This is a genomic window from Paraburkholderia sartisoli (genome assembly GCF_900107685.1).
Taxonomy (GTDB): Bacteria; Pseudomonadota; Gammaproteobacteria; order Burkholderiales; family Burkholderiaceae; genus Paraburkholderia; species Paraburkholderia sartisoli.
On record NZ_FNRQ01000002.1, the window covers coordinates 1 to 114,176 of the forward strand.

Consider the following 114,176-nt stretch of genomic DNA (forward strand, 5'->3'; position numbering starts at 1 on the left):
CCCGAAGGATCCACCGCGCGTCGCGCATCAAGCGCCCACACTTATCGACTGTTAATTTTTAAAGATCAAGTCCGCGCCCACCACCCGAAACCGCGCCCACTTCCAACCACCCGGCACCGCTTCGTTGCACGTCGCTGCATCCGCAGCAGAGAAACGAGATTATGAAGAACGTTTGCTTGGTCGTCAACAGGTTTTTTTAACCACCCCACCCGCCCAGCGCCCCGCAAAGCCTTGCCCACTCTGGCTTCCCGCTTCCCCGCGCCTCCTTGCGAAAGCGCGAAAGATCGAGATTCTAGCCACCTCACTCGGCCCTGGCAAGCGTTATTTTTAAGAACGGTTTGAGAACAGAAATACCGCTCCTCAATACGGTGATTGTGGGGATTGGAGGGGCCCGACAAACACTGGGGGCCACTTGCCTGTCTCGCCAGGCGACCATGTTTCCGTTCACCTCATCTCGCGTATTGCCGGGACACAGACGCCATCGGCCTGCCCATCCTTTATTACGGACACCCCGGTCTATATCTTCCGGTCACCCCCACGCAAATGATGTCTATGCACAGAAAAGAATAGAATGTAGGGCTCTGTGCACCCCAAACCTTCTGGATTTATGCGCTCGCGAATCGCCAAACGTCTCCCTCCTGATGCCGACAAGCTTGTCGGCCTCTCGCTCGCGCTGTTCGCGTCGGGCAGTCGCACCGAAGACCGCTTCTGGGAAGCGAAGCTCGACGCGCTACTGGCCAGAATCGTCCGCAATGGCAACCAGACGACGCTGGACGCCGCCCTCGATCACCTGCAGCAAAATCACCCGGATGCATATGGCGCGCTCGCCGACATGGCGGAAACGCATAGCGAGTCGTTCCAGATCGATTTCGATGGCACACCACACGAAGCGCTGCTGATCGCCGCGCCAGTTCTCGCCTGGACGCGGTATGCGATTCCGTCGGGCCCGCTCAAAGGCGATGCGGCCGATGCCCTGCGCGCGCATCTGCAGGCGCATGTGCTGGCCGCCGACACGCGCGTCGCGCTGGCGCCGTTCCTGTACAGCATCGATCAGTTGCCGCGTCACCACGTGGAAACCTGGCGCGTGGCGCAACAACTCGCGCAGACGGCGTCCAGCGGTCACGGCGCGAAACTCAATCTTGGGGAACTGCCCGAAACATCGCCGATCCTCGCCGATCCGAGATTCCTGCTCGCCGTCGTCATTGCGCCCGTGGGCGCCCCGGTGTTTCGCTGGCAGGAAGAAGAACATGGCAATCGCATCGAGCGCGGCCAGTGTCTTGAACAATGGGCAACGCAAGGCGGCGCCAACCTGTCGGTCATCCTGCCAGGTTGTGAGTTCGAATGCCTGCTGCCGGACGCTTACTACTCGGCGTGCCGCGACGCGGATGAGCGCGTGCGTCCGCACACCGTCCGTACGGCCGTCCGCTATCTCTTCGACACAATTGGCGCTGCGCCCCAGGAATTGCGGGCAGTCGTCGCCGGATTCGGTGAGCGGCACATCGACGAATATCGCGTCGGCTTTACCCGGCGCGGCAGCAACGACGTGATCTATGGCGTCGTGTGGCCGCTCTATGGCCGCGAAAACGGCGAGCCGGGTATCGACGAGGAACCGCAGGAAGCCGCCTCGAGCGACGGTCCGCTAGAAGAAATCGTCGCCCTGCTGAAAGAAACCGGTATTACGGAAGTCCGACGTCACGCCGGACGTTTCGAGCCAGAATACTGCGACGACTGTGGGGTACCGCTCTACGCGGATCCGCTTGGCGAGATCGTACATGCGGAAATGCCTGAAGACGCCGAGCCCGCGCAACCTCATTTTCACTGACGGCATCGTCGGATTCTGACAGCCCCGCCGAGCGCGGGGCTTTTTCTTAGCACGCATCCTATGCCTTTCGGACAGGCAGTCCGGCGGGATGGAATTTGTCATCATGGGACCGGTGGCGCATCACAGCGCGCCGGCACCTGCCGACCCGTGCGCATCGCGCCACCTCGACCGTCATCTGGAGGAGGCAACGCATGCGTTTTACCGTATTCAACCCGGAAGCCGAGCGGCGCGAGGGGCTCAAGGCCCTGCTGAGGCAGATTGACCGGCAGGCGCGTTTCAGTGAGGCGCATGACTGGCGTCACGCAGACCGGACGTTGCGTCGGCTGAACCCGGATCTGCTGGTCATCGACTGGGAAAACGGGATGCGCATTGCCGACGCCCGTGCGCTCTTCGCAGCGCACCCCACGGTGCCGGTCGCCGTGCTGATCGACGACGCGTCTCCGTCCATCGTCCGCGCGCTGATCGACGAAGGTGCGCTCGGCGTGATCCCGCGACGGATGGACCATCGTCTGATTGTCCGGGCGTTTGAAATCGTGTTGCTGGGTGGTCACTACGTGCCGGCCGGCGCGCTCGCGCTCGAATCGCCGCCCGCCGTGCCCGAAGTGCCGGTTCGCCGCCGGGAAGCGGTGCTTCCGAGGCCCCGGCGAATGCGTCTGTCGAACGGACTGTCGCCGCGTCAGGAGCAGATCATGCGCTGCGTACACATGGGCAGTACCAACAAGATAATCGCGCGCACGCTCGGCATCAGCGAAGGTACGGTCAAGATTCATCTCGCCAGCATCTTCCAGCAACTCGGCGCGCCCAATCGGGCCGCCGCCGTCGCGATCTATAACGGCTGGCTCGCTGCCCAGCTCCAGGTGCTGCGTCCGGAGCACGAAAGCGCGCCGCGAGGCGTGCCCGGCCAGCATGGCGTCGTGCCGCTGCGGCGACCTCCAGGCCAACGGTTCAGATATCCGTTGCCCGCGAACGATGGCGGCGGCGCCCTCGCTGCTGCTGCCGAACCCATGATCCCGTTCGGCGATCCAGCTGCGGAAACCGGTAAGTGACGACCACGGCCGACCTGCCCACACCGTCCACGCCCGGCATGTGCAGGCGTAAGGCGGAGTTCGCCAGGCTGGACTCGTCGGGCAACGTCCGGCGGCGTCGCTCAATCGCAACATCGGCCACGAAAGCCGCCTCGGTCCCGCGAGTCTGATCGATGTCGTCGAGCCGCCCCGCCGGCATCAGCATCCGCACATGCAGCGACCCAACGGCCTTCGGCGAGCCCGATTGCGACGCGTAACGCGGCCATCGGCGCAACGTGAACCGGACGCGGACAAGCCCCACCAGCACGGCTGGCACGGATTCCGCTCACCCGTTTCGACTTCCAGGAGTAATATGAGATTCATGGGTTTCCTCTATACACCGCTGCCGTTCTGGGTCGCTGTCGGTGGCTGGATCGCCACTGCCGGCCTGCTCGCGCTTGCGCTTTGGAAAAACCCATTCAAGCGTCTCCAGGACGCCACCTTGCAGCATGTCTGGCTCGCCTTGATCGTTGCGATGTCGGTACTCTGGGCAAGCAACGCATGGCTCGACGACGGCACCGTCATGCACCTGCTTGGCGCCACACTCATCGTCACGCTCTTCGACTGGGCGCTCGCGCTGATCGCGATGGCCGCGGTCACGGGTATCGCCGCTGTGATCTTCGACGCGCCCTGGCAAGGTATCGCCCTCACCTTCCTGATATTCGGCGCGTTGCCCGTCGCGGTCTCCACGATTCTGCAACGGGCGATCGTCAAGTGGCTGCCGCGCAACCTGTTCGTCTTCATCCTGGGTCAGGGCTTCATCTCGCCCGCTATCGCGGTGACCATCGCCGCGATCGCCGCAGTGGCCTCGCATGTCGCGCTGGCCGACGGCTCGATGACCGTCGTACCCGCGGGTTATATGTTCAGCGTCTTTCTGCTCGCTTCGGGCGAAGCGTGGTTCACCGGCATGTCCACGGCACTGATCGCGGTTTATCGTCCAGCGTGGGTCACGACGTACGACGTGCGTCGCTATCGCCTCGGCGGACCTCGCATCTGAACCTGTGGGTCCGTGAAACCCGGGGTATGCAGATATCCCGCGAAAAGCGTGACCGCGAATGCCCGGCCGGAACATCGCCGCACATAAGACCAGGACACAACGCAGCGCGTGATGTTGCATGGCAGCGCATGGGAGCAGGTCCGCGCAGGCCGCCTTGAGCCACGCGACCCACGGCTACCCGCGGCTACCCGCGCGAGATGAGTGGAGCACTGCGCATAATCCGTCGAAGTCATCCCACGTATTGCTTCGCGACAACGATTGAACCGGTAACGAACTGATGGCATGGAGTCGACAGCCCTGCACACATCGCATCACTCCGGCTTTTCCAGCAGAATGTGTCAAATATTTTGTGTCAGGATTGAACTCCTCTCCCCCGCGAGGCATCTTACGTGCCTGATGTTTTATAAGCCTTGATAGATGGATCGCACCAACGCACCGCGCCGATTGCTGCGGTTGGTCGGCCGGCTCGCGGCGATTGCAGCGGGCTCCGTGCTCGTTTGCACAGCGCCAGCCTCCGCTGATCAGCTCGAACAGCACAACGAACTCGTCAACCGGTTCGTCCATGACCTGCACGCCGACCCGCTCGTCGCGGACTGTGCCGCGCACGCCAATTTTGTCGCCAGTACCTCGACCGCCTTCGATCACGTCGAATTCCCACCCAGTTCCTTCGACAGCGCGCACTCTTCGATCACGCCGTGGAACGACTCGTTCGACGAAGGCAAGCAGCGCGTCAAGGTCGACAGCATCGTGACCGTCGAAGGTCTGGGCGTGCCGCAAAGCGGCAGTGGGTCGCCGATGGACCTCAAGTTCCGCTGCGGCTACCTCGGCACCCAGATGCTGGCGTTCAGCTGGAATGATCCGGTACCGCCGGCGAGAGCACGCGGCGCGCCGTCGGGTAGCCACAAGAAGAAAGGCTCGAAAGGCAAGCATTCGTCGGGCAAGAAATCGACCGGCAAGGTTTCGGCCGCAACGGGAAAGTCGACCGGCAAGTCCACGTCGAAATCGTCAGCGAAGAAAAAGCCGCAGTGAGCTGAGCGGGCATCTTCAGATTGTCGCGCCCGCCAGGGCTACACCTCGTGGTCGGTCGTACGCCGGTGTTCAACGCCGGGCTAAACAAAAAACGGGGAACACGCCATGCACGCGTTCCCCGCTTTCCGTCCTGCTGGATACGACCCAATTTGCCCTGATCGACAGGCAAGGCCAAGCCGACCTTATGGCTTCGCCTGACGCCAACCTCGCGCCACCCTCACATCAGCTTCAAGCTCACGCGAACGTCTCGACGTGCCGCAAGATCGCGTGCAGCATCGCCGCGCCCAGCGACGCGCTGCGCTCGCCATTCCAGCCCACCCGCTCGTCGGGCAGGTTCGCGTTGTCCTTGAACGGCATCTCCAGCGTCAGCGACAGGCAACCGAACTCATTGCCGACGTACTTCGATGCGAGCTTCAGCGCGTCCTGCCGATACTTGCTCGACTCGTAGCCGTACTTGTCCTGAAAGTCCGGGCTCGCCTGTTTGAACGCCTCGATAAAGGCCTTCTGCTCCTCGCCCTGCTTTTCGGTGAACCCCGGCAGCATTTCCGAGCCCGCCACGAACACGTACGGCAGCGCCTCGTCGCCGTGGATGTCGAAGAAGAGATCGCAACCCGTCGCGTGAATCGCGTCGCGCACGAGCAGCACTTCGGGGCTGCGCGCGGCATCAGGCTCCATCCATTCGCGATTCAGGTTGGCGCCGGCGGCGTTCGTGCGCAGGTTGCCGTGCGCGCTGCCATCCGGATTCATGTTGGGCACGATGTGAAACACCGCGTGTTCATAGAGCCGGCGCGCGACCGGATCGCCGGCCCAGTCGCCCCAGCCGGCCAGACGTTTGACGAGGCCCTCGACGAACCACTCCGCCATCGTCTCGCCCGGATGCTGGCGCGCGATGATCCAGATTTTTTTCTTCGGCTTGAGCGTGCCGTCTTCGGCGAGATCCGGCGTGCCGAGCGTGAGCAGCGGCATCGGCCGGCCTTCGACCGTCTGGCCGAGTTCGGTCAGCGTCGCGTGCGGCATCTGCTGCACCGCGCCGAGAAATTCCGAATGACGCTCCTCGCTGTACGGCTCGAAATACGCGTAGTGAATGCTGTCGAAGTCGGGCGTGTGGTCGATCGTCAGCGCGCGGCCGTCGTACGACGTCGGCACGCGGAACCAGTTCACGCGGTCGTAGCTCGCCATCGCGTTGTAGCCGCGCCAGCCTTCGGCGAACGCGCACTCGTGGGCGTTCTCGAAGGTCATCACGCAGCGTTCGCCCGCCGCGCCCGCGAGCCGGAAGTAGAACCACTGCGCGAAGTCGGCGTGACTGTCGCGTCGCACGCGCAGGCGGATGTCGTCCGGCTGCGCGCAGGACACGATCTCGATCGCGCCCGCGTCGAAATTACTGGTAATCGAAATCGTCATGGTCTTGCCCTGCCTGTCGTGCGTGATATGCGTCGGATACGTGGCGTCGCGCTTACTGCGCGATGCGCCGGCGAAATACGTAGGTGGAATCGTTCGATGCGTCGGCGTCGAACGCGTAGCCTTCCGCGTCGAAGCCCTTCAGCGCTTCTGGCGCGTCGAAGCGGTTCTCGACCGCGTAGCGCGCCATCAGGCCGCGCGCGCGTTTCGCATGGAAGCTGATGATCTTGTAGCGACCGCCCTTCCAGTCCTCGAACACGGGCGTGATCACCGGTGCGTCGAGCAGCTTCGGCTTGACGGACCTGAAGTACTCGTTCGACGCGCAGTTCACCAGAATCCGCGCCGCGCCCGCGTTCTTCTTCAACTGGGCGTTGAGCGCCTGCGTGATGCGCTCACCCCAGAATGCGTACAGATCCTTGCCCCGCGTGTTCTCGAAACGGGTGCCCATTTCCAGGCGATACGGCTGCAACAGGTCGAGCGGACGCAGCAGTCCATACAACCCTGACAGCACGCGCACATGCTTTTGCGCATAGTCGAGATCGGCGGCCGAGAGCGACTTCGCGTCGAAACCTTCGTATACGTCGCCGTTGAACGCGAGCACGGCCTGTTTCGCGTTACGCGTGTCGAATTTCTCCGACCAGTCGGCGTAGCGCTGGAAGTTCAGGCGCGCGAGCGGATCGGAAATGTCCATCAACGTGGCGATCTGCTGCGGCGACAGGCGCCGCAATCCGTCGATCAGTTCGGCGGCGTCATCGACAAAATCGGGAATCGTGTGCTTTTTGACGTGCGGGGGTGTTTCGTAGTCGAGCGATTTGGCCGGCGACAGAACGATTATCATAGAGGCTTACAGGCACGCCGTGCCTGACGGTCAAAGACGAAACCACGATTGTAACGAATGCACGGTTCCGATGCCTCACGCGGGGCGCTCCGCGATGTCCCTCTCGTCGTGCTCGATTCGAATGTATGGATCGACATCCTCGTGTTCGACGACCCTCATACCCGTCCGATCCGCGCGGCGCTCGAAAGCGGCGCGTTGAAGGCGCTGATCGACGCGCGCTGTCTCGCTGAACTGACGTACGTGCTCGATTACCCCCAGTTCGCGCGGCGCGAGATCGACAAGGCCGCGGCGCTCGACACGCTCGCGCGCCTCTGCCAGCGGGTCGCGCCGCCCGCGCCCGCCGAAGACGCCCGGCCACTGCCGAAGTGCAAGGATCGCGACGACCAGAAGTTTCTCGAACTCGCGCATGCCGTAGAGGCCGACTGGCTGGTCTCGAAAGACCGCGCGGTGCTGAAGCTGGCAAAGCGTATCGCGCGTGATTTCGGGTTTCAGATCGCGCAGCCGGCGCCGTTCGTCGCGGCCTGCCTGCTGCCGGACAAAACACCCGCCGAAGCGCCCTCGCCCGCCTGACCGGCACGTCGCGACAGATTTCCGCAGGTTCTCTCCGATACTCACCGCCCATCGTCCACGTTCCAGACCGCGCCATGAATGCACCGCACACCACGCCCACCACGCCTGCGACTCCGACCTTTCCGTCCCGTCTGCCGAACGTCGGCACGACGATCTTCACCGTGATGAGCGCGCTCGCCACGCAAAAAGGCGCCGTGAACCTCGGCCAGGGCTTTCCGGATTTCAACTGCGATCCGCGCATCGTGGATGCGGTGAGCGACGCGATGCGCGAGGGCCACAACCAGTATCCGCCGATGGCCGGCCTCGCGCCGCTACGCCAGGCGATCTCGGACAAGATCGCGAACCTGTACGGCCGCCGCTACGACGCCGACAGTGAAATCACGGTGACGGCCGGCGCCACGCAGGCGCTGCTCACCGCGATCCTGAGTACGGTCCATCCGGGCGACGAAGTGATCGTCGTCGAACCGACGTACGACAGCTATCTGCCGTCGATCGAACTCGCGGGCGGCAAGCCGGTGTTCGTCACGCTCGAAGCGCCCGACTACACGATCCCGTTCGACAGGCTCGCGGCCGCGATCACGCCCCGGACACGTCTGCTGCTGATCAATACGCCGCACAATCCGACGGGCACCGTCTGGCGCGCGGAGGACATGCAGAAGCTGGAAGACATCGTGCGCGGCACCAACGTGCTGATTCTCTCGGACGAAGTCTACGAACACATGGTCTACGACGGCGCGCCGCACGAAAGCGTGGCGCGCTATCCGGAACTCGCGCAACGCAGTTTCGTTGTGTCGAGCTTCGGCAAGACGTATCACGTGACGGGCTGGAAAGTCGGCTACGTCGCGGCGCCCGCTGCGTTGACGGCGGAGTTCCGCAAGGTGCATCAGTTCAACGTGTTCACCGTGAATACGCCGATGCAGCTCGGCCTCGCGCGCTACATGCAGGACCCGGCGCCGTATCTCGACCTGCCGGCGTTCTATCAGAAGAAGCGCGACTTCTTCCGCGCGGGTCTCGCGAATTCGCGCTTCCGTCTGCTGCCGTGTGAAGGCACGTACTTCCAGTGCGTCGATTACTCGGCGATCAGCGATCTGCCCGAAGTGGAATTCGCGCAATGGCTGACCGGCGAAATCGGCGTGGCGGCGATTCCCGTGTCGGCGTTCTATCACGCGCCGCACGAATCGGGCGTCGTGCGCTTCTGCTTCGCGAAGCAGGAGAGCACGCTCGCCACCGCGCTCGAACGGCTGGCGCGTCTTTGATCCGGCGCGCGCGACGATGCGAATGAATCCACATTCCGCATCGTCGCGCGCGTGTCCTGCTGCGGCGCATCGCGGCGGTTCGCGTGCAACCACATGCTCACGCCTTCTTGCGTTGCGCCTCGACATACGCCTTGCGGTCGGCGGTCACGCGTTGCGCCGCGGGCCGTTCGTTCACCGCCTTCACATACGCTTTCCAGTCGATCCCCACATCGGCGAGGAAATCGCGGCCGTAGACCGCCTGCGTCGCCATGCCGACGAGCGGCAAATCCACGAAACCGGCCGTGTCGGACACGCTGAAACGCTCGCCGTGCAGGTACGGCGCGAACTTCGCGAGGCGCCTGAAACCGCTGATATGATGCGTGAGCAGCTTCTCGACGCGCCCTTTGGTCGCGTCGGTGACCGTGCCGCCGAAAAACGCCTGCTTGTACAGGTTACGCACGGTCAGTTCGAGATGCACGTCGGCGAAGAAGATCATCTCGCGCTCTTTCGCGGCGATCCACGGATCGGCGGAAAAAATCGCCTTCTCCGGATAGCGCGCGGCCAGATATTCGACGATCGCCTGCGACTCGCACAGGTCCCCGTGTTCGGTCTGAATATACGGCACCTTGCCGAGCGGCGAATGCGCGAGGAACGCTTCGTCCTGACTCGGCATCACGAGCACCTCCTCAAAAGGGATGTCGTGTTCGAGCAGAACGAATTTCACCTTGCTGTAATAGTTGGACAACGCGAAACCGCACAGTTTGATCATCGGATGTCTCCTTCCGGCCTGTTCTGTTTATCGATGGAACCACGTCTGACAGATCGAAGACGATCACGCAGTCCGTGTTAACCCATCATCCCAAAATTTGCACGATCGTGCTATTCTAAAAATAACCATGGAGTCGAGCCTTACCATGACCTCTCGTCAGTTCAGCATCGAAACTATCGGCATCGTCGGCACGGGCGCAATGGGCCGCGGCATCGCGCAGATCGCGGCGCTCTCGGGTCTGGACGTGCGTCTCTACGACACGAATCCCGAAGCCGTCGGCGCGGCGCGCGACTATCTTGCCGACACGTTCGCAAAACTCGCCGCCAAAGGCAAGCTCGAACCGGCGCGCGTTACCGCCGCGCTCGCGTGCGTGACCGGCGCGGCGGCAATCGCGGACCTGGCGGGCTGCGATCTCGTCATCGAAGCGATCGTCGAGAAGCTCGACGTCAAGCGCACCCTCTTTCGCGAGCTCGAAACGGTCGTGGGCGGCAACTGCGTGCTGGCGTCGAATACGTCGTCGCTGTCGATCACGTCGATTGCGGCGGGTTGTCAGGATCCGTCGCGCGTCGTCGGCTATCACTTCTTCAATCCGGTGCCGCTGATGAAGGTCGTCGAGGTGATCGACGGCCTGCGCGGCGATCCGGCCGCCGGCGACGCGCTGATGAGCCTCGCGCGCCGCATGGGCCACACGCCGGTGCGCGCGAAGGACATGCCCGGCTTCATCGTCAATCACGCCGGACGCGGGATGAACACCGAGGGCCTGCGCGTGGCGGGCGAAGGCGTTGCGAGTTTTGTCGACATCGATCGCATCATGCGCGAGCAGGCGGGCTTCCGGCTCGGGCCGTTCGAGCTGCTCGACCTGACGGCGCTCGACGTGTCGCATCCGGTGATGGAGTCGATCTATCACCAGTTCTACGAAGAGCCACGCTTCACGCCGTCGCCGATCACGGGTACGCGCCTCGCGGGCGGTCTGATCGGCCGCAAGACAGGCGAAGGCTTTTACCGGTACGTCGACGGCAAGCAGCAGGTCGAAGCCGAAGCCGCGGCGCCAACCGAACTGCCGAAGCGCGTGTGGGTCAGCAACCGCTATCCCGAAGCGCGCGAAGCCGTGCTGCAGATCATCGCGAAAAGCGGCGTGGCGCTCGACGAAGGCGCAACGCCCGCGGCGGATTCGCTGATCGTCGTGACGCCGTTCGGGCACGACGCGACCACATCCGCCGTCGACGAAAATCTCGACGCAAGCCGCGTGGTGGCCATCGATACGCTGTTCCCGCTCGCCGGCGCGCAACGCCGCACGCTGATGACGACGCCCGCGACGACACGCGCCGCGCGCGACGCCGGCCACGCGCTCTTCGCCGCCGACAGCGTGCCTGTCACCGTGATCCGCGATTCGACCGGCTTCGTCGCGCAACGGGTGGTCGCGACCATTGTCAACATTGGCTGCGATATCGCGCAAAAGCAGATCGCGTCGCCGCTCGACATCGATCTGGCCGTCACGCTCGGCCTCGGCTATCCGCGCGGACCGCTCGCACTCGGCGACGCGCTCGGCGCGAAGACGATTCTCACGATCCTGCGCAACATCTCGAGCGTGCTGGAAGATCCGCGCTACCGTCCGTCGCCGTGGCTCGCGCGGCGCGCGCAGCTTGGCCTTTCGCTCACGCAGACCGACGTCGCGGACAACGCCAACGCTGACGCAAACACCCACTCAAAGGACCCGCGATGAGCGCCGAACTCCTCACGTCCCGCCCGGCCGAAAGCGAATCGACGCTGGTGCTGACGCTGTCGAATCCGGGTGCGCGCAACGCGCTGCATCCGGACATGTACGCCGCCGGCATCGAAGCGATCGACACGGCCGAACGCGATCCGTCGATCCGCGCGATCGTGCTGACCGGCGCGGACCAGTTCTTCTGCGCGGGCGGCAACCTGAACCGGCTGCTCGAAAATCGCGCGAAGGATCCTTCGGTGCAGGCGCAAAGCATCGACATGCTCGGTGAGTGGATCGCCGCGCTGCGTTCGTCGACGAAGCCGGTGATCGCCGCCGTCGAAGGCGCGGCGGCCGGCGCGGGGTTTTCGCTCGCGCTTGCCTGCGACCTGATCGTCGCCGCCGAAGATGCGAAATTCGTGATGTCGTACGCGCGCGTCGGGCTAACGCCGGACGGCGGCGGCTCGTGGTTCCTCGCGCAGGCGCTGCCGCGCCAGATCGCGGCCGAAGTGCTGTTCGAGGGCAAACCCGTGAGCGCGACGCGGCTCCATGAACTCGGTGTCGTCAACAGGGTGGCGAAGGCCGGCGCGGTGCGCGACATGGCGCTCGCATGGGCCGACGACCTCGGCCGGATCTCGCCGTATTCGATCACGTGCATCAAGTCGCTGATCGGCGCGGCCGGCACGCAATCGCTGCCGGATCATCTCGCAGCCGAGCGCGACAGCTTCGTTCGCGCGCTGCATCAGGGCGATGCGCTCGAAGGCATCACCGCATTCCTCGAAAAACGTGCGCCGGTCTACAAATGAGCGAACCGCAAAACGCCGCATTCCAGTTGCCGAAGCGCCGCCGCATCTATCTGATGCGGCACGGCGACGTCACGTATTTCGACGCCACCGGTCGCGCGATCGATCCCGAAACCGTGCCGCTCAACGAGAATGGTCGCGAACAGGCGAGCGCCGCGGGCCGTGCATTTGCAGAGCAGCAGGTCCGCTTCGATCGCGTGATCGTGAGCGGCCTGCCGCGCACGGTTGAAACCGCGCAACGCGTGCTCGCCGAAACCGGACAGCAGATCGAACTGGAAATCGAGCCCGCGTTGCAGGAAATTCGCGGCGGACGGCTCGGCAGCATTCCGGCGAAAGATCTCGAAGCCGCGTTTCTGGGCGCGTTCGACGGCATCGTCCCTGAAGACACACACTTTCTGGGCGGTGAAACGATCGGTGCACTGTTCGACCGCGTGCTGCCCGCGCTTGCCACGCTGCGCGAAGACACGTCGTGGGACACGGTGCTGCTCGTGCTGCACGGCGGGGTGAACCGCGCGATTCTCTCGCATGCGATCACGGCGGGCGGCCGCACGTTCTTCGGCCATCTCGCACAGGCGACGGGCTGCATCAACACGCTCGACGTCGGCACCGCACCGCGCGACTGGGTGCTGCGCGCGATCAACTATTCACCGCCCTCGCCGCTTCATCGCGACGTGCGCAACACGACGATGGAACTGCTCTACGCACAATTCATTCAATGCAGGCGTAGCTAAACCCGATCTGGAGGAGACAATGACGCAGGCCCGTCCCGCAGGGGAACCGGAGCACACGCCGGACTACTCGGCATTCGAAGGCACGCGGCCCGTCGCGGACAGGCAGCGCTTTGACGCGGACCAGCTCGGCGCGTGGCTGGTGCAGCACGTCGAAGGCTTCGCCGGGCCGCTGACCGTCGAACAGTTCGCCGGCGGCCAGTCCAATCCGACGTTCAAACTCGTCACGCCGTCGCACTCGTATGTGATGCGCGCGAAGCCCGGCCCCGCAGCGAAACTCCTGCCGTCGGCGCACGCGGTGGAACGCGAGTATCGCGTGATGCACGCACTTGCCGAGACCGACGTGCCCGTCGCGAGGATGCTCGCGCTTTGCGAGGACGAAAGCGTGATCGGACGCGCGTTCTACGTGATGGAGTTCGTTCAGGGCCGCGTGCTGTGGGATCAGTCGCTCCCCGGCATGACGGTCGATGAACGCAGCGCGATCTACGACGAAATGAATCGCGTGATCGCGGCGCTGCATAGCGTCGATCCCGCGGCGGTCGGGCTTGCCGACTATGGCAAACCGGGCAACTACTTCGCGCGGCAGATCGGCCGCTGGAGCCGGCAGTATGTGGCGTCCGAAACGGAGCCGATCGAAGCGATGAACCGCCTCATCGAATGGCTGCCGCAGCACATGCCGGCCGACACCGGCGGGCGGGCTTCGGTCGTGCATGGCGACTACCGTCTCGACAACCTGATTTTCCATCCGCACGAGCCGCGCGTGCTTGCCGTACTCGACTGGGAACTGTCGACGCTCGGCGATCCGCTCGCCGACTTCGCGTATCACTGCATGGCGTGGCACGTCGATCCCACGCAGTTTCGCGGCATTGCCGGTCTCGACTGGGCCGCACTCGGCATTCCGGACGAAACGCATTACGTCGAACGTTACTGCGCGCGCACCGGACTCCACATTGAAGGAGACTGGAATTTCTATCTGGCGTACAACATGTTCCGCATCGCCGCGATCCTGCAGGGGATCATGAAGCGCGTTGTCGACGGCACCGCTGCGAGCGCGCAGGCGATCGATGCCGGCCGTCGCGCGAAGCCGATGGCGGAACTCGCGTGGCGTTACGCGCAGAAGGTGCGCTAGTCGCCGCCCGATCATTGCTCATCGTTACCCGCGAGGACTTACATGAATTTCGATTACACCCCGAAGGTGCAGGCGCTGCGCGAGAAACTGCTCGCTTTCTTCGACGAACATATCTATCCGAACGAGCGCGCATTCGCCGAGGAGATTGCGCGCAATCGCCGGAACGGCAACGCATGGATTCCGACTGAGCTGATCGAGAGTCTCAAGCAGAAAGCGCGCGACGCCGGGCTGTGGAACCTGTTCCTGCCGGACTCGGCGCGCGGCGCGGGGCTCACGAATCTCGAATACGCGCCGCTGTGCGAGATCATGGGCAGGGTGCCCTGGGCGCCCGAAGTGTTCAACTGCAACGCGCCCGACACCGGCAACATGGAAACGATCGAGCGCTACGGCAGCGACGAGAACAGGCGCGAATGGCTCGAGCCGCTGCTGCAGGGACATATCCGTTCGGCGTTCCTGATGACGGAGCCGGCCGTGGCGTCGTCGGATGCGACGAATATCCAGACGAGCATCGTGCGCGACGGCGACGACTACGTCATCAACGGCCGCAAGTGGTGGTCGTCGGGCGCGGGCGATCCGCGCTGCAAGGTGTACATCGTGATGGGCAAGACCGATCCCGAAGCGGCGCGCCATCAGCAGCAGTCGATGATCCTCGTGCCCGCCGACGCAACCGGCGTCACCGTGCATCGTCCGCTGACGGTGTTCGGTTACGACGATGCGCCGCATGGCCACATGGAAATCACGCTGGAAAACGTGCGCGTGCCGGCGTCGAACCTGCTGCTGGGCGAAGGCCGTGGTTTCGAGATCGCGCAGGGCCGTCTCGGGCCGGGGCGTATTCACCATTGCATGCGCCTGATCGGCCTCGCCGAGCGTGCGCTCGAACTGATGTCGAAGCGCTCGCTGGAGCGCGTCGCGTTCGGCAAGCCGGTCGCCGCGCAAGGCGTGACGCTGGAGCGCATCGCCGAGGCGCGCTGCATGATCGAACAGGCGCGCCTGCTCACGCTGAAGACGGCGTACATGATGGACACCGTCGGCAACAAGGGCGCACGCGGCGAAATCGCGATGATCAAGGTCGTCGCGCCGAACATGGCGTGCCAGGTCATCGACTGGGCCATGCAGGCGCATGGCGCGGCCGGCATGAGCGACGATTTTCCGCTCGCGTATGCGTACACGTCGGCGCGCACGCTGCGCTTCGCTGATGGTCCCGATGAGGTACACCGCAACGCAATCGCGAAACTCGAACTGTCGCGTTATGCGGAAGCATCGCCGACGCAACGCACGCAATAACGGCGCTATAGCGCCGCGATTTGCACGATGCAGCGGCGTGGCGCACATTGAGTCACGCCCTGCATCGAGATTCGATCTGTGCTCTAATTTTCGTCTGCCTCAATGCATCGACGTCGCATCGCGCGGCGCCGCACTCACGAAACCAGGAGTCACGATGATCGACGTCTATAGCTGGGCGACCCCGAACGGCCACAAAGTCCACATCATGCTCGAGGAAACCGGGCTCGAATACACGGCGCACGCCATCAACATCGGCGCCGGCGACCAGTTCACACCCGAATTTCTTGCGATCAGCCCGAACAACAAGATTCCGGCCATCGTCGATCCCGACGGTCCGAAGTCCGCTGACGGCAAGCCATTTTCGCTGTTCGAATCCGGCGCGATCCTGATTTATCTCGCGGAAAAGACCGGCCAGTTTCTGCCGGCCGATCCGGCCAGACGGTATGCGACGCTGCAATGGCTGATGTTCCAGATGGGTGGCATCGGCCCGATGCTCGGCCAGACGCATCACTTTCGCGTGTACGCGCCGCAGCCGATCGAATACGCGATCAACCGCTACACGAACGAGACGCGGCGTCTGTACGGCGTGATGGATACGCAACTCGGCAAGACCGCCTACCTCGCGGGCAACGACTATACGATCGCGGATATCGCGTCGTTCCCGTGGACGCGCTCGTGGAAAAACCAGGGCATCGAGCTCGACGACTTCCCGAACGTGAAGCGCTGGCACGAAGCGATCGCCGCGCGTCCGGCCGTGATGCGCGGCGTGGAAGTGCTGACTTCCATGCGCAAGGAACTGACCGACGACAAGGCGCGCGAAATCCTCTTCGGCGCGACGCAATACGCGAAGCATTGAACTGAACGCGTCGCGCAATAAAAAACGCGGTTGCCTGTGAAGGCAACCGCGTTCTGCTTTCTACCGCGTCAAATCAAACGTCAATGCTGGAAGTAATGCCGGGTGATGAACTCGGCGACACAGACAGGCCGCTCACCCCCCTGCTTTTCCAGCGTCACGTTCCAGACAACCTGCACACCGTTGTCGTCGATGTCTGTCACATCGGCCACCACGAATTTCGCGCGCACGTTCGATCCGACCGGCACCGGCGACGTGAAGCGCACCCGGTTGAGCCCATAGTTGACACCCATGCGCTGCTTCAACGAAACGGTCTTCCCGAGCAGCGCCGGAATCAGCGACAGCGTCATGAAGCCGTGCGCAATCGGCCCGCCAAACGGCGACTCACGTTTTGCCCGTTCAGGATCGACGTGAATCCATTGATGATCGCCGGTCGCCGCCGCGAAACGGTCCACGCTCGCCTGATCGATTTCGACCCAGACGCTGACCAGCGCGCCCGCACTCATGAGCGCGCGCAGCGCGTGCGCGTCGGCCACTTCAACGCGGTCCGGCGTCATGCCGCGTCACCCGGATTGCGCAAGCCGAAGAGCCCTTTCGAGCGCACCGTGATCACCGTTTCGCCGTGCTGGTTGATGCCTTCCCACTGCGTCGACACGATGCCGCGATCGGGTTTGCTCGCGGACACGCGCCGGTCGAGCACGGTGTTCAGCATGCGGATCGTATCGCCGGCACGCACGGGCTTGAGCCAGCGGATGTCGTCGATGCCAGGCGAGCCCATCGACGTCGAACCCGCGAACGCGTTGCGCACGAGGAGGCCCATCATCACCGAGCACGTATGCCAGCCGCTTGCGATCAGCGTGCCGTACGGCGAAGCCGCCGCGCCTTCATCGCTGATATGAAACGGTTGCGGATCGAACTGCTCGGCGAAGCGGATGATCTCTTCCCGCGTGAACGTGTGTTCACCGATCTCGAAGGTCTTGCCGACCTCCATGTCTTCGAAGCTCAAACCCATGTTTACGCCTCCTTCACCTGGACCGACCGATCATACTTCGGCGACGGCAAACCCGGGCAGCGCGGCAAAACGTCCGAGATGGTGATCGACGTCGCCCAGCGTGGTTTCGATGATCGCGAGGCGCTTGAACAGATGCGCCGCTGCGACTTCGTTGGTCACGCCCATGCCGCCGTGCAGCTGAACCGCCTGCTGGCCGACAAAACGCGCGGCCTGCCCGACGCGAACCTTCGCCGCCGACACGGCACGGCGACGCTCATCCGCATCTTCGCTCGCGTAGCGGACGGCGGCCAGATAAGAGATCGAGCGCGCCTGTTCCGCGTGAATCAGCATCTCGACCATGCGATGCTGCAACGACTGAAAACGCGCGATCGGCACGCCGAACTGCTGACGCTGTTTCGTATATTCGGCGGTGGCGTGATTCAGCGCATCGAGCGCGCCGACGGCCTCCGCGCAGAGCAGCACGATGCCGTAATCGGCGATGCGCTCGAGCGTCGCGGCGCCCGCATGCGCGCCGGCAAGACGTCGCGCCGGGGTCGCCTCGAACGACAGCGTCGCGGCACGCTGGCCGTCGATCGTGCGGTAGTCGGTGACCTGTGTGTTCTGCGCCTCGCGCTCGACCACGAACAGCGCGATCTCGCCGTCCAGACGTGCGGGCACGATCCAGTAATCCGCCTGCGCACCGTGCTGCACGACGGATTTCCGGCCCGTCAGCGCGTAGCCTTCGCCCTGTTTCGTCGCGGTCGTTTCCACCGCGAAAATGTCGTAGCGCGCGGCCGGTTCGTGGAATGCCACGGCAAGCTTGATCTCGCCGGCTGCGGCGCGTTCGAGCAGGTGCGCATCGGCGCCCTCGCCCGTGCCGGCCAGATGCAGCGCCTCGATACCCACCGCCGTCGCCCAGTACGGCTCGATCACGAGCGCGCGACCGAGTTCCTGCATCACCACGAGCATGTCGACCGGACTGCCGTTGAAGCCACCGTGCGCTTCAGGCACCGGCAGCGCCGTGAGACCGAGTTCGGTGAACGCGGACCAGTGCGTATCCGACACGCCCGCTTCGGTACGCACAATCGACTGGCGTGCCTCGAAACCGTAGTTCTTGTCGAGATAGCGGCGCAGCGCGTCGGCGAATTGCTGTTGTTCGTCGTTAAAAGTGAAGTCCATTGCGCCGCTCCTCAAAGGCCCAGAATCATCTGCGCGATGATGTTCTTTTGAATCTCGTTCGAACCGCCGTAGATCGACGTCTTACGGAAATTGAAGTAATACGCCGCGAGCGGCGCTGCATCGTCGTCACCGGCCACGCTATGTGCGTGCTCGCCTTCGAGGAACGGCACGTCGAACGGCGCCGCCATCGGGCCGACCGCTTCGAACATCAACTCGGTCAACGCCTGCTGCACTTCGGTGCCCTTGATCTTCAGCATCGACGCTTCCGGCCCCGGACCGCGTCCACCCGTCTCGGCGCTCACGACGCGCAGCACCGTGATTTCAAGCGCCATCATTTCGATTTCCAGATTCGCGACCTTCGCCGAGAAAACCGGATCGTGCAGCAGCGGCTTGCCGTTCTTCTTCTGGTTCAGTGCAAGGCGCTTCAGGAACACGAGTTCGCGCTTCGACTGGCCGACGCGTGCGATGCCGGTGCGCTCATGACCAAGCAGATATTTCGCATAGGTCCAGCCGCGATTCTCTTCGCCGACGAGATTCTCGACCGGCACCTTCACGTCTTCGAAGAAGACTTCGTTGACTTCGTGATCTTCGTCGAGCGTGATGATCGGACGCACGGTGATGCCCGGCGTCTTCATGTCGATCAGGATGAACGAGATGCCCTCCTGCTTCTTCGCGCCGCTATCGGTGCGCACGAGGCAGAACATCATGTCGGCGTGCTGGCCGAGCGTGGTCCACGTTTTCTGGCCATTGACGATGTAGTGATCGCCGACGCGTTCGGCGCGCGTGCGCAGCGACGCCAGATCGGAGCCGGAGCCCGGTTCCGAATAACCCTGACACCACCAGTCGGTGCCGTCGAGAATGCGCGGCAGGTAGTGGCGTTTTTGCGCCTCGCTGCCGTATTTCATCAGCACGGGCGCCACCATCGACACGCCGAACGGCAGCACCGTGGGCGCGCCGATACGCGCGCATTCTTCGTCCCAGATGTGGCGTTGCGTCGGGTTCCAGCCCGGGCCGCCGAATTCGGTCGGCCACGCGATCACCGACCAGCCGCGCTTGCCGAGCAGCTTGTGCCAGCCCGCGAGGTCCTCGCGGTTCAGACGCTTGTGGTTGAGTACCTTGTAGCGCAGCTCGTGGGCCAGATTGGCCTCGAGCCACGAACGGATGTCGGCGCGGAATGCGTCGTCAGCTTGGGAATAATCCAGATTCATGCGCTATGTCTCCTGGCCGCGACTGATCCGCCGCCGCCAGGAAGCCACCGCGCTTATTGCAGCGGTTCTTTCAGTGCGGCCGGGACCGGCAGCGGCATCACTTCGATGCCTTCCTCGACCAAGGCTTTCGCATCCTCGGGTGTCGTGATGCCCCGAATACTGCGTGCCGGCGCTTCGTTGTAGTGAATGCGCCGTGCTTCCTCGGCAAAGCGGTCGCCCACGTTCTCGGTCTTTTCCAGTACCTCGCGCAGCGCACGCATGGCGTGCGCCTGCCATTCAACCGCGTTCGCCGGCGCGGAAGCCGCCGTCGCACCGGACAGGTTAAGTCGCGGCGCAGACGGCAAACGGCTTACTTCGGTCACACCGCAGACTGGACATTCGACCAGCTTGCGGGACAGCTGCGACTCAAAATCATCGGCGGAAGCGAACCAGCCTTCGAACCGATGGCCGTGCGGACACGTTAAATCGAGGACCTTCATGTGGAATCAGGGCTTGCAACCAGTTTATCGCAAAATGGAATTTTGTGAACGATCGTTCGTAAAATTTTTAGCTTTTCATTAAGGACAGGATAAACGTCCTCGATCGACAGCGTGGGGCGATTCTAGCGCTTTGCGACAAACGCCGCCGGAGCAGCCCGAAACATCCGAGCCAGGGAATTGCCTGTGAATTGCCCGTGAATTGCCGCCGGAAACGCTAACGGCGACCTTGCGGGCCGCCGTTATGGTTCCATGCGTCATGCGCAGCCGGGCCACGATGACGGCCCTGCTGCGTCAGTCGCGCTCCGGTGCTGCTGTCGGCCACGTGCCCGACAGGATCTTTTCCAGCCAGAACGTGCCGATAATCGTCTTCACGTCGGTGATCCTGCCCGTGCGCACCCACTCGGACACTTCCGGCACGGTTGCCGTGAAGAGTTCGAGGAATTCGCCGTCGTCGAGCTTGCGTTCGCCCGCCGTCAGGCCGCGCGCGAGGTAGATGTCGATGAATTCCGTCGAGTACGAAATGATCGGATGGATGCGCGTGATATAGACGTATTCGCGCGCCGTATAGCCCGTCTCTTCGGCCAGTTCGCGCTTCGCGCAGGCGAGCGCGCCTTCGTCCGGATCCAGCTTGCCCGCGGGATACTCGTACATCACCTTGCCGATCGGATAGCGATACTGGCTTTCCAGTAGCACACGGCCATCGTCGAAGAGCGGGATCACCATCACCGCGCCCGGATGCTTCACGTACTCGCGGGTTGCGTGCTTGCCGTCGGGCAATTCGACCGTGTCGCACTTGAGCGTCAGAAACGGACCCTCGTGCAGGGTCGTGCTCTCCAGACACTTTTCGGTGAGCGTTGCGTCGTGGTTAGGGAGTTCGGCCATGTGCGACCTCAGAAAAGCATGGAGCGCTAACGGCTTGCGCCGTCAGCGGCGTTTGACCAGATACTGCCAGGTGAAACCGGGGAAAGCGAACACGACAAAAAGACTGAACGTGATCGCATAGAACTGCCAGCCCTGATCGAAGCGGTTACCCGCGCGCGCCTCGAGCATGAAGCCGAGCGCGCCGATCACGAAATACAGCACGATCATTTCGGCGATCCGTAACCAGGCGCTCTTCTTCGCCGCCTTCAACTTCATCGGGACGACGGCGAAGAGCCGCTGGTTCAGGAACGGCAGGTTGGCGCCCACGAGCGCCAGCAACACGATAAACCAGCCGGCTGCTGACATTACAGCGGCAGGGTGTGCTGGATAGCCTGCAGGCAGACCGTCATCAGCGGACCCGGCACGATGCCGAGCACCAGCAGGGCCACGCCGTTCAGCGCGAGCAGCGTACGCGAGCAGGCGTCGGCGTTAATCGGCGCCGTGTCCTGCGGTGCATCGAAGTACATCAGCTTGACGACGCGCAGGTAGTAGAACGCACCAAACAGCGACGTCACCACGGCAAGCACCGTGAGCCACGTCAGGCCGGCGTTCATCGTCGCCTCGAGCACGGCGAGCTTCGCGTAGAAGCCGACCGTCGGCGGGATGCCGGCGAGCGAGAACATCATCACCATCATCACGAACGCGAAGACCGGGCTGCGCTGGTTGAGGCCCTTGAAGTCGTCGAGCGTTTCGGCTTCGAAATCACGGCGTGCGAGCAGCATCACGATGCCGAACGTGCCGAGCGTCGTCACGAGGTAGATGATGCTGTAGAACATCGCCGAACCGTACGCGCCAGCCGCCCCGCCCGCCTTGCCGTCGACCACACCCGACAGCAGGCCGAGCAGCACGAAACCCATGTTCGCGATCGCCGAGTACGCCAGCATCCGCTTGATGTTGCGCTGGACGATACCCGTGATGTTGCCGACGATCATCGACAGCGCCGCGAGAATCACGAGCATTTCCTGCCAGTCGACTGCGAGCGGCAGCAGGCCCATCACCAGGAAGCGCAGCCCCCACGCGAACGCCGCGACCTTCGGACCGCCGCCGGTCAGGAGCGTCATCGCCGTCGGTGCGCCGTGGTAGACGTCCGGCACCCACATGTGGAACGGCACCGCGCCCATCTTGAACGCAATACCCGCCACGATGAAGATCACGCCGAACAGCAGCACCACATCGTTGATGTGACCCGAAGCCACCGCCTTCAGCACTTCGCCGAGTTCGAGCGAACCGGTCGCGCCGTACAGCATCGAGATGCCGTAGAGCAGGAAACCCGATGCGAGCGCGCCCAGCACGTAGTACTTCATCGCCGCTTCGTTCGACTGCGCGGCGTCACGACGCAGCGCGATGACCGCGTACAGCGACAGCGACATCAGTTCCAGACCGAGATACAGCGTCAGGAAGTTGTTGCCCGAGATCATCACGAGCTGGCCGAGCAGCGAGAACATGCCAAGCAGGAAGAAGTCGCCGCGGAACAGGTCGCGGTCTTCGAGATACTTGCGCGAATAGACGATCGTCACCGCGTAACCCAGCGACACCACCGCCTTCATCGCGCTGGCGAACGGATCCACCACGTACATGCGCGAGAAGAAGTAATGCGGCGTCGGGTCGAACGCGTTGATCGCGAACCAGACACCCGCGATCACCGAAGAGACGACCGCGATGAAATACGTCGTGCGACGGCCAGTCTGGCCGACGAACGTGTCGTTGAGCCACGCGACGACGACTGCGAACATCAGCAGCGCGTCAGGCAACAGAGCATTGATAGGGGCGTTTTGCATGATCTTTAGATTCCTCCGCTCTGTATTACTGTGACAACGGCAGCTTGGACTGCGCGACGTGGGAGAGGAGGTTGTCCACGGATACGTGCATCACATCGGTGAAAGGCTTCGGATACAGGCCCATGAACAGCGTCAGGGCGGCGAGCACGGCCAGCATGAAGAACTCGCGACGGTTGATGTCGAGAAGACCCTTCACATGGTCGTTCGCCACCGCGCCGAAGTACACGCGCTTGTACATCCACAGCGTATAGGCCGCGCCGAGAATCAGCGTGACCGCCGCGCCGAGGCCGATCCAGAAGTTAAACTGGACCGCAGCCAGGATCACCATGAATTCGCCGACGAAACCGGAGGTACCCGGCAGGCCGCAATTGGCCATCGAGAACAGCATCACGAGTGCCGCGAACTTCGGCATCGTGTTCACGACACCGCCGTAATCGGCGATCTGGCGCGAGTGCATGCGGTCATACAGCACGCCGATACACAGGAACATCGCGCCCGACACGAAACCGTGCGAGATCATCTGGACGATCGCGCCTTCCACACCGAGCTGGTTGAAGATGAAAAAGCCGAGCGTCACAAAGCCCATGTGCGCGATCGACGAATACGCGACCAGCTTCTTCATGTCCGCCTGCACCATCGCGACGAAACCGATGTAGATCACCGCGATCAGCGACAGCGTGATCACAACGGGTGCGAGGAAGTGGCTTGCGTCCGGTGTGATCGGCAGCGAGAAGCGCAGGAAACCGTACGCACCGAGCTTCAGCATGATCGCGGCCAGCACGACCGAGCCGCCCGTCGGCGCTTCCACGTGGGCGTCAGGCAACCACGTGTGGACCGGCCACATCGGCACCTTCACGGCGAACGCGAGGAAGAACGCGATAAATATCAATATCTGCGGCGTCATGCCGATCTGCGCGTTTTGCCACGTGGCGAGATCGAACGTACCCGTCTGCGTGTACAGGTACAGCAGCGCGACCAGCATCAGCAGCGAGCCCATCAACGTGTACAGGAAGAACTTGAACGCCGCGTACACACGGTTCGCCCCGCCCCACACGCCGATGATGATGTACATCGGGATCAGCGTCGCTTCGAAGAACACGTAGAACAGCATGCCGTCGGCCGCGCTGAACACGCCGACCATGATGCCGGACAGGATCAGGAAGGAGGCGAAATACTGCCCCACGTTCTTCGTGATGACCTGCCATCCGGCGATCACGACGATCACCGTGATCAGCGCGGTGAGTACGACGAACCACATCGAGATGCCGTCGACGCCCAGGTGATACGTGATGTTGAAGCGCTCGATCCAGTTGGCCTTCTCCACGAACTGCAGTTCCGCAGTGCTGGAGTCGAAGCCCGTCATGAGCGGAATCGTGACGATGAAGCTGATCACCGAGCCGACCAGCGCAAGCCAGCGCGCCGGGCCGGGGTTCTCGTCGGAACCGATGGCAAGGACCAGGAGGCCGAACAGGATCGGCAGCCAGATCGCGATACTGAGAATCGGATAAGCGTGCATTAGTGTCCCTCGCCTTATTTGCCGCCGAGCGTTACAAACAGGGTCAAGAGCCCCAACATGCCGATAATCATGGCAAACGCGTAGTGATAGATGTAACCGGATTGGAGGAAGCGGATCACGCTGGCAAACCAGCCAATGAAGCGCGCGCTGCCGTTGACGATACCGTCGATGACCACGACATCACCCTCCTTCCAGAGACCGCGGCCAATGGCCACGGCGCCCTTCGCGAAGATGACTTCGTTGATCTTGTCCATGTAGTACTTGTTGTCGAGCAGCGTGTAGACCGGACCGAACGCGCGCTTGACGACAGCCGGCAGATCCGGACGGACCAGATACAGGAACCACGCCACCACGATACCGGCGAGCGCGAACCACACCGGCAGACCCGAAGCCGAGTGCAGGCCCATCGACGCCCAGCCCTGGAATTCCTCGGCCATCTCATGCAGCGCCGGATGGTTTGCGCCGACGAAGATCACCTGGTCGAACGCCACGCCGTGCTGGAAGAAGTCGCCGTAAATCATCGGGCCGATGCCGATTGCACCGATGATCACCGACGGAATCGCCAGCAGCACCAGCGGCACCCAGACCACCCACGGCGTTTCGTGCGGCTCGTGTGCGTGACCGTGGTCGTCATGACCATGGCCGTGATCGTCATGACCGTGCGCGGCATGCGCCGCGGCTTCGGCACCCATCGGCGATTCAGGATGCTTCGGATCGCGGAAGCGCTCCTTGCCGTGGAACACCAGGAAGTACATACGGAACGAGTACAGCGCCGTGACGAACACGCTCGCCAGCACCGCGAAGTACGCGAAACCCGAACCCGGCAGATGCGACAGCTTCACTGCATCGATGATCGAGTCTTTCGAGTAGAAGCCCGAGAAGAACGGCGTGCCGATCAGCGCCAGCGTACCGGCCAGCGACGTGATCCACGTGATCGGCATGTACTTGCGCAGGCCGCCCATGTTGCGGATGTCCTGGTCGTGGTGCATGCCGATGATCACCGAACCCGCGCCGAGGAACAGCAGCGCCTTGAAGAACGCGTGTGTCATCAGGTGGAACACGGCAACCGAGTAGGCGGACGCGCCGAGCGCGACCGTCATGTAGCCAAGCTGCGACAGCGTCGAGTAGGCCACCACGCGCTTGATGTCGTTCTGGACGACCCCGAGGAAGCCCATGAACAGCGTCGTGATCGCACCGATCACCATGATGAACGACAGCGCCGTATCCGACAGTTCGAACAGCGGCGACATGCGCGTGACCATGAAGATACCGGCCGTCACCATCGTTGCCGCGTGAATCAGGGCGGAAATCGGCGTCGGGCCTTCCATCGAATCCGGCAGCCACACGTGCAGCGGGAACTGCGCCGACTTGCCCATCGCGCCGATGAAGAGGCAGATACACGCCACCGTCAGCAGGCCCCAGCTCGTCCCCGGGAAGCTCAGCGAAGCCAGCTCGTGGCTCTTCGCGAACACGTCGCCGTAGTTCAGCGAGCCGGCGAAGGCCAGCAGCAGGCCGATACCGAGAATGAAACCGAAGTCGCCCACGCGGTTCACGAGGAACGCCTTCATGTTCGCGTAGATGGCGCTTTCACGCGTGAAGTAGAAGCCGATCAGCAGGTACGACACGAGACCCACCGCTTCCCAGCCGAAGAACAGCTGCAGGAAGTTGTTGCTCATCACGAGCATCAGCATCGAGAACGTGAACAGCGAGATGTACGAGAAGAAGCGCTGGTAGCCGTCGTCGTCGGCCATGTAGCCGATCGTGTAGATGTGCACCATCAGCGACACGAAGGTCACCACGCACATCATCATCGCCGTGAGCGAATCGACGAGGAAGCCGATTTCGAACTTCAGCTTGCCGACGGTCAGCCATTCGTAGATCGTCGCGTTGAAGCTCGCACCGTTCAGCACGTCGAAAAAGACGATCGCCGACAGGATGAACGAGATCGCCACGCCAAGGATCGTGACCGAGTGTGCCCCGGCGCGCCCCACCGCTTTCCCGAACAGCCCCGCGATCAGCGAGCCGGCCAGCGGTGCAAGCGGGACCGCCAGCAACAGGTTTTCATTGAGTGTCGTTGACATAACAGCTTTGCCTGAATTTAACCTTTGAGCTGATCGAGATCCTCGACGTTGATCGTGTCGAGGCTACGGAACAGGGTCACCAGAATGGCGAGACCGATCGCTGCTTCCGCTGCCGCAACCGTCAGCACGAAGAACACGAAGATCTGGCCATGCACGTCGCCGAGGTAATGCGAGAAGGCGACAAAATTGGTGTTCACCGCCAGCAGCATCAGCTCGATCGCCATCAGGATGATGATGACGTTGCGACGGTTCAGGAAAATGCCGACGATGCTGATCGCAAACAGGATCGCGCCGAGGACGAGGTAATGAGCAAGGGTCAACATGTTTTTCTCCTGGGCGCTCAGCCGTTCTTTGCAGGCGCGGCGGCAGCCGTTGCCGCGGCGGCCTTTGCGACGGCGGCTTCGGCGGCTTCGGTCGCGGCGGTCTTTTCCGATGCCATCTTGACGACGCGCACACGGTCCTGGGCGCGCACCTTCACCTGATCGCCGACGTTCTGGCGCTTGCTGTCCTTCGCGTGACGCGCGGTCAGCGCAATCGCGGCGATGATCGCGACGAGCAGCACGAGGCCGGCCACTTCGAACGCGAAGATGTAGTCGGTGTAGATGATCTTGCCGATGATGCGCGTGTTCGACCAGCCGGCGGTGGCGGCGGCCGCGCCGGCCACCGTGGTGTCGCGCACCGGCTGGACCGTCGCGCCGTAGCCGTGCCAGAGGATCAGCGCGGTTTCGATCACGATGATCGCGCCGACAACCGTCGCCATCGGCACGAAGCGCCTGAAGTCGCGTCGCAGCACGTCGAGATTGATGTCCAGCATCATCACGACGAACAGGAACAGCACCATCACCGCGCCGACGTAGACCAGCACGAGCAGGATCGCGAGGAATTCAGCCTCGAGCAGCATCCAGATGGCCGCGGCATTGAAGAACGCGAGCACCAGGAAGAGCGCGGAGCTCACCGGGTTGCGCGAGGTGATCACCTTCAGCCCTGATATCACCAGGAACAGCGCGAAGATGTAGAACAGTACGGTCGTGAATTCCATGATTACCGGTTCATCGTTAGGCCATCATCAGGCATGGTTCTTTGGCATGCGCATCCGTGAAAACAGCACACAGGTGCGCAATGCCGAAGCAGTCAGACTTCAGCGCAAGGCCCATGCGGCGGGCCGTTGCAGCGTCGAACGAGCAGTGTTTCAACCGTTCAACCGTGTTTAACGATACGGCGCGTCGGCCGCCTTGTTCGCGGCGATCTCGGTTTCGTAGCGATCGCCCACGGCTAGCAGCATGTCCTTCGTGAAGTACAGGTCGCCGCGCTTTTCGCCGTGATATTCGAGAATGTGCGTCTCGACGATCGAATCGACGGGGCAGCTTTCTTCGCAAAAGCCACAGAAGATGCATTTGGTCAGGTCGATGTCGTAGCGCGTCGTGCGGCGCGTGTTGTCCGCACGGGTTTCCGATTCGATCGTGATGGCAAGCGCCGGGCACACCGCTTCGCACAGCTTGCAGGCGATGCAGCGCTCCTCGCCGTTCTCGTAGCGGCGCAGTGCGTGCAGACCACGGAAACGCGGCGAAATCGGCGTCTTTTCCTCGGGGAACTGCACCGTGATCTTGCGCTGGAACGTGTAACGTCCGGTCAGCGCGAGACCCTTCAGCAGCTCCGTCAGGAAGAAGGTCTTGAAGAAATTTTGAATTGCGGTCATGGGTTCATCCGCCCTTTATTTCCAGATATTCAACGGCGACATGATCCAGAAGCCGACCACCACCAGCCACACCACGCAGACCGGAATGAAAATCTTCCAGCCCAGACGCATGATCTGGTCATAGCGATAGCGCGGGAACGTGGCACGCGCCCAGATGAACACCGACAGCAGGAAGAAAACTTTCGCGACGAGCCACACGATGCCCGGCACGAACGACAGGAAGCCGAACGGCGCGCTCCAGCCGCCAAGGAACAGCGTCGCGGCCAGCGCCGAGATCACGATCATGTTGATGTACTCGGCGAGGAAGAACAGCGCGAACGCCATACCCGAGTAATCGATCATGTGACCGGCGACGATTTCCGACTCCCCTTCCACCACGTCGAACGGGTGACGGTTCGTTTCAGCGATGCCGGAGATGAAGTAGACGACGAACATCGGCAGGAGCGGCAGCCAGTTCCACGACAGGAAGTTCAGGCCGTAGCTCGCGAAAATGCCGCGTTCCTGCGACGTGACGATGGCCGACAGGTTCAGCGTACCGGCCGTCATCAGCACGACGACGAGCGCGAAGCCCATGCAGATTTCGTACGACACCATCTGCGCCGCGGCGCGCATCGCGCCGAGGAACGCGTACTTCGAGTTCGACGCCCAGCCGGCGAGAATCACGCCGTACACGCCGATCGACGAAATCGCCATCGCGTACAGCAGACCCGCGTTGATGTCACCGAGCACCGCGCCCGCCTGGAACGGAATCACCGCCCAGACCGCGAAGGCCGGCACCACCACCATGATCGGGGCGATCATGTAGATCCAGCGGCTTGCCTGGGTCGGTTGAATGACTTCCTTCAGCAGCAGCTTCAGCACGTCGGCGATCGGCTGCAACAGGCCGGCGGGACCGACGCGGTTCGGGCCGAGACGCACGTGCATCCAGCCGATCAGCTTCCGTTCCCACAGGATCAGGTAGGCCACGCACAGCAGGATCACGACCGCCACCACCAGGATGCGCACGAGCGCCCACACCGTGGGCCATGCCACACCGAGAAGCTGGGTGCCGCCCGAGTTGATCGTTTCGAACAAGCTCATTTACGCCTTCTCCACCACCAGTTCACCGAACAGGCTGCCCAGCGCTGCACCAGCAGGCGTGCCTGCCGATACGCGGACGACCGTTTCCGCAAGATTCGCATCACGCACCGCCGGCAGCTGCACCGACAGTTCGCCCTGGCGCACGCGGATCGCGTCGCCCTCTTTCAGACCCAGCTTGTCGAACAGCGCAGCCGGCAGACCGACCGAGTTCGCTGTGCGTGCCGCTGCCGTCAGGTGCAGCGATTCAGCGCGGCGCACCAGCGGATCAGCGTGGTAAATCGGTACATCGGCGATGCGCTCGAACGCGCCTTCGGCAACCTTCGCCGCGCCGTTACGGGCGATCGCCACGTCCGTACGATTCGACAGGCGCGACGTCAGATCGCCGTCGCCGAGCGCCGCCGTGCGCACTTCTTCAGCGGTGTCGAACTCGAAGCCCGGCGCGCCGAGAATGCTGCCCAGCACGCGCAACACCTTCCATGCCGGACGCGTTTCGCCCAGCGGACGCACGACGCCGTTGAACGTCTGCACCGTCCCTTCGGCGTTGACGAACGTGCCGGCCGTTTCCGTGAACGGTGCGATCGGCAGCAACACGTCGGCGTAGTCGGTGCCCGTCACGAACGACGACATCACGACGACCATTTCCGCCTGCTTCAGCGCGACCAATGCCTGCGCCGGGTTTGCCGTGTCGAATTCCGGTTCGAGGTTCAGCAGCACGTAACCCTTGCGCGGCTGTTCGAATACTTCGCGAGCGTTCAGACCGCCCGCGTCCGGCAGTGCGCCGACGAGGTGCGCGCCCACCGTGTTCGCCGCTTCCGTGAGGAAGCCGAGCTTCGCGCCGGTTGTATCGGCAATCCATTGCGCCGCTGCGTGAATCTGTGCGAATTGCGGATGCTGGACAGCGCCGTTGCCAAGCAGCACGACACGCGTCGAGCCGCCTGCGAGCGACGCGGCAGCCTGCTTCGCCGCATCCGAGGCTTCGACGCCTTTGAGCGTTTCCGGCAATTCAGCGCCGCGCAGTTCAGCGACCGAAGCGGCGATGCCCGCGAGTTCGTTCAACCACGCCGAAGGCGCAGCGACAACGCGCTTCGCCTGAGGGATGAGTGCGTCGTCAGCCGTTGCCTGCAGCAGCGTGAGCTTCGCGCCGCTCTTCGCCGCCTGGCGCAGACGCGCGGCCAGCAGCGGATGATCGCGACGCAGCGTCGACCCGATGATCAGTGCGGCATCGAGATTCGACAGATCGGCGATAGCGGTGCCGAGCCACGGCGTTCCATTCACCGGCGCCGCGAAATCGGACTGACGCAGACGAAAGTCGACGTTCGGCGTACCGACCGCCTGCGCGAGCTTCTTCAGCAGGAACAGTTCCTCGACCGTGCTGTGCGGGCTGGCGAGCGCGGCCAGCGCGTTCGCGCCGTGGTCGCGCTTGATGCCATTCAGACCCTTGACGACGTATTCGAGCGCCGTCTGCCAGTCGGTTTCAATCCACTTGCCGTCCTGCTTCAGCATCGGCTGCGTGAGACGCTCCGCGCTGTTCAGGCCTTCGTACGAGAAACGATCCTTGTCCGAGATCCAGCATTCGTTGATCGCTTCGTTTTCGAACGGCAGCGCGCGCATCACGCGATTGTTCTTCACCTGCACCACGAGGTTCGCGCCGACGGAATCGTGCGGGCTCACCGACTTGCGGCGCGACAGCTCCCACGTGCGGGCGCTGTAGCGGAACGGCTTGCTGGTCAGCGCGCCGACCGGGCACAGGTCGATCATGTTGCCCGACAGTTCCGAATCGACCGTCTTGCCGACGAACGACGTGATTTCCGAGTGCTCGCCACGACCCAGCATGCCGAGTTCCATCACGCCGGCGACTTCCTGGCCGAAACGCACGCAGCGCGTGCAGTGAATGCAGCGCGTCATTTCTTCCATCGAGATCAGCGGGCCGACGTTCTTGTGGAACACGACGCGCTTCTCTTCGCTGTAACGCGACGACGACTTGCCGTAACCGACCGCCAGATCCTGCAGCTGACATTCGCCACCCTGATCGCAGATCGGGCAGTCGAGCGGATGGTTGATCAGCAGGAATTCCATCACGGATTGCTGCGCCTTCACCGCCTTGTCCGACTTCGTGCGCACGATCATGCCCGCCGACACCGGCGTCGCGCATGCCGGCACGGCCTTCGGCATCTTCTCGACTTCGACGAGACACATCCGGCAGTTGGCCGCAATCGACAGCTTCTTGTGATAGCAGAAGTGAGGAATGTACGTATCGACCTTGTGCGCAGCCTGGATCACCATGCTGCCTTCAGGTACCTCGACTGTCTTGCCGTCTATTTCAAGTTCAACCATGATGGTCAATCTTCCTTAACCTGTTACCGCTCAATCGTTCGTCCGCTCAATCGCTCATTCAGCCGCCGGTCCATTTTGACGGACACGACGGTGAATCCCCGCGGCTGGTGCTTCAGCGCTGCTCCGCTTCGGCTGTTTCGCTCAGGCGGCTACTGTTTCCGTGACTGCTGCCGCACCCGCATGGCCACCGACCATGCAGTGCTTGTGCTCGACGTGGTATGCGAATTCGTCCCAGTAGTGCTTCAGCATGCCGCGCACCGGCATCGCCGCTGCATCGCCGAGCGCGCAGATCGTCCGCCCCATGATGTTTTCAGCCACCGAGTTCAGCAGGTCCAGATCTTCCTGGCGGCCGAGCCCGTGTTCGATGCGATGCACGACGCGGTACAGCCAGCCGGTGCCTTCGCGGCACGGCGTACACTGACCGCACGACTCTTCGTAATAGAAATACGACAGGCGCAGCAGCGAGCGCACCATGCAACGCGTCTCGTCCATCACGATCACCGCGCCGGAACCGAGCATCGAGCCGGCCTTCGCGATCGAATCGTAGTCGAGATCGGTGTTCATCATCATCTCGCCCGGAATCACCGGCGCCGACGAACCACCCGGAATCACAGCCTTGATCTTCTTGCCGCCGCGCATGCCGCCGGCGAGTTCCAGCAACGTCGCGAACGGCGTGCCGAGCGGCACTTCGTAGTTGCCCGGACGCTCGATGTCACCGGAGATCGAGAAGATCTTCGTGCCGCCGTTGTTCGGCTTACCCAGTTCAAGGTACGCCTGCGGGCCGATTTCCAGCAGGAACGGCACGGCTGCGAACGTCTCGGTGTTGTTGATCGTCGTCGGCTTGCCATACACGCCGAAGCTCGCCGGGAACGGCGGCTTGAAACGCGGCTGGCCTTTCTTGCCTTCGAGCGATTCGAGCAGCGCGGTTTCCTCGCCGCAGATATAGGCGCCGTAACCGTGGTGCGCATGCAGTTCGAACGAGAAGCCCGAACCCATGATGTTCGCACCGAGGAAACCCGCGCGACGCGCTTCTTCAAGGGCTTCTTCGAAGACCTTGTAGGTTTCCCAGATTTCGCCGTGGATATAGTTGTAGCCGACCGTGATGCCCATCGCGTACGCGCCGATGGCCATGCCTTCGATCAGCGAATGCGGGTTCCAGCGCAGGATGTCGCGGTCCTTGAACGTGCCCGGTTCGCCTTCATCCGAATTGCAGACGAGATACTTCTGCCCCGGGAACTGGCGCGGCATGAAGCTCCACTTCAGGCCGGTCGGGAAGCCCGCACCGCCACGGCCGCGCAGACCCGACGCTTTCACGTCGGCGATCACCTGCTCGGGCGGAATCTTTTCTTCCAGGATACGGCGCAGCTGCCTGTAACCACCGCGCGCGACGTAATCTTCGAGATGCCAGTTGTCGCCGTTCAGGCCGGCGAGAATCAGCGGTTTGATGTGACGATCGTGTAAAGACGTCATTTCGAAAGTTCCTCGAGCAGCTGGTCGATCTTCTCGCGGCTCATGAAGCTGCACATACGGTGATTGTTCACGAGCAGCACCGGCGCATCGCCACACGAACCCATGCATTCGCCCTCTTTCAGGGTGAATCTGCCGTCCGCGGTGGTCTCGCCGAAGTCGATGCCGAGTTTCTGTTTCAGGTATTCGGCGGCGCTCTCCGAACCGCCATCCGGACCGAGCTGGCACGGCAGGTTCGTGCAGAGCGTGATCTTGTGCTTGCCGACCGGCGACGTGTTGTACATCGTGTAGAAGGTCGCAACCTCCTGCACGGCAACCGCCGGCATGCCAAGGTAGTCAGCCACGAACTGCATGATTTCGGGCGACAGCCAGCCGTGCTCTTCCTGAGCAGTGGCCAACGCCGACATCACGGCGGACTGTTTCTGATCGGCGGGATACTTCGCGATCGCACGATCGATTTCTTTCAGGCCTTCAGCTGAGATCATTTTCAGACACGACTCTTTCAATTCCTACCGAACGAAAACCTGCCGCTCACTGTTTGCCGCGACAGACCCGGCGTTCCTTTGCTTGACGCGCGAGGGACCGCGCGCGCCGTTATGAATATCGCCTAGCGATCCACTTCACCGAACACGATGTCCTGCGTACCGATGATCGTCACGGCATCGGCGATCATGTGACCGCGCGCCATTTCATCGAGCGCGGACAGGTGCGCATAACCCGGCGCGCGAATCTTCAGGCGATACGGCTTGTTCGCGCCATCCGAGATCAGATAGATGCCGAACTCGCCCTTCGGATGCTCGACCGCCGCATACGCCTCGCCTTCCGGCACGTGGAAGCCTTCCGTGAAGAGCTTGAAGTGGTGAATCAGCTCTTCCATGTTCGACTTCATGCCTACACGCGACGGCGGCGCAACCTTGTGATTGTCGACCATCACCGGACCCGGATTCTTCCGGAGCCACTCAATACACTGTTTCACGATGCGCGTGGACTGACGCATTTCCTCGACGCGCACCAGATAGCGGTCGTAGCAGTCGCCGTTCACACCAACCGGAATGTCGAAATCCATCTTGTCATAGACTTCATACGGCTGCTTCTTGCGCAGATCCCACTCGATGCCCGAACCGCGCAGCATCGCGCCGGTCATGCCGAGTTGCAGCGCACGTTCCGGGCTCACCACGCCGATGCCGACCAGACGCTGCTTCCAGATCCGGTTGTCAGTGAGGAGCGTTTCATATTCGTCGACGCACTTCGGAAAGCGCGTGAAGAAATCGTCGATGAAGTCGAGCAGCGAACCTTGACGGTTCTCGTTCATCCTCGACAGCGCCTTCGCATTGCGGATCTTCGACGCCTTGTATTGCGGCATTGCGTCAGGCAGATCGCGATAGACACCGCCCGGACGGTAGTACGCCGCGTGCATCCGGGCGCCGGACACGGCTTCGTACACGTCCATCAGGTCTTCGCGCTCGCGGAACGCGTACAGGAACACCGCCATCGCGCCGACGTCCAGTGCGTGCGCGCCGATCCACATCAGGTGGTTCAGCACGCGCGTCACTTCGTCGAACATCACGCGGATGTACTGCGCGCGCACCGGCACCTCGATGCCGAGCAGCTTTTCGATCGCCATCACGTAGCCGTGCTCGTTCACCATCATCGACACGTAGTCGAGACGGTCCATGTACGGCACGGACTGGATGAAGGTCTTGGTTTCAGCGAGCTTTTCAGTCGCACGATGCAGCAGGCCGATGTGCGGATCGGCGCGCTGGATCACTTCGCCGTCGAGTTCGAGCACGAGGCGCAGCACACCGTGCGCGGCCGGATGTTGCGGGCCGAAGTTGAGCGTGTAGTTCTTGATCTCTGCCATGGCGTTCTCTTAGTGTTTCAGACCGCCATAGCGATCCTCACGGATCACGCGCGGCGTGATTTCCCGCGGCTCGATCGTCACCGGCTGGTAGACGACGCGCTTCTCTTCCGGGTCGTAACGCATTTCGACGTAGCCGGAAACAGGGAAATCCTTGCGGAACGGGTGGCCAATAAAACCATAGTCGGTCAGGATCCGGCGCAGGTCCGGGTGACCTTCGAAGACGATGCCGTACAGGTCGAACGCTTCGCGCTCGTACCAGTTGGCGGAACTCCAGACATCGACAACCGATGCGACGAACGGCACCTCGTCGTCCGGCGCGAACACGCGCACACGCAGACGCCAGTTGTTCGTCACCGACAGCAGATGCAGCACGGCGGCGAAGCGCGGGCCTTCGTAGGCGCCGTCGCCGTACGTCTGATAGTCGACGCCGCACAGGTCCATCAACTGCTCGAAGCCGAGCGACTTGTCGTCGCGCAGGCGCGTTGCCACTTCGAGGTAATCGCTCGCCTTGACGACGATCGTCAGCTCACCGATTGCTTCGGTGACGCTCAGCAGGCGGCCGCCAAAGGCCGCCTCGAGGTTCGCTTTGAGAGTCTCGAGTTTGCTTGCCATATTGTGGGGGAAGAGGCCTTGGCCTTATTGACGGGCGATGGTATTGGTGCGGCGAATTTTCGCCTGGAGCTGGATCACGCCGTACACCAGCGCTTCAGCCGTGGGCGGACAACCCGGCACGTAGACGTCGACCGGCACGATGCGATCACAGCCGCGCACCACCGAATACGAGTAGTGGTAATAGCCGCCACCGTTCGCGCACGAACCCATCGAGATCACCCAGCGCGGCTCGGCCATCTGGTCGTAGACCTTGCGCAGGGCGGGCGCCATCTTGTTGCACAGCGTGCCGGCGACGATCATCACGTCCGACTGGCGCGGACTCGGACGAAACACCACACCGAAACGGTCGAGGTCATAACGGGCAGCGCCCGCATGCATCATCTCGACCGCGCAACACGCGAGACCGAACGTCATCGGCCACAACGAGCCGGTGCGCGTCCAGTTGATCAGCTTGTCAGCCGTGGTGGTGACAAACCCTTCCTTCAAGACCCCTTCGATACTCATTTGCTTTCCACTCCAGACGGGGCGGCAAGCCGTGCCACCCACGCAAACCGGCGATTAATCTGTCATTCCCAATCGAGGCCGCCCTTCTTCCAGATATAGGCGAAGCCAAGCAGGAATTCGAGCAGGAAAATCATCATCGCCATGAAGCCGGGCCAGCCGATATCGCGCAGGGCAACACCCCACGGAAACAGGAACGCGGTCTCAAGGTCGAAAATAATGAAGAGAATGGCAACCAGGTAGTAGCGCACGTCGAACTTCATGCGCGCATCTTCGAATGCCTCGAAGCCGCACTCGTACGGTGCGTTCTTCTCGGTGTCAGGCCGGTTGGGGCCGAGGATCTTGCCGATACTGACCAGTGCTACGCCTAAACCGGTTCCGACAATAAGGAACAACAGGACGGGGAAATAGGCTGCGAGGTTCAAGACTATCCTCAATCGGTTGGTTATGAATGTAGCCAGGGAGCGCAACGTGCTGCACCTTCCTGACATCAAATCACTTCGGGCTGCTTTGCAATGCAAGCAAATGGCAAGCAGCCCACCAGAAGTAAAAATGCCAGCCGAAGCAAAAGCAATCGGCTGGCATTAGATAACATTGGTGCCGACGGCGAGACTCGAACTCGCACAGCTTTCGCCACTACCCCCTCAAGATAGCGTGTCTACCAATTTCACCACGTCGGCACTACTGCAATCCGGGAAAACAAGCTATAAAACCCGCGAATCGCTTCAAGACTTGAATTGTAACTGGTTTAAACAGTTTGTTCAACGCACAAAAAGCGTTTAACCCGAAAATTTTATTTCGGCACGTCCTGCCCCGGAGCGGACGCCGCAGACGCCGCGATTGCCGCCGACACAGCCACCGGAGCGGATGCCGCCGACGCCGCAACCGGCGCCGTCACGGCCGCGCCAAGCACGCCTGCCGACGGCTTCGAACGATCCGAACCGAGGTACGTGAGCGCCAGCGTCGAGATGAAAAATACGGCAGCCAGCACGGCCGTCGTGCGCGACAAAAAGTTGGCCGAGCCGGTCGCGCCGAAGAGACTGCCCGACGCGCCGCTGCCAAACGCGGCGCCCATGTCGGCGCCCTTGCCATGCTGCAGCAACACGAGGCCAATAACCCCAAGCGCCGACAGCAACTGAACGACGATGATCAACGTTTTCAAATACAGCATCACACTCACCTGAGAGTCTTTATTTAACCGCGCAACACAATGTGTGATGCGCGCAATGGGTCTGCCTCGCCCGGACGCCCTGCCCGGCCTGAGCGAATTACGCCGCGTCGGCCATCACGGCTTGCGCCGCGTGGCAGATCGCCAGGAAATCCTTGTCATTCAACGATGCGCCGCCGATCAGGCCGCCATCGATATCCGGTTGACGGAACAGCTCTTCCGCGTTGCCGGGTTTCACACTGCCGCCATAGAGCACGTGTACATCGGCCACTGCCGCGTCTTTTGCGGCAAGACGCCCGCGCAAAAACGCATGCACCTGTTGCGCCTGCGCGGCCGTCGCACTCTTGCCCGTGCCGATCGCCCAGACCGGCTCATACGCCACCACGATGCGAAGCGCCGCTTCCAGCGAAAGCTTCGCGAGCACCTCGTCGATCTGCGTGCCGACGACGCGCTCCGTTTCGCCCGCGTCACGCTGCTCGAGCGTTTCGCCGACGCAGACGATCGGTATCAATCCCGCTTCGAGCGCGCGCTGCGTCTTCGCCGCCACCAGTTCGGCGCTTTCGCGATGATACGCACGACGCTCGGAGTGACCGACAATCGCAAACCGCGCGCCAAAATCGGCTGCCATGTCCGCGGCGACTTCGCCGGTGTAGGCGCCTTCGGTGAACGCGGAGACGTCCTGCACGCCCCACGCCACACGCGACCCCCCGAGCAGCGACTGCGCCTGCGAAAGATACGGACACGGCACGCACAGCCCCACAAGGAGACCCTCAGGCAATGCATCGACGCCTTGTGCCACGGCTTTCATCAAGCTCGCGTTCTGGGCAAGGCGGCCAAACATCTTCCAGTTACCGACTACTGCTTTCGCTCGTGATTTCGACATTGTCTCGTCTTGTCGTGAGACAGGCTCGAACTACGCGTCGGCCCGTCTTTCAGCATTCATGAATCGTGCGTCGAGCGCAGAACACGCAATTTTACTGTGCGTTGACGGATCGGGTCAAACTGGCCGGATTAAACATCCGCGCCCCAATTCAGCACGATCTTGCCGACGTGGGTGCTGCTTTCCATCAGCGCGTGCGCGTCGGCGGCCTGCGCGGCCGGAAACACGCGATGCACGACCGGCTTGATGCGACCCGCTTCGAGATGCGGCCACACGTGCTCTTTCAGGTTCGCCGCGATCCTCGCCTTGAATTCGACCGGTTGCGGGCGCAGCGTCGAGCCGGTAATCGTCAGACGGCGGCGCAGGATGTCGTTCAGGTTCACCTCCGCCTTCGCGCCGCCGAGCAACGCGATCAGCACGAGGCGACCACCGCTGGCGAGCGCCGTCAGCTCACGCGGAACGTAGCTCCCGGCCACCATGTCGAGAATGACGTCGACGCCACGATCGTTCGTCAGCGACTTCACCACTTCGACGAAATCTTCAGTCTTGTAGTTGATCGCCCGTTCAGCACCCAGTTCTTCGCACGCACGGCATTTGTCGTCCGAGCCCGCCGTCGCGAAGACGCGAAAACCCAGCGCGTGCGCGATCTGGATCGCCGTCACGCCGATGCCGCTCGAACCGCCCTGCACCATGAACGTTTCGTTCGCGCCGCCCTCGCCCGTGCCCAGCTTCGCGCGATCGAACACGTTGCTCCACACCGTGAAGAACGTCTCCGGCAGCGACGCCGCCTCGATGTCCGTCAGCCCCTTCGGCACCGGCAGGCACTGCGCAAGCGGCGCTGCGGCGTATTCCGCGTAACCGCCGCCCGCGAGCAGGGCGCAAACACGATCGCCCTTCTTCAGGCCGAACGGATTGTGCTGCGCGTCGAGCGCGCCGCCGACGATCTCGCCCGCCACCTCCAGCCCCGGCAGGTCAGATGCGCCTTGCGGTGGCGCATACGCGCCCTTGCGCTGGAACACGTCCGGACGGTTGATGCCCGACGCCGCCACCTTGATCAGCACTTCGCCCGCTTTCGGTTCCGGCATCGGCCGTTCGGCCAGCTTCAGGACATCCGGCGCGCCGAATTCGGTAATCTCGACAGCTTTCATCTGCAGCACCTCCAAAGGTGTGGATTGCACTGCCAGCACCAGCAGCACCGGCAGGTGCCGCGCGGCTGGCAGTGCAATCCATCCTCCATGAAAAACGGCCGGCGCGCATTCACGCCACCGGCCGTCATCCTGCTAACGCATTACTGCTGCGTCGGCTCGCCTTGCGGCGCGCCAGCCGGCGCTTCGTTCAGCAACGCCTTGGCCGACAGACGCACGCGACCCTTCTCGTCCGTCTGGATGACCTTGACCTTCACCTGCTGGCCGTCTTTGAGATAGTCGTTGATGTCCTTGATGCGCTCGTTCGCGATCTCGGAAATATGCAGCAGACCGTCCTTGCCCGGCAGGATGTTCACGATCGCGCCGAAATCCAGCAGCTTGAGCACGGTGCCTTCATACACCTGACCCACTTCGACTTCCAGCGTGATGTTTTCGATGCGCTTTTTCGCTTCGGCCATGCCTTCGCTGCTCGTGCTTGCGATGGTCACGATGCCGTCGTCCGAAATGTCAATCGTCGTGCCGGTTTCTTCGGTCAGCGCGCGGATCACCGAACCACCCTTGCCGATCACGTCGCGGATTTTTTCCGGATTGATCTTGATGGTGATCATGCGCGGTGCGAATTCCGACAGTTCCGTGTTCGCACCCGAAACCGCCGACGTCATCTTGCCGAGGATATGCATACGGCCTTCCTTCGCCTGCGCGAGGGCGACCTGCATGATTTCCTTCGTGATGCCCTGGATCTTGATGTCCATCTGCAGCGCGGTCACGCCTTGTTCCGTACCCGCCACCTTGAAGTCCATGTCGCCGAGGTGATCTTCGTCGCCGAGGATGTCGGTCAGGACGGCAAACTTGTTGCCTTCGAGGATCAGGCCCATCGCGATGCCGGCGACGTGCGCCTTCATCGGCACGCCGGCGTCCATCAGCGCGAGGCAGCCGCCGCACACCGAAGCCATCGACGACGAACCGTTCGATTCCGTGATTTCCGACACGACGCGGATCGAGTAGCCGAATTCCTCGGCGCTCGGCAGGCACGCGACCAGTGCGCGCTTGGCCAGACGGCCGTGACCGATTTCACGGCGCTTCGGCGAACCGACGCGGCCCGTTTCGCCGGTCGCGAACGGAGGCATGTTGTAGTGAAGCATGAAGCGTTCGCGGTACTCGCCTTCGAGCGCGTCGATGTTCTGCTCGTCGCCCTTCGTGCCGAGCGTCGCGACAACCAGCGCCTGCGTTTCGCCACGCGTGAAGAGCGCCGAGCCGTGCGTACGCGGCAGCACGCCGGTACGGATTTCGATCGGGCGCACCGTGCGCGTGTCGCGGCCGTCGATACGCGGCTCGCCGTTCAGGATCTGCGTGCGGACGATCTTCGCTTCGATGTCGAACAGCACGTTGCCGACAGTTGCCTTGTCGGCCGCCACCGTACCGGCAGCCGCCGCGTCTTCTTCCAGCTTTGCCGACGTGGCTGCGTACACTTCCTTCAGCTTCGTCGAACGGGCCTGCTTGTCGCGCAGCTGGTAAGCGGCGAGCAGGTCGGCTTGCGCCAGTTCCGTCACGCGTGCGATCAGCGGCTCGTTCTTCGCGGCCGGCTTCCAGTCCCATTCCGGCTTGCCGCCTTCACGGACGAGTTCATGGATCGCGTCGATCGCGACCTGCATCTGCTCGTGACCGAACACCACTGCGCCGAGCATCACTTCTTCGGTCAGTTGCTGCGCTTCCGATTCCACCATCAGCACCGCGCGTTCCGTACCGGCGACGATCAGGTCGAGCGCCGATTCCTTCATTTGCGGACGCGTCGGGTTCAGCACGAATTCGTTGTTGATGTAAGCCACGCGTGCTGCGCCGACCGGGCCGTTGAACGGCAGACCGGACACGGCGAGCGCCGCCGACGCGCCGATCAGCGCGGGAATGTCAGCGGGAACGTCCGGGTTCAGCGACAGGACGTGGATCACGACCTGAACTTCGTTGTAGAAGCCTTCCGGGAAGAGCGGGCGCAGCGGGCGGTCGATCAGGCGCGAAATCAGCGTTTCGCCTTCCGACGGACGGCCTTCGCGACGGAAGAAGCCACCCGGGATCTTGCCGGCGGCGTAGGTCTTTTCGAGGTAATCGACGGTCAGCGGGAAGAAATCCTGACCCGGCTTTGCCGTTCTGGCACCGACAACGGTGGCCAGCACAACGGTGTCTTCGACGTCGACGAGCACCGCACCGCTTGCCTGGCGGGCGATTTCGCCCGTCTCGAGGCGAACGTTATGTTGTCCCCATTTGAATTCCTTGACGATCTTGTTGAACATAGTCACTCCTTTTCTTCGTTATGCCGCGCGGACGGGCAGCGGCGCGGCAACGCCAGAACCGGTGCCACACGGGAAGAGAAGTGTTATGCCATTCCAGAGAACCACGCTTTTTCGCGCGAACCGCTGGAATGACACAAAACTCTGCCCTGAGGCCCGGCCGTATTCCGGTCACCCGCCGCATGATCTTCCATGCGCACCGCGGATGACGCTTCGATGCACCTCACATGAAGCGCATCGTTCAAAAACAAAATGCCTGTATCAGCTGACTGACACAGGCATCTTGCTGAGAGGCCAACCCGATTACTTACGCAGACCCAGCTTCTCGATCAGCGCACGGTAACGGTCAGCGTCCTTACCCTTCAGGTAGTCAAGCAGCTTGCGACGGCGGCTCACCATGCGCAGCAGACCGCGGCGGCTGTGGTGATCCTTCGTGTGAGCCTTGAAGTGAACGGTCAGTTCGTTGATACGGGTCGTGAGCAGCGCGACCTGAACTTCGGGGGAGCCGGTGTCGTTTGCTGCGCGCGCGAATTGCGCGACGACGTCGGACTTCTTGCTTGTTTCAACTGCGGACATATTGATTTCCTTGATTACTGAACAGGCGGTCACGGAAGAAAGGCCGTGCCGTGGGTTACAACAAGGGGAGTATTGTAGCACAGCCCAGACGCCCCGCGACCCCTTCCTTACAGCCCTGTCCAGCGGGGTACGCTGCATGCCGACAGGCGTTCGCCCACGTTCAGGGGCGTTTCATGCGACACACCGTGGATGGCACGGTGCGCGCGGCCGGCAGTGCCAGCACGGTGCGAAAGCCATAACCGGAGCCTTCGTTGTCGAAACGCACACCTGGCGTGCCCGCCCGCTCCATTTCCATCACATAAAGGGGCTGGATGAGCTGGTGGTCCTCCGCGCGCATCCACGACGCGTGAAAGCCGTTGTCGAACTTCCTGCCCTCGAGCGCCTTCGCGACGGCCTCCGGCTGGGCGCTCGCCGCACTGTTCATCGCGGAAGCCAGCATCTCGATCATCATTTCCATGCGCAGCACGGGATAGTCGTCGGCGGGAGCGGGGAAACGGGTGCGGAACGCCTTGTACCAGGCGTCCGAGGCCGCGCCGCCCGCGTTCGGATGCCAGTCGGCGACCGCCACGACCCGGCCGACGCCCGCGTCGCCCAATGCCGCCGGCGCGCCCAGGCTGTTGCCGTAGAACGTGTAGAACTTCGTGTTGAGTCCCTGCTCGCGTGCCGCCTTGACGAGCAGCGTCAGGTCGTTGCCCCAGTTGCCCGTCACGACCGCATCCGCGCCGCTCGCGCGGATTTTCGCGATGTAAGGCGCGAAATCCTTCACCCGGCCGATCGGATGGAATTCGTCGCCGACGATGCCGATATCCGGCCGCTTCGCCTTCAGCGCCGCGCGCGCAAGCGTGCTGACATCGTGGCCAAAGCTGTAATCCTGGTTCAGCAGGTAGATTTTCTTCACCGACTGGTCGCGCTGGATCACGTCGGCGAGCGCATCCATGCGCATGCCGGCGTGCGCGTCGAAACGGAAGTGCCAGAAGCTGCAGTTCGCGTTGGTGAGCGCGGGATCGTCGGCGGAATAGTTGAGCAGCAGTTCGCGGTTGTCCGGTTCGCGGGCGTTCTGCTTTTCGATCGCGCCCAGCAGCGCCGCGGCGACCGCGGAGCTGTTGCCCTGAAGGATGTAGCCGATATGCTGGTCGGCGGCGGCCCGCAGTTGCACGAGCGCCTCTTCGGCGCTGCCCTTGCTGTCCAGCACGACGAGTTCGAGCGGATGCGCGCCATCCGCCAGTTTCACGCCGCCCGCCGCGTTCACGCGCTCGACGCCGAGCCGCAGGTTCCGTTCCACCGCCGCGCCCGCGTTGGCAAACGGCCCGGACATGCCCTCGATCAGCGCGAGTCGCACGGGCTCGCCGCCCGCGTGCACGAGCGTCACCGACACAGCCGCGAGCACGCCCAGCGCCGTTCGTATCCAGTTCGCCACCATCGTTACTCCTGCTGCGATTGATTCATCCGAAGCGCGGATCATAGAGGCGTGCATGCCGTCGGGCAAGGGCGACCGCCGCCCGGAGTTCGCACGCCGTCACGCGGCGCGGCAAATCTTTTGCCGCGCCGCGTGTCAAAATACCGTGGCTTCCTGATAGAACACATAAAGAACACCTAACGCGAGGCCACCAGAATGCCACCGGAGGAATTCATGTTTAACCGCCTCTTCACCGCGCCCACCCCGGGCGGGACGACGCCACAGCCAGCGCGCGCGGGCCGGCTGCGCCGCGCGGCGCTCGCGTGTGCCTGCTTCGGCGCCGTGATGCTCACGGGTTGCGCACAACCGTGGCAGCAGTTCCAGCCGGGCGAAGACCAGTCGACGCTGATCACCCGCCTCGGCGCACCGCGGGAAACCTACGACCTGCCGAACGGCAGCCGGCGCCTGATGTGGCCCACCCAGCCGATGGGCGAAACCACCACCGCTGCGGACGTCGACGCCGCCGGCAAGATCCTGTCCGTGCGTCAGGTGCTGCAACCCAACGAGTTCTACCGCGCCGAGGTCGGCAAGTGGACGCGCGACGACGTGCTCGTCAACTTCGGCCGCCCGGTCGAAACGTCGTATTTCCCGCTGATGAAGCGCGAAGTCTGGACTTACCGGTACCTGGAGGACAACGTCTGGTACATGATGTTCAGCTTCTATTTCGACAACCAGGGCGTCCTGCGGACCACGCAGAAAAGCCCGGACCCGCTGCACGATCCGGATCGCCGCAGCCTCTTCTGATTGTGTCCCGGTAACATGCGCACACAGGCCGCCTCGCCCCCGAGGCGGCCTTCCTGTTTTCCTGTATATCGTCGGCCGAATAGATACGGAGGCGCTTTCGATGACCCTTCCCAGAGAGATGCTGGCCGCCAATGCCGAATGGGCAGAGGAGACCGTTGCGCACGATCCGCATTTTTTCCAGGCCCTGGCGCAGGGCCAAAGCCCGAAGGTTCTGTGGATCGGCTGCTCGGACAGCCGCGTTCCCGCCGAGACCATCACGCTTTGCCAGCCGGGCGACCTGTTCGTCCATCGCAACATCGCGAATCTCTTTCCACCCGGCGACGACAACTGTTCGAGCGTGCTCGAATACGCCGTGCGCGTGCTGAAGGTCGGGCACGTGATCGTCTGCGGTCACTACGGTTGCGGCGGCGTGCGGGCGGCGCTGCTGCCGCCGTCGCCGGACCTGCCGCACGTCAACCGGCGCATCGCGCCGCTGTGCGCGCTGGCCGATGCGCATCGCGACGAACTGGGCGCCTGCCCGTCCGACGAGGCGCGCCTTAACCGGCTCGCCGAACTGAACGTGCTGGAGCAGGTTCAGCGGCTGCGCGACACCGACATCGTGCGCGACAGCCAGCCGGCGCCGCTCGTACACGGCTGGATCTTCTCGCTCGACGATGGACGCATCAAGGTCGTCGCATCCGGCTACCCGGGCGGCGCTCCGTCGCGCGCATAAGCCACTTCGCACGCGCGACGTCCCCCACAGAAACAGAAAACCCCGTGCCCTTGTGGAACACGGGGTTTCGTCTGAAACGTACACACGCGGAGCGCGGATCGGCGCCCCCCGCGATCAATGACGTTACGAACGCTGCGGATTCAGCTTGTCGACGTTCGAGTACAGCTTGTTGAGCGCCGAGATATACGCCTTCGCGGAAGCCGCGACGATATCCGGATCGGTGCCGACGCCGTTCACGATGCGGCCGCTCTTCGACAGGCGCACCGTCACTTCGCCCTGCGCCTGCGTACCCGTCGTGATCGCGTTCACCGAGTAAAGCAGCAGCTCCGAGCCGCTGCCCACTTCGGTTTCGATCGCGTTCAGCGTGGCGTCGACTGGGCCGTTGCCGCGCGCTTCGCCGGTCACTTCCTTGCCTTCCATCGAGAACACGATCTTCGCGTGCGGCTGCTCGCCCGTTTCCGAATGCTGCGACAGCGAAACGAACCTGTAATGTTCCTTTTCGTGAGCTTCAGCGGATTCTTCCGTCACGATCGAGATGATGTCTTCGTCGAAGATTTCCGACTTGCGGTCGGCGAGCTCCTTGAAGCGCGCGAACGCCGTGTTCAGCTCGCCTTCGCTTTCGAGCGAAATGCCGAGTTCCTGCAGGCGCTGCTTGAACGCGTTACGGCCCGACAGCTTGCCGAGCACGATCTTGTTCGCGCTCCAGCCCACGTCTTCGGCCCGCATGATTTCGTACGTGTCGCGCGCCTTCAGCACGCCGTCCTGGTGAATGCCGGACGCGTGGGCAAACGCGTTCGCACCCACCACGGCCTTGTTCGGCTGCACGACAAAACCCGTGATCTGCGAGACGAGCTTCGATGCCGGCACGATCTGCGTCGTATCGATGCCCAGATCGAGGCCGAAGTAATCCTTGCGGGTCTTCACGGCCATGACGATTTCTTCGAGCGACGTATTGCCCGCGCGCTCACCGAGACCGTTGATCGTACACTCGACCTGGCGCGCGCCGCCGATCTGCACCCCCGCCAGCGAGTTTGCCACGGCCATGCCGAGGTCATTGTGGCAGTGTACGGAGAACACCGCCTTGTGCGAGTTCGGGATGCGCTCGCGCAGATCCTTCACGAGCTTGCCGTACAGTTCCGGCACGCCGTAGCCGACCGTGTCGGCGATATTGATCGTGGTCGCGCCTTCGGCGATCACCGCCTCGAGCACGCGGCACAGGAAATCCATATCCGTGCGGCTGCCGTCTTCCGGCGAGAACTCGACGTCGTCCGTGAACTTGCGTGCGAAACGCACAGCGAGCTTTGCCTGCTCGAACACCTGTTCCGGCGTCATGCGCAGTTTCTTTTCCATGTGCAACGCCGACGTCGCGATGAACGTATGAATGCGGAAGTGGCTGGCGGGCTTCAACGCGTCGGCGGCACGCTGGATGTCCTTGTCGTTCGCGCGGGCGAGCGAGCAGATCGTGCTGTCCTTGATCATCGAGGCGATCGTGTGGATCGAATCGAAATCGCCGTTCGAGCTGGCCGCGAAACCGGCTTCGATGACGTCCACTTTCATCCGTTCGAGCTGCCTCGCGATACGGATTTTTTCTTCCTTGGTCATCGACGCACCGGGCGACTGCTCGCCGTCGCGCAATGTCGTGTCGAATATGATCAGCTTGTCTGCCATGTCAGGTCTCCGGGACTCAATCAAATGTGGGGATGAAGATACCGAATTCGGGTGTTTGCGCCACCGCTGGCGACGCTAAACAACAGACGAGGCAGACGGAGGGCGAAAACGGTCAGCGCGGCAGGCGCGCTAGCGCTAATGCGCATAGGGGCGCACCGGCTTGAAGAGACAGGAAGGGGAACGTGAAAATAACCATGTCGGCGACTATAGCGGCAATCCGGAAATCGCGCAATTAGCGGCGCACCCGGTGCCCGAAAACGGCAAGCGGCAGCCGGGCGGCCGCCGCTTTTGTCCTGCTTTCCTGCCGCGCAAGCAGCGTTCAGTGATCGCGCTGGGACGAACGGGCCGGGTTCGCCCTGCCCCGGAGCGTCTGGTAGCCCCAGAACACATAACCCGACAGCCCGTACAGCACGAAGAGGCCGAACAGCATCAACGGCGGATCGGACGACACCAGCACGAACGCCATCACCACCAGCAGGATCACGCCGAACGGCACGCGATGCCGCACGTCGAGCGCCTTGCCGCTGTAGAACGGCGCGTTCGACACCATCGTCACGCCGGCATAGATCGTCAGCACGAACGCGACCCAAGGCAGCCAGACGAGCTTCAGCGGCACGCGGTTATCGGTGGCGAGCCACACGAAGCCCGCGATCAGCGCCGCGGCGGCCGGACTCGGCATGCCCTGAAAGAAGCGCTTGTCGACCACGCCGATGTTCGTGTTGAAGCGCGCAAGCCGTAGCGCCGCGCCCGAGCAGTACACGAACGCCGCGAGCCAGCCCCAGCGGCCGAGGTCTTTCAGGATCCATTCGTACATCACGAGCGCCGGCGCGACGCCGAACGACACCATGTCCGAGAGGCTGTCGAACTGCTCGCCGAACGCGCTCTGCGTGTGCGTCATGCGCGCGACGCGGCCGTCCATGCCGTCGAGCACCATCGCCACGAAAATCGCGATCGCCGCGATTTCGAAGCGCACGTTCATCGCCTGCACGACGGCGAAAAAGCCGCAGAACAGCGCGGCGGTGGTAAAGGCGTTCGGCAGCAGATAGATGCCGCGCTTGCGCAGGAACTGCTGGCGCGCGGCACGCCGGCTGTCGACGACACCCGGCTCCTGGATCGGCTTCTTGCGGCGGAAAGGCCGGGGCTGCGGGCCGGCGCTACGCGGTCGACGCGGTTTGAATGCGGCCATCGAAACCTCCTTGTGCCGCGTTATAGTTCAGCGAGGATCGTCGACGAGGCAGACACCTTCTCGCCAATCGACACGCGCGGACGGCTGCCCACCGGCAGATACACGTCGACACGCGAACCGAAACGGATGAAGCCATAGCGCTGGCCGCGCGTGAGCGGTTCGCCCGCGCGCACGTAGCAAAGAATCCGGCGTGCGATCAGGCCCGCGATCTGCACCGACGTGACCGTCTGGCCACTCGCCGTTTCGATCACCAGCGCGTTGCGCTCGTTCTCGAGCGAGGCTTTGTCGACTGCGGCGTTCAGGTAGGCACCCGGAAAATATTCGACCTTCGAAATCGCGCCATCCACCGGCGAGCGTTGCGAGTGGACATTGAACACATTCATGAACACGCTGATCTTCAGCGCTTCGCGGTTGGCGTACGGATCACGCGCCGTTTCGACGGCGACGATGCGACCGTCGGCGGGACACAGCACGGCGTTGGCCTGGGTGGGAATCGGGCGAGCCGGATCGCGGAAGAACTGGACGATGAAAATCAGGATCAGCCAGAACGGCCATGCAAAGCCAAACCCCGCGATGGCATGGATCAACAACGCAACGACGGCCGCGATGGCGATGAACGGCCAGCCTTCGCGCGCGATGATCGGATGAGGGTAATTCATGAGTGGCTTCAGTATTTTTGTAAAACCGTAGGATAGCAAAAGCCGCCCAGGGTTCATCACACCTGGGCGGCTTTTGGGAACATCCGGCAGTGCGTTCGCGATTGCTGCGAACGCACAAACCGGACGAATGCAGCACCGGCCTAGTTCTTCGACTGGTCGACGAGCTTGTTCGCGGCGATCCACGGCATCATCGAGCGCAGCTTCGCACCGACCGTTTCGATCTGGTGCTCGGCCGTCAGACGGCGACGCGATTGCAGCGTCGGCGCGCCAGCGCGGTTTTCGATGATGAAGCTCTTCGCGTACTCGCCCGTTTGAATGTCGGTGAGAACCTGCTTCATCGCCTTCTTCGTTTCGGCCGTCACGATCTTCGGACCCGTCACGTACTCGCCGTATTCGGCGTTGTTCGAGATCGAGTAGTTCATGTTCGCGATGCCGCCTTCGTAGATCAGGTCGACGATCAGCTTCAGTTCGTGCAGGCACTCGAAGTACGCCATTTCCGGCGCGTAGCCCGCTTCCACCAGCGTTTCGAAGCCGGCCTTGATCAGGTCGACCGTACCGCCGCACAGCACGGCCTGTTCGCCGAACAGGTCGGTTTCGGTTTCTTCGCGGAAGTTCGTTTCGATGATGCCGGCACGGCCGCCGCCGTTGGCCGCCGCGTACGACAGCGCGATGTCACGGGCCGCGCCCGACTTGTCCTGCGCGACCGCGATCAGGTGCGGCACGCCGCCACCCTGCGAGTACGTGCCGCGAACCGTGTGGCCCGGCGCCTTCGGCGCGATCATGATGACGTCCAGATCCGCGCGCGGGATCACCTGGCCGTAATGCACGTTGAAGCCGTGCGCGAATGCGAGGGCTGCGCCCTGCTTCGCGTTCGCGTGGACTTCCTTTGCGTAGACTTCGGCGATCTGCTCGTCCGGCAGCAGCATCATGACGACGTCCGCGCCCTTCACGGCTTCGGCGACTTCCTTGACCTTCAGGCCGGCGTTCTCAGCCTTGCTCCACGATGCGCCACCCTTGCGCAGACCCACCGTCACGTTCACGCCGCTTTCGCTCAGGTTCAGCGCGTGGGCATGGCCTTGCGAGCCGTAACCGATGATGGTGACCTGCTTGCCTTTGATGAGGGAGAGGTCGGCGTCCTTGTCGTAGAAAACTTTCATGTTCGTTCCTTGGCGATATTCAGAGAGATTCAGGTACTGCGTGTTGTGTACTGCGGGCCGGATTCGCGTCATGGACAGCGCGCGGATCCGGCCGTGATCGATGCAAACGGCGTCACACCTTCAGAATGCGTTCGCCGCGCCCGATCCCCGAGCTGCCCGTGCGGACCGTTTCGAGAATCGCGGTAGCGTCGAGCCCTTCGATGAAGGCATCGAGCTTGCCGCTCGCGCCCGTCAGTTCGATCGTGTAGGTCTTTTCCGTGACGTCGATGATGCGGCCGCGGAAAATATCCGACATCCGCTTCATCTCCTCACGCTCCTTGCCGACCGCCCTTACCTTGATCAACATCAGCTCTCGCTCGATATGGGCGCCCTCGGTAAGGTCGACCACTTTCACCACCTCGATCAGGCGGTTCAGATGCTTCGTGATCTGTTCGATCACGTCGTCCGAGCCAATGGAAACGATGGTCATGCGCGACAGCGAATGGTCTTCGGTCGGGGCCACCGTCAAGGTTTCAATGTTGTAGCCGCGTGCCGAGAAAAGACCGACCACGCGCGACAACGCGCCCGGTTCGTTTTCCAGCAGCACTGAAATAATGTGTCTCATGTTTCGCTTCTTCCAGATGTCGATGTATCGATGTATGCGGGCCGCTTCGTGCCGCTTCGTCTGCTGTCGCCTTTCGTGAAGGCGTGCGCGACGAAGCCAGCGTCAGAAACGGTCGTTATAGATCTTCCGAACCCATGAGCATCTCCGTGATGCCCTTGCCGGCCTGAACCATCGGCCAGACGTTTTCGGTCGGATCGGTCTGGAAATCGAGAAACACCGTGCGATCTTTCAGGCGCAGCGCTTCCTTCAGCGCCGGTTCGACATCCGCGGTCTTTTCGATGCGCATGCCGACGTGCCCGTACGCTTCGGCGAGCTTCACGAAGTCGGGCAGCGCATCCATGTACGAATGCGAATAGCGCTTGCTGTATTCGATCTGCTGCCACTGGCGCACCATGCCCAGATAGCGGTTGTTCAGCGAAATGATCTTCACCGGCGTGTTGTACTGCTTGCAGGTGGACAGTTCCTGGATGCACATCTGGATCGAGCCTTCGCCCGTGATACAGAGCACGTCGTCGTCCGGATGCGCCATCTTCACGCCCATCGCCGCCGGCAGGCCGAAGCCCATCGTGCCGAGGCCACCGGAATTGATCCAGCGGCGCGGCTTGTTGAAGCGATAGAACTGCGCCGCCCACATCTGGTGCTGGCCGACGTCGGAACACACGAAGGCATTGCCGTCGGTCAGCTCCCACGCCTTTTCCACCACGTACTGCGGCTTGATGATCTCGCTCTTGCGGTCGAACTTCAGGCAATCCTTCGCGCGCCAGGCCTCGATGTCCTTCCACCAGTCGGCGAGCGCCGCGGTGTCGGGGCCGTGCTCGGCCGTCTGCAGCTGCTCGATCAATTCCTTCAGCACTTCCTTCACGTCGCCGACGATCGGAATGTCGACCTTGACGCGCTTGGAGATGGAAGAAGGATCAATGTCGATATGGATGATCTTGCGCGGCCGCGACGCGAAGTGCGCCGGATCGCCGATCACACGGTCGTCGAAGCGCGCGCCGATCGCGATCAGCACGTCGCAGTGCTGCATCGCCATATTGGCTTCGTACGTGCCGTGCATGCCGAGCATGCCGACGAATTTCCTGTCGCTCGCGCGATAGCCGCCCAGCCCCATCAGCGTGTTCGTGACCGGGTAACCGAGCAGATCGGCGAACTGGTTCAGCTCGCGCGACGCATCCGCGAGAATGATGCCGCCGCCGGTGTAGATATACGGGCGCTTCGCGGACAGCAGCAGGGCGACCGCCTTGCGGATCTGGCCGGAGTGGCCTTTCGTGACCGGGTTATACGAGCGCAGCGAGACGGTCTTGAGCGGCTCGTACTGGCAGGGCATCTTCGACACGTCTTTCGGAATGTCGATCAGCACCGGGCCGGGCCGGCCGGTACGGGCGATAAAGAACGCTTTCTTGACGGTGGCGGCGAGGTCGCGCACGTCCTTCACGAGGAAGTTGTGCTTCACGCACGGACGCGTGATGCCGACCGTATCGCACTCCTGGAACGCATCCTGGCCGATCGCGGCGGTCGGAACCTGCCCGCTGATCACGACCATCGGAATCGAATCCATGTAGGCGGTGGCGATGCCCGTCACCGCATTGGTGACGCCGGGGCCAGAGGTCACGAGACAGACGCCGACCTTGCCGGTCGAGCGCGCGTAGGCGTCGGCGGCGTGAACCGCGGCCTGCTCGTGGCGCACGAGAACGTGCTGGAACTTGTCCTGCTTGTACAGCTCGTCGTAGATGTAGAGTACCGAGCCGCCGGGATAGCCCCAGATGAATTCGACGTCTTCGTCGGCCAGTGCCTTCATGAGCACGGTGGCGCCGATAGAGTCAGCTTCGTGAGGGGGAGTCGTATCCGACGTGGAGAATTCCGCGCTGGGCATATTCATTGTTCACCTTTCGAATTTTCGGCAAAAAATTGATCGGGTGCTCTCTGCCGGGCTTGTGGCTCGGGTTCAAGCGGCGCGTCCAGTTTGACAGGTGAGCTTCTTGGGCCACACCTCAAATGAGACAGGTCACTTATGTTGCGAACCGTTGACGATATCTGCTGTCGCGATATTGGTCAAGCAGATATTTCCGCGGCGCGGCATGTTCCGGGGGGCGGACAGGCACGTTTTACCGTGGCGAGGCGCCGGCGCCCTCTTTTCCCTGGCGCGGGCAAAAGTTTGTTAGCATCCGCGGGTTTTACGACATTTTTCGATCGATTACGCGCACGCCGGCTGCGCCGACCCCCAAACGGATGGCATCAGACAAGGAACTCGCCGATTTTCTGGCGGGCGTCGAGAGGCGCGCATTCAAGCAGACGGTCTACGCCGTGCGGGATGATGACGCCGCACTCGACATCGTGCAGGACGCGATGATCAAGCTCGCCGAAAAATACGGCGACCGTCCTTCGGCCGAACTCCCGCTTTTGTTTCAGCGTATTCTCCAGAATACGATGCACGACCACTTTCGCCGGCAGAAAGTACGGAATACGTGGGTCAGCCTGTTCTCGTCGCTCGGCGGCGCCGACGACGAGGATTTCGACCTGCTGGAAACGTTCGAAGCCCAGGAAGGATCGGCGGCAGCGGAAAGCAGCGAACAGCGCCTCGCACGCGAACAGGTCCTGCAACTGATAGACGAAGAAATCCAGAAACTGCCTGCACGTCAACGGGAGGCCTTTCTCATGCGTTACTGGGAAGATATGGATGTTGCTGAGACCGCCGCCGCCATGGGCTGCTCGGAAGGCAGTGTGAAAACGCACTGCTCGCGGGCCACCCACACGCTGGCGCACGCGCTCAGGGCCAAAGGAATCACGCTATGAGCTCCGCTCCCGATACGAAAGAACTCGAGTTTGCGCGGCAGCTGCGTCGTGTACTCGACGAAAATACTGCCGCTCTCCCGTCTGCCACCGTCGAACGGCTCGCCGCGGCGCGCCGGGCCGCGCTCGCCCGCAAGAAAGCCGAACCGGTGCCGGTGTTCGCACCGGCTTTCGCCGGCATGGTGGCTCACGCCCCGTCGCCGGATCGCAACGCCGCCGGCAAGCCGCGCCGCTCGCCGCTGCGCCGTTTCGCGCTCGCGTGGCCGCTCGCCGCGCTGGTCGTGAGCCTCGTGGCGATTGCCTACTGGGAAGACCAGCAGCGCACCGCCGAACTCGCCGATATCGACGCCGCCATGCTGAGCGACGACCTGCCGCTCAACGCGTACCTGGATCACGGGTTCAACGCGTATCTGTCGCGCGCGCGCTGAACGGGGGCCGCTCGGGTGAGTTACAAGCGCGGCCTCGCCGTTGTCTCCGGATGCGTGATCGCGGCTTTGGTGTCGTTCGCCGCAACCTGGCCACGTTTCAATCCAAAGCCTGTTTCCCCTTCGGCGCCCGTCGCCGGTGCGCCGGCCTCGTCGTCCGCGCCTTCGCTGGGGGTCGACCTGCAGGGGATCGCCAGCAAGAACCCGCTTTCGTGGTCCCGGCTCACCGAAGCGGAGCACGTCGCGCTCGCGCCGTTCGCCAGCCAGTGGGACACCTTCAGCGATGCGCGCAAGCGTAAATGGATCAAGATCGCGTCGCGGTACGCGAAAATGTCGCCCGAGGCGCAAAAGCGCCTCCACGACCAGATGACCGAATGGACCCGCATCACGCCCGAGCAGCGGCGTGTCGCGCGGGAGAACTATCAGGCGTCGAAGGAGCTGCCGCGCGAGGCGCGCCGCAATGCCTGGAAGGCCTACCAGCAACTGCCGGAAGAACAGAAGGAGCGGCTTGCCGCGAGCGAGCACAGGCGCCGGCCGACCGTCGTCAGCGCGCCGCCGACCGGCAAATCCGAGGTCAAGGACATCGACCGGCTGGTGAACGCGCGCGGCGCGAGCGCCGTCAAGCCGGCATTGCCGGCATCGGCCGCGTCGGCCGCGGGCGTGCCGGTGCCCGCGTCCCCCGCCCTTCCGCCGGGCACGACGCCGGCCGGCAGCTTCGTTCCCGCGACGCCGCAACCGGTTTCGCCCGCCGAAGCGCCGTCGATCTTCAACGGCTCCTGAGCCCTCTTTTCGCGTCCCACGATCCGTGTCCAGCCCGTCCACCACCGCCGACCTGACGCCCGATCGCCCGACGCCCGCGCCGACCGTGCGCCGCCGCCTCGCGACGATGCTCTACGAAGGCGTGATCCTGTTCGGCATCGTGTTCATCGCAGGCTACCTGTTCAGCACGCTGACGCAGCAACGCAACGGCCTCACGCATCACAACCTGCTCGCCGCCTGGGTGGGTTTCGTGGTCGGTGCGTATTTCGTCTGGTTCTGGACGCATGGCGGCCAGACGCTGCCGATGAAAACCTGGCGCCTGCGCCTCGTCGGCGCCGACGGTGCGCCCGTGTCGGCGCCGCGCGCGATCGTGCGCTACGTGCTCGCGTGGCTGTGGTTCCTGCCGCCGCTCGCGCTGCATCCGCTCGTGGGTCTCGCCGTGCCGCAGACGCTCATCGTCGCGGCCATCTGGTTCGTGCTTTGGGCCGCCACCGGTCGTTTCGGCGCGAGCCGCCAGTTCCTGCACGACCGGCTCGCCGGCACGCGAATCGTCGAGCTCGCGCGTTAAGCACGCACCTCGCGCGTTCGCTTCAGGCCACCTCTCAACGCTTCTCCGCCCCGCTCCCTGACGATTGCGCCGGCCGCTGCGGCGGCTTCGCCGTCACGCCCTTGCGGCCGCCCAGGCGCGCGAGCATCGTCTGCGGATTCATGCGCGTCTGCTGCAGGAACACGGCGACCACGATGATCAGTCCTTTCATCACGAGCTGCGTGTTGCTGTCGATGTTGTTGAGCAGCAGGATGTTGCCGAGAAAGCCGAAGATCAGCACGCCGGCTACCGTTCCCGCAATCCGTCCCACGCCGCCCATCAGGCTCGTGCCGCCGATCACCACCGCGGCGATCGCGTCGAGTTCCCAGCCGACGCCCGCGTCCGCCTTGCCCTGCCGGTATTGCGCCGCGTACAGCACGCCGACGAGCGCCGACAGCATCCCGGAGATCGCATACGCGGCGATCTTGTTGCGGTCGACCTTGAGGCCGGAAATGCGCGCGCATTTCTCGTTGCCGCCGATCGCGTACAGGTACTTGCCGAACACGGTCCGGTTCAGCACGAAATCCGCGATCAGCGCGATCACGACGAAAAAGAGCGCGGGCACCGGCACCACGCCGAACAGCACCGCGCGCAGCAGTTCGATGTCCGTGGTCGCATTGCTGCCGCTGTAGATCGAATAGACGGCCGTATCCTGCCCCGCCACGAGGCGCGCCACGCCCATCACGCCGACCATCGCGGCGAGCGTGACGATGAATGGCTGCATCCGGCCGCGCGTGATGATCCAGCCGTTCAGGGCGCCGATTGCGAGGCCCGCGAGCGGCACCATCCACAGGACCGTCCACAGCGAAACCTTGATCGGCAACTGGTGCCACGCATACGCACACGCGCAGAGCGCGCAGGCGAGCGCCACCGCCATGCGCAGGCCGTGGCGCCGCCGTGCGTGGACACCCGCGCCCCGCATATGCACCCGCGTACGCCGGGCCAGCAAGCCGCCCACGCCGCAGACGATGATGAAGATGCTCGCCGCGTCGAGCCCGAGCGCGGTCCACGACGCGGTGTTCGAGCCCGGCGTCGTCAGCAGGATCGCGGTCAGCACGCTGCCGAAGCCCATCACCGAGCCGACCGACAGGTCGATCCCGGCGGTGATGATCACGAGCGTCATGCCGACCGACATCACGCCGACGTTCGCGACCTGACGGAACACGTCCGAGAAATTCGCCGCCGACAGAAAGATGTTGCTGCCGTCCGCGGCATGCGGCGAGGTCAGCGCGCCGAGCGCGATCAGCACGATCAGCCCCAGGTAGTATTTGACGTTCGTCAGCCACGCCCGCAGGCGTCGCTGCCGCGAGTCGGGGAGCACATCGGGGGCCCGGGTCTGGGCCGGTTCATTCGCTTTCAGCATGTTCTCTGTCTCCGGGTCGATCAGGGCGAAGCCAGCTTCACGAGCTGTCCGGCGGAAAACGCCGCACGCTCCAGCACGCCGGCAGCGCGCCCTTCACACAGCACGAGAATGCGGTCGCACATCAGCATCAGCTCGTCGATCTCCGAGCTCGCGACGACGACCGTCAGGCCGGCGCGCGCCGCCTGCAGGATCTGGCTGTAGATTTCGGATTTGGCGGCCACGTCGACGCCGCGCGTGGGTTCGTCGAGCAGCAGGATGTCGGGCTGCGTCATCAGCCATTTGCCGATGATGAGCTTCTGCTGGTTGCCGCCCGAAAGCGTCGTGACGGTCTGCGCGACGCCGCCGCATTTCACGTTCGACGACTTCGCCTGCGCCGTCACGCGCCGCGCGATCGCGCGGCGCCGGTAGAACGGAAAGCCTTCGACGCGCGCGAGGCTCGGCAGCACGAAATTCGCTTCCACCGAATCCTCGAGCAGCAGGCCGTCCGTCTTGCGGTCCTCGGTGACGAACGCGACGCCGGCTTCGACCGCCGCCGCGGGCGTCGTGAACGCACGCCGCGCCGGGCCGATTTCGATGGCGCCTTCCACGCGATACGACGACACGCCGAAGAGCGTTTCCAGGATCTCGGTCTTGCCCGCGCCGAGCAGCCCCGACAGACCGAACACCTCGCCATGCCGCACCTCGAACGACACACGATCGACAACCGGGCGATGCTCGCCGTGCAGCGTCAGGTCGCGCACGGTGATCATCGTATCGGCGGCGCCGCGCAGTTCGCCCGCCTCGCGATGCGGCGCGACGAAGTTCTTGCCGATCATCATCGAGACGAGCTGTTCGGCGGATTCGACGCGGCCGATCGGCAGCGTCGCGATATGGCGGCCGTCGCGCAGCACGGTGACGCGATCGGCCAGATCGAAGACTTCCTGCAGGCGATGGCTGATCAGCACGATGCCCATGCCGCGCTCGCGCAACTCGCGCACGAGGCCGGACAGCGCCTGCGTTTCGGTGTCGGAGAGCGCGGACGTCGGCTCGTCCATGATCAGCACGCGCGCGTCGGCGAGCAGCGCCTTCGCGATTTCGATCAGCTGTTTTTCGCCGATGCGCAGCGGCCCGACGAGCGCATCAGGCGCCGGCCTGAAACCGAGTTGCGCCAGCACCTCGCGCGCCTTCGCGCGCATCGCGGCATGGTTGGGAAAGCCGAAGCGCGTGGTGATTTCCTTGCCGAGAAAAAGGTTGTCGACCACGGAAAGACTGTCGACCAGGTTCAGTTCCTGATGAATGATCGCGATGCCGGCGTCCATCGCGTCGGCGCTGGTTCTGAACGCGACGGGCGCGCCCGCGACGGCGATCGTGCCCGCGTCCGGCAGGTACAGGCCGCCGAGAATCTTCATCAGGCTCGACTTGCCCGCGCCGTTTTCGCCGACGAGCGCGTGGACTTCGCCCGCCGCGATATCGAAGTCGACGTCGGTGAGCGCCGCGCTGCCGCTAAACGCGATCGAAATGCGCGATGCGGCGACGAGCGGCGCTGCGGCGCCTTCGTGTGAAAGGGGCGGCGTGGAGCGTTGCGCTTCGCGCGGGGTGTGACTGCCTGCTGCGTGTTGCATCATGAAAGCCGTTCGCCTCGTCGGTTCAGTCGGTTCAGTCGGATCGGCGTTGCGAAGCGTGCGCGCCGCGGCCGTCCCGTCATGCGACGGGCGCGGCGCGCACGGCTTGTGCCTGTTGCGGCTGCATCAACCCTGCATCAACCTCAGCCGGCCACGAACTGCTTCGCGTTGTCCGCGAAAATGCCCTGCGTCGGCAGGATCACCTTCTTCGGGATCTTCTCGCCGCCGAGCATCTTGAGCGCCTGACGCAGGCCTTCGGCGCCCGGCGTCGGGTACACGAACGTCGCCGTCAGAATGCCCTTCTCGACCCATACGGCGCCCTCGTTCGGCAGGCCGTCCGCGCCGACGAACTTGATCTTCTTCTCGACGCCCGCGTCTTTCGCGGCGAGATACGCGCCGTACGCCATCGGATCGTTATGCGCGAACACCACGTCGACCTGCGGATTCACGCGCAGCACCGTCTTCATGTAGTCGTACGCCTTGTCCTGCTTCCAGTCGCAGTCCACGCGCTGGCCGACGATCTTCAGCCCCTTCTCCTTGCCGACGAATGCCATCGCGCCGTCGTGCCGGTCGTGCGAAGCCTGCGCGCCAAAACCGCCCCACACCTCGACGATATTGCCTTTCGCCGCGCCCGGGCCGCCCGTCGTCTTGACGATGAATTCGCCGATGCCCTTGCCGATCAGCGTGTTGTCGCCACCGACGAACTGCGTGTACGCATCGCCGTTCACGGTCCGGTCGAGCACGAACACCGGGATGCCCGCCTTGTAGGCTTTTTCGACCACGCCCGTGAGCCCGGCCGACTCCTTCGGCGAGATGAAGATCACGTCCATCTTCTGCGCGATGAAGTTCTCCATGTCGGCGTTCTGCTTGTCGGTGCGATCGTTGGCGTCGGCGATCACGAGCTCGACGTTCGGATGCTTCGCGGCTTCGGCTTTCATGTCCTTGTTGAACTGGACGCGCCACGGCTCGACCGTGGTCACCTGCGAGAACCCGAAGCGATATTTCTTGCCCTGGGCCTGCACGTATCCAGCCTTCATCACGAGTCCGGCAAACGGTGCCGTGACAAGTGCGCCAGTAATCAAGCGACGGTTGCGGTTCATCGACTGTCTCCTTAATTTGCGCATTACGTGATGCGCGGTTGTGTGCCTCTCTTGCCGACCTTCTCCTTCTTCCCTGCCCCTGTGCCCTTGCTGCGTGAAGAATGAAACGTTCCAGTGCGCGCTCAGCGCCGCGCCGCGGCCTGCGCGCGTTGCAGCGCGAGGACGTCCTCCGGCACGCGCGCGGTGCTCTCGCGCACCAGCAGTTCAGCCTTGAATGTCAGATGCGCGGGCTCGCCGCGCTCGCCGCTCAGGAGCTTCAGCATCAGTTGCCAGATCGCGTGTCCGATCGCCTCGACCGGCTGGCGGATCGAGCTCAGATACGGACGCAACACCGCCATCCACGGCGCGTCGTCGAACGAGAGCAGCGAGATGTCTTCCGGCAGGCGCAGATTCGCGTCGCGAAGCGCGCGCAACGCGCCGAGCGTCGTCACGTTGCCGGCGGCGAAGAGCGCCGTGGGACGCACGGCCGCGCTCAGCACGTCGAGCGTCGACGCGTGGATCTCAGCGGCCGTCATGCCGCACTCGACGACCTGAATGAAGCTGTCGAGCCCCGCGCGGCGCATCGCGTCGATATAACCGTCCGCGCGTTCCTTCGAATTCACCAGATCGAGCGTGTTGACGAGAAACGCGATGCGCCTGTGGCCCAGCGCGATCAGATGCGCGGTGCCGTCGCGCGACGCGCCGTGGCTGTCGGTCGTCACGGTATTCGCCGGAAACGTTTCGTCGACGCGATCGGCCATCACGAGCGGCACGTTGCACTCGCGGGCTTCCTTGATCGCGTGTTCATAGCCGCGGCACGGAATGATGATCATGCCCGCCACCTGGCGCGACATCACGAAGCGGATGCGCTCCATTTCGCGCGCCGGGTCTTCGTCGGCGTGCGCCATGATCAGCTGGTAGCCGTGTTCGAGCGCGTGGTTTTCGAGCTCGCGCGCGATGTCGACGAAGAACTGGTTCGTGAGGTCCGGCAGCACGAAGCCAATCGAACTCGGCCGGCCGCGACGCAGGTCGGCGGCGATGCCGTTGCGGCGATAGCCGAGCTGGCGTGCCGCGTCCCACACGCGTTGCGCCCGCGCGGCGGAAACGCCGGACGCGCCGGACAGCACCTTCGATGCCGTGCCGACCGAAACTTCGGCCGCATTGGCAACGTCGCGCAGCGTGGGAAGCAACCTGTCGGCCATGGCCCCTGGATTTTCGTTGAGCGCGTGGAAAAACGGGAATTGAAACGTTTCAGAGGATATGCAATCGATTACATGAGTTCAAGGCAAGCTCACCTGGGGCTTTCCCCACGCGGCCGTTTATCGCTGCAACGCACAACCGGCGTGGCGCGCCTGCAACGCCAGCGGCAAGTGCATGAAACATGCACGAATCCGCGCGCGAATACACGCATGACCCCGCATCGCGGTAACAAGAACTTCTCGTGACTGTCACGGCGCCGACACACGCCGATGGCCGAATGCACGTACCGCAACCCGACGCGTGAGCCATGGACAACCAGACGTCCGCGACTTCCCTCTTTCGCCAGACCGGCCCCGGCGTCGACCCCGTCGCTTTCGGACCGGGCACCCTTCCCGGTAACGCCATTCCCCTCTCCCCGCCACCGTCGATACCGATGACGGGCACGGGCCATCACGAAGACGATCACGACGCGACGCATCGTTACCGCACGATCTGGCTCTCGGATATCCATCTGGGTTCGGGTGGCTGTCAGGCGCCGTACCTGCTGGATTTTCTGCGGCACAACGAATCCGAATACCTGTATCTCGTCGGCGACATCATAGACGGCTGGCAGTTGAAGAAAGGCTGGTACTGGCCGCAGGCGCACAACGATGTCGTGCAGAAGATCCTGCGCAAGGCGAGAAAAGGCACCCAGGTCGTCTACGTGCCCGGCAATCACGACGAAGGCGCGCGCCAGTTCTGCGACCTCGCGTTCGGCGACATCCACGTGCGCGGCGAAGCGTTCCACACGACGCTCGCCGGCAAGCGCCTGTGGATCACGCATGGCGATCTGTTCGACGGCGTGATCCAGCACGCGAAGTGGCTCGCCTACCTGGGCGATTCGGCCTACACGCTGATCCTGCTCCTGAACCGCTGGTTCAACCGGATCCGCATCCGGCTCGGCTTCCAGTACTGGTCGCTGTCGCAATACCTGAAGCATCAGGTGAAAAACGCGGTGAACTTCATCTCGTCGTTCGAACGCGTGATGACCGACGAGGCGCGCCGCCGCGGCTGCGACGGCGTGGTCTGCGGACACATCCACAAGGCCGAGATTCGCGACATCGACGGCGTGCTGTATTGCAACGACGGCGACTGGGTCGAGAGCCTGTCGGCGCTCGTCGAGACGTTCGAAGGCGAACTCAAGGTGATCTACTGGACCGTCATGCGCTCGCCGGAAGCAAGCACGCAAAAGGCCCGGGCGACCGCTGCCTGAGCCCCGTCACTTACGTCGAAACCTGCTCACTCCTTCACCTTACCTGGGTCACAACGATGAAGATCATGATCGTCACCGATGCATGGGAACCGCAGGTCAACGGCGTGGTTCGCACGCTGAAGAACACGACACGCGAACTGACCGCGCTCGGTCATCGCGTCGATCTGCTCACGCCGCTCGAATTCCGCACGATTCCGTGCCCCACGTATCCCGAGATCCGTCTCTCGCTGCTGCCGAAAAAGCGTCTGCGCCAGCGTATCGCCGAATTCGCGCCCGACGCGCTGCACATCGCCACCGAAGGCCCGCTCGGTCTCGCCGCGCGCGCGTATGCGATCCAGCACAAGCTGCCGTTCACGACGGCGTATCACACGCGTTTTCCCGAGTACGTGCAGGCGCGCTTCGGCATGCCGCTCGCCGCGACCTACCGGTTCCTGCACTGGTTCCACAAGCCGTCGCTCGCCGTGATGGCGCCGACGCCCGTGGTGAAAACCGACCTCGAAAAATTCGGCTTCACGAACGTCGTGCTGTGGACGCGTGGCGTCGATCTCGACATCTTTCACCAGATGGACTCGAAGGTGCTCAACAGCGCGCGGCCGATCTTTCTGTACGTCGGGCGCGTGGCGGTCGAGAAAAACGTCGAGGCGTTTCTGAAGCTCGATCTGCCGGGCTCGAAATGGGTCGCGGGTGAAGGCCCCGCGCTCGCTGAACTGAAGTCGCGCTATCCGACGGCGAACTATCTCGGCGTGCTGACGCAGGCCGAACTCGCGAAGGTCTACGCCGCCGCCGACGTATTCGTCTTCCCGAGCCGCACCGACACGTTCGGTCTCGTGCTGCTCGAAGCGCTCGCGTGCGGCACGCCGGTCGCGGCGTACCCGGTGACCGGCCCGATCGACGTGCTCGGCGACGGCGGCGCGGGCGCGATGAACGACGACCTGCGCGAAGCGTGTCTGGAAGCGCTGAAGATCGATCGCAACCATGCGCGCGCGTGGGCGGAACGTTTCTCGTGGGGCGCGGCGTCGGAGCAGTTCGCCGCGCACCTGAAACCGCTGCCGCACGCATCGTTCAGCGAGGAAAGCGCCGCCGCATGACGCGGCGCGCACCGTCCACCATGCAGGCGAGAACGTCTTCTGTCCGCCGTGCGTCCACGGACGCGCTGCGCGCGCCGCGTGACGCGACGCGTCCCCACGCCACCGATGCCGCCGATGCACGAAACGCAGGCGCCGATCCTTTCGATGACGACCCGCATCCGGAGGCAAACGAAGCCGACGCCCACGCCGGCACATCCAGCGAACCGCTGAGCCCCGACGATCCGCTCGCGCCTTTGCCGTTCAATCCGTACAAGGGCAATCGCGGGCTCACGCGCGCATGGCACGCGATGAAGAATTCGCTGGCCGGCTTCCAGGTCGCGATCCGCGAGGAAAGCGCGTTTCGCCAGGAACTGACGCTGGCGGCGATCCTGCTGCCGATCGGCCTGATCGTGCCGGTCGAGCCGGTCGCGCGCGTGCTGCTGCTCGGTTCCGTGTTGCTGGTCCTGATCGTCGAGCTGCTGAATTCGAGCGTCGAGGCCGCCATCGACCGCATCTCGCTCGAGCGCCACGAACTGTCACGCCGCGCGAAGGATCTCGGCAGCGCCGCCGTGATGGTCGCGCTGCTGATGTGTCTGATGACGTGGGGGCTGGTGCTGACGCCGCTCGTCGTCCGCTGGATCGACGCATGGCGCTGAACGGCCGCCCCGTCTGAAGATCGCCCGGCGCACGGGCGCGTCAGTCCCTGTCAGGCAGTCCTGGTCACATTACGTCCGGTTTATAATCAGACGATCAATTGTGACAATACCAACCGCGTCCGGGTGGACTGCGCGGCAGATGTTGCCGCGCACCAACCCGGCCAAACCAGGGCCGGACGACATGGAAGCCAAACCTCCCCGCCGCACCCGCGAACGGATTCTCGAACTTTCGTTGAAGCTCTTCAACGAAATCGGCGAGCCGAACGTCACGACGACGACGATCGCCGAGGAAATGGAGATCAGTCCAGGCAACCTGTACTACCACTTCCGCAACAAAGACGACATCATCAACAGCATCTTCAGCCAGTTCGAGCAGGAGATCGAAAAGCGTCTGCGTTTCCCCGACGATCACCGCGCGACCATCGACGAAATGTGGTCGTATCTGCAGTACATGATCGATTTCACGTGGCGCTATCGCTTTCTGTATCGCGACCTGAACGACCTGCTCGCGCGTAACCGCACGCTCGAGACGCATTTCAAGCAGATCATCAGCCACAAGGTGCGTTTCGCGAGCCAGTTCTGCGAGCAACTGGTGACGGACGGCGAAATGATCGCGACGCCCGACGAACTGCATGTGATCGCCACCAATATCGGTGTGATCGCAACCTACTGGCTGTCGTACCAGTTCGTGATGAACCCGCGCAAATACAACGAGCAGGAAACGATCCGCGGCGAACTGCACCAGGTCAGCGTGCAGATCATCTCGCTGATGGCCCCGTATCTGCGTGGCCGCTCGCGCCAGATCTTCGACGATCTCGTTTCAGGCAAGCTGCCGAGGCGCGAGTTTTACGATTATCTTCCCCCCAGGGAAGGCGCCGTGCCGCGCACAGAATTGAAGGACGATTGAGCATGAAAGCGGTATGTGTCTATTGCGGCTCCTCGGACGGAGCCCGCCCCCTTTACGCCGAAGCCGCGAGGGCATTCGGCCGCGCGCTCGTCAAGGCGGACCTCGCGCTCGTGTACGGCGGCGGCAAGGTCGGCCTGATGGGCGTGATCGCCGATGAGGTCATGGCCGCAGGCGGCCGCGCGATCGGCGTGATTCCCGAGTTGCTGGTCAACAAGGAAGTCGGCCACACCGGGCTGACGGAGCTGCACGTCGTGCCCGACATGCATCAGCGCAAGAAGATGATGGCCGACCTGTCCGACGCGTTCGTCGCGATGCCTGGCGGCGCCGGCACGCTCGAGGAGCTGTTCGAGGTGTTCACGTGGGCGCAGCTCGGCTATCACCAGAAGCCGGTGGCCGTGCTCAACACCGACGGCTTCTACGATCCGCTCGTGGCGTTGCTGCGCCATACCGTCGACGAAGGTTTCATGCAGCAGAAGTACTTCGACATTCTGCAGATCGACGCCAACCCCGATGTGCTGATCGGCAAGCTGCAACGCTACCGCGCACCCGCCACGGACAAGTGGGCGCAGAACCGCGCAGCCGTCTGAGCGCCTGGCTCACGGGCCCGCCCGACATTTCTTTGAGCTTCTGCCATGACCAAAGTCGTTCTGATCACAGGGGCAAGCCGCGGCATCGGACGCGCCACCGCGCGGCTTCTGGGTGCGCGCGGCTGGTCGGTCGGCGTGAACTACGCGCACAACGAAGCGGCCGCGCGTGAAACCGCCGCCGAAGTCGGCCGCGCCGGGGGCCACGCGCGCGTGATTCCCGGCGACGTCGCCGATGAGAGCGCCGTCGTCGCGATGTTCGATTCGCTCGTGCATGCGTTCGGCCGCATCGACGCCGTGGTCAACAACGCGGGTATCGTCGCGCCTTCGATGCAGCTCGCGGACATGGACGCCGAACGGCTCAGGCGGGTGTTCGACGTCAACGTGTTCGGCGCGTTTCTGGTCGCGCGCGAAGCCGCCCGTCGCATGGCGAAAGATCGCGGCGGAGACGGCGGCGTGATCGTGAACGTGTCGTCGGCGGCGTCGCGGCTTGGCTCGCCGAACGAATACGTCGACTACGCGAGCTCGAAAGGCGCGGTCGATACGATGACGATCGGTCTCGCGAAAGAACTCGGCCCGCAGGGCGTGCGCGTGAACGCGGTGCGCCCCGGCCTCATCGATACGGAGATTCACGCGAGCGGCGGACGTCCGGACCGCGCCGCCGTGCTCGGCGCGCAAACGCCACTCGGCCGGGCGGGTAGCGCGGATGAAGTGGCCGAAGCGATCGTGTGGCTGTTAAGCGATGCGGCTTCGTACGTGAATGGCGCGTTGCTGGACGTCAGCGCCGGGCGATAGGCCTCTGCCGCGGCTGGGCTGGCGACGTGTCCGCCATTCCCGGCGACGTGACCCAGGTGACGTAACTCAAGCGAATTCCAGCACGATCCGGCGCGTGCGCGCACTCTTCTTTTCCAGTTTCGCCACCCGCAGCGCGCCGATTTCCCGCGTGTTGCGCACATGCGTGCCGCCGCATGGCTGAAGATCCACGTTCTCGATGCGCAGGAGACGCACGCGCCCCAACCCCATCGGCGGCTTCACGCTCATCGTGCGAACGAGTTCCGGGCGCTGCTCCATTTCTTCATCCGTGATCCATTGCGTCGATACGCCGTGCGCGCCGCCGACCAGTTCCGCGAGACGCGCCTCGATCATCTCGCGCTCGATCGGCTCGACCGTTGCAAGATCGAGGCGCGCGTATTCGCTCGTGATGCTGCAGCCGTCCACCGGATACGGCAGCACCGCGCAGATCAGATGGCTCGCGGTGTGCAGCCGCATGTGCCGGTAGCGGCGCGTCCAGTCGATGGCCGCCGTGACGCGCTCGCCCGGCTGAAAGCGCGCGAACAGCGCGTCCTGATCGGGCGCGGGAACGTGTACGGCGTCGTCGGGCGTGGCGCCTTCGAACTTCGCCTTGCGCGTATCCGCGATGACAAGACACGTGCCGTCGGCCAGCGTCAGCGTGCCGGCGTCGCCCGCCTGGCCGCCGCCCAGCGGATAGAACACCGTCTGGTCGAGGTGGATGCCCTGCTCGTCCACGGCGGTAATCGTGGCTTCGCATTGCGTGAGGTAGGCATCTTCGCGAAAGAGCGCGCGCGTCGTCATGGGGAATCCTTCGTTATTCGGCGAAAAGTCATTATGCCTGGCAGCCCGGCGAGCCGGAAGTCAGCCACACGGCCAGCGCCGACCGGACTGTACCGGCCGTTCAGCCAGTCCAGCCTGCCTTCGGGCGACGGTCGCGGGCCGATGCGATGGGAGCGGCGCGAGCAGCCGCTCAACCCGGCCGGTTGCGCATCCAGTCGGCGGTTTCGAAGAACGAATGCAGCAGCCGTTCGCGCAGCGTTTCCGGCAACCCGATGTCTTCCATCGCAAAGGCCATGCAGCGCAGCCACTGGTCGCGTTCGTCCGAAGCGATCGCGAACGGCAGATGCCGCGCGCGCAGGCGCGGGTGGCCGAAGCGGCTGACGTAGTGGTCCGGCCCGCCCAGCCAGCCGCACAGGAACCAGAAGAGCTTGTCGCGCGAACCTTCGAGCGTCGGCGGATGGAGCGCGCGGATGCCGGCGAATTCCGGTTCGAGGTCCATCAGGTCATAAAAACGGTCGATGAGTTCGCGCACGCGCGTCTCGCCGCCCACGAGTTCGAAGGCCGTGGTCTGCGCGGGCGCTTCGTCGATCGGATCAGTCATACGTGAAAACAGAAGGAAGTCGAAAAATGGAGCGACGTCATGCGTCGCGCAGCGATTGCAGCGCCGGACGCGCCAGCACATGTCGCAGACTCAGCCAGCCGCCGATGCCCGCGCACGCGATGCCAGCGGCGATCCCGACCGGCGGCAGCCACGGGTTGAACGCGAGATAAAAATCGAAGACGCGCGTCGCGAGCACCCAGCCGATGGCCTGCGCGCCCAGTGCCGCCATCAGGCCCGCGAGCGCGCCGACCGCGACGAACTCGGCCACCTGCACGGCGCGCACCTGCGTATGCGACGCGCCCAGCGCGCGCAGCAGCGCGGATTCCCGCATGCGCTCGTCGCGCGTGCCGGCGAGCGCCGCGTACAGCACCAGCACGCCCGCCGCGAGCGTGAACGCGAACAGGAACTGCACCGCGCCGATCACCTGCTGCAACACGCGTTGCACCTGCGCGAGAATCGGGCCGGTGTCGATCGCGGTGAGGTTCGGATGCGCGGCGATCAGGCCGTCGATCGTCGCGCGCTTTTCGGGCGGCAAATGGAAGCTCGTGATGAACGTCGCGGGAAAGTCCTTCAACGCGGCCGGCGGCATCAACACGAAGAAATTGACCTTGAACGAACCCCAGTCGAGCTTGCGCACGCTCGTGACGGGCGCGTCGATCTGCAGCCCGGTCACGTCGAAACGCAGCGTGTCGCCGGGCTTCACGTTGATGGTTTTCGCGAGCCCCTGTTCGATCGAGATCTGCGGCGACGTCGTTTCGCCGTACCACGTACCGGCCTCGATGCGGTTGTCGTCGGGCAGCTGCGTCGTGTACGAGAGATTGAATTCGCGATCCACGAGGCGCCGCGCGTCTGCGGACCTGTACGAATCGGGATTGACCGGCTTGCCGTTGATCGCGATCAGGCGGCCGCGCACCATCGGCGACAGGTCGGCGCCCGGCAGGCCGTGCGCGGCCAGGTACTGCGTCACCGCTTCACGCTGGTCGGGCTGGATGTCGATGATGAATTCGTTCGGCGCATCGGGCGGCGTCGACTTGCGCCAGCCGGCGACGAGATCGTTGCGTGTCATCGCGATCAGCAGCAGGCACATGAGGCCGATGCCGAGCGCGGTGATCTGCAACGCACTCGCGCTGCTGCGCCGCTCCAGCGAAGCCAGCGCATATCGCCAGCCAATGCCCGCGTTCACCCGCTCGCTGCGCACGAGCTTCGAGGCGCCCCACAACGCGAGCCGCGCGACGAGCGCGAACACGAGCAGCCCGCCCGCGAATCCGCCCGCGACGATGCCGCCCAGCTTCAGTTCGCCCGCCGCGACGATCAGCAGCGCCGCGAACAGCCCGATGCCGAGCGCGTACGCGGCCCATGCGATGCGCCCTTCCTCGCCCCATTCGCGACGCAGCACGCGCACCGGCGGCACGCGCGTGAGCGGCAACAGCGGCGGCAACGCGAAGCCGAGCAGCAGCACGAGACCGGCCGCGACGCCTTCGAGCGCGGGCCACGCGGACGGCCACGGCAACGCGACGTCGATGAGGCTCGCCAGCCACCACAGCAGCGCGAGATGGCCGCCAAACCCGAGCAGCACACCCAGCGCGCCGCCGATCACGCCCAGCCCGACGAATTCGAGCGTGAAAAGCGCGCGCAGCGTCTTCTGGCTGACACCGAGGCAGCGCATGGCCGCGCAGCCATCGAGGTGCCGGCGCATGTAGCGATGCGCGGCCATCGCGATCGCGACGGCCGCCAGCAGCGCCGTGAGCAGCGAGACGAGCGTGAGGAAATGGCTCGCGCGGTCGAGCGTCTGGCGCACCTGCGGCTGGCCGTCCTGCAACGACTCCAGCGCGACGCCGCGCATCTTGCCGTCGTCGACGCGCGCATGCGACCACTGCGCGAACTGCGCGACGGCGTCGTCCGGACCCGCGACGAGCAGGCGATACGTGACGCGACTGCCGTAGGCGATCAATCCGGTCGATGCGAGTTCGTCGTCGCGCATCATCAGGCGCGGTGAAAAGTTGACGAACGAGAAACCGCGGTCCAGCTCACGCGTGATCACCGCGCCGATCACGAACGTGCGGCTGCCGACCTTCACCGGGTCGCCCACGTGCAGCTTCAGCGCATCGAGGAGTGCGGGATCGACCCACACGCTGCCCTTCGGCGGAATCCCGCTGGCGGCGTGGTCGGGCGCATCGGGCGCGGGCGCGATGCGCAGCGCGCCGCGCAACGGATAGGCGTCGGAGACGGCCTTGATCGCCGCGAGCCGTGACAGCGGCTGGACCGCGGTCGAGCTGATCATCGAAGGGAAAATCGCGGTGCGCGCCGTGTTCAGCTTCAGCGCCGTGGCTTCCTGGCTGAACTGCGGATCGACCGGATGATCGGCGCGCACGATGAAATCGGCGGCGATCATGCGTCGCGCGTCGCGCTCGAGCCCCTGATGCAGGCGGTCGGCGAGAAAGCCGACGCTCGACAGCGCCGCGACGGCCAGCACCAGCGCGAGCAGCAGCATCGTGAGTTCGCCCGCGCGCCAGTCGCGCAGCGTCATGCGGCCAGCCTGCCTGACGAGATCAGACAGCGTGAAGCGGCGCGCCGCCCTTTCGCGTGCCGGAACGTTGATCGAAATGCGCTGCGAGTCGCTCAATCGTGCCGGCTCCTGACGAGTCGCGACACCATATGGTTCGCCATCCCGCGAAAGCCGCCCTGCACGCCGCGCCACAAACGCGGCAACGCCCACGCGGCCGCCATCAGGAAGCCGATCAGGAGCAGCAGGAACAGGAACGGCACGAAGAGCGCGAGCAGCAGGCCGCCAAACACGAGCCCGTCTTCCGCGGAAGACGCGACCACGTTCGACACCGGTTCCGGCGAGAGATTGATCAAGGCCCGCGTGCCGGCCTTCGCCAGGTGCGCGGTGCCGGCGAGCGTGCCGCCCGCGAGCGCCGCGACGGTCAGCAGCACCGGATCGGCGTGACCGAGCGCGCCGGCTGCGAGCATCGCGCCGGCGGGAATGCGGATGAAGGTGTGAATCGCGTCCCAGAGGGAATCGACGGCGGGAATCTTGTCGGCGAGAAATTCGGCGACGGTCAGCACCGCGGCGGCGCCGATGACCCACGGCGACGACAGCACGGACAGCGTCTCGGGAAGATGGATGAGGCCAAGCCGTGAGAAGACGCCCGCCAGCAGCACGGTCAGATAGAGGCGCAAGCCGCTACCCCAGGAAAGGCCTGCTGCAAGCGAAAGTGGTTCAAGCATGGCTGCCTCCTGACGCGCTGCACCTGGCGGGTGGACGTCCATGCGTGTCGCGGGGGCGACGTGCAGGGCGAACGCGCTGGCCGGCACGGTGACGGATCTCGCTGCGCCAGAGCGGTCGATGATCAGACCCGAAGCGACGCCAGACCAGCCGCGCGAGGCTATTTGTGACTGGATCTGGTTTCATTATAGCCACGTTGATTCGCAGCCCGCTGAATGACGTCCGGGAAGGACGCCTGGCGTTGCGCGACATCCACGGCCGGACGCCTCGCGCCGGTAACCGGCGCGCTCAGTGGCCCGAAGACAGCTTCAGCCCGATCAGCCCGACGACGATCAGCGCCGCGCTCGCCACCCGCGCCATCGTCAGCGCCTCGCCCAGCATCACGATGCCGAAGATGAACGCGCCGACCGCGCCGATGCCCGTCCAGACGGCGTAAGCGGTGCCGAGCGGCAACTGGCGCATGGCCATCGCGAGCAGGATGAAGCTGCCGAGCGCCGTCACGACCGTAAACGTCGACGGCCAGAAACGCGTGAAACCGTCGGAGGATTTGAGACCGGCCGCCCATGCGACTTCGAGCAGACCGGCGATAAAAAGAAGAATCCAGGACACGGGGGACCTCCATGGATGAGATGGGGTCGTCCCCGCTATACAGAACGTGCAAGGTCGTCCTTGCACGGGCGCGATTATATCAAGATGAATCGGGTCGCGCCGGGTCGGGATATCGGAAACCCTATGATCACGTGGCGCCGACCAGCCGGTAGCCGACGCCCGTTTCGGTCACGATATGCTCCGGCTGGGCCGGATCACGCTCCAGTTTCTGCCTCAGATGCGCCATGTAGATGCGCAGGTAGTGGTGACTTTCGACGTGCGACGGCCCCCACACGTCGCGCAGCAGCTGACGGTGCGTCAGCACGCGGCCGGCGTGGCGCACGAGCGTGGCGAGCAGACGGTATTCGAGCGGCGTCAGATGGACGGGCGCGCCTTCACGGGTCACCTGACGCAACGCCAGATCGACCGTGATCGCGCCGAAATGAACCTGCGGCACTTCGTTCGCCCCGCCGTGATTGCGCCGGCGCAGATGCGCGCGAATCCGCGCGAGCAGTTCGGACACGCCGAACGGCTTGGTCAGGTAGTCGTCCGCGCCGGCGTCGAGGGCCGCGACCTTTTCGCTTTCCTGGGTGCGCGCCGACAGCACGATGACCGGCAGCTCGCTCCAGCCGCGCAGTTCGCGGATCACGTCGAGGCCGTCGGTGTCGGGCAGGCCCAGATCGACGATTACCAGATCGGGTTTGCGCGTGGCGGCTTCGACGAGACCCTGCTTGCCGGTCTCAGCGTCGTGAACCACCATGCCCTCGTCTTCCAGCGACGTCCGCACGAAGCGGCGAATCTGCTTTTCGTCTTCGATCAGGACAACGGTAATGCTCGGGTCACTCATGGGCGGGCTTTGAAATCGGCGCGGGTTCGGCTGGCGAGGCGGGCGGAATGGCAGCGGGTGACGCCGGTGATCCGGTTTCCGGCAGCGACGATCCTTCCTTCAGTGCGGCTTCATTTCCGGAGGCATCGGGGGCATCGGCTACGTCGGGTACGTCGAACGAATCCAGTGAATCGGGCGCCTCGGGTTCGGGCGGCGGCGTCTCCACCGGCAACGTGAACCAGAAGCGCGCGCCTTCGATCCGTCCGTCAGGCGCGACGCGACTGGCCGCGCCGATTGTACCGCCATGCGCGTCGACGATCGCGCGGCAGATCGCGAGCCCAAGGCCGATGCCCGGCTTCGCCGATTCCTTCTCGCCGCGCGTGAATTTCTCGAACACGCGCGCCTCCATGCCGGCGGGCAAACCCGGGCCGGCATCGTCGACGGTCACGCGCACGAACGGCTTGCCGTCGTCTTCGATGCGTTCGGCGCCGATTGCAAGCGGCGTATCCAGCGGCGCGTATTTCGCGGCGTTTTCAAACAGGTTCGAAAAGAGCCGCTCCATCAGCACCGCGTCGAGCTGAAGCAACGGCAGGTCGAGCGGCAGCTTCACCTGCACCGGATGCCGCGCCAGCACCCGGCGGCACGCGCGCAACGCGGCGCCCACCGTCTCCTCGAGCAGCGACCACTGGCGGTTCAGCTGCAGGCCGCCCGCCTGAAGCCGCGCCATGTCGAGCAGATTCGTGACGATCCCCGTCATCCGCAGCGCTTCTTCGTGAATCGCCTCGACGAGATCGTCGCCGGGTTTCGGCTCCGCGTTCGCCTCGTGCTTTTGCGCCAGCATCGACGAAAAGCCGACGATCGCCGTCAGCGGCGTGCGCAGGTCGTGCGAAATCGCCGACAGCAACGCGTTGCGCAGGCGCTCCGATTCCATGCTCACGAGCGCGTCGCGCGCGATGTCGACGTAATGCACGCGTTCGAGCGCGAGCGCGATCTGCGCGGCGAACGCATCGAGCATGCGCTGCTGTTCCGGCACGTCGAGTTCGCGATCGTCGTGCGTGACGACCGCGAGCACGCCGCGCGTGCGCATCGGCGCCTTTAACGGCAGATAGAGCGCCGTGGCCGCCGGCAGCGTGTCGGTGCCGTGGCCCGCCGGCTTCTGCTGGTCGTAGACCCACTGCCCCACGTCGATGTCGAGCGCGGCGCCATCGAGCGTGACGGCCGGATCGGTTTCCTCGATCTTCTGCTTCACCTTGTCGGCGCTATCGGGCAAAAGGATCGCGACGCGCGCGCGAAACACGTCGCTCACGTGCCGGCTGCCGATGCCGACGATCTGTTCGGTCGCCAGCGCCGCGGCCAGCTCGCGCGCCATCTCGTACATCGCACCCGTGCGCTGCTCGCGGCGCCGCGCGACGCTCGCCTCGCGGCGCAGGCTCGACGTCAGATGGCTGATCACGAGCGACGTCAGCAGCATGCCGAGGAACGTCAGCAGATATTGCGTATCCGTCACCGACAGCGACATGCGCGGCGGCACGAAAAAGAAATCGAACGCCGCGACGCTCACAAACGACAGCACGACACCCGGCCCGCGCCCAAGCTTTGCCGCCGTGAAAATCACGCCCAGCAGATACAGCATGACGAGATTGGTCAGGTCGATGTGATTCGCGAGCTGGCTCGCCACCACCGTGATGGCCGCGCAGATCGCCAGCGCCCCGCCATACGCGGCGGGCGGCGAACGCCGCTCGCGGACCGCGCCCAGCGCGTCGCGCCATGCGCTTGCGCCGGCGTCGAGCGGCGCGTGGCGCACGCTGGCATCGCTTGCCCGCGGCGCGCCGATCAACGTCAGGTCGAGGTCGCCCGCGCGCTCCGCGATGCGCTCGCCCAGCGGACGGCGAAGCCAGCGCGCGAAACCCGTGCGCGACGAAGCACCCGCCACGAGCTTCGACACGTTGCGCACCCGCGCATAGCCGATCAGCGCCGCGACGGCATCGTTGCCGGCGAGCGTCGCGGTTTCTCCGCCGAGTTCAGCGGCGAGCTTCAGCGCGTTGAGCGTGCGCTCGCGCCGCGCGTCGGGCAGCCGTTGCAGCTTCGGCGTCTCGACATACACGGCGATCCAGTCGGCCCTAAGGCTCGCGGCAAGCCGCGCGGCGCCGCGCACGAGCGCGGGCGCATCCGGCCCGGGTCCGACGCAGACGAGCAGACGCTCGCGCGCCTGCCAGATACGCTGGATCGACTGGTCGGCGCGGTATTCGCGCATCTGCGCGTCGACGCGGTCGGCCGTGCGTCGCAACGCGAGTTCGCGCAACGCGATCAGGTTGCCCTTGCGAAAGAAATTGCGCACCGCGCGCTCGGCCTGCTGCGGCAGATAGACCTTGCCGTCACGCATCCGGTCGAGCAGTTCCGCGGCGGGCAGATCGACGAGCGTGACGTCATCCGCGCCGTCGAACACGCGGTCGGGCACCGTCTCCCAGACGCGAATGCCGGTGATCTGTCCGACCACGTCGTTGAGGCTTTCGAGGTGCTGGACGTTGACCGTCGTATAGACATCGATGCCGGCGTCGAGCAGTTCGTGAACGTCCTGCCAGCGCTTCAGATGCCGCGCGCCGTGGACGTTCGAATGCGCGAGTTCGTCGACGAGGATCAGTTGCGGCTTGCGCGCGAGCGCCGCGTCGAGATCGAATTCGCCGAGCCTGCGGCCGCGATAGTCGATCTGCGCCAGCGGCAGCACGTCGAGGCCGTCGAGCAGCGCGGCGGTTTCGGTGCGCCCGTGCGTCTCCGCAATGCCCACGACCACGTCGATGCCTTCGTCGGCGCGACGGCGCGCGGCCTGCAGCATCGCATACGTTTTTCCCACGCCCGCCGAAGCGCCGAAGAAAATCTTCAGCCTGCCACGCTGGCTTTCTGCTTCCTCGCGCTGCAGCCGGTCGAGGAGCGCATCGGGATCGGGTCGGTTCATGCGTCGTCGTTCTGGTGTTGCCGCCGCGGCGTGCGCGCGGGCGGCAGGTCATCCGTGCATGGTCGCACGCCGGTGAATCCGCTGCAATTTGACGCGTACACGCGCGAACGCGAAAGGCAGCGCCGCGGCGCCGCCCTGAACTGCACCGGCAACATCAAGCCACGCGTCAAGGTCCTATCCGCGAGACGCTGCGTCGAGCGCGAGATTCAACTCCAGCACGTTCACACGCGGTTCACCCAGGATTCCGAACTGGCGGCCGCTCGTATAACGGTCCACCAGCGCCGCTACATCGTTTGCGCTCATCCCGCGCGCCTTCGCGACGCGTGCGATCTGATACGCCGCCGCGGCCGGGCTGATCTCGGGATCGAGCCCGCTGGCCGAGGACGTCACGAGATCGACCGGCACCGGCTGCGACATGTCGGTGCCGGCGGCCTTCAGCGCGTCGATGCGGCCCTTGACTTCATCGACGAGCGCCGGGTTGGTCGGGCCGATGTTCGAGCCCGACGAGCCCTGCGCGTTGTACGGCATCGGCGCGGTTGCCGACAGGCGGCCCCAGAAATACCGCGGCGCGTCGAACTGCTGGCCGATCAGCTTCGAGCCGGCCACCTTGCCGTCCACTTCGACGAGGCTGCCGTTGGCCTGATCGTGGAAGGCGGCCTGCCCCACCGCGGTCATCATCGCGGGATACGCGAGACCCGTCACCGCGCTCAGCACGGCGAAGATCACGATGAGCGGACGAAATAGCGATTTCATGACGACTGTTTCCTTTTGAATGATCTGAAGCGGGCCGGGTCACACCCAGCCGAACGCGGCCAGCACCATGTCGATGAGCTTGATGCCGATGAACGGCACGATGATCCCGCCAAGGCCGTACACCAGCAGGTTGCGGCGCAGCAGCACCGCGGCGCCGAGCGGCCGGTAGCGCACGCCCTTCAGCGCGAGCGGAATCAGCATCACGATGATCAGCGCGTTGAAAATCACCGCCGACATGATCGCGGACGCCGGCGTGGCGAGATGCATCACGTTCAGCGCATTCAGCGCCGGGTAGGTCGTGGCGAACGCGGCCGGGATGATCGCGAAGTACTTGGCAACATCGTTGGCAATCGAGAACGTCGTGAGCGAGCCGCGCGTCATCAGCATCTGCTTGCCGATTTCGACGATCTCGATCAGCTTGGTGGGATTCGAATCGAGGTCGACCATGTTGCCGGCTTCCTTCGCCGCCTGCGTGCCGGTGTTCATCGCCACCGCGACGTCGGCCTGGGCGAGCGCCGGGGCGTCGTTCGTGCCGTCGCCGGTCATCGCGACAAGGCGACCCTCGGCCTGGTGCGCGCGGATCGTCGCGAGCTTCGCTTCCGGCGTGGCTTCGGCGAGAAAATCGTCGACGCCGGCTTCCGCTGCGATCGCCGCCGCGGTCAGCCGGTTGTCGCCCGTCACCATCACGGTCTTGATGCCCATCTTGCGCAGCTCGGCGAAGCGCTCCTTGATGCCGCCCTTGACCACGTCCTTCAGTTCGATCACGCCGAGCACGCGCGCCACGCCGTCCAGCTGTTCCGCCACCACGAGCGGCGTGCTGCCGCGCCGCGCGACTTCAGCGACCGCGTTGCTGACTTCCTGCGGATAACGGCCGCCGTGCGCCTCGACGTAGTGCTTCACGGCGTCGGCTGCGCCCTTGCGGATCTCGCGACCCGGTGCCGCCCCGGAGGAAGCCCCCTTGGGGGGCGCCCCGGAGGAAGTCCCGCTGGACGACGCCCCGGAGGAAGTCCCCTTGGGGGACAGGTCGACGCCGCTCATCCGCGTCTGGGCGCTAAACGCGAGGAACACCGGATGCAGCGCCGCCATGTCGCGTTGACGGATGTTGAAGCGCTGCTTCGCGAGCACGACGATGCTGCGGCCTTCCGGCGTTTCGTCGGCGAGCGACGACAGTTGCGCCGCGTCGGCGAGCATTTCCTCGGTGACGCCGGGCGCCGGCACGAAAAGCGAAGCCTGACGGTTGCCGAGCGTGATCGTGCCGGTCTTGTCGAGCAGCAGCACGTCAACGTCGCCCGCCGCTTCCACCGCGCGGCCCGAGGTCGCGATCACGTTCGCCTGCATCATGCGGCTCATGCCGGCCACGCCGATCGCGGACAACAGGCCGCCGATCGTCGTCGGAATCAGGCACACGAGCAGCGCGACGAGCGCCGTGATCGTCACGACGTGCCCGGCGGCCAGATGGGCGGCCTCGACGGAGAACATCGAGAACGGCAGCAGTGTCGCGGTGGCGAGCAGCATCACGATCGTCAGCGCGACGAGCAGGATCGTCAGTGCGATTTCGTTTGGCGTTTTCTGGCGCTTCGCGCCTTCGACCATCGCGATCATGCGGTCGAGAAACGCCTCGCCCGGATTGGCCGTCACCCTCACGACGATCCAGTCCGACAGCACGCGCGTGCCGCCCGTCACCGACGAAAAGTCGCCGCCCGATTCGCGGATCACCGGCGCCGATTCGCCAGTGATCGCCGATTCATCGACCGACGCGACGCCTTCGATCACCTCACCGTCAGCCGGAATCACGTCGCCGGTTTCGACGAGCACGACGTCGCCACGGCGCAGGTCGGTGGCCGTCATGATGCGGATCGGCGACTTCGGATGCGGCTCGTTGAGCTTCTTCGCCATCACGTCTTTCTTCGCGCTGCGCAGCGATGCGGCCTGGGCCTTCGAACGGCCTTCGGCGAGCGCCTCGGCGAAGTTCGCGAACAGCACCGTGAACCACAGCCACAGCGTGACCGCGAGAATGAAACCCGCGGGCGCCTCGGCCTGGCCGGCGAGCGCGGCGACCCAGAGGATCGTCGTCAGGATGCTGCCGACGTACACGCAGAACATCACCGGGTTGCGAAACTGCGTACGCGGCGTGAGTTTTCTGAAGGAGTCCGCGATCGCCGGGCGCACCAGCGCCGGGTCGAACATGGACCGGGTTGCAGAATGGTCAGTCATTTTCTTTTGTCCGAATTCCAGTGAAATGCCACATCAATGGCCGACGATCATCATCAGATGTTCGACACCGGGCCCGAGCGCAAGCGCCGGCACATACGTCAGCGCGCCGACCAGCAGCACCGTGCCCAGCAGCAGCACGACGAAGAGCGCGCCGTGCGTCGGCAGCGTGCCGCCCGTGGCGGCGATGCGCTTTTTCGAAGCGAGCGAGCCCGCGATCGCCAGCACCGGCACGATCGAGCCGAAGCGGCCGAACCACATCGCGACACCGGTCAGCCAGTTGTAGAACGGCGTATTCACGGTGAGGCCGGCGAATGCGCTGCCGTTGTTGTTCGCGGCGGAACTGAACGCGTAGAGGATTTCGGAGAAGCCGTGCGCGCCGGGGTTCATGATGCCGGCCCTGCCCGCATCGGTGAGCACGGCAATCGACGTGCCGACGAGCACCAGCAGCGGCGTCAGCAGCACGACGATCGACACCATCTTCATCTCGTACGCCTCGATCTTCTTGCCGACGTATTCCGGCGTGCGGCCGATCATCAGCCCCGCGACGAACACGGCGAGCAGCGCGAACACGAGCATCCCGTACAGACCCGAGCCGACGCCGCCGAAGATCACTTCGCCGAGCTGGATCAGAAGCAGCGGAATCAGGCCGCCGAGCGGCGTCAGCGAATCGTGCATGGTGTCGACGGCGCCGCACGACGCCGCGGTGGTCGCGACCGTGAAGATGCCCGACTGCGCGATGCCGAAGCGCGTTTCCTTGCCTTCCATGTTGCCGCCCGGCTGCAGCGCGCTCGCCGACTGGTCGACATGCAACGCGGTGAGCGCCGGGTTGCCGCTCTGCTCCGCGCCGATTTCGCCCGCCACGCAGACGGCGAACGCGATCGTCATCACGGCGAGCACGGCGACGCCCTGCCTGCGGTCGGCGATCATCTGTCCGAACACGAGACACAGCGCAGCCGGAATGATCAGGATCGAGAAGATCTGCAGGAAGTTCGAGAACGGCGTCGGGTTTTCATACGGATGCGCCGAGTTGCCGTTAAAGAAGCCGCCACCGTTCGTGCCGAGCATCTTGATCGCTTCCTGCGAAGCCACCGGACCCATTGCGATGGTCTGCGTCGTCACGGGCGTGTCGACCGTGACCGCGTTGCCCTTCGCGTCCTTCACCGGGTTGCCTTGCGCGTCGAGTTTCGGCGCGGCGTAGTGCGTGGCTTGCAGCACCGGCACGTCCTGATACGCGCTGAAGTTCTGGATCACGCCCTGACTCATCAGCAGCGCGGCGATCACGGCCGACATCGGCACGAGCACATACAGTGTCACGCGCGTGATGTCGACCCAGAAGTTGCCGATGGTCTGCGCCGTATGGCGCGCGAAGCCGCGAATCAGCGCGATCACGACGACGATGCCCGTTGCCGCCGACAGGAAGTTCTGCACCGTGAAGCCGAGCATCTGCGCCAGGTAGCCGACCGTCTGCTCCGGCGAATAGTCCTGCCAGTTCGTGTTCGTGACGAAGCTGACCGCCGTGTTGAACGCGCCATCGACGGTCATTGCGCCGAACTGTTGCGGATTGCCCGGCAACCCGCCCTGCACGCGCAGCAACAGATACAGGAAGCCGACGCCGAACGTGTTGAACGCGATCGTCGCGATCGCGTAGTGCTTCCAGCCCATTTCCTTCGACGGATCGACGCCCGCGACGCGATACAGCAGCCGTTCGAGCGGCGCGCCGACGCGCACGACGCGCGAGGTGCCGTCCATCACCTTCGCGACATGGCGCGCGACGGGCACCGCCGCCGCGAGCAGGACGACCAGAAAGAGCCCGGTTTGAAGGACATTGTTCGGGTTCATTCAATGTCCTCCGCGCGCAGCAGCGCGTAGACGAGGTAGGCGAACAGCAACGCGGTCGCCGAGCCCGAGAGCCACAGGATCCAGGTCATGAGCGCGCTCCCTGGCCACGGCGGAACTGCATCAACTTCTCGCAGCCGGCGATCAATGCAAAGGTCAGCGCCGAAAACAGCACCAGGCCCCCGATGTACAGCACATCCATTTAGAGTTCTCCCTGTACGGACTTTGGATGCCTGCCAGGATATGCCGATGCACGTAAAGGACGGGTCAAAGCTTCAGACCGTCGTGTAAAAAACGCGTAAACGACAAAGGCCGTGCCCGGTTTCCCGGGCACGGCCTTTGTCCTGACACCTCTGCGTTACTGCGTTACGTCGTGCCGGTCATCAGGGCAGCAGCACCGTCGAACCTGTCGTGCGACGGCCTTCCAGATCCGCGTGCGCCTTGCCCACATCCTGCAACGCGTAACGCTGGTTCACACTCGTCTTCACCTTGCCCGTCACGATGACGTCGAAGAGTTCGGCGGCCATCGCATCGTAGTCGGCGCGTTTGCCCATATACGTGAAGAGCGTCGGCCGCGTGAAGAAGAGCGAGCCGCGTCCGGCGAACTCGGACGAATCGATCGGCGGCAGCGGGCCCGACGCGTTGCCGAAGCTCACGAACATGCCGAGCGGCGCGAGACAGTCGAGCGACGCGGTAAACGTGTCCTTGCCGATCGAGTCGTAGACCACCGGCACGCCCGCGCCATTCGTGATTTCGCGCACGCGCTTCGTGAAGTTCTCGCGCGTGTAGACGATCGGGTGATCGCAGCCGTGCGCCTTCGCGATTTCGGCTTTCTCATCCGAGCCGACCGTGCCGATCACCGTCGCGCCGAGCGCCTTCGCCCACTGGCACGCGATCAGGCCGACGCCGCCCGCCGCCGCCTGGATCAGGATCGTGTCGCCGGCTTTCACGCGATACGTGCGCCGCAGCAGGTATTGCGCGGTGAGGCCCTGCAGCATCACCGAGGCGGCATCTTCGTAGCCGATCGCGTCGGGCAGCTTCACGACCTGCGCGGCCGGCAGCACGCGCTCCTGCGCGTACGCGCCCGGCGGGCGCGCCACGTAGGCGACGCGCTCGCCCACCTTCACGCCCGTCACGCCCGCGCCGACTTCCGTCACTTCGCCGGCGGCTTCCATGCCGAGGCCGCCTGGCAGCGGCAGCGGATACAGGCCCGTGCGGAAATACACGTCGATGTAGTTGAGGCCGACCGCATGCTGACGGATGCGGATCTCGCCCTCGCCCGGCTGGCCCACGTCCACGTCGACCCATTTCATTACTTCCGGGCCGCCCGTCCTGTCGAATCGGATCGCTTTCGTCATGGTGTCTCCTGATGTTGCGACTGGCTGAAAGATCGGTTTGATCAGTTTGCCGGAGCCTGCGTCAAGCCTTCTGCGCGAGACGCAGCGTCAGCACGTCGAGAATCATCCGCGCGGTCGAGATGTTCGTCGCGCACGGAATGTTGTGTACGTCGCACGCGCGTACCAGCGCGTTGATGTCCGGTTCGTGCGGCTGCGGCGTCATCGGGTCGCGCAGGAAGATCACCATGTCGACCTTGCCTTCCGCGAGCTGCGCGCCGATCTGCAGGTCGCCGCCGTGCGGACCGGACAGCATCCGCTCGACCGTCAGCCCGTGCGCCGCGGCGATCCGCGAACCAGTCGTGCCCGTCGCGAGAAGTTCGCAGCGCGCGAGCGTGGCGGCATATTCGCCGGAGAGCTGGACGATGTCGTCCTTCTTGTGATCGTGCGCGATGAGCGCGACGCGGGTGGTCATGAAGCCCTACTCCTTCCTGAGTGCATTGTTATGGTTGGGTAATACGGTCACGCGACGATCACGCGTGACCTGCTGCGCTAGATATCAGAACGTGCCCGGATACGAGCCGCCGTCGATCAGCCAGTTCTGGCCGGTAATGTAACCCGCGTGCGTGCTGCACAGGAACGCGCAGGCGCGGCCGAACTCGTCGGGCGTGCCGAAACGGCCCGCCGGAATCGACGCCATGCGGCGTCTGCGCGATTCATCGATGGAGATATTCTGCGCTTTCGCCTGCGCCGTGATCGTGGCGACGATGCGGTCGGTGTCGAACATGCCCGGCAGCAGGTTGTTGATCGTCACGCCCTGCGGCGCGACCTTGCGCGCGAGACCCGCGACGAAACCCGTCAGCCCCGAGCGCGCGCCGTTCGAAAGACCGAGCACGTCGATCGGCGCCTTGACCGCCGAACTCGTGATGTTGACGATGCGGCCGAACCCGCGGCTGATCATGCCGTCGATCGTCGCGCGCATCAGTTCGATCGGCGTCAGCATGTTGGATTCGAGCGCGCGGATCCAGTCGTCGTGCGTGAACTGGCGAAAGTCGCCCGGCGGCGGGCCACCCGCGTTGTTGACGAGGATGTCCGGCTGCGGACACGCGGCAAGCGCGGCCGCGCGCCCTTCGGGCGTGGTGATGTCGCAGGCGACGGCTTTCACGTCGACGCCGGTCGCGGCGCGGATCGCGGCGGCGGTCACCTCGAGCGTCTCCACCGTGCGCGCGACGATGACGACGTTCACGCCTTCGGCGGCGAGCGCTTCGGCGCAGCCCCGGCCAAGACCCTTGCTCGCCGCGCACACCAGCGCGGTCCGTCCTGCGATGCCCAGATCCATTTTTCGTGTCCTTTCTTTCTGTCAGTGTCGAGGGGTCGGCATCGAAAGCCCGATGACGGCCCGGCCGGCCTGTGTTGCGCCCACGCGGCGACCCCGAAGCAACCGTCAAGCAACCATCGGGCAACCATGGCAACGCGCCGATGCCCCGATTCTAGAAGAATCGACGGCGCGCTGCCGGCGGCCGCCTCGCAATCTCCGGTATCTTCCTGCGGCACTTTCGGTAAACTTGCAGCCGTGGTGCGCGCTGCTGGCCGGTTTCCGGCGCAAGGCGACGTGCCAGCCGATCCCTCTTGCCGCAGCCCGCGCATACGCCATGACACAGGACAGCCGTTTTCCCAATCTTTTCATCCTCGATCACCCGCTGATCCAGCACAAGCTGTCGCACATGCGCGACCGGGACACGTCGACGCGCACGTTCCGCGAACTGCTGCGCGAAATCACGCTGCTGATGGGCTACGAAATCACCCGCAACCTGCCGATGACCACCCGCCCGGTCTCGACGCCGCTCGTCGACATCGACGCACCGGTGATCGCCGGCAAGAAGCTCGCGATCGTGCCGGTGCTGCGCGCGGGCATCGGCATGTCGGACGGCCTGCTGGAGCTGATTCCGTCGGCGCGCGTCGGCCACATCGGCGTGTATCGCGCCGACGATCACCGGCCGGTCGAATATCTGGTGCGCCTGCCGGACCTGGAAGACCGGATCTTCATCCTGTGCGATCCGATGGTCGCGACCGGCTATTCGGCGGTGCATGCCGTCGACGTGCTCAAGCGCCGCAACGTGCCGGGCGAGAACATCATGTTCCTCGCGCTGGTCGCCGCGCCCGAAGGCGTCCAGGTGTTTCAGGACGCGCATCCGGACGTGAAGCTGTACGTCGCCTCGCTCGATTCGCACCTGAACGAGCACGCGTACATCGTGCCGGGTCTGGGCGACGCGGGCGACCGCCTGTTCGGCACCAAGAATTGACGCTGTGGCGCCGGCGCTGGCGTCAGGCGGGCACCACGGAAAGCTCGAGGCGCTTGCCCAGCGCCGCGAATGCCGATGCGATCGTGTCGATCTTCGTCACGTGACCGATATCGATGACACGCTGGATGTCCTGCGGCCGGGTATGAAGGCGTCTCGCCAGCTCGGCCGGTGAAACCTTTTGCGTGAGCATTTCGTTCAGCAACAGGACCTTCGCAGCCAGACTCGCCGGCAGTTCGATCAACGCTTCGCCGCGCCGGGGTTTTGATGGCGAAGGCACCGGACGCTTGTCCTCGAAATAGAAATCCATCGCCGTGGCCAGCGCGTCGACTGCCATTTCCCGCGCTTCGTCGAGCGTCGCGCCCGAAGTCAGCGCTTCCGGGATGTCGCGGAATGAAACGGTGAAGCCGGCCTCGTCCCTTTCGATGCGGGCGGGATAACGAAACATGTCACTCTCCGTATGTCGTGTTCCCGGGCGGTCAGCCGGGTGATCAGCAAGCCCCTTGCGGGGCCTGCCCTTATTTACAGTTCAACTGCTTCAAAATGGCCTTTCGAAGCGGCTCGGAAATCTCATGAGCAGGATGCCGTGGCATCGTGGTCTGCCGACCGTTCAGGTATACCTTCAAATGCCTTGAGCCTTGTTCGAAAGTCGCGCCCTGGTCAGCGAGCCAGCGTTTAAACTCGCTTTGTTTCACCCTCCCCCCTGTGTCCGGGAACACGCAGCCAAATATAAACAAATTTGTTTATATTTACAATACCCCGTTCCGCCCGGGGCAAACCCGCCGCATTTCCCTGCCCTGACCCCCTGCCGCCCCACGCCGGCATGATAAAATTCGAATCCGCTCATCACGCGGCGCAAACCGGCCTCCACGCTGCGAGGCGCGCCCGACGCGCCTGTCCGCGCGCGTGATCAGGCAACGAAAATGCATCGACAATCGGAACAATGCGTGCGCCTCACGGGCGCATGCGACGGAGAAAGTAATGGCGGGTCATTCGAAATGGGCCAACATCAAGCATAAGAAAGCGGCGACCGATGCCAAACGCGGCAAGATCTGGACGCGGCTGATCAAGGAAATTCAGGTCGCGGCCCGCATGGGCGGCGGCGACGCCGACACGAACCCGCGTCTGCGGCTCGCCGTCGACAAGGCGTACGACGCCAACATGCCGAAGGACAACATCAACCGCGCGATCCAGCGCGGCGTGGGCGGCGTCGACGGCGCGACCTACGAGGAAATCCGCTACGAAGGCTACGGCATCGGCGGCGCGGCGATCATCGTCGACACGATGACCGACAACCGCACGCGTACGGTCGCGGAAGTGCGTCACGCGTTCTCGAAGTTCGGCGGCAACATGGGCACGGACGGCTCGGTGTCGTTCATGTTCGATCACGTCGGCCAGTTCCTGTTCGCGCCCGGCACGCCGGAAGACACGCTGATGGAAGCCGCGCTCGAAGCCGGCGCGGACGACGTCGTCACGAACGAGGACGGCAGCATCGAAGTCGTCTGCCCGGCGAACGATTTCCCGAAGGTGAAGGCCGCGCTCGAAGCCGCCGGCTTCAAGGCAGAGGTGGCGGAAGTCACGATGAAACCGCAGACGGAAGTCGAGTTCACCGGCGACGACGCGGCAAAAATGCAGAAACTGCTCGACGCCCTGGAAAACCTGGACGACGTGCAGGAAGTCTATACAAACGCAGCCATCGCCGACGAATAAACCGGTGCGCATCGCACAGGTCGTGCGGCGACGGCCGGTAGCACGGTTATCGCGTGGGGTCGATTCGGGTCGATGCGCGAAGTTGTCGCGCTGGATGCGGTTGTTGCAGCAAACCACGGCTGACGCATGCGCGTCGGCCGTCATTGTTTTTTAGTATTCGGGGAATCACATGAAGTTACTTGTCGTCGGGTCCGGCGGTCGCGAACACGCGCTCGCATGGAAGCTCGCGCAATCGCCGCGCGTTCAGCTTGTCTACGTGGCGCCAGGCAACGGCGGCACCGCGCAGGACGAGCGTCTGCGCAACGTCGATATCACGGATCTCGACGAGCTGGCCGGGTTCGTCGAGAAAGAACAGATCGCCTTCACGCTGGTCGGGCCGGAAACGCCGCTCGCCGCCGGTATCGTCAATCTGTTCCGTTCGCGTGGCCTGAAGATTTTCGGGCCGTCGAAGGAAGCCGCGCAGCTCGAAAGCTCGAAGGACTTCGCCAAAGCCTTCATGAAGCGTCACGCGATTCCGACCGCCGAATACGAAACCTTCACCGATGTCGCCGCCGCGCACGCGTATCTGGATTCGAAGGGCGCGCCGATCGTCATCAAGGCCGACGGCCTCGCCGCCGGCAAGGGCGTCGTGGTCGCGACCACGCTCGAGGAAGCGCACGCCGCCGTCGACATGATGCTGTCCGGCAACACGCTCGGCGACGCCGGCGCGCGCGTCGTGATCGAGGAATTCCTGGAAGGCGAGGAAGCGAGCTTCATCGTGATGGTCGACGGCAAGCACGTGCTGGCGCTCGCGTCGAGCCAGGATCACAAGCGCCTGCTGGACGCCGATCAGGGCCCGAACACGGGTGGCATGGGCGCCTATTCGCCCGCGCCGATCGTCACGCCGCAACTGCACGCGCGCGTGATCCGCGAGATCATCCAGCCCACCGTGCGCGGCATGGAAAAAGAAGGCATCCGGTTCACCGGCTTCCTCTACGCCGGCCTGATGATCGACGCACAGGGCAATCCGAAGACGCTCGAATTCAACTGCCGCATGGGCGACCCGGAAACACAGCCGATCATGGCGCGTCTGAAGGGCGATTTCTCGAAGGTCGTCGAGCAGGCGATCGCGGGCACGCTCGACACGGTCGAACTGGAATGGGACCGGCGCACGGCGCTTGGCGTCGTGCTGGCCGCGCACAACTATCCGGACACGCCGCGCAAGGGCGACCGCATCAGCGACATTCCCGCTGAATCCGCCGATTCCGTGACGTTCCACGCCGGCACGACGCTGAAAGACGGCAAGCTGACGACATCGGGCGGACGCGTGCTGTGCGTGGTCGGGCTCGCGGATTCGGTACGCAGCGCGCAGTCGGTGGCCTACGAAACGATCAACCAGATCTCGTTCGACGGCATGCAGTATCGTCGCGACATCGGTTATCGCGCAGTCAACCGCAAGCACTGAAACCGCACCGCGACATGGCGCGCTTCGCGGGTAACGCTACACTTCGGGATGTCCCGCAGCGTGGCGGCGTGACCGGAAGCGCGCCGGGCGAACCGTCGCAAGGCCACCTGGGCTGCAACCCGAATGAGCGGCTCGGGCCGGCGTCAGGTCTGGTTTCATAGCGGGTGTCCCGCCCGGGGCGAGGCCCGCCCGACTCGCCACACACATTGACGGGCTCTTTGCCGGGCCCGGTTTCAGGCGCTTTTTCAGGCTGTTTTGCGGATAACGTTGCGGGCGCCCCGGCCCGTCCCGTCGCCGCCCACTCATGAACCCGCGGCCTGACGATCCGGCCGCCGACCAGCATCCATGACCGATTCAACCTGTGACGTACAGGCCGTCCGCGTGTGGCTCGAAAGCCTGCAGACGCGCATCGCCGACACCCTCGGCGCCTTCGACGGCAAGCCCTTCGCGACCGACGCATGGCAGCGTGCGCCCGGCGAAAAGCTGCGCGGCGGCGGCGTCACGCGCATTCTCGAAGGCGGCAACTTCTTCGAGCGCGCGGGCATCGGCTTTTCGGACGTCGCCGGCGACGCGCTGCCGGGCTCGGCCAGCGCGGCGCGCCCGCAGCTTGCCGGACGCGGTTTCGAGGCGATGGGCGTGTCGCTCGTGCTGCATCCGCACAATCCGTATTGCCCGACAGTCCACATGAACGTGCGCATGCTGATCGCGACGAAGGCGGGCGAGGCGCCCGTGTTCTGGTTCGGCGGCGGCATGGATCTGACGCCCTACTACGGTTACGAGGAAGACGCCCGGCACTTTCACACGGTCTGCCGCGATTCGCTCCAGCCTTACGGCGCGGACCTGTATCCGCGCTTCAAGCAATGGTGCGACGACTATTTCTTCCTCAAGCATCGCAACGAGCCGCGCGGCATCGGCGGAATTTTCTTCGACGATTTCGCCGAACCGGGCTTCGAGCGCTCGTTCGAGATGGTGAAAAGCGTCGGCGATGCGTTCCTGAGCGCGTATCTGCCGATCATCGAAAAACGCCGTTCCCAGCCGTATGGCCAGGCCGAGCGCGAATTCCAGGCGTATCGACGTGGCCGTTACGTCGAATTCAACCTGGTCTTCGACCGTGGCACACTGTTTGGGCTGCAAAGCGGCGGACGCACCGAATCCATCCTGATGTCGATGCCGCCCGTGGTGAACTGGCGCTATAACTGGCAACCCGAACCCGGCACGCCGGAAGCGCGCCTGTATTCCGATTTTCTCGTGCCGCGCGAGTGGGTTTGAGGCGGGCCCGCGCCCGCCATCCAGCCTGCACGCATCGTCACGAAAGGACCCGCACCTGAATCCGAACGCTCATCCTGTCGCGCTGCCCCGCCGGATCGGCCTGCTCGGCGGCACCTTCGATCCGGTCCACGACGGCCACCTCGCGCTCGCACGGCGTTTCGCCGACGTGCTGGGCCTGACGGAGCTCGTGCTGCTGCCCGCCGGCCAGCCGTGGCAGAAAGCGGGCGTGTCGGCGGCGAAACACCGGCTTGCGATGACGCGCGCGGCCGCTCGCTCGCTCGTGCTGCCCGGCGTGCGGGTGAGGGTCGCGACCGACGAGATCGAGCACGCGGGCCCGACCTACACCGTCGACACGCTGCAGCGCTGGCGTGAGCGGGAAGGCGCGAACGCGTCGCTGTCGCTGCTGGTGGGCGCCGACCAGCTCGTCCATCTCGACACGTGGCACGACTGGAAACGGCTCTTCGACTACGCGCACATCTGCGCGGCGACGCGGCCCGGTTTTGAATTGACGACGATCCCGCCAGTGGTGGCCGACGAGATCGCCGCGCGCAAGGCCAGCGCGGAAGTTTTGCAGGGTACCCCCTGCGGCCATCTGCTGATCGATACGACGCTTGCGTTCGACGTTTCGGCCACCGACATCCGCTCGCACCTGCGCGAGCGGCTCCAGCACCACGCGGGCGGCAACACCCAGGACATCGCCGTGAGCCATGTCCCTGAAGCCGTGTGGGACTATATTCTTCAACATCATCTGTACCATCGGTAAACATGGATATTCGCAAACTGCAACGCGTGATCGTCGACGCCCTCGAAGACGTGAAAGCGCAAGACATCAAGGTGTTCAACACCACCCATCTGACCTCGCTGTTCGACCGCGTGATCGTCGCGAGCGGCACGTCGAACCGGCAGACCAAATCGCTCGCCTCCAGCGTGCGTGAGAAGGTCAAGGAAAACGGCGGCGACGTGATCAGCACTGAAGGCGAGGACATCGGCGAATGGGTGCTGGTCGATTGCGGCGACGCGGTCGTACACATCCTGCAACCGGCGCTGCGCCAGTACTACAACCTCGAGGAAATCTGGGGTGACAAGCCGGTGCGCATCAAGCTGTCGACGCCGAACCCGTTCGGCGGCGCGCGTGCAAGCGAGCCGCTCGACGACGAGGAAGAAGACGAAGCGCCGGCAGCGAAGCCCGCACGCAAGGCGCCGGCACGTCGTCGCTGAGCGCCGGCAGGAGCCTGCGGTGAAGCTGCATATCCTCGCTGTCGGCCACAAGATGCCCGACTGGATCGCGACCGGCTTTGACGAGTACACGAAGCGCATGCCGCCCGAGCTGCGCATCGAGTTACGCGAGATCAAGCCCGAGCAGCGCTCGTCTGGCCGTCCGGCCGGGAGCGTGATGGCCGCCGAGCGCGTGAGAATCGAAGCCGCGTTGCCGAAGCACGCGCGCATCGTCGCGCTCGACGAACGCGGCCGCGACTGGACCACGATGCAGCTGGCGGGCGCCCTGCCCGGCTGGCAGCAGGATGGGCGCGACGTCGCGTTTCTGATCGGCGGCGCAGACGGGCTCGATCCGGATCTGAAGGCGCGCGCCGACATCATGCTGCGCGTTTCGAGCCTCACGCTGCCGCATGCGATGGTTCGCGTGCTGCTCGCCGAACAGCTTTACCGCGCGTGGACCATCACGCAGAATCACCCCTATCACCGCGCGTGAGCGCGAGGCGACCGGCAGCCGACGATCCCCATCCCACAGTGTGACGATCTCGCTTCGCTCCGGTCGCCTGCGCGCCCCACAAGCGATTGGCCTTCACGAGATCCGTTCATGACATCGTCGTCCGCTGCGTCTTATCCGTTCGTTTATCTCGCTTCGCAAAGTCCGCGCCGCCAGGAGCTGCTCCAGCAGCTCGGCGTGCGTTTCGAACTGCTGCTGCCCCGCCCCGATGAAGACGCCGAGGCGCTCGAAGCCGAGCTGCCCGGCGAGCGCGCGCATCATTACGTGATGCGCGTGTGCGTCGCGAAAGCGCAGGCGGCGCGTGCGCGGCTTGTCGCGGGCGGCCATGCGGGCGCGCCGATTCTGGTTGCGGACACAACCGTCACCATTGACGACGCGATCCTCGGCAAACCCGCCGGCGCCGACGATGCCGTTGCGATGCTCACGCGTCTTGCCGGGCGCGATCACGAAGTGCTGACGGCCGTCGCCGTGGTGACCGCGGACGGCACGCTGCTGCCCGCCGTGCTGTCGACTTCACGCGTGCGCTTCGCGGCCGTCGGGGCCGATGCGCTGCGGCGCTACGCCGCCACCGGCGAGCCGCTCGGCAAGGCCGGCGCTTACGGCGTGCAGGGCCGCGCCGCGGAGTTTATCGAGCATATCGAAGGATCCTATTCAGGTATCATGGGTTTGCCGCTTTTTGAAACCGCCGCCCTCCTGCGCGCAGCGCGCATCGACTTCTAGAACAAGACCATGAATGAAGAAATCCTGATCAACGTCACGCCCCAGGAAACGCGCGTCGCGCTCGTCCAGCAAGGCGCTGTGCAGGAGCTTCATGTCGAGCGCACGCTCTCGCGTGGCCGCGTCGGCAACGTGTATCTCGGCAAGGTCGTCCGCGTGTTGCCCGGTATGCAATCCGCCTTCATCGATATCGGGCTCGAACGCGCGGCATTCCTTCACGTGGCCGACATCTGGCATCCGCGCCTCGCGGGCGAACCGCAGCATCAGGCGACGCATCAGCCGATCGAGAAGATCGTGTTCGAAGGCCAGTCGCTGATGGTGCAGGTCGTGAAGGATCCGATCGGCACGAAGGGCGCGCGGCTTTCGACGCAGGTCAGCATCGCGGGGCGCACGCTCGTCTATCTGCCGCAGGAACCGCACATCGGCATCTCGCAGAAAATCGAAAGCGAAGCCGAGCGCGAAGCGATCCGCGCGCGGCTCACCGCCGTGCTGCCGGTCGACGAGAAAGGCGGCTACATCGTGCGCACCATCGCCGAGGATTCGACCAGCGAGGAACTCGCCGCCGACGTCGCGTATCTGCGCAAGACGTGGACGACGATCGTCTCGCAAGGCCAGCGCATGCCGCCCACGAGCCTGCTGTATCAGGACCTGAATCTCGCGCAACGGGTGCTGCGCGACTTCGTCAACGACGAGACCTCGCGCATCCAGGTCGATTCGCGTGAGACGTTCCAGATGCTTGCCGAATTCGCGGCGGAATTCACGCCGGCGGTGTCGTCGAAGCTGCATCACTACACCGGTGAGCGGCCGCTCTTCGATCTCTACAACATCGAGACGGAAATCCAGCGCGCGCTGTCGCGGCGCGTCGATCTGAAATCGGGCGGCTATCTGGTGATCGACCAGACCGAGGCGATGACGACCATCGACGTGAACACAGGCGGCTATGTCGGCGCGCGCAACTTCGACGATACGATCTTCAAGACGAACCTCGAAGCGGCGCACACGATCGCGCGGCAATTGCGTTTGCGCAACCTGGGCGGCGTGATCATCATCGACTTCATCGACATGGAAAATCTCGAGCATCGCGACCAGGTGCTCGGCGAACTGAAGAAGGCGCTCTCGCGCGATCGCACGCGCGTGACCGTGAACGGCTTCTCGCAACTCGGTCTCGTGGAAATGACACGCAAGCGCACGCGCGAATCGCTCGCGCACGTGCTGTGCGAGCCGTGCCCGGTGTGTCTCGGCAAAGGTCAGGTGAAGACGTCGCGCACGGTGTGTTATGACGTGCTGCGCGAGATCCTGCGTGAATCGCGCCAGTTCAATCCGCGCGAGTTTCGCGTCGTCGCGTCGCAGCAGGTGATCGACCTCTTTCTCGAAGAAGAGTCGCAACATCTGGCGATGCTGATCGACTTTATCGGCAAGCCGGTGTCGTTGCAGGTGGAGTCGAATCTCAGCCAGGAGCAGTACGATATTGTGCTGATGTAACGGCCGTGTCCTCCGCCTCACTCACGGTTGTCGTGATGCCGTGTATCGACATCTTGCGTCTGCTGCGACTCACCGTCAGACATCAACCTCTTCCGGCCTGTGCGTTTTGAGCCAGTCGCGCACAGCGGCGTTGAGCCGCGTCTGCCAGCGCGGACCGGTCGCCTTGAAAGCCTCCAGAACATCATTGTCAAAACGGACAGTTGTCGCTGTCTTGTCACTGCCCTTCGGCCGACCCCGGCGCACCAGTTTCTCGCCGAAGTACTCGTCTGCCTGCTGAAAAAATTCGTCGGTCAGGTCCGGCGCGTCGTCAGGGTCAGTCCAGGCGGGCGGCGTAGCGTGCTTTTTCACGTTCATTTGCCTTCCTCATGCTGATGATGCGGCGCACCTCGCCGCGCGGAGTCCAGACCATTACAACCATGCGCCAGCCCAGCTTGCCAACCGTGGTGAAGCGCGTTTCGCTGTAGTCTTCGCGCAAGTCTTCGGCGGTGAATTGCCGACCCGCGAAGATCTCGGCGGCACGCGCGAAATCAAGGTCTCGTTCGACAAGGGTCTTGTCCCGCTTGACGGTGTCGAATTCGATCTGCATGGGATTTATTGTATTAACGTTTATTTGGCGGATCAAGACATATTTGTTAGTACAAAAATTTATTCGACTCTTCCCGAAACCGATCCTGTTCTTCGCCGTCACTGAGATAACAGCGAACCTGGATTGGCGTCCAGAATTGCAAAGACGGACAACCGTCGGCCCGAGTACTCTCTCACAATTCGCCGAAACACCACGAAGGCTATCCGGACCATGCCTTCAAGGTTTGCCATCATGCTGCGAGCCCCACGCACCGACATTCGGGCGATCCCGTACTGCTTTTTATCGAGATAGTTGGCAGAATGCGAAATCCGATCTACAGTAATCATCAGACGTAAAGCAAAACAGGTCACCGACCAACATAAATGAAAGCGTCACGGGGGCTCACATGATGACCTTGATCGACCAGGACATCGCGCATATCACGCGCGTGATGCGGCCATCGTTGCATGGAGACCTCGGCGGGCCCATTCTGCCGCCCGCCTACTGGCGAAAGCGCCTTTACCGGCTGCTCGACACCGAACATCTTTCCAAAGCCCAGCTCTGCTCGATCGACAGCCTGCTGCTGCAACTGGAAGAGTTCGTCCGCGCCGGCACGCCCTACCGCGCGGATGCAGCGACGGGTCTGTCCGGGAACGTTGAGATTCCGGGCGAACTCGTCAGTCAAAGCTAGTTTCGTGCGGGTTGCTGTCATGCCGTTTGTCACAACGGCAGGCACTGATATCTTCAAATTTTCATAGATAATCCTTCAATCTCTCGTCTGATTATCAAACCAGACTGACTGTCCGAAAATGCGTTCGCCGTCTGCCGGACGGTCGCCCGCAGGACCCTGGTGGCCGGCGATCGGGCATCGGTCCAACTGCACTTTCGCGGACATTTCACCGGCCAGTTCCAGAACGTCAGGGGCGATGGCCAGACCGTCGATTTTCAGGCGTTCGATCTGTATCGCGTGAAGGGTGGCCAGATCGTCGAAAACTGGCATCTCGAAGACAACCTGACCCTGTTGAAACAGCTGGGTATGGTCAAGCCGTGATTCAGCGCATGGCCCAGGCGGCGTTCGTTTCCCCGTGGATCACCTAGAATTCTTGCATGAGGTCGATCTGGACGGAGGCTGCCATGGCTGAATCGATGGTCAGCATCGTGGTGGGGCTGGCGGCGATTGTCGTCGCCGTATTGCTGGTTGCGTCACGCTACCGGCGCGAACACCGGGCGCTTCACGAAGTGCATCACGCGCGCACCCGGCTCGACGGGCACCGGCTGTGGGATCGCATGCGCCACCGGCATTGACGCGGTGCGCGAGCCCGACCGGAATCGCACGGCCCGAAGCGGGTCGCATCACATCACGTCGAGAAAGGCAGCCCGGATGGAGGCCAACATGTCCGACGAACACGCACCCTGGCAGGTTGTCGAGTACGAGGGCTTCGAGATTCACGCGGCGCCGTATGCGAAAGAGCAGCACGAAAGCGAGCCGCAGCGACCACCTGGACCGTATGTGTACGTCGGCTACGTGTGTCACCCGGGCGCCGATCCGGCGATTCCCGGGCATGCAGTGCCCTTTCACGCGGATGGGGAAGAAACGTTCGCAACCCTTGAAGAGGCGCTAGCCGAGGCGATTCACGTCGGACGCAGTATCGTCGACGGCACGCATCCGGATCTGTCGGTGTTGCCGCTGGTGACGGGTGGGGTGTGAAACCACCCTAGCTGACCGAAACCTGTCTCGTAGTTCCGTGCGAAGCCAGCAGTTGTCGCGCCAGCGCGAGCATCCGCTCATTCGCGGGCAGGGCGCTGAACGTTTCCACTTTCGCACGCGCATGCCGGGTGAGCGAAGTTCGCAGATCGTTGTCCGTCAGCAGACGTTCGATTGACTGAGCCATGCCCTCGACGTCACCCACCGTCACGAGGAGCCCGGCGTTGCCCCCATCGAGCTGATCACGCGGCCCTGTCGGACAATCCGTCGAGATGACCGGCGTGCCGAGCGCCATCGCTTCACTCAGCACCATGGGAAGCCCTTCGTAGCGACTGCTCAGCACCAGCATTTCAGCCTGTCGGATATGCGGAAACGGATTCCCGCAAAAACCCAGAAAATGTACCGACGCGCGAATCCCGAGTTCATCGACGAGTTGCTCCAGCACCCCCCGATCACGCCCCTCGCCTATCAATACCAGATCAACGGGCTCCAGCATTCGCGTACGCGCCTGTGCGTAAGCACGCAGCAATGTCCGGTGATCTTTCTGTCCTTCGTCCAGCCTCGCCACGGACACGATGAACCGCTCCGCTGCCTTATCAACCGCCGCGCGCGCGTTGCGACGGATCGCTTCCAGATCGATCACATTGGGCAGTTCCAAGATCGCGAGGCCGGTCGAGGCAAGCAGATCGGTCGCCTCGCGAAACATATCCGGCGTCAACACGGCGAATGCTGAGTACCGCAAATATTGACGGATGCGCCGCGCGCGATATCGCGCGCTCTTGCTACCGAGCCGCGTCGCGAGGCTGAAGTGGCTGACGCCGAACCACGGAAGATCGCCACTGCCCGCCAGGTGCCGTAGCGAAAAATCGAAGTCGCACACGATATCGTGTTCACCCGCGATCTCGCGAAATCGCTTTCCGGCCAGTGGTCGAATCGCGGCATAGGTGAGCAACTTGTGCAGCAGCTTTTTGCCGCGGCCGAGTTTGCGCCCGCGCGCTTCGTCATGCCACGCATGCATCCACCTCTGCGACGCCAGTACGTGTACCGGTACGTCTTCAGGAATCGAACGCGCACGCCAAGAGGCAAGTTCATCGGTCGGATATCCGACCGACAGGCTGGGCGAAAAATAGCGCCGGTCGAGCATATTGAGCCACGATAGCAGCGCGGTCTCTGTACCGCCGTTGCCGAAGTCGTTGATGTGAAACAGGACGCGCAATGGTCGCTCAGGCGGTGCCGAATCGTGGCCGGTGGTACTGTATTTCATGCGTCAGACCCGTGTGAACCGTTTTGATGCGTCGCGATGAGAAGCGGCCCTTTTTCCTGCATCGTCGGTCGCCCCGTCCGCATGGAAACGGGCGATGCGGACCGTGCAGACGGAAGAAGATGCGCCTTCCGCTCGCCACTACCGAGTAGCAGACCGGCGAACGACCAGAAAGCAAGCATCGTCGTCTGCCACATGAAGTCATCGGTGAAATTTTTGACGACCATCCCGGCCACCAGCGCGATCCCGGCTGCGCACACCCACGGCGCAGTCAGCCGGAACCGCCAGAAGCGCCGCACGAGACACAGCAGCAGCAAGCTCTGCAACACCACACCGATCACACCAGTCTGCAGCCACGTATTCAGAAAGAGATTGTGCGCATGAGTGGGCGCCAGCGGCTCGATGTTTAGCAGGCTCGCCGGCATCTGTGCGCGGTACACCATACCTGGCAACGGCTTGCCAAACCCGATGCCGGTCCATGTGTGCGATTCGCCCACCGCACCGTAGAAAGCCCACAACTTCGGACGCGTATCCGAAGAGAGCGTGTCGTCGATTCCAGATAGCGACGCCGGCACATAGAACGTGTGCCCATCCAAGACGAGCACGTGCTGCTCCGGCGGCGGTGCGGCATTGCCAAAACGCAGCCGCGCGCTTAGCTCCAGCGTACCGACACCAGCGGCGGCAACCGCCAGCATAAGAACCAGTGCGAGCAGCACCCGTTTGCGGTACAGGGGAAACAGCGCGATCAGAAGCGTCACGGCGACGGCTGGCCAGAAGAATCGATTGAGCGTCGCCAGCCCGATGAACAGACACGCGACGACGCCCAGCGCGCCAGTCAGACGCCAGCGCCACCCCAGCATCAGGCCAGCAAACACGGGGATAGCGAACATTGCGAGCGTACTCGTGTGGCCGACACGGTTGTAGTAATGCAGCGGGAACGTCATCGGCGTCGGTGGCTGCAAGTGCCCCCAGTTGAGCGCACTCATGATCGCGAGCAACAGGCATGCGACCCAGGTGACTAGCGCGAGACGCGCCGGCTGCTCCGCCCGCGACCCGACCAGCCAGAAAGCCCAGAACGCAACGAGCGGATACAGCACTTCGTCAAACCATGCATGCAGACTGACCTCCGGCCAGGCCGACCATGCGACCGCACCAGCGGTCCACGCCGCCCACGCGAGCACTGGAACCATCAGCGGCCAGCGCAGCACGGACGGACGATCAGCCGAAAAGGCAGCGCCAAGCGTGCCGATCGCCAGCACGACCAGGGCCACGTTGACGATGCCCGTCATATGCCCAAACATCACTACAAACAGGATGACCGGGCAGGCGATCCAGAGCGCCTGCCCGACGCGCATGGACGGATTTTTCATCAGGATTTCACCAGAACACTTCGCAGTGCATTACACACCGATTCGACCGAAAGGCGGTTCATACAGTCCGTGTAATTACCGTCCAATGCGACGCAGGTTGTCTCGCTGCGGTCGCAGCGGCGGACCCACGCGACCTTTCGACGAAAGATGAATGGCTGGTCGCGGCATGACATATCGGCAATGGTGACGGAAACGAAAGGCGCGTCGCGCCAGTATTGCCCGGCACCATGGATGGACGCATTGCCCGGTCCAAACAGCGCAACCGCTGGCACCCCGACGATGCGCGCCAGATGCGCGACCCCGGTATCGGGACAGACGATCGCCGCCGCCCCGGCATACAGATGCCATAATTCTCCGAGTCCAAGCTGCCCTGCCAGGTTCGGATGTGACGGGTCGGGATCGATATTGCCAATTAGATCGACCTCACGCGGGCCACCGCTCCACACTGGGACATAGCCGAGCGACACAACGAACTGCGCGAGCTCACGCCACCGGTCTTGCGGCCAGCGCTTCACGCCCGTGCTTGCGCCGGGATGCAGCACAACATAGCGGCGATCGGGAAAGGCCGTTGCATTCGGCAGTGCGGTATACGGTGGCGCGGGCCAGTCCGCAGGCTGGAAAGGACGCGGCGGCGGCCCCTCGATCAGATCGGTCGTGAGGTCGGCCCACGCGGCAGGCGTGACGGGATAAGGCACAGCCTCGTCCACGGGCCAATTCTTCCAGGCCGGCACGTCGCCATCATGCGCGACGATCCAGCGACATCCCGCGCCGAGCGCAATCCAGGAAAACCGGTTATCTCCCGCGACGATCCCCAGATCGTAAGGACCCGAACCCAGTACCGCCGTGACGGTCGACGAATCACGTGGATCGAACGGCATGACGTCCACGTCGAAAGGCCGACCCGCATAGATCGGGACAATGGGCTTTGGGCAAAGCAGGACGATCTGCGCGAGTGGATACAAGGCGCGCAGCTTTGCGATAAGCGGCGTGAGCAGCAGCGTGTCGCCAAGCAGCAGATGATGCGCGATCAGAATGCGTTGCAACCTGGCCGGTCTGCGACGCAGCGGCTTAAGCGCAAGCCTCGGCAAGGCCCGCGCGAATACGCGAATACGTCCGGGAAGTCGACTCATCGTGTCATGAAAGGGCTGGTGCCGGGCTCGCTCCCGATGCCTTCATGTTGCCGGACAAGGCCGCATGCGCAGGCAGGATATCGAGTGGATTGATTTTTGTAGATCACATCCGATGGCACAGTGCCGGCAAATGTCATAGCGGGCGTAAACCGGGAATCAAGGCGCCATTGCCCGCGCTGCCACCGGTAAACAAGGCGGGTCAACACGGCCCTTCTGGGCAATCTCAAATTGTAACATGTGACCCTTGGCACCTTGCCGTACTAAAGGTCAGCAACGAGCGAGCCCCGTTGCACCTTTTCTGGCGTCGATGTCTTTTGCCAGCGCCAGCAGCGCTTCGACGTGGCTGGTCACGCTCGCGTCGTAGAGTACGGGGCTGGCGGATCCGCTGGTTGCGCCGCTCATCAGTGAGCTCACCTGTGGTCTTTCCGCACGGTGTTGCAAAACAGCACGCTCGATTGCCGCGCACAAGCCCGACTTGCTGTCCGGCTCGAAAATGAACTTTGCGTGAGCCGCAATCGCGTCAACGCAGCCGATGCTCGACGGAAAGATCACCGGTGTACCGCACATCACCGACTCCACACCCACAAGACCAAAAGGCTCGTACTTCGACGCGAGAATCGTAAAGTCGGCGGCACGGTACGCGTCTTCCAGATTCTTGACATAGCCGATGTAGCGCACCCGCCCGGACGTCCGTTCGGGTGGCCGCCCTGCGACAGCGACAACCACCGGCAGCGAGGTATCAAGCAACGCGGCTTCGATCAACGGCAGGCCTTTGCGCTCATGGCTGCTGGATGGAAAAAGCAGCACGATTTCATCGTCGGCGAAGCCAAATCTGCGACGTAGTTCGGCGCGCCGCTGTGGATCCACGGGTGCAAAACGCGCGCCGTCGACCGGCGGGTATAGCACGCTGATTCTGGCTTCATCGATGCCGTAGAGTTCGTGCAACTCGTCGCCCATCAACTTCGAATGAGCGACGATCACGCTCGCCTGCTCGTACTGGCGACGCTCCAGCGCGATCTGCAAGCGATCCGAGCGGCGCGCCTGACGGCCCGTCGCGCGAAGGAAACCCAGATGGGTGCCCCCGCATATTGCAATCTCGGACGTATCGACGCGATTGCAGCCGATAAGCACATCGACCGGTTCCGCGCGGCGCGCTCTTCGAAGTCGCCAGGCGAACCAGCTGTCGCGCAACTTGCCCGGAAGAAATGAGACATTAATACGGTGCGGCTTGACCAGTCTGCTTTCCGGTATCGACATGTCGAACCGGCGCGCGAAAAATACCGGTTCGATGCCCACCGCGGCGAGGCCGCGAACGACATCCATCGCGTAACGCTCGAGGCCGCCGCTGTGTTTCAGGGCGTTGCTGGAGATGCCGATCTTCATGGCTGGCACCCGCGTGCTGACTTGCTCACGCGCCCTCTCACGCTACATCCTGCTGGAACTGGATGCGATGCAGATGCGCATACAGGCCGCCGTGCGCGAGCAACTCGCGGTGGCTGCCCCGCTCGACGATACGTCCTGCTTCCATCACCAGAATCCGGTCGGCGCGCTCGATGGTCGACAAACGGTGCGCAATCACAAGTGTGGTACGGCCCTTCATTAAGGTTTCCAGCGCCGCCTGCACGTGACGTTCGGATTCCGAATCCAGCGCCGAGGTGGCTTCGTCGAGGATCAGGATCGGCGCGTCCTTGTAGATCGCACGCGCGATCGCCAGACGTTGCCGTTGACCGCCCGAGAGCATCATGCCGTTGTCACCGACCAAAGTATCGATGCCATGGGGCATCGCCTCGACCGTGTCCCACAGGTTGGCCGCGCGCAACGCCGCCTTGACCTTGTCCGGATCGGCCGTCTGGCCATAAGCGACATTGTTCGCCACCGTGTCGTTGAACAGCACCACGTCCTGGCTCACCATTGCGATCTGGCTGCGCAGCGCGTGCAGATCGTATTCCGGCAATGCGACGCCGTCGACCAGTATCTCGCCGCCGGTCGGATCGAAAAAGCGCGGCAGCAGATTTACCAGCGTCGTCTTGCCGCTGCCCGACGGGCCTGCGAGTGCCACCATTTCGCCTGGCGCCACCCTGAACGACACCTGGTCGAGCGTGTGACGGTTGTGCGTGGCATTGCTGCCGTACATGAACGACACGTCGCGGAATTCCACTTCGCCTCGGGCGCGATCGAGCAACTTGCCGCCGCCCTCCGGTTCAGACGGCTCGTCGATCAGGCCGAAAATCAGTTCGCACGCCGTCATGCCGCGTTGCAGCGGCTGGTTCACGTCCATCAGGTGCTTCAGCGGCGAAATGATCAGCAGCATCGACGTGACGAATGCGACAAAACCGCCGACAGTGGTTTGATCCGACGACGACTGCACTACCGCGATCGTAATCACCACGGCGAGCGCGATCGACGCAAGGAACTGCGTCAACGGTTGCGCGAGGCCGCCAGAGATCGTCATACGCATCGCGTAACCGCGCAGACGCTTGCTCATTGCCGTAAATCGGTCCGTCTCGTACTGCTCGCCGTTGTGTACCTTGACGACCTTGTAGCCGCCCACCGTCTCTTCGACGATATATGACAGTTCGTTGGTCAGCAGTTGATGCTCGCGGTTCAGCCGTCGCAAACGGCGGTTGATCTTACCGACCAGCCAGCCGATCCCCGGCAGCAACACCGCGACGATCAGCGTCAGGCGCCAGTTCAGATAGAACAGATAGCCAAGCAGGAAAACTACTGTCAGCGAATCGCGCACCAGCGTGACCATCACGCTCAACAACACGTTGAGAATCTGGTTCACCTCGAAGACGATCGCGTTGATCACCGTGCTCGCGGTTTCGCGCTGGAAGAAAGCCACACTCGTGTGAATCATGCGATTGAACATCTTCAGCCGCAGTTCGAGCAGGATCTTGTTTGACACGTACGCGAGCAGATAGCCAGACGCGTATTGCGACACACCGCGAATCAGCGCGAGACCGATGACGGCGACCGGCACGAACCACCTGGCGTTGTCGCTGGCATGCGCACCGAAGCCCTTGTCCAGCAGCGGTTTGAGCAACGCGGGAATCGCCGCATCAGTCGCGGCGCTCGCTGCCATTGCGACGATCGCGCCGACCACTACCCACATCAGCGGCTTGATATACGGCCACAAGCGTCGAAAGACGACGGCAGGCGACGATGCCTCACCTGAACCGATGGGTTTGCTTAACGTTGGCTTCGCGCTCAAGGAATCCTCTGAGAATGCGGGACAGCATCCGCGCAGCGAACGGAATGCCCGACGCGCAAAATATCAAAAAACAGTATTGTAAACGGTTGAGAATGACGACCGGAAGATATGGGACGGACGGATCTGGCCGAGCGGCTGGCTGACGAACGAAGGGGCGCAAACGCTGAAGAAGGACCAATCGCAAACGCCTGGTGCCTTCCCCCTCGATTTGTGCCGTTTCGAACGTTGCGAATGCGCTGTGTATACTTGTGCGACCCATTCCGTCACCCCGCACCCTCCACGCAAATCCGGTATGCAAGAAACCACCCTAGGTGTCGCCATCATCACAAAAAACGCGGCGGCGCGACTGGCCGAATGCCTTCAGGCCGTGGCCTTCGCCGATCAGATCGTCGTGATCGACGGTGGCAGCACCGACGGTACAGTTAACATCGCCCGTGCATACGGCGCCCGCGTACTCGATCAAACCGACTGGCAGGGCTTCGGCCCGCAAAAAAACCGTGCCGTGGCCGCGCTCACCACCAACTGGATTCTCTCGATCGACGCCGACGAAATCGTCTCGCCGGAACTGGCCGCGGCGATCCGCGCGGCGCTGGCAGCGCCCACCGCCGATGTCTACGCGGTGGACAGGCTATCGAGCTTTTGCGGCCACTGGATTCATCACAGCGGCTGGTATCCGGACTGGATTCCGCGTCTGTTCAAGAGCGGCGTTGCCCATTTCTCTGACGACCTCGTGCATGAGCGCCTGGTGTTCGACGCACCGGTACAGCAACTGACCGGCAAGCTGATGCACTATTCCTACGAGGACTTCGAAAGCGTATTGCGCAAACTCGACGCGTATTCGACAGCGGGTGCGCAGCAACGTCATACAGCGGGCAAGCGCGGCAGTTTCGGCATGGCACTCGGGCGGAGTGCCTGGGCGTTCGTGAGGACTTACGTACTGCGGCGTGGATTTCTCGACGGGCGCGCGGGCTTCATGATTGCGCTCTTCAACGCGGAGACTGTGTACTACCGGTTTTTGAAGCTGTCGCGGCTGGGAAAGAAGACGCAGCGATAGCAGCCGGGGTTCGTTGACGGGAGCCGATCGCTCGTTGCCGGCACCCTGCATCCGCTTGCCACGTGCAAGCAACAAATAACATGGGCGGAACGCCCATCACGCATGACCACGGCTCGCCACCGGTTTTGCCCATTCGAATCGCACGGGCAACCCGGCCATCCCATCAATACACAATCTCAATCGAACTACCCGCGAACTCACCGCGCAACGCCGCGATGAGTTCGTCTGTCGGCTTGACGCGCCAGGCGTCGCCCAGACGCACTTCGCCTTCCGCGTGCTCGCTGCGATAGACGACCTGCACGGCGAGGCCGTTGGGTATATGGACAGGCGTGCGCTGCCGGTCGCCGCCATAGCCACCGCCACCTCCGCTACCACCACGCCCGCCGCGCGCGGCGACCGGCGCGGCCTTCGCGGCCTCCTCGGGGCCTGCGCAATGGGCTTCCAGCACGCGACGCAGTGCGATCGCGTCTGCGTTCCCGTTCATCTCGACTTTCACCGCCTGCGCATAACGGCTCCGCGCGCGTTCGAGATCCATCACGGCATCGACCGTGAAACGAATGCCGCCTGTGAACGCGTCGTTGCGCGCCTGCCCTTGCACCACCAGTAGTTCATCTTCCTTGAAAAGCTGCTTGTGCGCCTCGAACGTTTCGTTGAACACCGTGACTTCGCACTGGCCGGTACCGTCATCCAGCAGCGCGATCAGCATCTTGCCGCGCTGGGTCATCTGCGTGCGCAGCGACGCGATCACGCCAGCCACCAGCTTGTCGCGCCCTTCCTTCAGCTCGCCGATCTTCTGGCGCACGAACCGGCGCACCTCGCCCTTGTATGCATCGAACAGGTGGCCAGACAAATAGAACCCGAGCGCGGCCTTTTCTTCCTGCAGCTTTTTCTTTTCCGCCCATGCCGGTTCATCGACAAGCTCATGACCTTGCGAAGGCTCGTCGCCCATGTCGAAGAGGCCCGCCTGCATCGCGTTGGCGCTCGCCTGGTCGGCGGCTTCCATGGCAAGCGACACCGACGCGATCAGCTGCGCGCGGTTGTCATGCAGCAGATCGAACGCACCCGCGCGTATCAGCGCCTCGACCGTGCGACGGTTCACCATCCGACGGTCGATACGGTTGCAGAAATCGAAGATATCGATGAACGGGCCGTCCTCACGCGCGCGAAGGATTTCTTCGATCGCGTTCTGACCGCTGCCCTTGATCGCGCCCAGACCATAGCGGATCGTTTTCGAGCGCTTGCCGTCGGCTTCCGCGACCGGCTCGAAGCGATACGCCGACTGGTTGATATCCGGCGGCAAGACCTTCATGCCGTTCGAGATGCAGTCTTCGAACAGGATCTTGACCTTGTCGGTGTCGTCCATGGCGAGCGACATATTCGCCGCCATGAATTCCGCCGGGTGATGCGCCTTCAGCCACGCCGTGTAGTACGCGAGCAGCGCATACGCGGCCGCGTGCGACTTGTTGAAGCCGTAGCCGGCAAACTTCTCCATCAAGTCGAAGATCTCGTCGGCCTTTTCGCCCGTCAGGCCGTTCTTCGCCGCACCTTCGCGGAACAACGCGCGGTGCTCGGCCATTTCCTCGGCCTTCTTCTTGCCCATCGCGCGACGCAACAGGTCGGCGCCACCCAGCGAATAGCCGCCGATGATCTGCGCCATCTGCATCACCTGCTCCTGGTAGACCATGATGCCGTAGGTCTCTTTCAGAACAGGTTCGACGCGCGGGTCCGGATACTCGACGACTTCGCGCCCGTGCTTGCGCGCGCAGAAGCTCGGGATCAGATCCATCGGACCCGGACGGTACAGCGCCACGAGCGCGATGATGTCCTCGAAGCGGTCAGGCTGCGCGTCCTTCAGCATGCCCTGCATGCCGCGGCTTTCCAGCTGGAACACCGCAACCGTATTGGCCTTCTTCAGGATCGAGAACGACGCCGGGTCGTCGAGCGGCACCTGCGCGAGCGACCAGTCCTGCTTCGATGGGTCCAGACGCCGGATGTAGCGCTCGGCCCAGTCGAGGATCGTCAGCGTGGTGAGGCCCAGAAAGTCGAACTTCACGAGGCCGACGGCTTCGACGTCGTCCTTGTCGTACTGGCTCACGACGCCACTCTCGTCGCCCTGCGTATACAACGGACAGAAATCGGTCAGCTTGCCAGGCGCGATCAGCACGCCGCCCGCGTGCATGCCGACGTTACGCGTCAGGCCTTCCACACGCTGCGCGAGTTCGAGCAGCTGGCGCACTTCGTCTTCGTTGTCGAAGCGCTCCTGCAGCAGCGGCTCTTCCTTCATCGCGTCGGCGATCGTGACGTGTTTGCCGGGCTTGAACGGAATCAGCTTGGCGATGCCGTCCGTGAACATGTAGCCAAGGTCGAGCACGCGTCCGATATCCCGCACCGCGGCCTTCGCAGCCATCGTGCCGAAGGTCGCGATCTGCGAAACCGCATCCGCGCCGTACTTCTGTTTCACGTACTGGATGACGCGGTCACGCCCTTCCTGACAGAAGTCGATATCGAAGTCAGGCATCGATACCCGTTCCGGATTCAGGAAACGTTCGAACAGCAGGTTGTAGCGCAGCGGATCGAGGTCGGTCACGCCCAGCGCGTACGCGACCAGCGAGCCCGCGCCCGAGCCCCGGCCCGGGCCAACCGGCACGCCATTGTTTTTCGCCCAGTTGATGAAGTCGGCAACGATCAGGAAGTAGCCCGGGAAGCCCATCTTGATGATCGTGCCGCACTCGAATTCGAGGCGCTGGAAATACGTGTCGCGCTGGGCCTCGCGTTCGGCCGGCTCCGGGTACAGCTGCTCGAGCCGCTTTTCGAGGCCTTCTTTCGAAAGCTGGACAAGATAGTCGTCGAGCGACATGCCATCGGGCGTCGGGAACAGCGGCAGCTTCGGCTTGCCGAGTTCGAGCGTCAGATTGCAGCGTTTCGCGATTTCGACGGTATTCGCAAGCGCCGATGGAATGTCCGCGAAGAGCGCGGCCATCTCTTCCTGCGTACGGAAATACTGGTCGGTCGTGAAGCGCTTCTGGCGGCGCGGATTGGCGAGTATGTCGCCCTCGGAAATACAGACACGCGCCTCATGCGCGGTGAAGTCGTCCGGCGTCATGTACTGTAGCGGATGCGTGGCGACGACCGGCAGTTTCAGCGCCGCCGCAATGGCGACGGCCTGCTGCACGTACGCTTCGCCGCCCGGCTGGCCGCAGCGCTGCAACTCGATATAGAAACCGCCCGGAAACAGTTTCGCCCAGCGTTGCGCATTGCGCTTCGCGGCTTCCTCGTTGCCCGCGGCAAGCGCAAGACCGATGTCGCCCTGCTGCGCGCCGGAGATCGCGAGCAGCCCTTCGCCCAGATCCGATTCGAGCCAGCTGACTTCAACTTCGGCACGGCCGCGATACTGGTTCGTAAGCCACGCCCTGGAAAGCAGCTCGCAGAGATTCAGGTAACCCTGCCGGTTCCTGACGAGCAGCAGCAGCCGCGAAGGCTTGTCGCGATCGTCGGGATTCGTGATCCAGACGTCGCAACCGGCAATGGGTTTGACGCCCTTGCCACGCGCTTCCTTGTAAAAACGAACGAGACCGAACGCGTTGCCGAGGTCGGTGAGTGCGAGCGCGCCCTGACCGTCCGCGGCAGCGGCCTTGACGATGTCGTCAAGGCGCACGATGCCGTCGGCAATCGAGAATTCGGAGTGGACGCGAAGATGGACGAAGCGGGGATCTGACATGGGTCACATTGTAACTCCACCCTCCCGAACATTTGAGCCGAAACCGGTGCGTTAGCCATCCGGCCAGGGGTGACGACTGCGCGCGCCCCGTCACGCGGGTCGTGACGCCTCGCGGCGGAGTCACCGGCATCCGCCTCGCCCGGCGTGGGCCCGGCAACTTGCGTTCGATCATTAGCCATTCGGCCAGCTTGCAGGCGTAATCACGGGATGAGGGATAATACGGGTTCAAGACTTCCTGCCGTGGCCGCGTGGCCTGCATCGGCCGCATCGCGCGAATTTCGCTACGAATGCGCGTTCAGCGCCGGCGGCCACCCATTACTGCTGGACCATCATGAGTATCGTTAATCTCGCTGCCTATCAATTCGCGACGCTGGACGACATCGTCGCGTGGCGCCCTCTCGTCACCGACCGCTGCAACGCGCTCGGCCTGCGCGGCACGATCCTGCTCGCGCCGGAAGGCATCAACCTGTTCGTGGCCGGCACGCCGGAAGCCGCGCGCGACTTCATCGCCTACCTTCGCCACGATCCGCTCTTCGAAGGCCGGTTCGCGGGCCTGCAGTTCAAGGAAAGCATTTCGGAAAAACAGCCGTTTCGCCGCATGCTGGTCAAGCTCAAGCGCGAAATCATCACGATGAAGAAACCGGCCATCCGCCCGGAACTCGGCCGCGCCCCGTTCGTCGATGCACCCACGCTCAAGGCGTGGCTCGACCGCGGCCATGACGACGCGGGCCGCCCGATTGTGATGCTGGACACGCGCAACGCGTTCGAAGTCGACGTCGGCACGTTCGATAACGCGCTCGATTACCGCATCACGAAGTTCAGCGAATTCCCGGAAGTCATCGAACAGAATCGCGCGGATCTCGAAGGCAAGACGGTCGTGTCGTTCTGCACAGGCGGGATTCGCTGCGAGAAGGCCGCGATCCACATGAAAGAAGTCGGGATCGAGAACGTCTACCAGCTCGAAGGCGGCATCCTGAAGTATTTCGAGGAAGTCGGCGGCGCGCACTACCACGGCGAGTGCTTCGTATTCGACTACCGCACGGCCCTCAATCCGCAACTTGAACCGACTGCAACGGCGCAGTGCTTCGGTTGCCGCGCGGTCGTCAGCCCGGAGGCGCAGAAGTCACCGCTGTACACACCCGGGAAAACCTGTCCCGAATGCCATCCCGAAAGGAATCGCGCACAGGCTGCGTAGTCGCGCAAATGACGGCGCCTGCTGAGGTCCTCGCAACCGGCACCGGGGTCTCGCCCCCAGCGTATCGAGGGCGCTTCGCCCCGTCACCCACCGGCCCGCTGCATTTCGGCTCGCTCGTGAGCGCGCTCGCCAGCTGGCTCGACGCCCGCGCGCATGGCGGTGCGTGGCTCGTCAGAATCGAGGACGTCGACGCACCACGCACCGTCCCTGGCGCGGCGCAGGATATCCTCGCCACCCTCGCCCGCTTCGGCATGCACGCGGATGAGCCGCCGGTGTGGCAAAGCGGGCGGCTCGAACGCTACCAGCAGGTGTTCGCGCAGCTCGACCATGACGGCTTCGTCTACCCGTGTGGCTGCACGCGCAGGGAAATCGCGGATTCGTTGCTCCACGCGCATGCGCGGCACACAACGCTCGCGTATCCCGGCACCTGCCGCGGCGGCCTGCACGGCAAGCCGGCCCGCGCGTGGCGCCTGAGGGTGCCGGACGGCGACGCGGCCATCATCACGTTCAATGACGTCTGGCAGGGCCTGCAAACCCAGAACCTGGCGACGGAAATCGGTGATTTCGTGCTGAAACGGGCGGACGGCCAGTGGGCCTATCAACTGGCCGTGGTCGCGGACGATGCGGACGCGGGCATCACGCACGTCGTGCGCGGCGCGGACCTGCTGGATTCGACCGCTCGCCAGATCTATCTGCAGCGTTGCATGGGCATATCGACGCCCTCGTACCTGCATGTTCCGGTCGTCACGAACGAACTGGGCGAAAAGCTGAGCAAGCAGACCGGCGCGATCGCGCTCGACGCGGACAATCCGCTCGTCGCGCTACACGCAGCAGCGGCGCATCTCGGTCTCGATATGGGAAACAACGTGCGAGGCGGATCGCTCGACACGTTCTACAAAAACACCACGAAGGCATGGTCCGGGCGCGTTGCGCAACTCGAAACGCGCGAACAGTCCTGAGCGCGCGACAATATCTGGAACATCGCAGCGCGCGACCTCTGCATCAGCGCAACGCGCTTTCACACAAACAGGAAAACCGCGAACGCAGGCTCGATGATCGACTATCGAGCCGAACGACTCAGGTCGATGTCGTCTTGCGCGGCATGCCGAAACCACCGAGCAACGCAGCCAGCGGTTGTCGCGAAGCGGGCTTCTGCGGCGAGGATGCGGGCTCGTCCTGCGTCTTCGTGGAAGGCGACGGCTCGTAGGGCTTGAGGAAGAAGTCGTCGACGGGCGGCGCCGCGTGGCGATGATGCGGGCGGTCGAACGTACCCGAAGCGCCCGTCGTGCGGCGACGCGCCGGACGTTCGTCGCGCTCGCGCCGGCCGCCCCGCTCTTCGTGATGATGACGCACGGGCACATCGACGTGCAGATGCTGCACGTCGAGCGGACGCTTGATCAGTTTCTCGATATCGGCCAGCTGCTTGCGCTCGTTCGGGCTGCACAGCGACAGCGCGTCGCCCGAGGCGCCCGCGCGGCCGGTACGGCCGATCCGGTGGACGTAATCTTCCGGGTTCCACGGCAGGTCGAAGTTGATCACGGCCGGCAGTTCCACGATGTCGAGACCGCGCGCGGCCACGTCGGTGGCCACCAGCGCCTCGATCTCGCCGCGCTTGAACGCGTCGAGTGCCTGCATCCGCTCGTTCTGCGTGCGGTCGCCGTGAATGGCGGTTGCCACCACGCCGTCGCGTTCGAGCGAACGGGCGAGACGGCTCGCGCCGATCTTGCTGTTACAGAACACGATCACCTGCTTCAGGCCGCGGTCGCGGATCAGCTTCACCACCGCGCCGGTCTTGTCGCCTTCCGCCACTTCATAAACCACCTGCGTCACGTTCGTCGCCGTCGAATTGCTGCGCGCGACTTCGATCGTCTGCGGATTGCGCAGATACGTCGCGGCCAGCTTCTTGATGTCGCCGGAGAACGTGGCCGAGAACAGTAGCGTCTGGCGCTCCTTCGGCAGCAGGTTCAGGATGCGCTGCAGGTCGGGCAGGAAGCCCATGTCGAGCATGCGGTCGGCTTCGTCGAGCACGAGCATCTGGACCTGGCCGAGGTTGGCCGTCTTTTGCTGGACGTGATCGAGCAGGCGCCCTGGCGTCGCGATCAGGATTTCCACGCCGCGCCGCAATTCGGCCGACTGCGGGTTCATGTCGACGCCGCCGAACACCACCGCGCTGCGCAGCGACGTGTGCTTCGCGTACGCCTGCACGTTCGCGGCGACCTGGTCGGCGAGTTCGCGCGTCGGCGTGAGAATCAGCGCGCGCACCGGATGGCGCGCGGGCGAGGCGCTCGTGCTGGCCTGCGGCAACAGACGCTGGATGATCGGCAGCGAAAAGCTCGCGGTCTTGCCGGTTCCCGTCTGAGCCGCGCCCATCACGTCGCGGCCTGCGAGTACAACTGGAATGGCTTGCGCCTGGATCGGCGTCGGCGTCGTGTAGCCCGAGTCCGTGATGGCCTTCAGGATATCGGCGTGAAGGCCGAACTGGTCGAAGGTCGGTGTCGGTGTATCGGTACTGGGCGTGACGTCTGTGTCGGACATGGTGGCTTTCGCTAAAAATGCGCCTGCGGCTAGGCGTGGCAGCGGGCAAAGCCGCGGAGGACATCAGGATGAAGGCGGAGCCACGGCATGCCGCACGGGACCCGGAAATCAGGAGAAAGAATGCGGCCGGCTCCGGCCGACGGAAACATCCGCCGGAAAGGGCGGTATTGTAGCACTTCAGCAAAAACACTCATGGCGCACCCGGCGGCTTTCTGCATTGCCCGGCCCCGCTGCGCGCCGCATCGACCGCGCCCGGCGCCGGGGCCAGATCCCGGCGCGTCGAGCGTAACGCGTTCAGGCGACAGTTGCGTGACGCGACGAGCCCTCGCGGGCATAACCGGCGTGTCGGGCCAGAACGGGGCAGAGCGGGTCAGAAAATCCGCCCGCTCACCACGTCTCGCGCATCACCATCAGGCGGATTTCGGTCATGTCCTCGATCGCGTAGCGGATGCCCTCGCGCCCGAGACCCGAATCCTTGACGCCGCCGTACGGCATGTTGTCGACGCGAAACGACGGCACGTCGTTGATCACGACGCCGCCCACGTCGAGCGCGTCCCACGCGCGGTGCGCATGCGCGAGCGAATCGGTGAAGACGCCCGCCTGCAGGCCGAAGTCACTGTCGTTGACGGTGGCGAGCGCTTCGTCGAACTGCTCGAAGCGCTCGAGAATCGCGACCGGCCCGAACGCTTCCTTGCGGTACAGATCCTGGTCGCGATGCACGTTTTCGAGCAGCGTGGCTTCGAACATCGCGCCGTCCACCTTGCCGCCCGCGACGATCTTCGCGCCCGCCAGCACCGCCGCTTCCATCCAGCCGGCGAGCCGGTTCGACTCCGATTCCGAGATCATCGGGCCGACGAACGTCTTTTCGTCCTTCGGATCGCCCATTTTCAGCGACTTCGTCTTCGCGATCAGTTTGTCGCGCAGCGCGTCGTAGATATCCGCATGGATCAGGATGCGCTGCACGCCGATGCAGCTCTGCCCCGACTGGTAAAACGCGCCGAACGCGAGACGGTCGACGACGTAGTCGAGCTTGTCGCGCTGGTCGCCGTCGACGATTGCCGCCGCGTTGCCGCCCAGTTCCAGGATCACCTTTTTCTTGCCGGCTTTCTTCTTCAGGTCCCAGCCGACCGCCGGCGAGCCGGTGAACGACAGCAGCTTGAAGCGCTCGTCGGTGGTGAAGAGATCGGCGCCGTCGCGATGCGCGGGCAGGATCGAGAATGCGCCCTTCGGCAGGTCGGTTTCCGCGAGAACCTCGCCGATGATGAGCGCGCCAACCGGCGTGCGGCTCGCCGGCTTCAGGACGAACGGCACGCCCGCGGCGAGCCCGGGCGCGACCTTGTGCGCCGCCAGGTTGAGCGGAAAATTGAACGGCGAGATGAACGAGCAAGGCCCGATCGGCACGCGCTTCGTGTAGCCGTGGTAACCCTTCGCGCGCGGCGAAATCTCGAGATTGATGATCTCGCCGTCGATGCGCACCGACTCTTCCGCGGCCACCTTGAACGTGTCGATGAGCCGCGTCACCTCGCCGCGCGAATCGTTGATCGGCTTTCCCGCTTCGATGCACAGCGCCATCGCCAGTTCGTCGTAGCGTTCGCGAAACCGGGCCACGCAATGCTCGAGCACGGCCTGACGTCTGAACGGCGGGAAGTCGCGCATCGCCGGCATCACGTCGACAGCTGCGCCGATCGCCTTGTCGATGGCTTTCGCGTCGGCGAGCGCGACGCGTGTCGCCACTTCGCCGCTGAACTTGTCGGTGACTTCGAGGTCGGTGTTCGCCGCGACCGGTTCGTTCGCGAGGTAGTACGGGTAGGACTTCTTCAACATGTCGCGTTCTCCCTTCAACGATGCAGTGTGCAATGCGCCCGCGGGCTCAAATCTGCGCGCTCAAATCTGCGCGCTCAGCCGCTTGATCTCGCGATTGAGCACGCGTTCGTTATCCGAGTAGTCGATCGGCAGGTCGATCACGTGTACACCAGGCGTCGCGAAGCATTCGCGCAGGAGCGGCGCGAATTCGGACGCGGCCTCGATCCGGTGTCCCTGCGCGCCGTAACTCTTCGCGTAGTCGACGAAATCGGGGTTGCGCAGCGTCATGCCGTAATCGGGGAAGTTCATGTTTTCCTGCTTCCAGCGGATCATGCCGAACGCGTCGTCGCGCAGGATCAGGATCACGAGATCGAGCTTGAGCCGCACGGCCGTTTCGAGTTCCTGCGAGTTCATCATGAAGCCGCCGTCGCCACACACGGCCATCACCTTGCGGTCCGGATGCACGATCTTCGTCGCGATGGCGGACGGCAAGCCCGCGCCCATCGAGGCGAGCGCGTTGTCGAGCAGCAGCGAATTCGGTTCGTGCGCCCGGTAGTAGCGCGCGAACCAGATCTTGTACATGCCGTTGTCGAGGCACACGATGCCATCGACGGGCGTCGTCTCGTACACGTCGTGGACGATGCGCACCGGGTACATCGGAAAGCGGTCGTCGTGCTGGCCCTTCGCGAGATGCGCCTCGAAATGTTCCTTGATCTCCTTGAAGCGCGTGAAGTCCCAGTGTTCCTGGCGCGACGTCAGGCTTTCCTTCAGTTGCCACACGGCGTTCGCGATATCGCCCACCACCTCGATCTGCGGGAAATACACGGTATCGACCTCGGCGCCGAGAAAATTCACGTGAATCACGGTCTTCTCGCCGGCTTCGCCGCTGCGCATGAAGAACGGCGGCTTCTCGATCACGTCGTGGCCGACGTTGATGATGCAGTCGGCGTGATCGATCGCGCGGTGGACGAAGTCGCCGTCGGAGAGCGTCGCGTTGCCGAGCCACATCGGATGCGACTCGTCGATCACGCCCTTGCCCATCTGCGTCGTGAAGAACGGAATGCCGATCTGGTCGACGAATTCGCGCAGCATCTTCGTCGTGGTCTTGCGGTTGCCGCCGGCGCCGATCATCAGCAGCGGATGCTTCGCCTTCGTGATCGCCTCGACCGCACGCGCGACCGCCTTTTCCTCCGCGACCGGCCGGCGGCTGTAGCTCTTCGGAATCGGCTTGCCGTCGCCCTCTTCGTGCGCGACGTCCTCGGGCAACTCCAGGTGCGTGGCGCCCGGCCGCTCTTCCTCGGCCTGACGGAACGCCTCGCGCACCGACGCCGGAATATTCGCGACCGACACGATCTGCCGCGTGTACTTCGTGAGCGGCTCCATCATGCGCACCACGTCGACGATCTGGAAATGGCCCTGCTTGCTCGACTTGATCGGCTTCTGTCCGGTGACCATCAGCATCGGCATGCCGCCCAGCTGCGCATAGGCCGCCGCCGTCACGAAGTTGGTCGCGCCCGGGCCGAGCGTCGCGAGACAGACACCCGTGCGGCCGGTCAGGCGTCCATAGGTCGCCGCCATGAAGCCGGCGGCCTGCTCGTGGCGCGTGAGGATCAGACGGATTTTCGAGCGGCGCAGCGATTCGAGGAGATCGAGGTTTTCCTCGCCGGGGATGCCGAACACGTACTCGACACCTTCAGCTTCCAGCGACTTGACGAACAGATCCGAAGCTTTCATTTGAGAGTCTCGCTTGACGAACGGGCGCGGGCATGAGGCCTGCGCGATGTGATCCGGAACGGACGGTCCAGGCCGGAAACGACGTCGCGCGCCGCGAAGGCCAGCAGCACGTTCGGGCGCGAGTGAGACAGCTTACTCCTGGAGGGCGGATGCTGCGCGCGGGCGGACAGCGTCGCGCCCCGCCGCACGATGCGACGGGACTGGAACGACCGGGGGGAAGAGACGTGGTGAAACGCCGCGACGTAAAACGCCGTGAAGGCTAGCGGACGATCGTCACGCAGTTGGACAGGACGGGCGGCGCATTCTCGCCCTTCGTCGCGTCGTAGAGATCGGCGCGCGGACCCTTGGTCCACCATGTGTAGCTGCCCGCCTGGTACTTGACGCCCGAGGCGGAAAGCGTGTCGACGAACAGCATCTGCTGCCCGTTGACGGGCACGAGCGCGAAGCTCTGGCCGTTTGCCGCGTTCCAGTACGTGACCTGCAGGATCCGGCCGGTCGAGCACGTGTATTTGCTCGTGCGACCGTTCTTCGCCTGGATGTCCGAGAGATGAAACGAACCGGCCGCCGCGGCCGGCGCCACATTGCCCATGACGATCGCGCCGAATATCGCCGATGCAACCACGAATCCTGTCTTCATCGAATGCCTCAGGTCAGATGCCAGATTGCGGGTCACGGAGACACATGCACGCATGCACGCGTCATGGATCATGGGTCGATCACGTCGGCGCATGCGTCGGTGGGCGCGGCGGCGACGTGGCCGACCACCGGCACGATCTTCAGGCCCGCCGATGCGATCCGGCACGGCGCGGCGGCAAGGCCGCAGCCGGTGAGCGCCGCGCACAGCGCCATCAGCATGCAGGAGCGCACCAGCACGCCATGCCCTCGTCGCAGGTGGACGTGCGTGTCCGCGCCCGAGGCGTCATCCGTCAGACGCGCCGCGTGACCATCGCCCTTCGCGGCATGTAAAAGCGTCGCGTGCTTCAGCTTCAGCTTCATACTGAGCCCTCCCGATTCACCTGCTGGCGCGAACGTTCGATCCGGACGTCCGCGCCGCGTGTGCAACTGTGTGTGCAACTATTTCGCCGACACCGGCCGCACGGCCGCCGCAGCCCGTTTGGCGCGCACACGCGCTTCGTCGGTCGTGGCGCCGGTCGCGAGCGCCACGCCCATGCGGCGCTTCGTGAAACTCTCCGGCTTGCCGAACAGACGCAGATCCGCGTTCGGCACGGCCAGCGCCTCTACGACGCCCTCGAACGCGATGCCGGTTTCCTCGAGGCCGCCGTAAATCACCGCCGACGCGCCCGGTTCCCGCAGCGACGTATCCACCGGCAAACCGAGAATCGCGCGCGCGTGCAGTTCGAACTCGGAAAAGCGCTGCGAGCACAGCGTGACGAGCCCCGTGTCGTGCGGACGCGGACTCACTTCCGAAAACCATACGTCGTCGCCAGCGACAAAAAGTTCCACGCCGAAGAGGCCGCGCCCGCCAAGTGCCGTCGTCACTTCGTGCGCGATGTCGCGCGAACGCTGCAGCGCGGCCGGGCTCATCGGCTGCGGCTGCCACGATTCGACGTAGTCGCCCGCCACCTGCAGATGGCCGATCGGGTCGCAGAAATACGTGCGGGTTTCGCCCGTCGCCGGATCGGTGGCGCGCACGGTCAACAGCGTGATTTCGTAATCGAAGTTGACGAAGCCCTCGACGATCACGCGGCCGCCCTTCACGCGGCCGCCCGCCTGCGCATACTGCCAGGCCGGTTCGACGTCGGCATCGCTTCTGAGCACCGACTGCCCCTTGCCCGATGACGACATCACCGGCTTCACGACGCACGGATAGCCGACCTTCGCGATGCCGGCCTTCAGTTCGTCGAGCGAATCGGCGAAGGCATAGGGCGACGTGGCGAGACCGAGTT

112 protein-coding genes and 1 tRNA gene (1 of these 113 running past the window's edge) are annotated in these 114,176 nt (G+C 63.9%); 41 read left to right on the top strand and 72 right to left on the bottom strand.

Annotation, left to right across the window (positions count from 1 at the left end; translation table 11 throughout):
• Positions 1-607 precede the first annotated feature (607 nt).
• The 4 genes from BLV45_RS07150 (at position 608) to BLV45_RS07165 (ending at position 4,912) form a co-directional block, all read left to right on the top strand.
• Positions 608-1,822, top strand: coding sequence for a DUF2863 family protein (locus tag BLV45_RS07150; RefSeq protein WP_090531266.1), 1,215 nt, complete (start codon positions 608-610; stop codon positions 1,820-1,822).
• Positions 1,823-2,013: 191 nt separating this feature from the next.
• Positions 2,014-2,868, top strand: coding sequence for a response regulator transcription factor (locus BLV45_RS07155; protein ID WP_090531269.1), 855 nt, complete (start codon positions 2,014-2,016; stop codon positions 2,866-2,868).
• A 340-nt stretch (positions 2,869-3,208) separates the two neighbouring features.
• Complete coding sequence (locus BLV45_RS07160; RefSeq protein ID WP_090531272.1) at positions 3,209-3,883, top strand: energy-coupling factor ABC transporter permease; 675 nt, start codon at positions 3,209-3,211, stop codon at positions 3,881-3,883.
• A 417-nt stretch (positions 3,884-4,300) separates the two neighbouring features.
• Entirely contained in the window at positions 4,301-4,912 is a 612-nt protein-coding gene (locus BLV45_RS07165) for a BspC domain-containing protein (protein ID WP_090531274.1), read from the top strand.
• A gap of 234 nt (positions 4,913-5,146) precedes the next feature.
• Here the strand turns inward: BLV45_RS07165 and BLV45_RS07170 are convergent, their stop codons facing one another.
• Positions 5,147-6,313, bottom strand: coding sequence for a M14 family metallopeptidase (locus BLV45_RS07170; protein ID WP_090531277.1), 1,167 nt, complete (start codon positions 6,311-6,313; stop codon positions 5,147-5,149).
• A gap of 52 nt (positions 6,314-6,365) precedes the next feature.
• On the bottom strand, positions 6,366-7,148 hold the full coding sequence (gene yaaA, locus BLV45_RS07175; RefSeq protein WP_090531279.1) for a peroxide stress protein YaaA: 783 nt from the start codon (positions 7,146-7,148) through the stop codon (positions 6,366-6,368).
• A 57-nt stretch (positions 7,149-7,205) separates the two neighbouring features.
• Between yaaA and BLV45_RS07180 the strand changes: the two genes are divergently transcribed.
• The gene (locus BLV45_RS07180; RefSeq protein ID WP_090531282.1) at positions 7,206-7,718 is read left to right on the top strand and encodes a putative toxin-antitoxin system toxin component, PIN family; all 513 of its coding nucleotides are present in this window, start codon (positions 7,206-7,208) and stop codon (positions 7,716-7,718) included.
• A gap of 74 nt (positions 7,719-7,792) precedes the next feature.
• Positions 7,793-8,974, top strand: coding sequence for a pyridoxal phosphate-dependent aminotransferase (locus BLV45_RS07185; RefSeq protein WP_090531284.1), 1,182 nt, complete (start codon positions 7,793-7,795; stop codon positions 8,972-8,974).
• Between the two features lie 97 nt (positions 8,975-9,071).
• On the opposite strand, the gene BLV45_RS07190 is transcribed toward BLV45_RS07185, so the two are convergent.
• Positions 9,072-9,722: a glutathione S-transferase family protein gene (locus tag BLV45_RS07190; RefSeq protein ID WP_090531287.1), complete on the bottom strand. Its 651-nt coding sequence runs from the start codon at positions 9,720-9,722 to the stop codon at positions 9,072-9,074.
• 145 nt (positions 9,723-9,867) lie between these two features.
• Here BLV45_RS07190 and BLV45_RS07195 point away from each other — a divergent pair, with 145 nt between their 5' ends.
• The 6 genes from BLV45_RS07195 to BLV45_RS07220 all read left to right on the top strand — a co-directional run bounded on the left by BLV45_RS07195 (position 9,868) and on the right by BLV45_RS07220 (position 16,224).
• Positions 9,868-11,445 carry a 3-hydroxyacyl-CoA dehydrogenase gene (locus tag BLV45_RS07195; RefSeq protein WP_090531292.1) on the top strand — a complete coding sequence of 526 codons (1,578 nt, stop codon included), beginning with the start codon at positions 9,868-9,870 and terminating at the stop codon, positions 11,443-11,445.
• Positions 11,442-12,230, top strand: a complete 789-nt coding sequence (locus tag BLV45_RS07200; protein ID WP_090531296.1) for an oxepin-CoA hydrolase, alternative type — start codon at positions 11,442-11,444, stop codon at positions 12,228-12,230. The genes BLV45_RS07195 and BLV45_RS07200 overlap by 4 nt, the downstream gene beginning before the upstream one ends.
• Positions 12,227-12,958 (top strand): histidine phosphatase family protein, encoded by a 732-nt coding sequence (locus BLV45_RS07205; RefSeq protein ID WP_090531300.1) that lies wholly within the window; start codon positions 12,227-12,229, stop codon positions 12,956-12,958. The genes BLV45_RS07200 and BLV45_RS07205 overlap by 4 nt, the downstream gene beginning before the upstream one ends.
• Before the next feature lie 19 nt (positions 12,959-12,977).
• On the top strand, positions 12,978-14,084 hold the full coding sequence (locus tag BLV45_RS07210) for a phosphotransferase (RefSeq protein ID WP_090531303.1): 1,107 nt from the start codon (positions 12,978-12,980) through the stop codon (positions 14,082-14,084).
• Positions 14,085-14,126: 42 nt separating this feature from the next.
• A complete protein-coding gene (locus BLV45_RS07215) occupies positions 14,127-15,368 on the top strand; it encodes an acyl-CoA dehydrogenase family protein (RefSeq protein ID WP_090531306.1) in 1,242 nt (413 codons plus the stop codon).
• Between the two features lie 154 nt (positions 15,369-15,522).
• Entirely contained in the window at positions 15,523-16,224 is a 702-nt protein-coding gene (locus BLV45_RS07220) for a glutathione binding-like protein (protein WP_090531309.1), read from the top strand.
• 80 nt (positions 16,225-16,304) lie between these two features.
• Here the strand turns inward: BLV45_RS07220 and BLV45_RS07225 are convergent, their stop codons facing one another.
• From BLV45_RS07225 to BLV45_RS07280, 12 genes are all read right to left on the bottom strand, one after another.
• Positions 16,305-16,778: a MaoC family dehydratase gene (locus BLV45_RS07225; RefSeq protein WP_090531312.1), complete on the bottom strand. Its 474-nt coding sequence runs from the start codon at positions 16,776-16,778 to the stop codon at positions 16,305-16,307.
• Positions 16,775-17,233 carry a MaoC family dehydratase gene (locus BLV45_RS07230; protein ID WP_090531315.1) on the bottom strand — a complete coding sequence of 153 codons (459 nt, stop codon included), beginning with the start codon at positions 17,231-17,233 and terminating at the stop codon, positions 16,775-16,777. The genes BLV45_RS07225 and BLV45_RS07230 overlap by 4 nt, the downstream gene beginning before the upstream one ends.
• A 30-nt stretch (positions 17,234-17,263) precedes the next feature.
• Positions 17,264-18,391: an acyl-CoA dehydrogenase family protein gene (locus BLV45_RS07235; protein WP_090531318.1), complete on the bottom strand. Its 1,128-nt coding sequence runs from the start codon at positions 18,389-18,391 to the stop codon at positions 17,264-17,266.
• Between the two features lie 11 nt (positions 18,392-18,402).
• Positions 18,403-19,599, bottom strand: a complete 1,197-nt coding sequence (locus BLV45_RS07240) for an acyl-CoA dehydrogenase family protein (protein WP_090531321.1) — start codon at positions 19,597-19,599, stop codon at positions 18,403-18,405.
• Between the two features lie 53 nt (positions 19,600-19,652).
• A complete protein-coding gene (locus BLV45_RS07245) occupies positions 19,653-20,078 on the bottom strand; it encodes a DUF1178 family protein (RefSeq protein ID WP_090531324.1) in 426 nt (141 codons plus the stop codon).
• Between the two features lie 291 nt (positions 20,079-20,369).
• Positions 20,370-20,960 (bottom strand): NUDIX domain-containing protein, encoded by a 591-nt coding sequence (locus tag BLV45_RS07250; RefSeq protein ID WP_090531328.1) that lies wholly within the window; start codon positions 20,958-20,960, stop codon positions 20,370-20,372.
• 42 nt (positions 20,961-21,002) lie between these two features.
• A complete protein-coding gene (locus BLV45_RS07255) occupies positions 21,003-21,305 on the bottom strand; it encodes a DUF2818 family protein (protein WP_090531331.1) in 303 nt (100 codons plus the stop codon).
• Complete coding sequence (nuoN, locus tag BLV45_RS07260) at positions 21,305-22,777, bottom strand: NADH-quinone oxidoreductase subunit NuoN (protein ID WP_090531334.1); 1,473 nt, start codon at positions 22,775-22,777, stop codon at positions 21,305-21,307. Before nuoN ends, BLV45_RS07255 begins: the two co-directional genes overlap by 1 nt.
• 25 nt (positions 22,778-22,802) lie before the next feature.
• Complete coding sequence (locus BLV45_RS07265; protein WP_090531338.1) at positions 22,803-24,293, bottom strand: NADH-quinone oxidoreductase subunit M; 1,491 nt, start codon at positions 24,291-24,293, stop codon at positions 22,803-22,805.
• A 14-nt stretch (positions 24,294-24,307) separates the two neighbouring features.
• Complete coding sequence (nuoL, locus tag BLV45_RS07270; RefSeq protein WP_090531341.1) at positions 24,308-26,374, bottom strand: NADH-quinone oxidoreductase subunit L; 2,067 nt, start codon at positions 26,372-26,374, stop codon at positions 24,308-24,310.
• 17 nt (positions 26,375-26,391) lie between these two features.
• Positions 26,392-26,697 carry an NADH-quinone oxidoreductase subunit NuoK gene (gene nuoK / locus BLV45_RS07275; protein WP_006052894.1) on the bottom strand — a complete coding sequence of 102 codons (306 nt, stop codon included), beginning with the start codon at positions 26,695-26,697 and terminating at the stop codon, positions 26,392-26,394.
• Between the two features lie 17 nt (positions 26,698-26,714).
• On the bottom strand, positions 26,715-27,413 hold the full coding sequence (locus BLV45_RS07280) for an NADH-quinone oxidoreductase subunit J (protein ID WP_090531344.1): 699 nt from the start codon (positions 27,411-27,413) through the stop codon (positions 26,715-26,717).
• On the opposite strand from BLV45_RS07280, the gene BLV45_RS27440 reads away from it, so the two are divergent.
• The gene (locus BLV45_RS27440) at positions 27,412-27,585 is read left to right on the top strand and encodes a hypothetical protein (RefSeq protein ID WP_176954098.1); all 174 of its coding nucleotides are present in this window, start codon (positions 27,412-27,414) and stop codon (positions 27,583-27,585) included. The two genes, BLV45_RS07280 and BLV45_RS27440, sit on opposite strands and share 2 nt — an antisense overlap.
• Here BLV45_RS27440 and nuoI read toward each other — a convergent pair.
• The 16 genes from nuoI to BLV45_RS07360 all read right to left on the bottom strand — a co-directional run bounded on the left by nuoI (position 27,582) and on the right by BLV45_RS07360 (position 43,396).
• Positions 27,582-28,070: an NADH-quinone oxidoreductase subunit NuoI gene (gene nuoI, locus BLV45_RS07285; protein ID WP_007588142.1), complete on the bottom strand. Its 489-nt coding sequence runs from the start codon at positions 28,068-28,070 to the stop codon at positions 27,582-27,584. The genes BLV45_RS27440 and nuoI overlap by 4 nt on opposite strands.
• A gap of 15 nt (positions 28,071-28,085) precedes the next feature.
• Positions 28,086-29,150, bottom strand: coding sequence for an NADH-quinone oxidoreductase subunit NuoH (nuoH, locus tag BLV45_RS07290; protein ID WP_090531348.1), 1,065 nt, complete (start codon positions 29,148-29,150; stop codon positions 28,086-28,088).
• Positions 29,151-31,484, bottom strand: a complete 2,334-nt coding sequence (nuoG, locus tag BLV45_RS07295) for an NADH-quinone oxidoreductase subunit NuoG (protein WP_090531350.1) — start codon at positions 31,482-31,484, stop codon at positions 29,151-29,153.
• Between the two features lie 141 nt (positions 31,485-31,625).
• Complete coding sequence (gene nuoF, locus BLV45_RS07300; RefSeq protein ID WP_090531352.1) at positions 31,626-32,954, bottom strand: NADH-quinone oxidoreductase subunit NuoF; 1,329 nt, start codon at positions 32,952-32,954, stop codon at positions 31,626-31,628.
• Positions 32,951-33,436, bottom strand: a complete 486-nt coding sequence (nuoE, locus tag BLV45_RS07305) for an NADH-quinone oxidoreductase subunit NuoE (protein ID WP_090531354.1) — start codon at positions 33,434-33,436, stop codon at positions 32,951-32,953. Before nuoE ends, nuoF begins: the two co-directional genes overlap by 4 nt.
• A 122-nt stretch (positions 33,437-33,558) precedes the next feature.
• Positions 33,559-34,812, bottom strand: coding sequence for an NADH-quinone oxidoreductase subunit D (locus BLV45_RS07310; protein ID WP_090531356.1), 1,254 nt, complete (start codon positions 34,810-34,812; stop codon positions 33,559-33,561).
• Positions 34,813-34,821: 9 nt separating this feature from the next.
• Positions 34,822-35,424: an NADH-quinone oxidoreductase subunit C gene (locus BLV45_RS07315; protein ID WP_090531359.1), complete on the bottom strand. Its 603-nt coding sequence runs from the start codon at positions 35,422-35,424 to the stop codon at positions 34,822-34,824.
• Between the two features lie 24 nt (positions 35,425-35,448).
• Positions 35,449-35,928, bottom strand: coding sequence for a NuoB/complex I 20 kDa subunit family protein (locus tag BLV45_RS07320; RefSeq protein ID WP_006052903.1), 480 nt, complete (start codon positions 35,926-35,928; stop codon positions 35,449-35,451).
• Between the two features lie 62 nt (positions 35,929-35,990).
• Positions 35,991-36,350, bottom strand: coding sequence for an NADH-quinone oxidoreductase subunit A (locus tag BLV45_RS07325; protein WP_090531360.1), 360 nt, complete (start codon positions 36,348-36,350; stop codon positions 35,991-35,993).
• A 170-nt stretch (positions 36,351-36,520) separates the two neighbouring features.
• Positions 36,521-36,605 (bottom strand) — tRNA-Leu (locus tag BLV45_RS07330).
• A 113-nt stretch (positions 36,606-36,718) separates the two neighbouring features.
• Positions 36,719-37,096, bottom strand: a complete 378-nt coding sequence (secG, locus tag BLV45_RS07335) for a preprotein translocase subunit SecG (RefSeq protein WP_090531362.1) — start codon at positions 37,094-37,096, stop codon at positions 36,719-36,721.
• Between the two features lie 97 nt (positions 37,097-37,193).
• A complete protein-coding gene (tpiA, locus tag BLV45_RS07340) occupies positions 37,194-37,976 on the bottom strand; it encodes a triose-phosphate isomerase (RefSeq protein ID WP_090531364.1) in 783 nt (260 codons plus the stop codon).
• A 128-nt stretch (positions 37,977-38,104) separates the two neighbouring features.
• A complete protein-coding gene (locus tag BLV45_RS07345) occupies positions 38,105-39,121 on the bottom strand; it encodes an NAD(P)H-quinone oxidoreductase (RefSeq protein ID WP_090532769.1) in 1,017 nt (338 codons plus the stop codon).
• Between the two features lie 140 nt (positions 39,122-39,261).
• Complete coding sequence (gene pnp, locus BLV45_RS07350; RefSeq protein WP_176954099.1) at positions 39,262-41,409, bottom strand: polyribonucleotide nucleotidyltransferase; 2,148 nt, start codon at positions 41,407-41,409, stop codon at positions 39,262-39,264.
• 294 nt (positions 41,410-41,703) lie between these two features.
• Positions 41,704-41,976 carry a 30S ribosomal protein S15 gene (gene rpsO, locus BLV45_RS07355; RefSeq protein WP_025496081.1) on the bottom strand — a complete coding sequence of 91 codons (273 nt, stop codon included), beginning with the start codon at positions 41,974-41,976 and terminating at the stop codon, positions 41,704-41,706.
• A gap of 160 nt (positions 41,977-42,136) precedes the next feature.
• On the bottom strand, positions 42,137-43,396 hold the full coding sequence (locus BLV45_RS07360; protein WP_090531369.1) for a branched-chain amino acid ABC transporter substrate-binding protein: 1,260 nt from the start codon (positions 43,394-43,396) through the stop codon (positions 42,137-42,139).
• 210 nt (positions 43,397-43,606) lie between these two features.
• Here BLV45_RS07360 and BLV45_RS07365 point away from each other — a divergent pair, with 210 nt between their 5' ends.
• Positions 43,607-44,176, top strand: a complete 570-nt coding sequence (locus BLV45_RS07365) for a hypothetical protein (protein WP_090531370.1) — start codon at positions 43,607-43,609, stop codon at positions 44,174-44,176.
• Positions 44,177-44,276: 100 nt separating this feature from the next.
• Positions 44,277-44,888 (top strand): carbonic anhydrase, encoded by a 612-nt coding sequence (locus BLV45_RS07370; RefSeq protein ID WP_090531371.1) that lies wholly within the window; start codon positions 44,277-44,279, stop codon positions 44,886-44,888.
• A gap of 123 nt (positions 44,889-45,011) precedes the next feature.
• On the opposite strand, the gene BLV45_RS07375 is transcribed toward BLV45_RS07370, so the two are convergent.
• From BLV45_RS07375 to BLV45_RS07400, 6 genes are all read right to left on the bottom strand, one after another.
• A complete protein-coding gene (locus BLV45_RS07375; protein WP_090531373.1) occupies positions 45,012-46,556 on the bottom strand; it encodes a 2-isopropylmalate synthase in 1,545 nt (514 codons plus the stop codon).
• 319 nt (positions 46,557-46,875) lie between these two features.
• Positions 46,876-47,742: a CDP-diacylglycerol--serine O-phosphatidyltransferase gene (gene pssA, locus BLV45_RS07380; RefSeq protein ID WP_090531375.1), complete on the bottom strand. Its 867-nt coding sequence runs from the start codon at positions 47,740-47,742 to the stop codon at positions 46,876-46,878.
• Between the two features lie 20 nt (positions 47,743-47,762).
• Complete coding sequence (locus BLV45_RS07385) at positions 47,763-48,401, bottom strand: phosphatidylserine decarboxylase (protein WP_090531378.1); 639 nt, start codon at positions 48,399-48,401, stop codon at positions 47,763-47,765.
• 140 nt (positions 48,402-48,541) lie between these two features.
• Positions 48,542-49,630, bottom strand: a complete 1,089-nt coding sequence (ilvC, locus tag BLV45_RS07390) for a ketol-acid reductoisomerase (protein WP_281246306.1) — start codon at positions 49,628-49,630, stop codon at positions 48,542-48,544.
• Between the two features lie 40 nt (positions 49,631-49,670).
• Complete coding sequence (ilvN, locus tag BLV45_RS07395) at positions 49,671-50,162, bottom strand: acetolactate synthase small subunit (RefSeq protein WP_090531382.1); 492 nt, start codon at positions 50,160-50,162, stop codon at positions 49,671-49,673.
• A 115-nt stretch (positions 50,163-50,277) separates the two neighbouring features.
• Complete coding sequence (locus BLV45_RS07400; RefSeq protein ID WP_090531384.1) at positions 50,278-52,041, bottom strand: acetolactate synthase 3 catalytic subunit; 1,764 nt, start codon at positions 52,039-52,041, stop codon at positions 50,278-50,280.
• Between the two features lie 350 nt (positions 52,042-52,391).
• Here BLV45_RS07400 and BLV45_RS07405 point away from each other — a divergent pair, with 350 nt between their 5' ends.
• From BLV45_RS07405 to BLV45_RS07420, 4 genes are read left to right on the top strand one after another with little or no spacing between them, the layout of a single operon-like run.
• On the top strand, positions 52,392-52,955 hold the full coding sequence (locus tag BLV45_RS07405; protein ID WP_090531386.1) for an RNA polymerase sigma factor: 564 nt from the start codon (positions 52,392-52,394) through the stop codon (positions 52,953-52,955).
• Positions 52,952-53,380, top strand: coding sequence for a DUF3619 family protein (locus tag BLV45_RS07410; RefSeq protein WP_090531388.1), 429 nt, complete (start codon positions 52,952-52,954; stop codon positions 53,378-53,380). The genes BLV45_RS07405 and BLV45_RS07410 overlap by 4 nt, the downstream gene beginning before the upstream one ends.
• Positions 53,381-53,395: 15 nt before the next feature.
• The gene (locus BLV45_RS07415; RefSeq protein ID WP_090531390.1) at positions 53,396-54,157 is read left to right on the top strand and encodes a DUF3106 domain-containing protein; all 762 of its coding nucleotides are present in this window, start codon (positions 53,396-53,398) and stop codon (positions 54,155-54,157) included.
• A 25-nt stretch (positions 54,158-54,182) separates the two neighbouring features.
• Positions 54,183-54,704 carry an RDD family protein gene (locus BLV45_RS07420; RefSeq protein WP_245753155.1) on the top strand — a complete coding sequence of 174 codons (522 nt, stop codon included), beginning with the start codon at positions 54,183-54,185 and terminating at the stop codon, positions 54,702-54,704.
• Positions 54,705-54,738: 34 nt separating this feature from the next.
• Here the strand turns inward: BLV45_RS07420 and BLV45_RS07425 are convergent, their stop codons facing one another.
• The 4 genes from BLV45_RS07425 to BLV45_RS07440 all read right to left on the bottom strand — a co-directional run bounded on the left by BLV45_RS07425 (position 54,739) and on the right by BLV45_RS07440 (position 59,967).
• On the bottom strand, positions 54,739-56,085 hold the full coding sequence (locus BLV45_RS07425) for an ABC transporter permease (RefSeq protein ID WP_090531392.1): 1,347 nt from the start codon (positions 56,083-56,085) through the stop codon (positions 54,739-54,741).
• A 20-nt stretch (positions 56,086-56,105) separates the two neighbouring features.
• On the bottom strand, positions 56,106-57,689 hold the full coding sequence (locus tag BLV45_RS07430) for a sugar ABC transporter ATP-binding protein (protein ID WP_245753156.1): 1,584 nt from the start codon (positions 57,687-57,689) through the stop codon (positions 56,106-56,108).
• 140 nt (positions 57,690-57,829) lie between these two features.
• Positions 57,830-58,786 (bottom strand): substrate-binding domain-containing protein, encoded by a 957-nt coding sequence (locus BLV45_RS07435; RefSeq protein WP_090531394.1) that lies wholly within the window; start codon positions 58,784-58,786, stop codon positions 57,830-57,832.
• 122 nt (positions 58,787-58,908) lie between these two features.
• The gene (locus BLV45_RS07440; RefSeq protein WP_090531396.1) at positions 58,909-59,967 is read right to left on the bottom strand and encodes a LacI family DNA-binding transcriptional regulator; all 1,059 of its coding nucleotides are present in this window, start codon (positions 59,965-59,967) and stop codon (positions 58,909-58,911) included.
• A gap of 305 nt (positions 59,968-60,272) precedes the next feature.
• Between BLV45_RS07440 and BLV45_RS07445 the strand changes: the two genes are divergently transcribed.
• The 6 genes from BLV45_RS07445 to BLV45_RS07470 all read left to right on the top strand — a co-directional run bounded on the left by BLV45_RS07445 (position 60,273) and on the right by BLV45_RS07470 (position 65,226).
• Entirely contained in the window at positions 60,273-61,217 is a 945-nt protein-coding gene (locus tag BLV45_RS07445; RefSeq protein WP_090531399.1) for a UDP-2,3-diacylglucosamine diphosphatase, read from the top strand.
• 56 nt (positions 61,218-61,273) lie between these two features.
• A complete protein-coding gene (locus tag BLV45_RS07450) occupies positions 61,274-62,305 on the top strand; it encodes a glycosyltransferase family 4 protein (RefSeq protein WP_090531401.1) in 1,032 nt (343 codons plus the stop codon).
• Positions 62,302-62,940, top strand: coding sequence for a diacylglycerol kinase (locus BLV45_RS07455; protein ID WP_090531403.1), 639 nt, complete (start codon positions 62,302-62,304; stop codon positions 62,938-62,940). The genes BLV45_RS07450 and BLV45_RS07455 overlap by 4 nt, the downstream gene beginning before the upstream one ends.
• 181 nt (positions 62,941-63,121) lie before the next feature.
• Complete coding sequence (locus tag BLV45_RS07460) at positions 63,122-63,847, top strand: TetR/AcrR family transcriptional regulator (protein ID WP_090532775.1); 726 nt, start codon at positions 63,122-63,124, stop codon at positions 63,845-63,847.
• Between the two features lie 2 nt (positions 63,848-63,849).
• Positions 63,850-64,434 (top strand): LOG family protein, encoded by a 585-nt coding sequence (locus tag BLV45_RS07465; protein WP_090531405.1) that lies wholly within the window; start codon positions 63,850-63,852, stop codon positions 64,432-64,434.
• A gap of 45 nt (positions 64,435-64,479) precedes the next feature.
• Complete coding sequence (locus tag BLV45_RS07470; RefSeq protein WP_090531407.1) at positions 64,480-65,226, top strand: SDR family oxidoreductase; 747 nt, start codon at positions 64,480-64,482, stop codon at positions 65,224-65,226.
• A 66-nt stretch (positions 65,227-65,292) separates the two neighbouring features.
• Here the strand turns inward: BLV45_RS07470 and BLV45_RS07475 are convergent, their stop codons facing one another.
• The 15 genes from BLV45_RS07475 to BLV45_RS07545 all read right to left on the bottom strand — a co-directional run bounded on the left by BLV45_RS07475 (position 65,293) and on the right by BLV45_RS07545 (position 81,676).
• Positions 65,293-66,024, bottom strand: a complete 732-nt coding sequence (locus BLV45_RS07475) for an alanyl-tRNA editing protein (protein ID WP_090531409.1) — start codon at positions 66,022-66,024, stop codon at positions 65,293-65,295.
• A gap of 169 nt (positions 66,025-66,193) precedes the next feature.
• Positions 66,194-66,604: a group II truncated hemoglobin gene (locus tag BLV45_RS07480; protein ID WP_090532777.1), complete on the bottom strand. Its 411-nt coding sequence runs from the start codon at positions 66,602-66,604 to the stop codon at positions 66,194-66,196.
• A 37-nt stretch (positions 66,605-66,641) separates the two neighbouring features.
• Complete coding sequence (locus BLV45_RS07485; protein WP_090532779.1) at positions 66,642-69,131, bottom strand: ABC transporter permease; 2,490 nt, start codon at positions 69,129-69,131, stop codon at positions 66,642-66,644.
• 92 nt (positions 69,132-69,223) lie between these two features.
• Positions 69,224-69,835, bottom strand: coding sequence for a DUF4126 domain-containing protein (locus BLV45_RS07490; protein ID WP_090531411.1), 612 nt, complete (start codon positions 69,833-69,835; stop codon positions 69,224-69,226).
• Between the two features lie 286 nt (positions 69,836-70,121).
• A complete protein-coding gene (sugE, locus tag BLV45_RS07495) occupies positions 70,122-70,442 on the bottom strand; it encodes a quaternary ammonium compound efflux SMR transporter SugE (RefSeq protein ID WP_090531413.1) in 321 nt (106 codons plus the stop codon).
• 127 nt (positions 70,443-70,569) lie between these two features.
• Entirely contained in the window at positions 70,570-71,268 is a 699-nt protein-coding gene (gene kdpE / locus BLV45_RS07500) for a two-component system response regulator KdpE (protein ID WP_090531415.1), read from the bottom strand.
• Entirely contained in the window at positions 71,261-74,200 is a 2,940-nt protein-coding gene (locus BLV45_RS07505; RefSeq protein ID WP_090531417.1) for a DUF4118 domain-containing protein, read from the bottom strand. Before BLV45_RS07505 ends, kdpE begins: the two co-directional genes overlap by 8 nt.
• Positions 74,201-74,374: 174 nt before the next feature.
• Positions 74,375-74,953, bottom strand: a complete 579-nt coding sequence (gene kdpC / locus BLV45_RS07510; protein WP_090531420.1) for a potassium-transporting ATPase subunit KdpC — start codon at positions 74,951-74,953, stop codon at positions 74,375-74,377.
• A gap of 39 nt (positions 74,954-74,992) precedes the next feature.
• Positions 74,993-77,167 (bottom strand): potassium-transporting ATPase subunit KdpB, encoded by a 2,175-nt coding sequence (kdpB, locus tag BLV45_RS07515; protein WP_090531422.1) that lies wholly within the window; start codon positions 77,165-77,167, stop codon positions 74,993-74,995.
• Positions 77,168-77,200: 33 nt separating this feature from the next.
• On the bottom strand, positions 77,201-79,006 hold the full coding sequence (gene kdpA / locus BLV45_RS07520) for a potassium-transporting ATPase subunit KdpA (RefSeq protein WP_090531424.1): 1,806 nt from the start codon (positions 79,004-79,006) through the stop codon (positions 77,201-77,203).
• Positions 79,003-79,095, bottom strand: coding sequence for a K(+)-transporting ATPase subunit F (gene kdpF, locus BLV45_RS07525; protein ID WP_090531426.1), 93 nt, complete (start codon positions 79,093-79,095; stop codon positions 79,003-79,005). Before kdpF ends, kdpA begins: the two co-directional genes overlap by 4 nt.
• The gene (locus BLV45_RS07530; RefSeq protein WP_090531428.1) at positions 79,092-79,205 is read right to left on the bottom strand and encodes a potassium ABC transporter ATPase; all 114 of its coding nucleotides are present in this window, start codon (positions 79,203-79,205) and stop codon (positions 79,092-79,094) included. Before BLV45_RS07530 ends, kdpF begins: the two co-directional genes overlap by 4 nt.
• Before the next feature lie 181 nt (positions 79,206-79,386).
• Entirely contained in the window at positions 79,387-80,361 is a 975-nt protein-coding gene (locus BLV45_RS07535) for a quinone oxidoreductase family protein (protein WP_090531430.1), read from the bottom strand.
• Between the two features lie 61 nt (positions 80,362-80,422).
• On the bottom strand, positions 80,423-80,812 hold the full coding sequence (locus BLV45_RS07540) for a methylglyoxal synthase (protein ID WP_090531432.1): 390 nt from the start codon (positions 80,810-80,812) through the stop codon (positions 80,423-80,425).
• Between the two features lie 84 nt (positions 80,813-80,896).
• Entirely contained in the window at positions 80,897-81,676 is a 780-nt protein-coding gene (locus tag BLV45_RS07545; RefSeq protein ID WP_090531433.1) for an SDR family oxidoreductase, read from the bottom strand.
• A gap of 313 nt (positions 81,677-81,989) precedes the next feature.
• Here BLV45_RS07545 and upp point away from each other — a divergent pair, with 313 nt between their 5' ends.
• On the top strand, positions 81,990-82,640 hold the full coding sequence (gene upp / locus BLV45_RS07550) for a uracil phosphoribosyltransferase (protein ID WP_090531435.1): 651 nt from the start codon (positions 81,990-81,992) through the stop codon (positions 82,638-82,640).
• 22 nt (positions 82,641-82,662) lie between these two features.
• Here the strand turns inward: upp and BLV45_RS07555 are convergent, their stop codons facing one another.
• Complete coding sequence (locus tag BLV45_RS07555; protein ID WP_090531437.1) at positions 82,663-83,085, bottom strand: type II toxin-antitoxin system HicB family antitoxin; 423 nt, start codon at positions 83,083-83,085, stop codon at positions 82,663-82,665.
• A 70-nt stretch (positions 83,086-83,155) separates the two neighbouring features.
• The gene (locus BLV45_RS07560) at positions 83,156-83,356 is read right to left on the bottom strand and encodes a type II toxin-antitoxin system HicA family toxin (protein ID WP_407670994.1); all 201 of its coding nucleotides are present in this window, start codon (positions 83,354-83,356) and stop codon (positions 83,156-83,158) included.
• A gap of 262 nt (positions 83,357-83,618) precedes the next feature.
• Here BLV45_RS07560 and BLV45_RS07565 point away from each other — a divergent pair, with 262 nt between their 5' ends.
• The 8 genes from BLV45_RS07565 (at position 83,619) to rng (ending at position 90,985) form a co-directional block, all read left to right on the top strand.
• On the top strand, positions 83,619-84,347 hold the full coding sequence (locus BLV45_RS07565; RefSeq protein WP_090531439.1) for a YebC/PmpR family DNA-binding transcriptional regulator: 729 nt from the start codon (positions 83,619-83,621) through the stop codon (positions 84,345-84,347).
• 169 nt (positions 84,348-84,516) lie between these two features.
• Positions 84,517-85,791 carry a phosphoribosylamine--glycine ligase gene (gene purD / locus BLV45_RS07570; RefSeq protein WP_090531441.1) on the top strand — a complete coding sequence of 425 codons (1,275 nt, stop codon included), beginning with the start codon at positions 84,517-84,519 and terminating at the stop codon, positions 85,789-85,791.
• 345 nt (positions 85,792-86,136) lie between these two features.
• Positions 86,137-87,060, top strand: coding sequence for an oxygen-dependent coproporphyrinogen oxidase (gene hemF / locus BLV45_RS07575; RefSeq protein ID WP_090531445.1), 924 nt, complete (start codon positions 86,137-86,139; stop codon positions 87,058-87,060).
• An 82-nt stretch (positions 87,061-87,142) separates the two neighbouring features.
• The gene (locus BLV45_RS07580; RefSeq protein ID WP_245753187.1) at positions 87,143-87,823 is read left to right on the top strand and encodes a nicotinate-nucleotide adenylyltransferase; all 681 of its coding nucleotides are present in this window, start codon (positions 87,143-87,145) and stop codon (positions 87,821-87,823) included.
• Between the two features lie 2 nt (positions 87,824-87,825).
• A complete protein-coding gene (rsfS, locus tag BLV45_RS07585) occupies positions 87,826-88,278 on the top strand; it encodes a ribosome silencing factor (protein ID WP_090531449.1) in 453 nt (150 codons plus the stop codon).
• Between the two features lie 19 nt (positions 88,279-88,297).
• Positions 88,298-88,768, top strand: a complete 471-nt coding sequence (gene rlmH / locus BLV45_RS07590; protein ID WP_090531451.1) for a 23S rRNA (pseudouridine(1915)-N(3))-methyltransferase RlmH — start codon at positions 88,298-88,300, stop codon at positions 88,766-88,768.
• A 108-nt stretch (positions 88,769-88,876) separates the two neighbouring features.
• The gene (locus BLV45_RS07595; RefSeq protein ID WP_090531453.1) at positions 88,877-89,506 is read left to right on the top strand and encodes a Maf family protein; all 630 of its coding nucleotides are present in this window, start codon (positions 88,877-88,879) and stop codon (positions 89,504-89,506) included.
• 9 nt (positions 89,507-89,515) lie between these two features.
• The gene (gene rng, locus BLV45_RS07600) at positions 89,516-90,985 is read left to right on the top strand and encodes a ribonuclease G (RefSeq protein ID WP_090531455.1); all 1,470 of its coding nucleotides are present in this window, start codon (positions 89,516-89,518) and stop codon (positions 90,983-90,985) included.
• A gap of 75 nt (positions 90,986-91,060) precedes the next feature.
• Here the strand turns inward: rng and BLV45_RS07605 are convergent, their stop codons facing one another.
• The gene (locus tag BLV45_RS07605; protein ID WP_090531457.1) at positions 91,061-91,339 is read right to left on the bottom strand and encodes a BrnA antitoxin family protein; all 279 of its coding nucleotides are present in this window, start codon (positions 91,337-91,339) and stop codon (positions 91,061-91,063) included.
• A complete protein-coding gene (locus BLV45_RS07610) occupies positions 91,299-91,571 on the bottom strand; it encodes a BrnT family toxin (RefSeq protein ID WP_090531459.1) in 273 nt (90 codons plus the stop codon). Before BLV45_RS07610 ends, BLV45_RS07605 begins: the two co-directional genes overlap by 41 nt.
• A gap of 385 nt (positions 91,572-91,956) precedes the next feature.
• Here BLV45_RS07610 and BLV45_RS07615 point away from each other — a divergent pair, with 385 nt between their 5' ends.
• From BLV45_RS07615 to BLV45_RS07625, 4 genes are all read left to right on the top strand, one after another.
• A complete protein-coding gene (locus BLV45_RS07615; protein ID WP_245753157.1) occupies positions 91,957-92,241 on the top strand; it encodes a hypothetical protein in 285 nt (94 codons plus the stop codon).
• Positions 92,242-92,349: 108 nt separating this feature from the next.
• Positions 92,350-92,601, top strand: coding sequence for an ester cyclase (locus BLV45_RS07620; protein WP_281246309.1), 252 nt, complete (start codon positions 92,350-92,352; stop codon positions 92,599-92,601).
• A gap of 83 nt (positions 92,602-92,684) precedes the next feature.
• Entirely contained in the window at positions 92,685-92,855 is a 171-nt protein-coding gene (locus tag BLV45_RS27445) for a hypothetical protein (RefSeq protein ID WP_176954101.1), read from the top strand.
• Between the two features lie 88 nt (positions 92,856-92,943).
• Complete coding sequence (locus BLV45_RS07625) at positions 92,944-93,258, top strand: hypothetical protein (RefSeq protein WP_090532783.1); 315 nt, start codon at positions 92,944-92,946, stop codon at positions 93,256-93,258.
• A 7-nt stretch (positions 93,259-93,265) separates the two neighbouring features.
• Here the strand turns inward: BLV45_RS07625 and BLV45_RS07630 are convergent, their stop codons facing one another.
• From BLV45_RS07630 to msbA, 5 genes are all read right to left on the bottom strand, one after another.
• A complete protein-coding gene (locus tag BLV45_RS07630) occupies positions 93,266-94,519 on the bottom strand; it encodes a glycosyltransferase (RefSeq protein ID WP_090531461.1) in 1,254 nt (417 codons plus the stop codon).
• Positions 94,516-95,886 (bottom strand): O-antigen ligase family protein, encoded by a 1,371-nt coding sequence (locus tag BLV45_RS07635; protein ID WP_143130395.1) that lies wholly within the window; start codon positions 95,884-95,886, stop codon positions 94,516-94,518. The genes BLV45_RS07630 and BLV45_RS07635 overlap by 4 nt, the downstream gene beginning before the upstream one ends.
• Positions 95,886-97,016, bottom strand: coding sequence for a glycosyltransferase family 9 protein (locus tag BLV45_RS07640; protein ID WP_090531463.1), 1,131 nt, complete (start codon positions 97,014-97,016; stop codon positions 95,886-95,888). Before BLV45_RS07640 ends, BLV45_RS07635 begins: the two co-directional genes overlap by 1 nt.
• 267 nt (positions 97,017-97,283) lie before the next feature.
• Positions 97,284-98,399: a glycosyltransferase family 4 protein gene (locus tag BLV45_RS07645; RefSeq protein ID WP_090531465.1), complete on the bottom strand. Its 1,116-nt coding sequence runs from the start codon at positions 98,397-98,399 to the stop codon at positions 97,284-97,286.
• Positions 98,400-98,436: 37 nt separating this feature from the next.
• A complete protein-coding gene (gene msbA, locus BLV45_RS07650; RefSeq protein WP_090531467.1) occupies positions 98,437-100,230 on the bottom strand; it encodes a lipid A export permease/ATP-binding protein MsbA in 1,794 nt (597 codons plus the stop codon).
• Positions 100,231-100,522: 292 nt separating this feature from the next.
• Between msbA and BLV45_RS07655 the strand changes: the two genes are divergently transcribed.
• Positions 100,523-101,284 (top strand): glycosyltransferase family 2 protein, encoded by a 762-nt coding sequence (locus BLV45_RS07655; RefSeq protein ID WP_090531469.1) that lies wholly within the window; start codon positions 100,523-100,525, stop codon positions 101,282-101,284.
• 163 nt (positions 101,285-101,447) lie between these two features.
• On the opposite strand, the gene dnaE is transcribed toward BLV45_RS07655, so the two are convergent.
• Positions 101,448-105,002 (bottom strand): DNA polymerase III subunit alpha, encoded by a 3,555-nt coding sequence (gene dnaE, locus BLV45_RS07660; protein WP_090531470.1) that lies wholly within the window; start codon positions 105,000-105,002, stop codon positions 101,448-101,450.
• Between the two features lie 331 nt (positions 105,003-105,333).
• Between dnaE and BLV45_RS07665 the strand changes: the two genes are divergently transcribed.
• Positions 105,334-106,197, top strand: coding sequence for a sulfurtransferase (locus tag BLV45_RS07665; protein ID WP_090531472.1), 864 nt, complete (start codon positions 105,334-105,336; stop codon positions 106,195-106,197).
• 8 nt (positions 106,198-106,205) lie between these two features.
• Entirely contained in the window at positions 106,206-107,156 is a 951-nt protein-coding gene (gene gluQRS, locus BLV45_RS07670; protein WP_090531474.1) for a tRNA glutamyl-Q(34) synthetase GluQRS, read from the top strand.
• A 118-nt stretch (positions 107,157-107,274) separates the two neighbouring features.
• Here the strand turns inward: gluQRS and BLV45_RS07675 are convergent, their stop codons facing one another.
• From BLV45_RS07675 to purT, 6 genes are all read right to left on the bottom strand, one after another.
• Positions 107,275-108,732 (bottom strand): DEAD/DEAH box helicase, encoded by a 1,458-nt coding sequence (locus tag BLV45_RS07675; RefSeq protein ID WP_090531476.1) that lies wholly within the window; start codon positions 108,730-108,732, stop codon positions 107,275-107,277.
• 387 nt (positions 108,733-109,119) lie between these two features.
• The gene (locus tag BLV45_RS07685; RefSeq protein WP_090531478.1) at positions 109,120-110,556 is read right to left on the bottom strand and encodes an aldehyde dehydrogenase family protein; all 1,437 of its coding nucleotides are present in this window, start codon (positions 110,554-110,556) and stop codon (positions 109,120-109,122) included.
• A gap of 60 nt (positions 110,557-110,616) precedes the next feature.
• Entirely contained in the window at positions 110,617-112,269 is a 1,653-nt protein-coding gene (locus BLV45_RS07690) for an acetolactate synthase large subunit (protein ID WP_090531480.1), read from the bottom strand.
• Positions 112,270-112,528: 259 nt separating this feature from the next.
• Complete coding sequence (locus BLV45_RS07695; protein ID WP_176954125.1) at positions 112,529-112,858, bottom strand: MliC family protein; 330 nt, start codon at positions 112,856-112,858, stop codon at positions 112,529-112,531.
• Positions 112,859-112,974: 116 nt separating this feature from the next.
• Positions 112,975-113,124, bottom strand: a complete 150-nt coding sequence (locus BLV45_RS28145; RefSeq protein ID WP_407670995.1) for a DUF6726 family protein — start codon at positions 113,122-113,124, stop codon at positions 112,975-112,977.
• Positions 113,125-113,343: 219 nt separating this feature from the next.
• On the bottom strand, positions 113,344-114,176 hold the 3' portion of the coding sequence (purT, locus tag BLV45_RS07705) for a formate-dependent phosphoribosylglycinamide formyltransferase (protein ID WP_090531486.1). The gene runs 382 nt beyond the window's last position; the window shows 833 of its 1,215 coding nt (coding positions 383-1,215); the start codon falls outside the window, past its right edge; its stop codon occupies positions 113,344-113,346.

Bases quoted from the DNA above. Each gene is read 5' to 3' on its own strand.
- BLV45_RS07150 (WP_090531266.1), top strand. From the start codon at position 608: ATGCGCTCGCGAATCGCCAAACGTCTCCCTCCTGATGCCGACAAGCTT.
- BLV45_RS07155 (WP_090531269.1), top strand. From the start codon at position 2,014: ATGCGTTTTACCGTATTCAACCCGGAAGCCGAGCGGCGCGAGGGGCTC.
- BLV45_RS07160 (WP_090531272.1), top strand. From the start codon at position 3,209: ATGGGTTTCCTCTATACACCGCTGCCGTTCTGGGTCGCTGTCGGTGGC.
- BLV45_RS07165 (WP_090531274.1), top strand. From the start codon at position 4,301: ATGGATCGCACCAACGCACCGCGCCGATTGCTGCGGTTGGTCGGCCGG.
- BLV45_RS07170 (WP_090531277.1), bottom strand. From the start codon at position 6,313: ATGACGATTTCGATTACCAGTAATTTCGACGCGGGCGCGATCGAGATC.
- yaaA (WP_090531279.1), bottom strand. From the start codon at position 7,148: ATGATAATCGTTCTGTCGCCGGCCAAATCGCTCGACTACGAAACACCC.
- BLV45_RS07180 (WP_090531282.1), top strand. From the start codon at position 7,206: ATGCACGGTTCCGATGCCTCACGCGGGGCGCTCCGCGATGTCCCTCTC.
- BLV45_RS07185 (WP_090531284.1), top strand. From the start codon at position 7,793: ATGAATGCACCGCACACCACGCCCACCACGCCTGCGACTCCGACCTTT.
- BLV45_RS07190 (WP_090531287.1), bottom strand. From the start codon at position 9,722: ATGATCAAACTGTGCGGTTTCGCGTTGTCCAACTATTACAGCAAGGTG.
- BLV45_RS07195 (WP_090531292.1), top strand. From the start codon at position 9,868: ATGACCTCTCGTCAGTTCAGCATCGAAACTATCGGCATCGTCGGCACG.
- BLV45_RS07200 (WP_090531296.1), top strand. From the start codon at position 11,442: ATGAGCGCCGAACTCCTCACGTCCCGCCCGGCCGAAAGCGAATCGACG.
- BLV45_RS07205 (WP_090531300.1), top strand. From the start codon at position 12,227: ATGAGCGAACCGCAAAACGCCGCATTCCAGTTGCCGAAGCGCCGCCGC.
- BLV45_RS07210 (WP_090531303.1), top strand. From the start codon at position 12,978: ATGACGCAGGCCCGTCCCGCAGGGGAACCGGAGCACACGCCGGACTAC.
- BLV45_RS07215 (WP_090531306.1), top strand. From the start codon at position 14,127: ATGAATTTCGATTACACCCCGAAGGTGCAGGCGCTGCGCGAGAAACTG.
- BLV45_RS07220 (WP_090531309.1), top strand. From the start codon at position 15,523: ATGATCGACGTCTATAGCTGGGCGACCCCGAACGGCCACAAAGTCCAC.
- BLV45_RS07225 (WP_090531312.1), bottom strand. From the start codon at position 16,778: ATGACGCCGGACCGCGTTGAAGTGGCCGACGCGCACGCGCTGCGCGCG.
- BLV45_RS07230 (WP_090531315.1), bottom strand. From the start codon at position 17,233: ATGGGTTTGAGCTTCGAAGACATGGAGGTCGGCAAGACCTTCGAGATC.
- BLV45_RS07235 (WP_090531318.1), bottom strand. From the start codon at position 18,391: ATGGACTTCACTTTTAACGACGAACAACAGCAATTCGCCGACGCGCTG.
- BLV45_RS07240 (WP_090531321.1), bottom strand. From the start codon at position 19,599: ATGAATCTGGATTATTCCCAAGCTGACGACGCATTCCGCGCCGACATC.
- BLV45_RS07245 (WP_090531324.1), bottom strand. From the start codon at position 20,078: ATGAAGGTCCTCGATTTAACGTGTCCGCACGGCCATCGGTTCGAAGGC.
- BLV45_RS07250 (WP_090531328.1), bottom strand. From the start codon at position 20,960: ATGGCCGAACTCCCTAACCACGACGCAACGCTCACCGAAAAGTGTCTG.
- BLV45_RS07255 (WP_090531331.1), bottom strand. From the start codon at position 21,305: ATGTCAGCAGCCGGCTGGTTTATCGTGTTGCTGGCGCTCGTGGGCGCC.
- nuoN (WP_090531334.1), bottom strand. From the start codon at position 22,777: ATGCAAAACGCCCCTATCAATGCTCTGTTGCCTGACGCGCTGCTGATG.
- BLV45_RS07265 (WP_090531338.1), bottom strand. From the start codon at position 24,293: ATGCACGCTTATCCGATTCTCAGTATCGCGATCTGGCTGCCGATCCTG.
- nuoL (WP_090531341.1), bottom strand. From the start codon at position 26,374: ATGTCAACGACACTCAATGAAAACCTGTTGCTGGCGGTCCCGCTTGCA.
- nuoK (WP_006052894.1), bottom strand. From the start codon at position 26,697: ATGTTGACCCTTGCTCATTACCTCGTCCTCGGCGCGATCCTGTTTGCG.
- BLV45_RS27440 (WP_176954098.1), top strand. From the start codon at position 27,412: ATGATTACCGGTTCATCGTTAGGCCATCATCAGGCATGGTTCTTTGGC.
- BLV45_RS07280 (WP_090531344.1), bottom strand. From the start codon at position 27,413: ATGGAATTCACGACCGTACTGTTCTACATCTTCGCGCTGTTCCTGGTG.
- nuoI (WP_007588142.1), bottom strand. From the start codon at position 28,070: ATGACCGCAATTCAAAATTTCTTCAAGACCTTCTTCCTGACGGAGCTG.
- nuoH (WP_090531348.1), bottom strand. From the start codon at position 29,150: ATGAGCTTGTTCGAAACGATCAACTCGGGCGGCACCCAGCTTCTCGGT.
- nuoG (WP_090531350.1), bottom strand. From the start codon at position 31,484: ATGGTTGAACTTGAAATAGACGGCAAGACAGTCGAGGTACCTGAAGGC.
- nuoF (WP_090531352.1), bottom strand. From the start codon at position 32,954: ATGACGTCTTTACACGATCGTCACATCAAACCGCTGATTCTCGCCGGC.
- nuoE (WP_090531354.1), bottom strand. From the start codon at position 33,436: ATGATCTCAGCTGAAGGCCTGAAAGAAATCGATCGTGCGATCGCGAAG.
- BLV45_RS07310 (WP_090531356.1), bottom strand. From the start codon at position 34,812: ATGGCAGAGATCAAGAACTACACGCTCAACTTCGGCCCGCAACATCCG.
- BLV45_RS07315 (WP_090531359.1), bottom strand. From the start codon at position 35,424: ATGGCAAGCAAACTCGAGACTCTCAAAGCGAACCTCGAGGCGGCCTTT.
- BLV45_RS07320 (WP_006052903.1), bottom strand. From the start codon at position 35,928: ATGAGTATCGAAGGGGTCTTGAAGGAAGGGTTTGTCACCACCACGGCT.
- secG (WP_090531362.1), bottom strand. From the start codon at position 37,096: ATGCTGTATTTGAAAACGTTGATCATCGTCGTTCAGTTGCTGTCGGCG.
- tpiA (WP_090531364.1), bottom strand. From the start codon at position 37,976: ATGTCGAAATCACGAGCGAAAGCAGTAGTCGGTAACTGGAAGATGTTT.
- BLV45_RS07345 (WP_090532769.1), bottom strand. From the start codon at position 39,121: ATGAAAGCTGTCGAGATTACCGAATTCGGCGCGCCGGATGTCCTGAAG.
- rpsO (WP_025496081.1), bottom strand. From the start codon at position 41,976: ATGTCCGCAGTTGAAACAAGCAAGAAGTCCGACGTCGTCGCGCAATTC.
- BLV45_RS07360 (WP_090531369.1), bottom strand. From the start codon at position 43,396: ATGGTGGCGAACTGGATACGAACGGCGCTGGGCGTGCTCGCGGCTGTG.
- BLV45_RS07365 (WP_090531370.1), top strand. From the start codon at position 43,607: ATGTTTAACCGCCTCTTCACCGCGCCCACCCCGGGCGGGACGACGCCA.
- BLV45_RS07370 (WP_090531371.1), top strand. From the start codon at position 44,277: ATGACCCTTCCCAGAGAGATGCTGGCCGCCAATGCCGAATGGGCAGAG.
- BLV45_RS07375 (WP_090531373.1), bottom strand. From the start codon at position 46,556: ATGGCAGACAAGCTGATCATATTCGACACGACATTGCGCGACGGCGAG.
- pssA (WP_090531375.1), bottom strand. From the start codon at position 47,742: ATGGCCGCATTCAAACCGCGTCGACCGCGTAGCGCCGGCCCGCAGCCC.
- BLV45_RS07385 (WP_090531378.1), bottom strand. From the start codon at position 48,401: ATGAATTACCCTCATCCGATCATCGCGCGCGAAGGCTGGCCGTTCATC.
- ilvC (WP_281246306.1), bottom strand. From the start codon at position 49,630: ATGACGCGAATCCGGCCCGCAGTACACAACACGCAGTACCTGAATCTC.
- ilvN (WP_090531382.1), bottom strand. From the start codon at position 50,162: ATGAGACACATTATTTCAGTGCTGCTGGAAAACGAACCGGGCGCGTTG.
- BLV45_RS07400 (WP_090531384.1), bottom strand. From the start codon at position 52,041: ATGAATATGCCCAGCGCGGAATTCTCCACGTCGGATACGACTCCCCCT.
- BLV45_RS07405 (WP_090531386.1), top strand. From the start codon at position 52,392: ATGGCATCAGACAAGGAACTCGCCGATTTTCTGGCGGGCGTCGAGAGG.
- BLV45_RS07410 (WP_090531388.1), top strand. From the start codon at position 52,952: ATGAGCTCCGCTCCCGATACGAAAGAACTCGAGTTTGCGCGGCAGCTG.
- BLV45_RS07425 (WP_090531392.1), bottom strand. From the start codon at position 56,085: ATGCTGAAAGCGAATGAACCGGCCCAGACCCGGGCCCCCGATGTGCTC.
- BLV45_RS07430 (WP_245753156.1), bottom strand. From the start codon at position 57,689: ATGATGCAACACGCAGCAGGCAGTCACACCCCGCGCGAAGCGCAACGC.
- BLV45_RS07435 (WP_090531394.1), bottom strand. From the start codon at position 58,786: ATGAACCGCAACCGTCGCTTGATTACTGGCGCACTTGTCACGGCACCG.
- BLV45_RS07440 (WP_090531396.1), bottom strand. From the start codon at position 59,967: ATGGCCGACAGGTTGCTTCCCACGCTGCGCGACGTTGCCAATGCGGCC.
- BLV45_RS07445 (WP_090531399.1), top strand. From the start codon at position 60,273: ATGGACAACCAGACGTCCGCGACTTCCCTCTTTCGCCAGACCGGCCCC.
- BLV45_RS07450 (WP_090531401.1), top strand. From the start codon at position 61,274: ATGAAGATCATGATCGTCACCGATGCATGGGAACCGCAGGTCAACGGC.
- BLV45_RS07455 (WP_090531403.1), top strand. From the start codon at position 62,302: ATGACGCGGCGCGCACCGTCCACCATGCAGGCGAGAACGTCTTCTGTC.
- BLV45_RS07460 (WP_090532775.1), top strand. From the start codon at position 63,122: ATGGAAGCCAAACCTCCCCGCCGCACCCGCGAACGGATTCTCGAACTT.
- BLV45_RS07465 (WP_090531405.1), top strand. From the start codon at position 63,850: ATGAAAGCGGTATGTGTCTATTGCGGCTCCTCGGACGGAGCCCGCCCC.
- BLV45_RS07470 (WP_090531407.1), top strand. From the start codon at position 64,480: ATGACCAAAGTCGTTCTGATCACAGGGGCAAGCCGCGGCATCGGACGC.
- BLV45_RS07475 (WP_090531409.1), bottom strand. From the start codon at position 66,024: ATGACGACGCGCGCGCTCTTTCGCGAAGATGCCTACCTCACGCAATGC.
- BLV45_RS07480 (WP_090532777.1), bottom strand. From the start codon at position 66,604: ATGACTGATCCGATCGACGAAGCGCCCGCGCAGACCACGGCCTTCGAA.
- BLV45_RS07485 (WP_090532779.1), bottom strand. From the start codon at position 69,131: ATGACGCTGCGCGACTGGCGCGCGGGCGAACTCACGATGCTGCTGCTC.
- BLV45_RS07490 (WP_090531411.1), bottom strand. From the start codon at position 69,835: ATGCTTGAACCACTTTCGCTTGCAGCAGGCCTTTCCTGGGGTAGCGGC.
- kdpE (WP_090531415.1), bottom strand. From the start codon at position 71,268: ATGAGTGACCCGAGCATTACCGTTGTCCTGATCGAAGACGAAAAGCAG.
- BLV45_RS07505 (WP_090531417.1), bottom strand. From the start codon at position 74,200: ATGAACCGACCCGATCCCGATGCGCTCCTCGACCGGCTGCAGCGCGAG.
- kdpC (WP_090531420.1), bottom strand. From the start codon at position 74,953: ATGAAATCGCTATTTCGTCCGCTCATCGTGATCTTCGCCGTGCTGAGC.
- kdpB (WP_090531422.1), bottom strand. From the start codon at position 77,167: ATGACTGACCATTCTGCAACCCGGTCCATGTTCGACCCGGCGCTGGTG.
- kdpA (WP_090531424.1), bottom strand. From the start codon at position 79,006: ATGAACCCGAACAATGTCCTTCAAACCGGGCTCTTTCTGGTCGTCCTG.
- kdpF (WP_090531426.1), bottom strand. From the start codon at position 79,095: ATGACCTGGATCCTGTGGCTCTCGGGCTCGGCGACCGCGTTGCTGTTC.
- BLV45_RS07530 (WP_090531428.1), bottom strand. From the start codon at position 79,205: ATGGATGTGCTGTACATCGGGGGCCTGGTGCTGTTTTCGGCGCTGACC.
- BLV45_RS07535 (WP_090531430.1), bottom strand. From the start codon at position 80,361: ATGACGAAAGCGATCCGATTCGACAGGACGGGCGGCCCGGAAGTAATG.
- BLV45_RS07540 (WP_090531432.1), bottom strand. From the start codon at position 80,812: ATGACCACCCGCGTCGCGCTCATCGCGCACGATCACAAGAAGGACGAC.
- BLV45_RS07545 (WP_090531433.1), bottom strand. From the start codon at position 81,676: ATGGATCTGGGCATCGCAGGACGGACCGCGCTGGTGTGCGCGGCGAGC.
- upp (WP_090531435.1), top strand. From the start codon at position 81,990: ATGACACAGGACAGCCGTTTTCCCAATCTTTTCATCCTCGATCACCCG.
- BLV45_RS07555 (WP_090531437.1), bottom strand. From the start codon at position 83,085: ATGTTTCGTTATCCCGCCCGCATCGAAAGGGACGAGGCCGGCTTCACC.
- BLV45_RS07565 (WP_090531439.1), top strand. From the start codon at position 83,619: ATGGCGGGTCATTCGAAATGGGCCAACATCAAGCATAAGAAAGCGGCG.
- purD (WP_090531441.1), top strand. From the start codon at position 84,517: ATGAAGTTACTTGTCGTCGGGTCCGGCGGTCGCGAACACGCGCTCGCA.
- hemF (WP_090531445.1), top strand. From the start codon at position 86,137: ATGACCGATTCAACCTGTGACGTACAGGCCGTCCGCGTGTGGCTCGAA.
- rsfS (WP_090531449.1), top strand. From the start codon at position 87,826: ATGGATATTCGCAAACTGCAACGCGTGATCGTCGACGCCCTCGAAGAC.
- BLV45_RS07595 (WP_090531453.1), top strand. From the start codon at position 88,877: ATGACATCGTCGTCCGCTGCGTCTTATCCGTTCGTTTATCTCGCTTCG.
- rng (WP_090531455.1), top strand. From the start codon at position 89,516: ATGAATGAAGAAATCCTGATCAACGTCACGCCCCAGGAAACGCGCGTC.
- BLV45_RS07605 (WP_090531457.1), bottom strand. From the start codon at position 91,339: ATGAACGTGAAAAAGCACGCTACGCCGCCCGCCTGGACTGACCCTGAC.
- BLV45_RS07610 (WP_090531459.1), bottom strand. From the start codon at position 91,571: ATGCAGATCGAATTCGACACCGTCAAGCGGGACAAGACCCTTGTCGAA.
- BLV45_RS07615 (WP_245753157.1), top strand. From the start codon at position 91,957: ATGATGACCTTGATCGACCAGGACATCGCGCATATCACGCGCGTGATG.
- BLV45_RS27445 (WP_176954101.1), top strand. From the start codon at position 92,685: ATGGCTGAATCGATGGTCAGCATCGTGGTGGGGCTGGCGGCGATTGTC.
- BLV45_RS07625 (WP_090532783.1), top strand. From the start codon at position 92,944: ATGTCCGACGAACACGCACCCTGGCAGGTTGTCGAGTACGAGGGCTTC.
- BLV45_RS07630 (WP_090531461.1), bottom strand. From the start codon at position 94,519: ATGAAATACAGTACCACCGGCCACGATTCGGCACCGCCTGAGCGACCA.
- BLV45_RS07635 (WP_143130395.1), bottom strand. From the start codon at position 95,886: ATGAAAAATCCGTCCATGCGCGTCGGGCAGGCGCTCTGGATCGCCTGC.
- BLV45_RS07640 (WP_090531463.1), bottom strand. From the start codon at position 97,016: ATGAGTCGACTTCCCGGACGTATTCGCGTATTCGCGCGGGCCTTGCCG.
- BLV45_RS07645 (WP_090531465.1), bottom strand. From the start codon at position 98,399: ATGAAGATCGGCATCTCCAGCAACGCCCTGAAACACAGCGGCGGCCTC.
- BLV45_RS07655 (WP_090531469.1), top strand. From the start codon at position 100,523: ATGCAAGAAACCACCCTAGGTGTCGCCATCATCACAAAAAACGCGGCG.
- dnaE (WP_090531470.1), bottom strand. From the start codon at position 105,002: ATGTCAGATCCCCGCTTCGTCCATCTTCGCGTCCACTCCGAATTCTCG.
- BLV45_RS07665 (WP_090531472.1), top strand. From the start codon at position 105,334: ATGAGTATCGTTAATCTCGCTGCCTATCAATTCGCGACGCTGGACGAC.
- gluQRS (WP_090531474.1), top strand. From the start codon at position 106,206: ATGACGGCGCCTGCTGAGGTCCTCGCAACCGGCACCGGGGTCTCGCCC.
- BLV45_RS07675 (WP_090531476.1), bottom strand. From the start codon at position 108,732: ATGTCCGACACAGACGTCACGCCCAGTACCGATACACCGACACCGACC.
- BLV45_RS07685 (WP_090531478.1), bottom strand. From the start codon at position 110,556: ATGTTGAAGAAGTCCTACCCGTACTACCTCGCGAACGAACCGGTCGCG.
- BLV45_RS07690 (WP_090531480.1), bottom strand. From the start codon at position 112,269: ATGAAAGCTTCGGATCTGTTCGTCAAGTCGCTGGAAGCTGAAGGTGTC.
- BLV45_RS07695 (WP_176954125.1), bottom strand. From the start codon at position 112,858: ATGGGCAATGTGGCGCCGGCCGCGGCGGCCGGTTCGTTTCATCTCTCG.
- BLV45_RS28145 (WP_407670995.1), bottom strand. From the start codon at position 113,124: ATGCTGATGGCGCTGTGCGCGGCGCTCACCGGCTGCGGCCTTGCCGCC.